This is a genomic window from Paenirhizobium naphthalenivorans (assembly GCF_007992095.1).
GTDB lineage: Bacteria > Pseudomonadota > Alphaproteobacteria > Rhizobiales > Rhizobiaceae > Allorhizobium > Allorhizobium naphthalenivorans.
The window spans coordinates 111,799-222,894 of the sequence record NZ_BJZP01000004.1 but is presented as its reverse complement, the minus strand read 5'-3'; the positions used below and the strand labels follow the sequence as shown (position 1 = coordinate 222,894).

The following is a 111,096-nucleotide window of genomic DNA, read 5'->3' as shown; positions in this document are numbered from 1 at the left end:
TCGTCGGCGTTCAGCGAATAACCGGCGATGCGGTATCCCAAGGCCTCGATCGTCGCCATCGACGAAGCCGTATAGAGGGCGGTCGCGCCGCGAAACCAGCGCGGCGGCGCAAGCCCCGCCCCGGTGATCCATTTGGCGCCCTCCTCCACCTCGCGCACCACCGCCTGCGTCGAGCCGGCGGTCTCGATGCCGTAGACGCTGCCCGGCCGGTCGATCGCCGGCACGTGGTTGAGGCCGTGATTCTCGATCTCGAACAGGTCCGGCCGGCCAGCCATCAGGGCCAGCGCCTCGGCATTCCGGCGGATCCAGCGGCCGGTGACGAAAATCGTCGCGGGGATTTCCTCTGCCATCAGCACGTCGAGAATGCGTCGGTCGGTCTGGCCGGAGCAGGCGTCGAGGGTCAGCGCCACTCTGGGAGCCGACTGCCCGCCCTTTTCGACATGGAGGCGCGGCTCCTTGAGCGAGCCGGGCTTGAACGGCGCAAGAGGCGGCGCGGTCGTGGCCGGGGGAACCGTTGCGGACGGTGCCGGCTGGCCGGACGCCCCGGTCGGACTGGTTGCGAACGCACGCGGGGCGGCAAGGCCGCACAGGAAACAGGCACAGAAGGCGCGACGGGACAGGCGCATGAAAAGGATACCGCAAAACAGGAAAAGACAGGCAATGGCCAGATCCAGAACTTAGCGTGCCAGGCGCCAAAATTATGGCGGCGCAGCAAAGTCGCGCAAGGAATCGTCGCCTTAGCGCTACGGCCGAGGCCTCCACTGTCGCCGCGCCGCATTCCCCGCCCCGATGGAACACTCGACCCGCTTCCGCGTTGTGCGGCAGGTGCATCGGGGAATATCGAAATGAACGAGAGGGCGAACGGATCGGGGATCAACCGCGAGGGGATGGAGCGTGCTCTGAAACAGAAGCAGCGGCGCTCGCCCTATCGGGTGCAGGTCCGCAAGACCGCACTTGATCTGGCGCTGATCTGGGCGGTGATCGGAATTTTCCTGATCCTGGCCGTCTCCGCGGTCTATTTCGCCGCGAGCATACTGATGCCGATCACGTTGGCGATCGTCGTCGGACTGATCCTCGGGGTCGCCGCCGACCGTCTCGGCGCGCTTGGCATTCCGCCCATGGCCACTGCGGTGATCCTGTCGTCGCTTTTCGCCCTTATGCTGTTTTTCATCGCCAATACGCTGGCAACACCGCTCGTTGACCTGGCGGGCGAGGCGCCGGCAATGGCGGAACACACCATAGAGCGGGTTCGTCCCTTTCTTGAGCGGTTCAGATGGCTGCACGTAACCGCCACGACCTTCCGCTCAGGCCCGGTCACGCCGGAGGCGCTGATCGAGCACACCGGCACGGTGCTTTCGACTCTTGCCACCCGCGTGACGCCGGCGCTTTTGCAGGGCCTGATCTTCTTCGGAGCGCTGGTCTTCTTCCTTGGCAGCCGGCTGGCGCTGCGCCGCGCGCTGATCGTCGCCTTCAACGATCGCGCCCGCCGCCTTGCCGCCATTCGCATCATCAACGCGATCGAGCAGGCGCTTGGCTTCTACTTCGCCACCGCGACCCTGCTCTATGCGATGGTCGGCGTGCTGATGACGGTGATCGCCTGGGGCGGCGGGCTGCAAATGCCGGGGCTTTGGGGCCTGTTCGCCTTCCTGTCGAGCTTTTTGCCCTATCTCGGAATCACTCTGATGACGCTGGCGCTGGCGATCGCCGGATTGTTGACCCATGACGGCCTGATGCAGGCGCTCGCGCCGGCGCTGGCTTTCTTTGTCGTGCATGCGGTCATGGAGAACCTGGTCACGCCGGCGGTGATGGGGCGACGGCTGGAGATCAACCCCTTCACGGTCTTCGTCGCCATTGTTTTCTGGACCTGGATGTGGGGGGCGATCGGGGCGGTGCTCGCCGTGCCGCTGTCACTGATCGCCATGACCATCGCCGGCGAGGTTATGCCGCGCGGGCCAGCCCAACCCAAGCTGCCGGGCTAATCTCCACCACACGACGAACCGTCCTATTCTCCGCAATCGAAAGGGCGTATAATATTTTTTGCATCGCTTGATAAAAATCAAATTACATCTACGAAGCTTCGTACATACTACATCTCATATATTTTGCAGCAAAATGGGAGGTTGCTTCATGGCGCATATCGTCATTCTCGGTGCCGGTCTCGGCGGCACGATCATGGCCTACGAGTTGAGAGACAATTTGTCGCCGAGCGACAAGGTCAGTATCATCAACAAGGGCTCGAAATATTCCTTCGTCCCGTCGAACCCTTGGGTCGCCGTCGGTTGGCGTGATCGCGAAAGCATCGAGGTCGATCTCGAACCGGCCTGCAAGAAGCGCGACATCGGGCTTTACCCGCAGGGCGCCAAGCGGCTGCACGCCTCGGACAATCGCATAGAGCTCACCGACGGGTCCTTCGTCGATTACGATTATCTCGTCATCGCCACCGGTCCGGAACTCGCCTTCGACGAGATCGAAGGCTTCGGACCTGAAGCCAATACCCATTCGGTCTGCCACATCGACCATGCGCTCTCGGCACAGGACGCGTTCAAGAAGCTCGTGGCCAATCCTGGACCGGTGGTGATCGGCGCGGTACAGGGTGCATCCTGCTACGGTCCGGCCTATGAATTCGCCTTCATCCTGGAAAAGGCGCTGCGCGATGCCAAGGTGCGCGACAAGGTGCCGATGACCTTCGTCACCTCCGAGCCCTATATCGGCCACCTCGGCCTCGACGGCGTCGGCGATACCAAGGGCCTGCTCGAGAGCGCCATGCGCTCCAAGCACATCAAATGGATCACCAATTCCAAGGTGCAGAAGTTCGAGGCCGACAAGGTGACGGTCGAGGAGGTCAACGAGGACGGCTCGACCAAGGCCATCCATGAGGTTCCCTCCAACTACACGATGATGCTGCCGGCTTTCCGCGGCGTCGAGGCGGTGCGCGATATCGAGGGTCTAACCAATCCGCGCGGCTTCATCCTGGTCGACAAGCACCAGCAGAACAGCAAATATCCGAATATCTTCGCCATCGGTGTCTGCATTGCCATTCCGCCGACCGGCAAGACGCCGGTGCCCGTGGGTGTGCCGAAGACCGGTTTCATGATCGAGAGCATGGCGACGGCGACGGCCCAGAATATCGCCCGCCTCGTCAAGGGCGAAAATCCCAACGCCCAGGGCACTTGGAACGCGGTTTGCCTCGCCGACTTCGGTGACGGGGGCATCGCCTTCGTGGCCCAGCCGCAGATCCCGCCGCGAAACGTCAACTGGGCGTCCGAGGGCAAGTGGGTTCACGCCGCCAAGATCGGTTTCGAGAAGTACTTCCTGCACAAGATCAAGAGCGGCAAGGCTGAGCCCTTCTACGAGAAGCTGGCGCTGCAGGTGCTCGGCATCGACAAGCTCAAGGCCGTCAAGTTCGACGACTGATCAATGGTCTTTCGCGCCTTCGGGCGCGACACAGGCTCCCCCCGCCTCCCCCGGAGACGAACCTATCTGGACGGATACCTCCGGGCAGATAGGTTCGTCCTTTGGGGGAGTTTTTCGTTGTAGACATGTCGGCCGCTCGCAGACCGTCGATCCGAAGTGAACGCACCCGTCGTCGGAGACGGTCCGTTTGATGGCAACGGCAGCCCCGTCGCCGCCGAGACGCGAGGAGCCGCCGGCCCAGCCGTTTCCACCCACCACCCCTTCCTTGCCGACCTCAAGGGGCGACGAACGACAGACGGCAACCGTCACACAACTGTCATGGGCCGCGCCTATGTCCGGCGCATCCCTTTCATGACATATCGAAAATGCCCGTAGAAAATTCCTTCCCCCTCCTCCGCTTCGGCCTGATCGCCGACCCGCAATATGCGCCGATCGAGCCCAATACACGGCTCAATCGGCACTACGGCCAAAGCCTCGGCAAGCTCGAAGCGGCGATCGATCATTTCAACGGCGAGACGCTCGACTTCGTCGTGACGCTCGGCGACGTCATCGACCGCGACTGGGACAATTTCGACCGGGTACTGCCGCTTTACGCAAAGCTGCGCCACGCGCATCACTTCCTGCCCGGCAATCACGACTTCGCCGTCGCGGCCGACCGGCTGACCGAGGTGCACGACAAGCTCGGCATGCCCGCGCCTTACCATGACTTCGCCTTGAACGGCGTGCGACTGATCCTGACCGACGGCAATGAGGTCTCGCTGTTTGCCCCGCCGCTCGACGATCCGCGTCGGGTGGAGGCGGCCGAGCGCCTGGCGGCGCTGACCGCGGCGGGCGCGGTCAATGCGCAGAGCTGGAATGCCGGCATGGGCGAGGCCCAGGTCGACTGGCTTGGCGAACGGCTCAAGGCGGCCGAACAGGCCGGCGAGCGGGCGATCGTCATGGGGCACTATCCGCTCTTTCCGCAAAGCGACCACAATCTCTGGGGCGCGGAAGAGGTCTCGGCGCTGATCGCCGGTTCGCCCGCCGCGATCGGCTATTTCTGCGGCCATAACCACGTCGGCAATTACGGCCTGCTTAGCGGCACCCATTTCGTCAACGTCAAGGGCATGGTCGATACGCCGGACGAGAACGCCTTTTCCATCGTCGCCGTCTATCCCGACCGCATCGAGCTCACCGGCTTCGGCCGTGAGCAAAGCCGTACCATGCCACTCTAGCCCGACGCGGCGGCGCAATTCGTCCAGCCAGCGGCCCAGAGCGCACGCAGGCGGCTGCCCGCGCGCAGCCCCTCCCCTTTGACAGGACGGGCCTGCGGTCGCTAAAGTGGCCCGACGAGAAAAATCCTGAAATTTATCAGACCATTGAGCAATGGAGCGCAATTCACCGGAATGTGACTTCATTCCTGCCATGCGATTCTGCAAACATCGTCTGGCGCATTTTTGCCCCTGAAGCCGCCGGCTCGGCCGGCTCGCGAAACTGGAGAGACCCGATGAAGTTGAAACTTGTCATGGCAGCCGCCATTGCCACCGGACTGGGCCTGAGCGCTGCTGTTGCCGCCGACGAGCCGCAGGTCGTGCGCCAGGAGATGATGAAGAAGGTCGGCGGCGCGATGGGCGCCATCGGCGCGATCGTCAAGGGAGAAAAGCCGTTTGACGCGGAGGTGGTCAAAGCCTCGCTCACCACCATGGTCGACGTCAGCAAGGCCTTCCCCGACCAGTTCCCGGCCGGTTCGGAACTCGGCATGGACACCGAGGCTTCGCTGAAGATCTGGGAGGACATGGACGGCTTCAAGGCCAAGGCGGCGGCACTGACCACGGCGGCCGAAGCACAGCTTGCCCAGTTGCCGACCGACCAGGCAAGCACTGCCGTCACGATGAAAGCCGTCGGCGAGACCTGCGGCGCCTGTCACAAGGCCTATCGCCTGAAGAAATAAGGCGAACACCATGCTTTGCCCGGTGCGGCGCCGACTTGCCTGACAGCAAGCGCGGCGCGCGCCGGTTTTCCGCGTCGGAGCAGGAAACAGGATCGGAGGCTGTTATGGCATCGAAATGGCTGAAGGGGCTTGGCGCCTTGGCCGTGCTCGGCATGGTCGGCGGCGCCGCTTTTCTCATCGTCACAGCGCCCGATCGCCAGGATCCATCCGTCTGGGCGAACCTTGGCGAGCCGGATCTCGAGAACGGCCGACGCATCTTCTTTGCCGGCGGCTGCAGCAGTTGTCACGCGGCAGCGAAATCGGAAGGCGAGGCTCGACTCGTCCTGTCCGGCGGGGCACCGCTTCAAAGCCCGTTCGGCACTTTCCACGCCCCGAATATCTCTTCCTCGCCGACCGCCGGGATCGGCGCGTGGACGCTTGGCGAATTCGGCGATGCGCTGACGCGCGGCGTCGGGCGCGACGGCGAGCATCTCTATCCGTCCTTTCCCTATAACTCCTACGGGCGCATGGCACCGAAGGACGTCAACGACCTCTTCGGTTTCCTCAAGACCCTGCCGGCGAGCGAAGCCGTGGCCCCCGCGCACGAACTGCCCTTCCCGTTCGACATCCGATTGCTGCTCGGCGGCTGGAAATTCCTCTACTTCAACGAACAGCCGCGCGTGACGATCGCCGCCGCCGCCGACACGGTGAAGCGCGGCCAATATCTGGTCGAAGGTCCCGGCCACTGCGGCGAATGCCACACGCCGCGCGATGCGCTGGGCGGCTTCCAGAGCGGCAAATGGCTCGCCGGCGGACCGAACCCGGAAGGCGAAGGGCAGATCCCCAACATCACGCCCGGATCGAAGAGCATCGGTTCGTGGTCGCAAGGCGACATCGTTTCCTACCTCGAAACCGGCTTTACGCCCGAGTTCGACAGCGTCGGCGGCTCTATGGTCGAGGTGCAGAAGAACATGGCCGAACTGCCGGCTGAGGACCGCGAGGCGATCGCCGCCTATCTGAAGGCGATCCCGGCGGTAAAGTGACGGGCGGACAGTCGCCGTCCGCATAAGGGTCCGCCGACGACAAGGCGGCGCAACGAGAGACTGTGCGCCAGTGCAACGAGCCAATCCTGGGGGGCTGCCCTTTTGCGCCCTCCAGCATCGCACAAGGCTTGGTCATCAAAGTGCGTTTGATCACAATGACCAGGGGCCGACGCATGAGCATCGAACGCCGTCGAATGGAAAGCGCCCTGCGTTCGCTCCTCGACAGCTATCCGGATCCGGCGCTGCATAGCTGGGTGAACGAAACCGTGCGGGCCTTCGACAAGCGGCTCTCCAATATCGTTGACCCCAGGGAACGCGACCATGCGCACCGGGCAGCACTCATGCTGATCAAGACGACACTGCAACAGTGGTCGCAGAACCCACCCGTTCGGCACTAAGACGTCTCAGCCCGGCTCTCCGCAATTCTTGCCGCGACCGCTCCCCTGCGATTGACATAATTGCCGACCGCCACGATAGTGGCCGGGATGGTTCCCCAGAAGCGGCGCTTCGGGGATTAATAGGGAACACGATAGGGACGACCCTGACGGGGCTCGATTCGTGGCTGCCCCCGCAACTGTGAGCGGCGAATATCTGGACGACAATGCCACTGGAGAGATCCGGGAAGGCTGTCCGGACGTCATGACCCGCAAGCCAGGAGACCTGCCATTAGCTGTCGTCGCCTGTCGGACGGGGTTGTCCGAAAGACGGGGAAATTGTGCGGTACGGAGCTTTTGATCCGCAGCCGTCCTCTTGCCCTTCGTTTTCCTCTCCTCCGGCCGTCGATATTCATCGTCATTGTTCGGAGGGAAACATGTCCGTCAACACCATCACCGCATCCACCTCGTCCGCTGCCGGACGCATCGCGCCGGCGCTTCTCAGCGTCTTTTTCGGCCTGTTCATCGTCGGCTTCGTTGGCTTCTCGCCGATGGACGTGGTGCATAACGCCGCCCACGACGCGCGTCACGCCAACGCCTTCCCTTGCCATTGAGGGGAGTACCGATGTCTCTCTTTCGTTCGCTCGTCTTCACTTCGGTGCTGGTCGGGCTGATCGTCGGTGCGGTGGTGACGCTCGCGCAATTCCTGGGGACCACGCCGCTGATCCTGGCGGCCGAGGTCTATGAAACCGGAGACGAGACCGAGAGCCACGACGCCGGCACGGTTGCAGACACGGCCCATGGTCATGATGCGGCTGCATCCACCGAAGCGCACGACCACCACAACGCAGACGCCTGGGCCCCGGCTGACGGCATCGAACGCACCGCTTATACGCTCGCCGCCAACATTCTGACGGCCATCGGCTTTGCGCTTGTGCTGAATGGGCTCATGCAGATCTCCGGTCGCCAAAGCGACTGGAGAAGCGGCCTGATCTGGGGACTGTGCGGCTTCGTCGTCGTGATGCTCGCACCGGGCTTCGGTCTGCATCCGGAACTTCCGGGCACGCCGGCCGCGCCGCTCTTCGAGCGTCAGGTCTGGTGGGTAGGCACCGCGCTATCAACGACTGCCGGACTGGCGCTGCTGTTCTTCCAGCGCAAACCCTGGGCTGCGGCAGCGGCGATCGTGCTGATCGCTCTTCCGCACGTCATCGGGGCACCACTCCCACCGGACGGCGAACAGGCCTTGGCACCGGAGACGATGTCGCATCGCTTCGTCGTCATCGCGACGCTGACCAGCCTGCTGTTCTGGGCCTTGCTCGGCAGCTTGAGCGGCCACCTGCGCCGCCGCCGCGAAGCCTGAGGCGACGTGGCAGGCAGCCCCTGCCCGAGTTCGACTGGCGCATCGATCTCGATGCGCTGGTCTTTACGCACCGGCCGTCCGGCAGCCGATGCTTCGTCCACAGGCTTGCCTTTCGCAGCCTGACGGAAAACCCAACCCCGAGCGCTGAAGACTGCCTCGCGTGGTTTTCCGCCCATCGCGCCGCCTTTGACGCGGCAGCCGCCGTCAAGGCCGACCGCGGTCCAGCCGCCGGTCAGGCCTTCAACCTCAACAGCCGCGACATCCGCCGGGCGCTAAAACCGTAAGGAGATCTCAGCGGTGCTCGCGGGCAAAAGCGCTGATCTGGGCCTCGGCCTGTGGAGCCCATAGCCCGAGGGCCTTGAGAATTTCCATGGTGAAGGTGACCGGCGAATTGCCGGGTGCGGTGACCACGCCGCCGTCGGAGACCGCCTGCGGCTGGTCGAGATAACGGCTCGCGCCGTGATAGCCCGGATAGTTGCTGTGCGACGCCAGCGAATTGCCGGTGTGGGCGACGTCATCGAGCAGACCGGTGGCGGCAAGCCCGCTTGCCGCAGCGCAGATGCCGGCGACAACCTTGCCCTGGGCGTGGAAGGCCGTGGCCAAGGTCGAGAAATCGTAGGCCTGACCCTTTTCCCAGGCGTAACCACCGGGGATCACCAGCGCGTCGAAACGGTCGGCATCGATGTCGGCAAAACTCAGGTCCGGGGTGACTTTGAGCCCACCCATCGACGTGACCGGGGCTCCATCCGGCGAGGCCGACAGGACCTCGCAACCAAGATAATAGCGGGCGGCGGCCATCAGGAGCGCGGGCTCCCAATCAGCGAAATCGGCCTGGAGTGCGACGGCAATGCGGGGCATGGCAAAAATTCTCCTTGGAAACGAAGTCTGGGCGTGGCCGCGCTTACGAAAGCGCCTGCATGTAGCGCATGCCGGTCACCGGGCGCGGCACGAAATCCATGTGCTCGTAGAAGCGATGGGCGGCGAAATTGCCGGTTGCTGCGCTGACCGAAAGGTAGTCGCAGCCGGACTGGCGGGCAAGCTCCCTTGCACGGGCGACGAGGTGCTGGCCGATGCCATTGCCGCGCTGGCCATCGCTGACATAGAGATGATGCAGATCCATACCACGCTTGCCTTCCTGCGCTCTGTAGAGCGGCACGAGAATGGCATAGCCGATCAGGCCCTCGCCGCCGTCGGCCACCAGCGCGGTGATCCACGGCATGGGGCCGAACAGGTCGCGCTCAAGCTTTTCCGGCGTCATCGCCGAGGCGTCGCCGTGGTGCATGGCAAGCGCCGCGATCATCGCGTTCAGCTGCGGCAGGTCATGGGGCTTTGCGGCGCGGATCACCACGACGGGCGGCCGCGGCAGGGTAATATCGGTATCTTCAGTCATTTTCGCTTCCCTTTTTCGTTTGCGCCGTCAGGGAGAGCTTTTGTCTTGAAAACAACAAGGCCGCCTGACGGCGGCCTGTTGACATGATGATCTGTCGAGCCGCCGGTTACCGGTAGGCCCAAAAATACGTGCAGGAGATGGGTGCGCGTGCGATGATCATGGCGGCTTCAATGCGCCGGTTTCAATCGATTGTCAATGGGCTCGATTGGGCGTTTTGGGCAGAATCGGCCTCCCAACACCGCCCCTTACCGCTCAAGCGGATTGCCCGCCCGGTCGGTCAGCCGCTTCTCGAAGCCCACCTTGGTCAAAACCGTCCCTCAATGCTCGCGGTCGCACAGCCCATGATCGGACAACGCGCGAATGACATAGCAGTCGCCGACGCTGTGGCCCTCACAATGGGTCACGATCCGGTCGAGCTCAAGCTCCAGCTTCCTCAGCCGGGCGATCTTCTCGCGCACGCCCTCAAGCTGCTCACGGGCGATGTGATCGGCGCGCTCGCAGGGCTGATCCGGATGACCGCTCAGCGCCAGAAGCTCACGGATCGCCTCGATGGGAAAGCCGAGGTCGCGGGCGTGGCGAATGAAGGTCAGCCGCTCGAGATCACCCTTCTCGTAGCGCCGCTGGTTGCCCTGCGACCTGTCAGGCGCTGCGATCAGGCCCGCCTGCTCGTAGTAGCGGATGGTCGGAACCTTGACACCAGTGCGTCGCGACAAATCGCCGATCGAGTACATTTCGCACAAAACCCCCTTGAACCTCTAGTCACTATAGACATTAGGTAGGGTCTCGGACCAGTTCAAGACCGAAAGGAATCAGCATGAGTGCCAGCCACGGCCATAGCCACGGCCCCTTCGACGGCATGTCAGACACCTACAAGCAGCGACTGTGGATGGTGATCTTCATCAACGCGGCGATGTTCGTCGTCGAGATGACGGCCGGCCAGTTCGCGCGCTCGCAGGCGCTCCAGGCCGACGCGCTGGATTTCTTCGCCGACGCCGTGACCTACGGCATTTCGCTGGCCGTGATCGGCGCGTCGCTGAAGGTCAGAAGCACGGCAGCGGCCGCAAAGGGAATCAGCCTTTTTCTCATGGGGCTGTGGGTGTTCGGCTCGACCCTCTGGCGGGTTTTCTACGATGGCATGCCGGAAGCGCCGGTGATGGGGGCCATTGGCCTCATGGCGCTCGCCGCCAATGTCGCGAGCGTGCTGCTGCTGATGAACTACAAGGACGGCGACGCCAATGTCCGCTCCGTCTGGCTCTGCTCACGCAATGACGCAATCGGCAATGTGATCGTCATGATCGCCGCGCTCGGCGTCTGGGGCACGGCGACCGCCTGGCCGGACCTTACCGTCGCCTTCATCATGGCCGGACTGTTCCTCAACTCCTCGACACAAATCCTCTGGCAATCCTACCAGGAATGGAAGCAGGGCGGCGCGGAGGCACTGGCTAAAAAGGCCGAGGAAGGCTGTGGTTGCGGCACGTCCTGCGCTATCGGCGCCGACCATGCGCATGGTCATGAGAGCCATCACGACCACGCGCATTGACGCCAAGGATGGGAAAGCCATTCACGACCATAAAACGACGAAGGGCGCCACCGGCGCCCTTTTCTCATTGCCCTTGAGCGGCCAGGTCAGACTCAGGCGTCGTCGCTCAGCTCATATTCGCGATAGAGCGCTTCGACCTTTTCTGTGATGGAGACGGCAGGCGCCTCATCGGCGGCGGCGGAGAGATCCGCGCGAGGGGCCGCGGCTGCCTTGCGGCCACCTTCGACGATCCACAGCGCCGTTGCCAGGTTGGATGACAGGAGTGTGCTGCTGAACGCGCTATTACCGGACGAGCGCGGCTTGGCGGTCGCTGTCGCATCCGCCGAAGTATCTTCGCTTTCGGTCGCGCTGGGCACGTACCGGCTCTGGTAGGAATAGCCGCTAAGGCCGCTATCGATCCGCATGGCAGACACTCACTTTCCAACAATTAATCATTTGTTAACCATTGAAGCTTGCGCGAGGCTTGCGTCACGCAGTGGCGAACCGTCGTTTACAGCCTCCAACTGCTTGACAATTTCTACCAGCCGTGAGGCTGCTTCGTGACACACGTCACATCGTCGATGGCCATGCCGACCCTGAGCAAGACCTCGGCAAGGCTTTGTCGGCGCGCGTCACGGCGTGGAGAGAGACGTCTCAACGACCAGGTCATGAGCAAGCGGGGATCGCCGGGAGGGCTTTCGCGCTCTGCGTGCGTTGTACCCCACAGGGGGCTCACCCCATGGATTGACGCAGATCTGACGAGAGCCGGACCGCCTCAAGCCGCCGCCGGTCGTCCTCGAAGGCGAGTGTCGCCAGCCCCCGCTTGCAGGCGGTCTCCGCCATGGCCAGCGCCGCGCCGGAAAGCGCCGGATCTGAGCTGGCGGCCAGGGCATCCAGCGCCGTCTGGACGGCCAGCACCACCTCGATCAGACCGGCACCGTCGCGCGAGATCGCCAGGAAGGCGACGTCCACAAAGGTGGCCGGATCAATCGTCCTGACGAAGACGCGCGGGTATTCCGGCTCCGCCACATCACCTTCCTTTTTTGACGCGGCATCGGCCGGCATCGCGGTCCGCGACAGGAGCCGCGTCACCTGCGTGACCACATCGATCGCTGTGCCGGGATCGTTGATGCCGGGAGACAACGCCCGCGAGGCCACTTCAGAAAGAACCGTCAGGCCGAGCAGCGGATCCTGATCATAGCTGCGGGAATCGCCGACGGTGAAGGCATTGCCCAGCGCCGCCCGGGTGGCCTCGGGATCGTCGCCGAAACCCGCCGCCGCTTCGACATAAAGCACCGGTCTAGCCAGCGAACAGAAATCGCCCGGCCTCTGCGTCACATGAAGCTTCGCCTCGAGCCCTTCCGCCAGCCGCTGCAACCGGCCCATGTCGAGGTGCCGGATATAGCCGACCTGATCATGATAAAGCGGCACGGCGTCTTGCGGAACACCGTCGAGAACGCGGCCGCCAAGTGCCGGTCGTTCGCTGTTCAACGCCATTCCATCGGCGGCCTTTTCCGCCGCCCGGCGGATCGTCTCGCCGACATTGCCAAGGCCTGCGAGATGGTCGATCCAGCGCAGCAGCATGGTGACGATCAGCAGGACCACCGCCAGCGTCGCCGCGAAGAGAACCAGACGGCCGCCGCCGCCATAGAGACCGGCATTGAGCGCGATCAGTCCGACAAGGGAAAACAGGAAGGCGCCGAGGAAGGTCGACAGCGCCGTCTGGGCGGTGCCGTCCTCCAGAATCAGACTGACGGCACGCGGGGTCCCGCTGCTGGCGGCCGCCGTGGTGGCGGAGACGAGCGTGGAAAGCGAAAACGTGGTGACCGCCAGCATGCTCGACGCGAGAATGGTCAGAATGGCGTCGACCGCCTTGGCGCCGATCAGATCGGACAGGCGATCGGGTATATAAGGGCCGACGGCAATGCCGACGACAGCGGTCACCACCGCCATAATGGCGAACAGCGTGGCGCGGAACCATAGCCGCTTGGTGATTTGCAGGGCCAGCCACCAGGTCCGGTTCATCGTGCCTCACTCAATACGCCATTCACTGAAGGCAATGTGGCGGAGCCGGATCAGAATGCAAGGGCCTAGCGTGTCCGCTTTGATACATGCCGTTATCGCGAAACCGCTGCGCAGTTTTGCGCGGGGTGTTCTGGCTCACAACGGCGTGACAATGGCGAGAGGCCAGGCACCCCATCTGGCGCCAAGGCAGCGAGATGGGTAAGCATTGGAAAACAGCGTATTCGGGAGAAACACCGTGCTAAAACTCTTTGTCGCCAAGGGCACATGCTCTTTTGCCTCTCATATCGCCCTTCAGGAGGCCGGCATCGCCTATGAGGCACAGCGGATCGACTTCACCAAGGGGGAGCAGATGGCAGCCGATTTTCTGGCGATCAATCCCAAGGGCCGCGTTCCAGCGCTGGTGACCGACCGGGGCGTGCTGACGGAAACGCCGGCGATTCTGGCCTATATCGCCCAAAGCGCGCCGGAGGCGAAACTGGCACCGGTCGATGACAGCTTTGCCTTCGGCCAGATACAGGCCTTCAACAGCTATCTGTGCTCCACCGTGCATGTCGCCCATGCCCATGGGCGCCGCGCCAGTCGTTGGGCCGATGATCAGACGGCGATTACAGCGATGCAGGCCAAGGTCGCCAAGAACATGGGCGATTGCTTTGCGCTGATCGAGAAGGACTTATTTCTCGGCCCCTGGGTGATGGGCCAAGCCTATTCGATCTGCGACCCCTATCTGTTTGCGATTGCCGGCTGGCTGGAAAGCGATGGCGTCGATCCGGCCGATTTCCCCGGAGTTCAAGACCACATGAAGCGGATGGAGGAGCGCCCCGCCGTCAAGGCGGTGCACGCCTGGTATGAGGAGTAAATGGAAGACCAACCGGCGCAATGTGCTCGATAGCACCGGTTTCCGTCCAATATGAAATCACGGAAGTCTTCCAGACGGTGCAAGGACTTCTGGATGAAGTGCGGATGTGGAGTGATGCGCGGCCTCCACCGTTGACTTCACCCGAAGAATAGCAGCGCCAGCACGCATGCCCCCAAGGGGCATGCCGGCCCCTCTCCTCACATCTTTCCCGCCACCTTTATGGCGAAAGCGTATTCAAAGGCCACCTCCTCCAGCCGCTGGAAGCGCCCGGATTTGCCGCCGTGGCCTGCGGCCATGTTGGTCTTCAGGAGATAGGGACCGGCGTCAGGCGCCTTTTCGCGCAGTTTGGCGATCCATTTCGTCGGCTCCCAATAGGTGACGCGCGGGTCGGTCAGGCCGGAGAGGGCCAGGATCGGCGGATAGGCCTTGGCCCCGACATTGTCGTAAGGCGAATAGGCGGCGATCCAATTGTATTCCTCGAGCGACTCGATCGGATTTCCCCATTCGCCCCATTCCGGCGGGGTGAGCGGCAGGGTGTCGTCAAGCATGGTGTTCAGTACGTCGACAAAGGGCACGGCGGCGATGATGCCGGCAAATTTCTCCGGCGCCATGTTGGCAATCGCCCCCATCAGCATGCCGCCGGCAGAGCCGCCTTCGGCGATGATCCGGTCGTAAGATGTGAAGCCCTCCTTCACCAGATGGTCGGCGGCGGCGATGAAATCCTTGAAGGTGTTTTCCTTCTTCTCCATCTTGCCGTCTTCGTACCATTGGAAGCCCTTGTCCTTGCCGCCGCGGATATGGGCGATGGCATAGACGAAGCCGCGGTCGACCAGAGACAGGCAACTGGTGTTGAAGCCGGCCGGAATCGAGATACCGTAGGCGCCGTAGCCGTAGAGCAGGCAGGGCGCGGAGCCGTCAAGCCTGGTGTCCTTGCGATAAAGCAGCGTCACCGGCACGTCGATGCCGTCATGCGACGGGGCAAAGACGCGACGGGTGACATAATCGTCCGGATTGTGGCCGGAGGGCACTTGCTGGGTCTTCAGCAGTCCGCGCTCGCGGGTCGCCATATTATAGTCAAACAGCTGGGTCGGCGTCGTCATCGACGAATAGGTGAAACGGATGACGTCGGTATCATATTCGGCCGCCCCCTGGAGGCCGAGCGAATAGGCCTCCTCGGCAAAGGCGATGGCGTGTTCCTCGCCGCTCTTCCGGTCGCGGATCATGATCTCCGGCAGGCCGTTGCGGCGTTGCAGCCAGACGAGGTGGCGGGCAAAGGCCATGTGGTTGAGGATCAGCAGGCCCGGCGTATGGGGAACGACTTCCTTCCAGTTCTCCTTGCCCGGCGCCGTGACCGGAGCCTCCATGATCTTGAAATCCTTGGCATCGCCATCGTTGGTCAGGATGTAGAAGACATCGCCGCCTTCGGTCAGAGAATATTCGATGCTTTCAATCCGCTCGGCGACCAGCATCGGCTCCGCGGTGAGATCCTTGGTGGAAAGGATACGGTATTCCGAGGTCTCATGGTCATGGATGTCGAGATAGATGAAGTCGTCGAGCAGCGAGCCGCCGACGCCCATGAAAAAGCCCGGATCCTTTTCCTCGTAGACCAGCCGGTCTTGCGATTGCGGTTCACCGACAATGTGATGGAAGACCTTGGAGGGGCGATGGTTCTCGTCTTGCAGGGTATAGAAGAAGCTCTTGCCGTCAGGCGCCCAGGCACCGCCGCCGCCGGTGTTCTCGATCACGTCGGCAAGATCCTCGCCGGTTTCGAGGTTGCGCACGCGAAGGGTGAAATATTCCGAACCCTTGTCATCATAGCCCCAGATGCCAAAGGCATGATCGGTCGAGTGATCGATCCCGGCGAGACGGAAATAATCCTTATTCGCCGCCTCCTTGTCACCGTCGAGCAGGAGGTGCCGCTGGCTCTCGTCCTTGTGGTCGGCGTCGCGCGGGATACGGAAATAGCGCGGCTGCTCGCCACCGGTAACGAAAGCGGTGCCATAGGCATAAGGACCGTCCTTCATCGGGATGGACGAATCATCCTCCTTGATACGCCCCTTCATCTCGGCAAACAGCGTCTTTTGCAGCGCCTTTGTGTCGGCCATGGCCGCTTCCATATAGGCGTTCTCGGCCTCGAGGTGCTTGCGCAACGCCGCATCGAGCAAGGTCGGATCCTTGAACATCGCCTGCCAGTTGTCGGCGCGCATCCAGGCGTAATCGTCGGTGCGGGTGATGCCGTGGCGGGTGTCGGAGACGGGCTTCTTGGCAGCGACGGGGGGCGTGGGCAGATGGGAAAAGACGGACAAGGGAAGGCCTTCCTTCTCGGAGGAAATCAGAAATGATCCTCCGAGAGATAGAGAGGCCGAGCCCGGGGATCAAGGCGCAATCGCGCCCGCCCCTCAGCGGTAGACGCGCAGATAGTGCTGTTCGAAATAACGTTTCAGCCAATGGAAGATCTTCATCTTCGGGCCGACGAAACTGCGCGTCTCGCTGCGATAGACGAGCATGGCGGTGTCCAGCATGTCGACGATGCAGATCAGCTCCGGCTTAAAATCGGCCGCAGGAGCCCTGCCCGAAAGCACCGCGGCGATGTTTTGCGCGGCGGCCTTGGCCTGAAGATCGGCCTGATGCGCCTGCTTCGGCAGCCAGTCGGGGCCGGGAAAGCTGCCGCTGTCGCCGACCACCCAGACGCCGTCTCGGTCCCTGACCCGGCATTTCTCGTCAGCGGCGATCATACCGCCCGGCGAAAGCGGGAGATCGGCATCGGCAAGCCATGCCGGGCCGGTAAGCCCCGGCATGAACAGGATCAGGTCGGCGGGAAACTCGCCACCCTCGGTCACCACCTTGTCAGCCTCAAGCCGGACCATCTTGTGACCGAGCCGGGTCTCGATGCCGCGCCGCGCCATTTCCTTCAGCAGGCCGTCGACCGCCTTGTCGCCAAGACGCTGACCGGGCCGCGTCGAGGGATTGAAGAAGACCAGCTTGAAGCGATCGCGCCTGCCCTGCCGGCGCAGCAGGCTATCGATGATGAAGAGGAATTCGAACATCGGCCCGCCGCGTACGGCGCCCTGTTCGTTGGGATTGGACGCGAAACCGATGGCAATCGTGCCGCCATCCATGGCCTCGAGGCGGCGGGCGATCTCCTCGCCGACGGCGATGCCTTCGCACGGCACCAGCGCATGCTCGATGCCGGGCAGCTTGCGGATGAAGCGTCCGCCGGTCGCCACCACCAGCTGGTCGGTGGCAAATTCACCGACATCCGTCAGCACCTTGCGGCCGCCCTCAGCGAGCCCGGTTACGGAGGCTTTCACATGGCGGACCTTGTGCTCGGCGAAGAAACCGGCAAGCGGGATCTTCAGCTCACCGCCCTTGCGCAGACCGGCCGGAAGCCAGATCGAACTTGGCAGATAGTGCAGCTCGTCGCGCGGCGAGATCACGGTGATCTCGCCGTCGACACCGTTGCGGCGCAGTTCGCGGATCGTGGTCAAGGCGCCGAAACCGGAGCCGAGAACGGTAATATTGGTCACGGCGTTCTCCCAGATTGAAACGTTCCTTCATATATACGAATATTTATCGAACTTGAAAAGCGGCGGTTCGCCGCAGGACGTTGCGGCCCCAGGAACGCGCGGGCCACTCGATAGTCTTAATCGGAGTGAATTTGATGCAATCAATCGCAGCGTGAAGTGTTGAAACTCGATTTCAACCATTGCTTAGCCATTTTAGGGTATACTAACACAAATTCGGGAACAGTGTGGCCATGTCCGAGATTCAGCATCCGAAACCCTACACCAATTCACTCAGACATCGGGTGAAAGCGCTGGAACTGGCAATGGAGAACCTGCCACTCGCCGTCGGCCTTCTTCAACTCGACGGGAGACCTCTCTATCTCAACCGTTGTTTCCGTGACTTCTATCACGTCGATGAGCGCTGGCATAAAGACATCACTTTCGCCGAGATGATCAGTTCGGGCGCCCTCTATGATTGGAAAAGCGACCCAAGGGTCTTTTTCGAACGGCTTGTCGCCACCCTGAAACGCGATGGGATATTCGAGGCACAGCACGAAGTCGGCGATCGCATCCTGGCGATCCACGACCGGCTGCTGGAGGGCGACCTCATCCTGTCCACCCAGCGCGACGTGACCGACCAAGTACGCGCCGAGCGGCGCGTCTCCTTCCTGGCAACCCATGACGTATTGACGGAACTCCCGAACCGCGCCGTCTTGACGGAGGCGCTCGACAGCCGGATCGAGGAGGCGCGCGTGACGCAGCGCAAGTTCAGCGTGCTTTCGGTCGACGTGGACCGGTTCAAGGACATCAACGACGTTTTCGGCCATGCGGCGGGGGATGCCGTGCTCTCCGCCTTGGGCAAGCGCTTCAAGGATTGCCTCGGCCCGACCGACGTTGTCGCACGTCTGGGTGGCGACGAATTCTGCTTTCTTTCAGGCGGCAAGAACCAGCCGGAGAGCGCAGGCGCGCTGGCACGGCGCCTGAGCGAGGCCGCCAAGCTCCCGATCCAGTTCAACGGTCATCCTCTCACGGTGGGACTTTCGATTGGTCTTGCCATCTATCCCGACGACGGAGAGGACCGCGCCAGCCTGCTCAGCAGCTCGGATGCCGCACTCTATCGCGCCAAGGCCGACGGGCGAGGCGCGATCCGTACATTCGAACCATCCATGGACAGGCGCATGCACGATCAGCGCGTTCTGCAACTCGACCTTCAGAACGCGACCCAAAACGGCGAACTCGAGCTGCTTTATCAGCCCCAGGCGAGTGTCGACCGCACTGTCTATGGTTTCGAGGCGCTGGTGCGCTGGCGCCACCCGACCAAGGGACTGCTGGGGCCGGACTTCTTCATTCCCATAGCGGAGGAAAGCGGGCAGATCATCGAAATCGGCGAATGGGTGCTTCGCACGGCCTGCAGAGAGGCCGCGACCTGGCCGGCCCACCTGCGCATCTCGGTCAACCTGTCACCCGTGCAGTTCCGCCATGGCGATCTGGTCCAGCTCGTCCAGTCGATCCTGCTCGAAACCGGCCTCGAACCCACTCGGCTGGAACTCGAGGTGACCGAAGGCGTGCTGGTGCACGACTTCTCGCGCGCCCTGCATATCTTGCGCGGTTTGAAGGCGCTCGGCGTGCAGATTGCCATGGACGATTTCGGCACCGGCTATTCGTCGCTCTCCTACCTGCAGGCTTTCCCTTTCGACACACTGAAGATCGACAAATCGTTCACAGCCAAGCTCTCCACCGACAACCACGCAAACGAAATCGTGCGTGCGGTCATCGGACTCGGCCGCGGGCTCAATATCCCGATCGTTGCCGAAGGTGTGGAGACGCCGGAGCAATTGGATTTCCTTACCCAGGAACGCTGCCAGAACATCCAGGGCTTTCTCATCGGCAAGGCCGAACCGATCGAAGCCTACGCCGAGATTACCGGGCGCGGAACGCCGACGAAAGGCGGGAACCCCGCCTGAAAGCGTCGGCGCCCCTCGAACTCAGCCGACCCGCGTGGTGCGCGCCCAGTCCATGTAAAGCTTGAGTGCCGTGCGAGTCATCGGGCCTTCCTGCAGCTCGCGATCGTCAAGGCGGGAAACAGGGGCGACCTTGGAATAATTGCCCGAGGTGAAGATCTCGTCGGCGCCGATGAAATCCTCAACCGTCAGCGTCTGTTCGCGCACCTCGTAGCCGGCCGCACGCAGCAGGCCGATGACGCGGGCACGGGTAATACCGGCGAGGAAGGTGCGGTTCGGCACGGGCGTAAAGACCACACCGTCCTTGACCATGAAGACATTCGAGGAGGCCGTCTCCACGACATTGCCGTTCATGTCGCGCACCAGCGCATTGTCGAAACCGCGCGAACGGGCCTCGATGATCATCCGGCCGGAGTTGGGGTAAAGACTGCCGGCCTTGGCGTCGGTCATGGCGCATTCCGGCGTCGGCCGGCGGAAGGGCGAAAGCGTCAGCTTGCTGGGCTGCGCGGCACCGAGCGGCGCTTCGAACAGGCAAAGCGCGAAGCGGGTCGATTCCGGATCGGCGGCGACGATCGAACCGGGTTGGCCATGCTCGGCCCAGTACATCGGCTTGATATAGATCGCGGTCTTGCCGTCGAACTTGGCAATGCCCTCCCAGGCGAGGCGCTCGATCTCCTCGGCCGCAACCACGGCCTTCATGCCCATCGAAACCGCCGAACGGTTGACGCGCTTGCAGTGTTCGTCGAGGTCAGGCGCGATTCCATCGAACCAGCGCGAACCGTCGAACACGGTCGAGGCGAGCCACATGGCATGCGAGGTCGGGCCGATCAGCGGCGGGTTGCCGGAGATCCACTCTCCTTCGACATAGGTCCAGGTGGTGCTACGGGGCGAGGTATCGACAGCCATTTCAGTCTCCAATCTTCAGATGGCGCCAGTCAACGGCAGGAGACGCGCGGCGGTCAAGGAGAAAGTCGCGACACCTGCGACTTGGCAAGAAACCGCTGAACACAATCCGGATCATGCAAGAAAAATGCGCGATTCCAGATGCTTGACGAATGGGTCGATCACCAGAATTGATCGAAAAGGGAGGGTTCGGACGGATCAGACGACGCCGCCTCTATCCATCGCCATCGGCAGCATCCCCCTCCCCCTGTCCCATTCCCCGCGGAAACGGGGAATGGGTGCCGACAAGCGCACGGTGGGATCAGAGATTGGCGGCACTCACGCCGTCTGCATCGCCCCCGGCCCCGGGATCGCGCCGGGAGGGCATTTGCCGAGGATGATCATGCCAAGCACCTCGTCCTTGGTGACGTCTTGCGTGCGTGCCTGACCGACCACCTTGCCGTTCTTCATGACGAACACCCGGTCAGCGAGATCGAAGACATCATGGATGTCGTGGCTGATGAGGAAAATGCCAATGCCCTCGCGCTTCAGCTGCTGGATCAGCTCGCCGACCTGGGCGGTCTCCTGCGGCCCGAGCGCCGCCGTCGGCTCGTCCATGATCAGGATGCGGGCGTCGAACAGGATGGCGCGGGCGATCGCCACCGACTGCCGCTGGCCGCCGGAGAGTGCCTTCACCGGTTCCTTGAAGCGACGGAAGTTGGGATTGAGGCGCCCCATGACCTCGCGTGCCTTGGCTTCCATCGCGGCGTCGTCGAGCGTACCCCAAGGGGTTCTGAGCTCGCGGCCGAGATAGAGGTTGGCGGCGGCGTCGACATTGTCGGCGACGGCGAGCGTCTGGTAGATCGTCTCGATGCCGTATTTCTTGGCGTCGCGCGGATTGGCGATGTCGGCCGGCTGGCCGTCGATCAGGATGTCGCCCGCGTCGCGGCGATAGGCGCCCGACAGGATCTTGATCAGCGTCGACTTGCCCGCGCCGTTGTGGCCGAGCAGCGCCACGACCTCGCCGGGGTAAAGATCGATCGAGGCGTTCTCGACCGCGTGGATGCCGCCGAACGAGATGGAAACATTGTTCATTTCCACGAGCGGAGTGCGTTTGTCAGTCATGGTGAAATCCTTTTATCTCGCCCGCGCGCGGTAGATCGTGTCGAGCCAGACGGCCACGACCAGCACGACGCCGACGACGATGCGCTGGAAGGGCGTATCGATGCCGACCAGAACCATGCCGGACTGCAAAGACTGCATGACGAGCGCACCGAGCATGGCACCGGCGACCGTGCCCATGCCGCCCGAGAGCGACGTGCCGCCGATGACGGCTGCGGCGATGGTGTAGAGTTCGTCGAGTTCCCCTTGCGCATTGGTGGCGGCATTGAGGCGGGCGGTCGAGATCGCGGCGGCGATGGCACAAAGCATGCCCATCAGCGCGAAGATCTTGACGGTGACCCATCGGGTCTTGATGCCGGCCAGTTCGGCGGCTTCCGGATTGCCGCCGATGGCGAAGACATAGCGGCCGAAGCGCAAGCGGGTCGAGATGAAGGTCATGACGATGCCGACACCGATGGCGATCAGCACCGGAATGGCGATGCCATGCGAGATGAACAGGCCCCCGTCCGGCCAGGCGATGCCATTGGCATCGGCGAACTTGCGGGCGATCGCCACCGGCCAAGGATAGTCGTTGAAGACGAAAACGGTCAAAAGCACCAGAAAGCAACTCACGCCGGCGAGGAAATACTCAGCCCAGACCGGGCGCAGCGGGAAACCGAAACGGCGGCGCTGCTTGCGTGAACTGACCAGGGTGGCGACGATGGCAAGGCAGGCGATGACGCCGACGATCCAGCTGGCGGTCGCGCCGATCGAGCCATTGGTGCCGCCGCCCATCAGTCGGAAGGTGGCGTCCATCGGGGCGACCGTGCGGCCGGAAGTGACGAACCATGTGGCGCCGCGCCAGACGAGCAGACCGCCGAGCGTGACGATGAAGGACGGCACGTTGAGAAAGGCGATGATGGCGCCGTGCAGCGCGCCGATCGCGCCACCGAGCAGGATGCCGGCCATAAGCGCGATGATCCAGGTGAGCGGGTGGTCGAAGCCGAGAATCTGCGGCAGCAATTCGGCCTGCAACACGCCCATGAACATGCCGACGAAACCGAGCACCGAACCAACCGAGAGGTCGATGTTGCGGGTGACGATAACGAGTACCATGCCGGTCGCCATGATAGCGACGGAGGCGGTCTGGACCGACAGGTTCCACAGGTTGCGCGGGGTCAGGAAGAGGCCGCCGGAAATGATGTTGAAGCCGATCCAGATGATCAGCATCGCGCCGATCATGCCGAGCAGGCGCGTATCGATCTCGGTGGCGCGGAAAAAGCGCTTCACCGGGTTCTCCGCCACGCCAGCCCGCGCGGCCTGCGTGCTATTTGTGATTTCGGCCATGCCGTGCCGTTCTCCCACGTTTTAAGTAATTCCTTGCAATGGCGCACCGGGCGCGAAAAAGCGCCGCATCGGCGGCCGAGCCTCTCCCGATTGGACGATACGTCGCGACCCTTTTCCAAGGTCGCGACGTTCGAAGGCTCAATCAGGCCGTCAGGTCAGCCCGCTGTCAATCGCAGGCCGCGACAGAGCCGGCGGCGACGCCCTGGCAGGCGGCGTCCTTGGAGATCCAGCCGGCGTCGATGACGACGTTCAGGTTGTCCTTGGTGATCGGCAGCGGGGCGAGGAAGACGGACTGCATCTCGACGCCCTTCGGACCACCGGCGAAGGTGGTCACACCCTCGATTTCGGTCATCTTCTTGCCGCCCGCCAGTTCGACGGCGATCTCGGCGGCGCGCTTGCCGAGTTCACGGCTGTCCTTCCACACCGACACGGTCTGGGTGCCGAGCGCCACACGGTTGAGCGCCGCGAAATCGGCATCCTGGCCGGAGACGGGAACGGAGCCGGCAAGCCCCTGGGCCGAAAGGGCCGCAACCACGCCGCCGGCGGTGCCGTCGTTGGAGGCGACGACCGCATCGACCTTGTTGTCGTTGGCGGTCAGGAACTGCTCCATGTTTTTCTGGGCATTTTCCGGCTTCCAGCCATCGGTATAGGCTTCGCCGACGTTCTTGATCTTTCCGGCATCGATTGCGTCTTTGAGCACTTCCATCTGGCCGGCAAACAGGAAGTCGGCGTTCGGATCCGAGGCCGAGCCCTTGATGAAGACATAGTTGCCTTCCGGCTTGACCTTGAACACTTCGCGGGCCTGCATGCGGCCGACTTCCTTGTTGTCAAAGGTGATGTAGAAGGCGGCCGGGTTTTCGATCAGGCGGTCATAGCCGACGACCGGAATGCCCTCGGCGGCGGCCTTCTCAATGGCCGGTCCGATCGCGTCGGAATCCTGGGCGAGAACGATGAGAGCATTGGCGCCCTGGGCGATCAGGCTCTCGACGTCGGTCAGCTGCTTGGCGGCGGACGACTGGGCATCAGCGGAAATATACTTGTCGCCGGAAGCCTCGAGCGCCTTCTTGATGGCGGCTTCGTCGGTCTTCCAGCGCTCTTCCTGGAAGTTCGACCAGGACACGCCGACCACGAGGTCCTTGGCGTTGGCAACGGTGTGCAGGCTGGTAATGACGGCGGCGCACGCCATCAGCTTCAATACGGATTTCATATTAGCCTCCCTTTGAAAGACGCGGCCGCCGGCGAACCTCCCGTTCGCCCCCTAGCAGCCCGTCCAAAAAACACTGTCCAGCCCCCGGCGATGCCGCTCACTGTTTTTCTCGACAGTCGAGAAAATAAATGTCAGAAGATTTCGAGCCTGTCAACATCACCCCGACAGGGCTTGCAAACAGGGCTTGCCGGTGGTTTTGGTGAAGGATATATCGCGAAAGGATGCCATGAACGGACGCCGACCATGCTGACGAAATCCAGCACCGAAATGGTGCGTCAGCAAAACAGCGCGCTGGTGCTTGCGGCACTGAGACGACATGGCTCCCTGGCCCACACCGATATTGCCGCCGCAACGGGCCTCGCCTCTGGCACCGTCTCCGCGATCACCGCCGATCTCGAACGGATCGGCGCGCTGGAGCGCCACGAACAGCCGGCAGCCGGCGGACGCGGCAGGCCGCGCGTTCTCTTCGCCCGCCGCCGCGACTTCGCCTATCTGGTCTCAGCCCGCATCGCCTCGGACAGCGTGCAGTATTCGCTGACCGATTATACCGGGACCCTGATCGACCGCTTCGAGGAGCCGCGCGACCATGCGGCCCCCTCGCCCAAGGCCTTCATCGCCGGGTTTCGTGATGCACTGTCGCGGCTTTCACAGCGCTCCAAGCTTGCGCCGGAACGGATCGCCGCCGTGTCGGTCAGTTCCAAGGGCATGGTCGATACGGGCGGCTCCCGGCTGCTCTGGTCGCCGGTGTTCGGCCACGAGGAGATCGATTTCTCCACAGCGCTCGACCTTGCTCCCCAAACCCGCATCCGCCTCAACAACGAAACGCTGCTGGTTGCCCATGCGCTGGGGCTGCGCGCGGACAAGGATACGGCACGGCCGTTCCATGCGCTGACCACCCTGTCGCTTGGCCATGCCATCGGGCTCGGCATCGCCCGACGGGGGCATTCCGGTGAACTCGACGTGAGCGCGCCGAACTTCGGCCATATGCTCAACGCCGCCGACGGCAAGCTCTGTCGCTGCGGTTCGTTCGGCTGTGTCGAGGCGTCGGCCGGCTTCTACGGCATCCTCAGGACCGCCTTTGAAGTGCCGCCCGACACGATCCCCGCCAAATTCGTGCCGCTCACCGAAATGGACAAGATCGCCAACCGCGCCCGACAGGGTCATCGAATGTCGGAATATGCCTTTCGCCAGGCCGGGCTGGCGCTTGGCCAGGGCCTGTCGCGGGTGCTGAGCCTCTATGAAAACATGCCGATCGTCATCACCGGCTACGGCACGCGCTATATGGACCTCTTGACCCGCGGCCTCGACGAGGGGCTTTCCCAGTCGTTGCATGTGCGCCTGCACGGCGCGCCGGAGATCACCATCGTGCCCGAGGAGGCGACACTGGTGTTCGAGGGACACCTCGACCGGGCGCTGACCGAGATCGACCACGAGGTGGCAGGTCTGAGAGCCGAAGAGGCGGTCGCGCGATAATCCGAACCGAATGGCGCCCTTGCCGAGGGGCCGCCCCCGTCCTATCACTTCACAATTCGATCGATGGAGGAATGATGTCCACGGCGGCCTTTGTTTTCGATGCCTATGGCACACTGTTCGACGTGCATGCGGCGGTGCGCCGCCATGCCGAGCGGGCTGGCCCCGAGCATCAGCGCTTTTCCGAGATGTGGCGGGCCAAGCAGCTCGAATATTCCTGGGTGCGCACGCTGATGGGCAGCTATCGCGACTTCTGGCAGTTGACCGAAGAGGCGCTCGATCACACGCTCGCCCAATTTCCCAGCGTCGAACGGAGCCTTCGAGCCGACCTCCTTTCGGCCTACTGGACGCTCGACTGTTATCCCGAGGTGCCGGCCGTGCTCAAGGATCTCAAGAGCCGTGGCGCCAAGCTTGCCATCCTCTCCAACGGCTCGCCGGACATGCTGGCCGCGGCGGTGAAGAACGCCGCCCTCGACGTCATCCTCGACGACGTGTTTTCCGTCGATGCGATCCGCGCCTACAAGACCGCACCGCAGGTCTATGACATGGTAACGACAGCGTACCGGCTCTATCCGCACGCCGTCTCCTTCCAGTCGTCCAACCGCTGGGACGTGGCTGGGGCGCAGAAATTCGGCTTCCGCACGGTGTGGATCAACCGCAGCGACCTGCCGGACGAATATACCGACCATCGACCGGACCTGATCCTGCCCAGTCTCACCAGCCTTTGAGGAGACCTGTTTCATGGCCTGGTCAGCGACCCAGTATCTCAAATTCGAGGAAGAACGCACCCGGCCGGCCCGCGATCTGCTGGCCCAGGTGCCGCTTGGCAAGGCAAGACGCGTCTACGACCTCGGCTGCGGACCGGGCAATTCCACCGAGCTGTTGATCGAACGCTTCGGGCAAGGGGCCGTCATCGGCCTCGACAGCGATGCCGACATGCTGGAGAAAGCGAAAAAGCGCCTGCCGGACACGCCGTTCACCCAGGCCGACCTTGCGAGCTGGCGGCCGGATGCGCCGGCCGACCTGCTCTATGCCAATGCCGTGCTGCAATGGCTGCCCGACCATTTGGCGCTGATGGAACGCTTGATCGACCACTTGGCGCCGGGCGGCGTGCTGGCCGTGCAGATGCCCGACAATCTCGACGAGCCGACCCACCTTCTGATGGAAGAGAGCGGGGCCGCCGGGCGCTGGGCGCCGAGTTTTGCCGACGGAAAGCTGCGACGCGCGCGCCTCCCCTCGCCGGCCACCTATCTCGAGCGGTTATCGCAGAAGGCCGCGCGCGTCGATGTCTGGCATACCGTCTACTACCATCCGATGGCCAATGCCGAGGCGATCGTCGAATGGGTGAAGGGCACCGGACTTCGCCCCTATCTCGACGCCGCCGGGCCAGAGGACCGCGACGCCTATCTGGCCGATTACACAGCGCGGATCGCACAGGCCTATCCGCCGATGGCCGACGGGCGGGTGCTGCTCCGATTTCCGCGTCTGTTTGTCGTGGCGGTGAAGGACGAACTTCGCTAGAAGGCCATCCCAACCCCATAACGGCACCCGCCGACGCCAACCGAACCTGAAAGCCCCAGTCGATGAGCACCCTTTGGACAAAGCCCGTCACCCTCGCGCTCGGCGAAGAGGGTGAGGACGTGACAATCGACAGCACGGAAGCCGCCTCCTGGGCGATGATCGAAGACTGGCCGACTGAGGACGGCCCGGCGCTCGACAAGGCCCTGCTCGTCTGCATGGATGTGGTCGCCGGCAAGAAGAAAGACGAGGACGCGCGCCGCGCCTTCATCGCGGCGGCGATCGAGGCGGGGATTGTGATCCGCGACTAAGGGGAAAACGCCCGACACTGCGAACCGGGACCAATTCGCCGGCGCTGACGCCTGTCAGTCGTCCGTCTTCCTCGCCCGCTCGACCCTTCACGCATCCGGCAGCCCGTCGTGGTCGCCGGTCTTGCGCTCCGGCCAGTCGTGCCACCAGTCCCGGCGCTTCGTCTTGAGGTCGAGGTTCTTCGGATAGTAGACCCGATTCTCCGCCTTGGCGGTCTCGCCGACCACCAGCAGCATGACCTCCTCACTGGAGTTATTGATGAAGCTGTGGCACTGGCCGGTGCCAGCCGGAAAGCCGACGGCGTCGCCGGGTCTCAGACGAAACAGTTCGCCGTCGAGCCAGACATCCGGCGTGCCGCTCAGAACATAGACGAACTCCTCCTCGGCGCTTTCGGCATGGGGATAGGAGGTGCGGCGGCCGGGCGGCAGGCGTTCATGATGGATACCGAGGCGGGTGAGACCAAAATGACGGGCCAGCGGCGCGCCGATCGACATCCGTTCGTCGTCGCCATCATAATGCGAATTGTCCGGGCCTTCGACATCACGCCAATGGGCAATGCAGGCTGGGCGTTCTTCCTTCGTCATCCATGCCTTCCATTCAGTGTTGGGCCTTCAGAGCTTGGGCCAGGTGTCGGACAAGCGATAACCGGCGGGCCAGGGATCGTCCGGATCAAGCATCAGTTGCTGGGTACCGGTGATCCAGGCGCGGCCGGAGATGGTCGGGACGATGGCTGCCTTGCCGCCGATCATGGTTTCCGCCTCGATCGCGCAGTGAAATTCGGAGCCCATGATCGAGCGGCCGATAAAGCGGTCGCCGACCTTCATCTGCCCGCGCGCATGCAGGACCGCCATGCGGGCCGAGCAGCCGGTGCCGGTCGGAGAGCGGTCGATCTTGCCGGGCTTGATGGCCACCGCGTTGGCACCCGTCGCCACCCCGTTCTCATAGGCGACCGGCGCAGTGATCTGGCAAAACGAGATATGACTCCAGTCGCGATCGGGATCAGGATGGCTGAAGCCAAGCTGCTCGTTGGCGGCGTCGGTGATCCTCATGCCCATGACAGCGATGTCGCGCGCCTCGTCGGGGGCGATCGAGAAGCCGAGCGCCCGGCCGTCGGCGATGACGAAGCTGTCGCCACCGAAGGCGGTATCGACGGTAAGCGTGCCCACCCCTTCCACCTCGATCACCGCGTCGAGTCGGTCGGCGAAGGACGGCAGGTTGCGCACGGTAATGCGCTCGGCCTTGCCGTTGCGGCAATGGGCCGTCACCTCCACCACGCCGCCCGGCGCCTCCAGCACCAGTTTCGTCACCGGCTCACTCATCGGCAGGATGCCACTGTCCAGCAGCACAGTGGCGACGCAGATGGAATTGGAGCCCGACATCGGCGGCGTGTCCTCCGGTTCCATGATGATCCAGCCCATCTGCGCGCGAGGATCCTTGGCCGGAACCAAGAGATTGACATGGCGGAAGACCCCGCCGCGCGGTTCGTTCAGCACGAAATTGCGCAAGGTCTGGTCGCTGGCGATGAAGCGCGACTGCTCCCACAGCGTCTCGCCCGGTGGGGGCGCGACACCGCCGACGATGACATCGCCCACCTCCCCTTCAGCGTGGCAATTGACGACATGGATAACTTTCGTGCTGCGCATGAGCCCCCTCATTTTTTCGGCACGCTAGCAGCGATGGCACAGGGCGGCAATCGTGATCGCGACGACAGAATGCCGCCTTGAAGCGGACGGCAAATGCGTCATGTTAGGGAAAGACCGGTCAAAGCGGCGGCCCGCCCTGTTCGCCACCGCCGCGCATAAAGGAGGATTCCCGATGAAGTTCGTCACCGCCGATGGAGCACATATCCCGGCGCTTGGTTTTGGCACGTTCCGCATGTCGGGCGCCGATGTCCTGAGGATCCTGCCGCTCGCGCTCAAGACCGGCTTTCGCCACGTCGACACCGCACAGATCTACGGCAATGAGGCGGAGGTCGGCGAGGCGATCGCCCGCTCGGGCATCGCGCGTGGCGACATTTTCCTCACCACCAAGGTGTGGGTCGACAAATTCGCCCGCCGCGACATGGGACCGTCGGTCGACGAGAGCCTGAAGAAACTGAAAACCGACCATGTCGATCTTTTGCTGCTGCACTGGCCGAAGAGCCCGGTGCCGCTGGAAGAGCAGATCGACGGCCTGAACGCTCTGGTCGATGCCGGCAAGGTGCGCCATATCGGCGTGTCGAACTACAATTGCGCGCTGATGGGCGAAGCGGTGCGGCTGTCGAAGGCACCGATCGTCACCAACCAGATCGAATACCATCCCTACCTCGACCAGACCGCGGTTCTCGAGGCCGCCCGCTCCTACGGCATGTCGGTCACGGCCTATTACGCCATGGCCGACGGCCGGGTGCCGAAGGAAGAGTTGTTGCAGGACATCGGTGTGCGCTACGGCAAGACGGCGGCGCAGGTGTGCCTGCGCTGGCTGATCCAGCAGCAGGACGTGGTGGCGCTGTCCAAGACCGCGACCGAGAGCCGGCTGGCGGAGAATTTCGCCGTCTTCGACTTCTCGCTCGACGGCGACGAGATGGACGCCATACACGCCCTCGCAAGGCCGGACGGGCGGATTGTCAATCCGGGGCATCTGGCGCCGGAATGGGACTGAGGGGGGGATCCGCCCCTTGATTACGGCAGGAAGGACCGCCATTCTCGACTTGGCATGCACTCTTCGCAATCCTGGAACCTGGGTTCGAAGACATGTCGCCAACGGTTGACGACGACGTCTTTGAACAATGTCCAAGAAAAGGCAGTCGTGGCCGTGGTGCCGTACTCCTGCTGTCAGCCACGCGCGCCGTAGTCACGCATGATCCAGAGAAAAGGCCGCCAGATCGCTCCGGCGGCTCTTGCCATTCCTGCTTCCTCGCCGGTGTGGTCGCGCTTAACGCAGACGAGATGGACGCGGTCTGTGCCCTCAGCCCTTTCCGCCCGGCGCCTCGACCAGGCGGTCGACGATCCAACGGACGATCGGCATGACCACCAGGGCGGAGGGGAAGGCCACCGCATAGGACATGGCCCAGGCCTTGAGGATGCTGGTCGCGAGATCCGGCGTCAGTCCGAGTGCGCGAATGGTGGCGATCGATGCGACCACACCCGACATCAGGAACGACAGGATCATCGGCAACACGACAAAACGGCTGTTTGCCGGAAGCTTGGCGAGTCTGAAAGGGCGAGCCTTGCGAACGCCAGGGACTGCGGGCGCGATGTTCATCATGCCAGCCACTCCTTTGAAACCGGCGCGGCGCTTTCAAAAAGGCCGAGGCCGAAGAAGGCGCGGGTATGGGGTTCCTCCATATGCAAGGTCAGAGCCGCCTCATCGGCGAAATCCTCGATCAGCACGAAGGCGCGTTCATCCGCCAGTGACTGAAAGAATTCGAACTCGGCGCAGCCCGGCTCCGGAAGGGTGGCCTTGCGCAATTCCAGGAGGGCGCTGCGCGCCTCCCCACCCCGGCCTTCGGCCATAGTCAGGCGAACGATACGGCGCAAGCGGCCGGCGGATGGAAGATCGGTCATTGCAGAACTCCTGTTTGTCTCGCTGTTGACAACGACGTCTTGCCTGACGGACCACATGCGCGCTATTCCCCAACAAGGCACATCAATTGCGCGGAAATGCACGATGCAGGATTGGGACGACTTGCGTTTTTTCGTGGCGCTTGCCGACGAGGGCTCGTTGTCGGCGGCGGCGCGGCGGCTCAAGGTCGACCATGCGACGGTCGCCCGGCGGATCGCCGCACTTGAGGCGCGGGTCAATGCGCGACTGGTCGATCGCCGGCCGCGCCGCTATCTGCTGACCGCCGAAGGCGCGCGCATTGCCGACCACGCCCGGCGCATGGAGGCAGAGGTGTTTGCGCTCGAACGCGGCGTGATGCCGGCCGATGCCGCTCAGACGGTCGAGATTTCCGTCAGCGCGCCGCCGGTGATCGCCTCAACGCTGGTGGCGCCGCGGCTGGCGACCTTGAAGACGCAAGAGCCGCATATTCGCTTGCGGCTGCTGGCCGAGACGCGAAACGCCTCATTGGCCCGGCGAGAGGCCGACGTGGCGCTCAGGCTAAGCCGCCCCGGCGATTCGACGCTGGTGATCCGTAAGGCCGGTACGATGCGCTATCGGCTCTATGCCACGCGGCCCTATCTCGAAAGCCACGCACCGGAAGCCTATGGCTTCATCGCCTTCGATGAGGCGCTGGGTGACACGCCGCAGCAGGTCTGGATGAAGGAGATCGCCGGAGCGCGGGAAACCGTGCTGCTGACCAACGATCTCGGTGTGCAATGCGCGGCAGCCGCGGCAGGACTGGGAATTGCCGTGCTGCCGGATTTCCTCGGTGATCTCCACGGTCTCTGCGTGGTCGGGGACGCGGCAGACCATATCGACCGCGACGCCTTCGTCACCTATCACGCCGACCTGCGCAACAACCGCGCAGCGACCACGGTTGCAGGCTTTCTAGCCACCTGCCTGCCCCGTCTGCGCTAGGTCTCGAAACACAAGGAGGGCTCCACAGGTCCGCCTTTGCATGAGGCCGGATGGACGCATCGTCAGTCCGGGGCCTCTGACGCCGGGGAACTGAACGCCTTTCCTCTCCAATCCTTGTCAACCCGCATGGAGAAAAGCCGGCAGCAGCGGGAACCTCGAGAGGCAAAAAAGGCCCCGCCGCTTGCAGACTACCTCTTCACAGGCACGAACTCGGTCTCAACCATCAGTTGCACATCCTCGCCGAGGGCGGGCACAGCAAAGTCGAGGCCCCAGTCGGTGCGGCGTACCGTCCCGGTGGCGGAGAAACCGAGGCGCGGCAGCTTGTCCATCGGGTGTTCCGCGAACGAATCGTTGAAACGCACGTCGAGGGTGACCGGATGGGTCTCCCCCCGAAAGGTGAGATCGCCCTTGATGGTGCCGGTGTTGTCGCCCGTCAGGGTGATGCCCTTCGCTTCGAAGGCGATCGGCTTTGCTGCCAGGAATTCCGGCGCGGTGCCGATTTTCTTGTCAAAGTCCTCGGCCTCCGCGAACGGGAAGTCGGTGCGCACCGAGGCCGGATCGATGGCCACCGACAGTCTCGATTTCGCCGGCTGCTCGGCATTCCAGTCCAAGCTGGCGCTGACAGCGGCAAAGCGTGCGGTGTAGTTGGAAAGACCGAAATGGCTGACCCGCCAGGTCAGGCTGGTGTGGGTCGGGTCTGTGACATAGGAGCCGCTGGGCGCCGGTTTCACGGACTGGGCGGCAACAGCCGGCGCCTGGATGACGAGCGGCAGAATCAGAGCAAACCTGTACATCGGGGTATCCTTCAAGATTGGTCGACACCGCGCTCAGGCGGCAAGCTTCAGTCGGGCGGCGAGATCGCTGAAGGCCTTTTCGGAAAGGCTCGGGCGAACCGCGAACTCGATAATGGCGTTGAACACTTCGGGCGGGGCGCCGGTACGAACACTACCGAGAACAGCTGCCCGCTCGACCGGGTTCATCGCCGGGATCATCAAGCGCATGAAAGCCATGTTCTTCTCCGGCGACATGGAGGCGACGATACGCATCTCGATCGCCAGCAGTTCCTCGTCTGTGAAGGTCTTCCACAGTTGGGCCGCTGTCTCTGTCTCTTCCTCGTGCATATGGGCAAGGTCTTCGGCGAGATAAGCGGCAAAGGCGAGGTAGAGTTTGCGCCCGGCGGCACGTCTGCCGATCGGCGATACAGTCTCGACAGAGCAAGCCAGCGCCTCGATCTGGTCGAAGGCTCTCCGGTGGTCGTCGTGCTGATGGTCGACGGTGTCCGTGGTGCCGCCACGCTGCTGCAGAACGCCGTGGATGTTGTCATCCTCATGCGCCACATGGGCCGCCGCCAGCATGAGGAAGGTGCGAAGCGCCGAAAGAGCGCTCGCGGCCTCCTCCGGGTTTTCGTAGTCGGTCGAGCCGAGACGGCAAAGCATGTCGCAACCGGCCTTGCGCAGGCCCTTGTGGACGCCGCCATAAAGGTCGAAGCGACCGTTGAGGTCGGCTATATCGGTCAGGGACAGGTGATGAGTCATCTAGATTTTCCTCTTTTCGTTTCGCCGGAGAATGCGTGTCCGGCTCAATGAGAGGCTGATAGAATGCTCGCCTGCGACGCGCTTCCTAAATGCTTCCTAAGGGGCTTCGCCGCGTTGCTAAAACTTTCCTATCTTCCTAAGATTACGGCTCACCAGAGGGGGCGGGATTGATCGAGGCGGGAGGTGCGAGTTTCATCGAGGGGCGCGTGATGATCCTGATCGCCACGCGCAACGACGCGCATCGCCCGATGATCGGGCGCTCGACCGGCGCACGCTTCGACGCCGAGAGCGGTCAGATCTCTCTTCTGGTGTCAGCCAGCCAGTGGCCCGACGCGGTGACGCATGCCCGACCCGGCACGCCAATCTCGGCAACCTTCGTCAAGCCCGACAACTACAAGGCTTACCAGATCAAGGGACCGATCACCGATGCGCGCGCCGCCGACGCGATCGAACAGGCGCGCGGCCGTCAGTATGTCGCCGACATGCTGTCCGAAATGGGGGCACTCGGCGTCAGTCGTTTGCAGTTGTCGAGCACGCTCAGCGACCGCGATCTGGTGCGCATCACCTTCATTCCGCGCGACCTTTTCATCCAGACCCCCGGACCCGAGGCCGGCCGACGGCTCGGCGAGGCGGAGGCAGACGCCCGATGATCCGGCTCAGCACCATCCGCGACGCCTTTGAGGGCGTGATCCCTTCGGTGATCGCCACGACCGACCAGGAGGGCATGCCCAACGTCTCCTACCTCTCTCATGTGTACTACATCGACGATGGGCACGTGGCGCTCTCCAACCAGTTCTTTTCCAAGACGGCCGCCAATGTGCAGGCGAACGGCCTGGCGACCGTCATGGTGGTCGATGGCCGCACCGGTCAGCAATATATCCTCGACCTCGCCTTCGAGTGCTCCGAGACGCAAGGCGAGATCTTCGAGCGGATCACAACCCATCTCGACCTCATGAGCGTCGAGCAGGGTATGGCCGGCATCATGAAGCTCAAGGCCGTCGATCTCTACCGCGTGGAAGACTGCAGGGCGGTGCCGGCCGCCAACCCGCTGGAATTGCCGCAACCCGAGGGACAGGATCTTCGCGACCATCTCGACCTGACACGCCAGCTTGCCGCCAAACTCGCGACCGCGACGAATGTCGAGCACCTGCTCGACCATGCGCTCGAGGGACTGGAGCGACTGTTCGGCTTCACCCATTCGATGGTGCTGGTGCCGGACGACGAGCGCATGCAACTGACGACGATCGCAAGTCGCGGCTATGACCGCTTCGGTTTCGGCTCGGAAGTGCCCGTCGGCGGCGGTGTGATCGGCATGGCGGCGGCGACGCGGCGGCCGGTGCGCATCAGCGACCTGCGCCGTAGCAGGCGTTATGTCCATGCGGTCGGCGCGGCCAGCGGCATCAGCGGCAGCGATCCGTTGCCGCTGCCGGCCCTTGCCGCGCCTCTCAGCCAGCTTGCCATACCGATGGTGGCCCAGGACCGGCTGGCAGGAGTGCTTTTCGTCGAATCTGAACAATCCTTCGCCTTTCGCCATCGTGACGAGGAGGCGCTGGCCATCCTGGCCGGGCATCTCGCGCTGGCTATCACCCTTGCCGGCCAGGAGCGCGACCGGCCGGACAGTGAGGTGGAGGACGAACCTTCGACCACGGAAACGATGACACCCCTGCCCGGCACCCTGCGCATCCGTTTCTATCCGCGCGACGGCTCGATCTTCGTCGATAATGACTATCTGATCCGGGGGGTTCCGGGGCGGCTGCTCAAACATTTCATTGAGGAACATGCGGCCAGCGGGCGGCAGGAGTTTCTCAATCGCGAGATCCGCCGTGACCGCAGCCTGCAACTGCCTGACGTCAAGGACAACCTCGAGACCCGGCTGATACTGTTGCGCCGCCGGCTCGAAGAAAAGGGCGGACCGATCCGTATTACCCGCGCCGACCGCGGACGCATCCGCCTCCACCTCCAAGGCACGCCCGAACTCACCATCGTCAGCGACTGAGGCCCCCGAAAGAGACCAGGGGTTGCGCCCGCGTGCCGTAAATCCCCCGTGCTTCCGGCGAAGGAGCCGCAGTCATCCCAGCCGCGGCTCGGCTTGCCCCAGACGGTCATGCGTCGATGGTCCGCCGCCGGGTTTGCAAATGGTGACAGTAAAGACGTTTTCGCCCGGTTCAAACAAAAGGGTTGATCTGGCCGCTATTCGCTGTGAATACCGCCATTGAAACCTCCCGCGAGCCGCCGCATTGGCTGGCTTTTCGATTTGTATGCCCCCTCTGGAGCCCCCATGACCATCACTCATCTTGTCACCCATTCTGGCGGCTTCCATGCGGACGAATTGCTGTCCTCTGTCGTGCTCACACGCCTCTTTCCCAAGGCCGAGCTGAAGCGCACCCGCGACCGGCAATGGCTAGTGCCTGCCGCTGACAGGATCATCTTCGATGTGGGAGGCGCTCACGAGCCGCAGGCCCAGATTTTCGACCATCATCAGCGGCCCAGTCCGCTGCGTGAGGACGGTCAACCGTTCAGTTCCTTTGGGTTGATCTGGTCCCATTATGGTCGAACATATCTGGCGGCGATGGGCGTGCCCGATCATGACATTGAGGCGATCCATACCGCGTTCGACACGAAGTTTGTCCTGCCGATCGATCTTCTGGACAACGGCGCCATGGAGCCGTCCGTGGCGGGGCCGCTGTCGATCTTGACTTTGCCCGCACTCCTGGGAAGCCTGAAACCTGTGTTCGACGACACCTCGCCGACGGCTGACGACGACGCCTTTTTCGCGGCCTTGCCCATTGCGCGCAGTTTTATCGAGGCCTTCATCCAGAACCTCGCGGCGAAGGCCCGCGCCCAGAGCATCGTGCTGGAGGCCATCGCCAGGGCAGGTTCATCGCCGATCCTCGAATTGCCCATGGGCATGCCCTACCGCTCCGCACTTGACAAGGCGGAGGCTGATCACATGCTGTTCGTGGTCAATCCGCGCGGCGGTGACTGGACACTGAATGGCATCAAGCTGTCGAACGACACCTTTGATCAACGTGCAGATCTGCCCGCCGCCTGGGCAGGACTGACGGATGCGGCACTGGAAGAGGCAAGCGGCGTCAAAGGCGCCAAATTCTGCCACAACGCCCGTTTCATCGCCGTTGCCAGCTCACGCGAAGCGATCCTGGAAATGGCCGACATCGCAGTGAAAGCCGTTGATAGGAGCGTCATAGTCAGATGATCAAAGAAGATGCCACTTACCAGCTGGCAGCCTTACGTGCCGGAACCATCAGTCCAAGAGAACTGATGGAAGAAACGCTTGACCGGATCGCAGACGTAAACCCCGGCATTAACGCGATTGTGGCCTTGCGGGAACGCGAAATCCTGCTCGAAGAGGCCGAGCGCGCGCGCCCAGGCCTGTTGCAAGGCCTGCCGATGGCGATCAAGGATCTGGCCGAGACGGCGGGGATCGTGACCAGCTATGGCTCGCCTGTCTTCAAAGATAACGTGCCAGCAAAAGACAGTCCGATGGTTGCCCGCCTGCGCAAAGCCGGCGCGGTCATCATCGGCAAGACCAATACGCCTGAATTCGGTCTCGGCTCGCATAGCTACAATCCGGTTTATGGCGTGACGCGCAACCCCTTTGACCAGACACGCTCCGCCGGCGGATCGAGTGGCGGCGCGGGCGCGGCACTGGCGAGCCGGATGGTGGCATTGGCGGACGGGTCCGACATGATGGGATCTTTGCGCAACCCTGCGGGGTGGAACAACGTCTTTGGCTTTCGCCCCAGCTATGGCCTCGTCGCAAGCGGTGGTCCGGGCGATATGTTCTTGTCGCAACTCTCCACGGACGGTCCCATGGCACGCTCCATGCGTGATCTGGAGCTGCTGCTTGGCATCCAGTCGGAGTATGATCCGAGCCATCCGCATTCCAGCGGGCCCTATCGGCCCGGCGCACCAACCGCGAAGCTGACGATCGGCTGGCTGGGCGATTGGGGCGGAGCCTACAGGATGGAACCCGGCGTTCTCGATCTATGCGAAAATGCGGTCCAGGTGCTCGAAGGGCTTGGCCATTCCGTCAAGGTCATGGCGCCGCCGTTCCCGGCCGAGGCGCTTTGGGAGGCATGGACCCTGCTGCGGAGCTGGTCCATAGCGGGCGATCTCGGATCACTGCTGCAACAGCCGCACGATCTGCTCAAGCCGGAGCTTCGCTGGGAGATTGAACGTGGCCTCGCCGCAACCGCCGAAGCGGTGCAAAAGGCGAGCGAGATCCGCTCGGATTGGTTCCGTTGCCGGGCGGAAATGGAGGTCGATATACTGGCCCTGCCATCGGCGCAGATGTTTCCGTTCGATGCGAGACTGTCTTGGCCGGATGCGATTGGCGGGACGACGATGGACACATATCACCGCTGGATGGAGGTTGTGGTGCCAGCCTCGCTTATCGGCCTGCCCGCGCTGTGCGTTCCGGCAGGCTTTGGCGACGCGGGCACACCGATGGGGTTGCAGCTGATCGGCCGTCGAGGACGGGATGCCGACGTTTTGGCCCTTGGGCGGGAATATGAATCCGCCACCAATTGGATCGCGCAAGAACCGGCGTTTGGATAAAATGCGGCATTGCGGCCTGTTGCGGAAAAGCTGACATCCGGAAAGGTCGTGAAAATCGGTGTGTTGCGATCCTGGCGGAAATTTTCCGCCCTTTCCAGGTGAGACGAGCCTCCATTTCAGGCCGAATTCGCCTCAATAAAAAAGCCGCCGGATCGCTCCGGCGGCCTGTTCAAATCAATGTGCCGATCAGATCAGACGAACTGCGACAGGCCCGGAACCGAGGCGACGACTTCGTCGACCACTTCGTCGCCGGCGTATTCGCGGGCGGCCGTCATGGTTTCCTTGGCGAGCTTGGAGATCTCGCCCATGCCGAGGCCCTGGGCCATCAGCTGCTGGCCGAGACCCATGATACCGCCGCCACCGATCGCGCTCATCAGGCCGCCGAGCAGGCCCTTGCCTTCGCCTTCACCATTGTACTTGGCGACGAGGTCGAGGGCGCCGGGGATGGATTCAATCATCTTGGCAATCGGGCCGTCGGCAGCTTCGCGTTGCAGGAAGCCAAGCATCATGCCGACCGTCTTTTCAGCCACGGCCGGTTCAATGCCAACCTTGTCGGCGATGCGGTTTACGAGTTCATTCATGGTGAGCCTCCTGGTTCAAAACTGACGTTAACGTCAACGTAATTCAAGTTTCCGGCGAACTCAAGCGGCTTACCCGCCCGCGACCGCATTTGTCCCCGGCCCCTGACGCACGGTCACGGGCCTTCGGCCTGTTGTCGATGTTTCACACTATCCTTATAACAGCAAGGTGACGATTCAGGGAATGACGGGACAGGCGCAAATTCGCCGATAAGCTCCATGTCGACCGAACAAGGGACGGGAAAGCGGCGCATGCTCGAAGATGGAAAGCTCTATATCGGCACCAGCCGAAATCCCGACGACAGCCTCAACAAGGGCGAATATCTCGAACTCAAATACGGCAACCGGCATGGCATCGTCACGGGCGCCACCGGCACCGGCAAGACGGTGACGTTGCAGGTTCTCGCCGAGAGCTTCTCCAATGCCGGCGTGCCGGTGTTCTGCGCCGACATCAAGGGCGACCTTTCCGGTATCGCCAAGATGGGCGAGCCGAAGGATTGGGTCGACCAGCGGGCCAAGCAGATCGGCTTTGACGATTTCGACTACCAGGAATTCCCGGTGATCTTCTGGGATCTTTACGGCGAACAGGGCCACCGGGTTCGCACCACCGTCGCCGAAATGGGGCCGCTTCTGCTCTCCCGGTTGATGGATGCCTCCGAAGCGCAGGAAGGCGTGTTGAACATCGCCTTCAAGATCGCCGACCAGGGCGGCCTGCCGCTGCTCGATCTCAAGGATCTCCAGGCGCTGCTCAACTATATGGGCGAGCATGCCAGCGAGCTTTCCAGCCAGTTCGGGCTGATCTCCAAATCCTCGGTCGGCTCGTTGCAGCGCGGCCTGCTGGTGCTGGAACAGCAGGGCGCCGAACACTTCTTCGGCGAGCCGGCGCTGGCGATCTCCGACATCATGCGCACCACCAATGACGGGCGCGGCGCGATTTCGGTGTTGGCCGCCGACAAGCTGATGATGAACCCAAGGCTCTACTCGACCTTCCTGCTGTGGCTGCTGTCCGAACTGTTCGAGGAACTGCCGGAAATCGGCGATCCCGACAAGCCGAGGCTGGTGTTCTTCTTCGATGAGGCGCATCTCTTGTTCAAGGACGCGCCGAAGGTGCTGATCGAGCGCATCGAGCAGGTGGTTCGGCTGATTCGCTCGAAGGGCGTCGGCGTCTATTTCGTCACGCAGAACCCGCTCGACGTGCCGGAAACCGTGCTGGCGCAGATGGGCAACCGCATCCAGCATGCGCTCCGCGCCTATACGCCGCGCGAGCAGAAGGCGGTGAAGACGGCGGCGACGACCTTCCGCCCCAACCCTGCCTTCGACTGCGAAACGGCGATCACCATGCTCGGCACCGGCGAGGCGCTGGTCTCGACACTGCAATCCAAGGGCATCCCCTCGATCGTCGAGCGCACATTGGTGCGCCCGCCATCGAGCCGCCCCGGCCCCATCAGCGACGCCGAGCGCCGCGCGGTGATCAATGTCAGCCCGGTCGCCGGGATCTATGACAAGGATGTCGACAGGGAATCGGCCTACGAGATCCTGCTGGCCCGTGGACAAAAGGCAGCGGACGCCGAAGCCGCCCGCAAGGCGGCCGAGGAGCGCACGACACGCGGCGCGGAAAAGGACAGCGCCGCCGGCCGCTGGACCCTGCCCGGCTTCGGCGACAAGGAAAAGGACGACGACAGCCGACCGACGAAAACCACGACACGCAAGACCTCAGGCTACCAGCGCGAGACGGTGATCGAAGCGGCGATGAAGAGCGCTGCCCGCTCGGTCGCCACCTCCGTCGGCCGGGCGATCGTGCGCGGCATCCTGGGAAGCCTGAGGCGGTAGAGCTGAACAAGAAAGAGCAGGCCCGGCGTGACAATGACACAACCGCGCCGGGGCGTTTGCTTGTGTAATTAAACAATTATAGGTAGCACCTAAAACATGCGTGAAACAAAAAGTTGACATGAGCAGGCCCGCCGTGTATTAAGGCTCATCGATACTTTGTTTGCCGATATTTGTTTATGGCGCCATGCGCCTCTGGACGAACTTCCCCCTCTCAAAAAGTCGAAAAACCGTCGTGCGCCGTACGGCGGCACTAAATGTTGCTAAGAAAGGGTTCGTCATGACCACCGGCACAGTAAAATGGTTCAATTCCACCAAGGGCTTCGGCTTCATTCAGCCTGACAACGGCGGTGCGGACGTATTCGTTCACATCTCGGCTGTAGAGCGCGCAGGCATGCGTGACCTCGTCGAAGGCCAGAAGATCAGCTTCGAGCTGGAACGCGACAACAAGTCGGGCAAGATGTCCGCCGGCCAGCTGCAGGCCGCCTAACGCTTCTGCCGAAGCCATGACCACGGATGTACTGGCATGGCGGGCGAAGATATTGGAGAGGGCCAGGCGTATGTCTGGCCTTTTTTGCATTTGCAAGATCGGCTGAATTTCCAGGTTGCAACACACTACGGCCAGCCAGGAAGGGTTGATCCGCTCATCGCGCGACGACCTCGCCGAGAGGGGCATCGAGCGATGCCCCCTTACCCAAACTGCCTGTCGATTACCAACGGATCGGACTTCATGAACGTCAATGTCGCCATCAAGGCCCCGGAAGCTCCGGCCGAGGAGAATGTCGGCGCCTGGCTGAAGCTGCTGGCCCGCTATCGCCAGCCGCGCCTTGGGCGCAGCGTCTTCGAGCTGGCCGTCACGCTCGTTCCGATCGTCGTATTCTGGGCCATCGCCTATATCTCGCTGATCAACGGCTTCTGGTTCGGCCTGATCGCCGTTGTTCCGGCCGGTATATTTCTGCTGCGCCTGTTTATGATCCAGCACGATTGCGGGCACGGCTCGTTCTTCGCCCGACGCCGGCTGGATGACTGGACCGGCCGACTGATCGGCGTACTGACACTCACCCCTTACGACTACTGGCGCCGGGCCCACGCCGCCCACCATGCCACCGCCGGCAACCTCGACGAACGCGGCGTGGGCGACATAACCACGTTGACGGTCGAGGAATATCGCGCTCTTTCACCGCGCGGGCGGCTAGCCTACCGGCTTTATCGCAATCCGGTGGTCATGTTCGGCATCGGCCCGACCTTTGTCTTCCTGCTCAAGCAGCGCCTGCCGTTCGGCATGATGAAAGACGGCGCGCGCCCGTGGATCTCAACCATGGGCACCAATCTCGGCATCATCGCGCTCTCGGCTCTGATGATCTGGGCCGTCGGTCTCGTGCCCTTCCTCGTCATTCACCTGCCGGCCGTGCTGATCGCCGGGGCAGCCGGCATCTGGCTGTTCTACGTGCAGCACCAGTTCGAAGAGACGCACTGGTCGAAGGGCGAGGACTGGAAGTTTCCGAAGGCCGCACTGCACGGCGCCTCGCATTACGACCTGCCGCTCGCGCTGCGCTGGCTGACCGGCAACATCGGCATCCACCACGTCCACCACCTGGCAAGCCGCATACCTTACTATCGGCTGCCCGAAGTTTTGCGCGACTATCCGGAGCTGGCCAGCATTGGCCGAATCACGATTCGCGACAGCCTCTCTTGCGTCAAACTCGCCTTGTGGGACGAAAGAGGCGGTAAACTCCTCTCCTTCCGCGAGGCCAACGCCCTTATGGCTGCCTGAAGGCGGCAGGCGACCGGGTCCAGGCCGGCCGCCATCCATCCCGAAAAACCGACTCAGTATTCAAGGACCAACCATGTTAGAACTCTCCCCCGTCCAAATCCGCGGACTGAAACTCGCCAAGGACGGCGACCTATTCCCCGCCGAGGGCAACAGCTGGACCCACCTCAACGCGCAGGTGACCTATGCGCGCACCGATCGTTTCAAGGAGCGGCCGCAGAAGATCAAGTCGATCAAGACCACGACGGTCAACGAACTGCGCGAGTACGGCCTTTTGCAGGTGCTGAATACGGATACCGCGGTCGAACAGTCCGCGCACGGCATCACCATGGCCGGCAAGATGTGGCTTTTGCAGAACAAGTGAGTTTCGCGGGCAAGTTCGTCCGACGCGCGCCCTGATTGCAAATCTGGAATTTTCTCATTCCTTCATTGCAATTTGGGCCGAAATGCCTATAATGCCGCTATCGAAGATTGCTAGTGACTTTGTCTACGCGCCACAGCGCACTGTCAGATTTCCTCTCAACGTCGATCCAGGCCGGGCGAATACCTCCCCGGTCAAGCCAACGATTGAAAGGATATCGTTATGAATACCGGCACCGTAAAGTGGTTCAACAGTACCAAGGGCTTCGGCTTTATCGAACCTGAGGATGGTTCCACGGACGTTTTCGTCCATATTTCCGCGGTCGAACGCTCTGGAATGCGCGAACTTGTCGAAGGTCAGAAGATCTCCTACGACATCGTGCGTGACAAGAAGTCGGGCAAGAACTCGGCGGATAACCTGCGGGCTGCGTAATTGTCATTCGCCGCAACTGACTACGGATATACCGGCAGTTGGGGCTTTGAGTGACAGGAAGAGGTCGGGGTAACGCCCGGCCTTTTTGATTTGACCCGCGTCAGCGTTTGTCGCTGACAGGTCGGGAAAGGAACCGAAATGCTCAAGTCCAGTCCCCGTGTGGGCGACCTGGTTATGCTTAGGGACGGCATTTCCGGCAACAGCCGGAACAGGAAGGCGTGCCGGATCGTTACGATTCTGCCCGCAGAGCATGGCGAGCCGGAATACCGCGTCCGTTTCGAGGCGGAGAATTTCGAACGCCGCGTCACCTTGTCCGATATCGATGGCGTCCAGACGTCGTCGGGAGCGGTGGAAAGGCAACACCAGGCGACGGCCCCGGCCGAGCCGTGGCTGAAGCTCTCCTTGATCCGCGTCGGACGCTAGTCTTAAACCCTCAAACACGAAACGGCGGCCTGGCCGCCGATGGAAAGGAAATACCTTGCAGGTTCTCGTTCGAGACAACAATGTCGACCAGGCACTCCGCGTGCTCAAGAAAAAGATGCAGCGCGAAGGTCTCTTTCGCGAAATGAAGGCCCGCAGCGCCTTTGAAAAGCCGTCGGAAAAGCGCGTGCGTGAAAAGGCCGAGGCCGTGCGCCGTCTGCGCAAGCTGGCCCGCAAGAAAATGCAGCGCGAAGGTCTCCTGCCGATGCCGAAGAAGGCTGCCGTCCGCACCCGCTAATGGCCTGACCCGCGGCCTGCGCCCACTCTTGGGCGCAAGCCGTCCTCCGTCTGCTATCGGAAGGCTGATCCATGACTGCAACCAAAGACACATTCTTCAAACCCGGCAAGGTCGAAGCGCATGACAAGGCGTCGACCACGGACCACACCGCTCGCGCCATTATCGCAGCGGAAGTGACTGCGCGCGACAAGAAGACCGAAATGCTGAAGGCCTTGCGCATGCAGCGTGAAGCCGAGGCCCCATCGGAAGCGGAAGCCAAACCCGCCAAGCGGACGACAAAGAAGGCGACGACCAAATCGGTCTGACAGAACGCCGACCGTTCCGCGACACTCCATCGCTCCCCCTTTATTCTCCGCGACAGATTTTCCCAACGTTTGCGAACCGACGTCGATGCGGAGCGCCGCGTGTCTTTTCGGACGCACGAGGGGGCCAACACTTTGAAAGTGCGCACAGTTCCGGACGAAAACGATTCCGTCTTCGTGGCCGTTGCGGTGGCGCGGATGCGCAGGCTATAAGCGCTTCAGGCACGCCCGCCCGGCCGGGAGGCCACGCCCTCGTCGCAATCTTATCGGGGTTTCACACCACCAATGATCTGGAAAAGAAGCAGCGGCTCGCTTTCCTTCTATGTCGGCGGCGCAGCACTGGCCGCGCTCCTGGCCGGGTTCGGAATGATCGCCGACGAGGTGAGCGAAGGCGAGACGATGGGGATCGATCAGGCCGTTCTGCTGGCGCTGCGCACGCCCGGCGACCCCACCGACCCGATCGGCCCGGCCTGGCTGGAGGAAGCCGCCCGCGACATCACGGCGCTCGGCAGTTTCTCCGTCCTGACCATCCTGATCACAGTCATCGTCATCCATCTCTTTCTCGTCAAGCGGGCACGGACGGGTTGGTTTCTCATTGTCTGCGTTCTCGGCGGCACGCTTATCAGCACCATCCTCAAATCCCTGTTCGACCGCCCTCGCCCCGACCTCACCGGGGTCGCTCGCGTATTCACCGCGAGTTTTCCAAGCGGCCACGCGACGATCTCGGCCGTCGTCTACCTGACACTCGGTGCGCTGCTTGCCGAAATGGCGGAAACGCGCGGGCAGAAGATCCTTTATCTCGGCGCCGCCGTGTTCCTGACGGTGATCGTCGGCCTGAGCCGAATCTACCTCGGCGTACACTATCCCACCGATGTCCTGGCCGGCTGGTCGATCGGCGCCGGATGGGCGCTGGGCTGCGCATTGGTCGCCCATCTCTACCGGCAGAAAACCTCTGCCAGAGCCCAGAGCACGAACGACAAGTGAGGCGCCGATCGCCCGCCGGATATCGAGACTAATCCAGTCCGCCAGCGATTCGGCGCGACCAGCGCGAAATAGGCGCCCTGCGGATCGGCGCACCGGACGACCCAGGCGGATCCGGGCACTTCCATCGTTTCTTCGGATGCCTGCGGTATAGAAACCGGCCGTGTCGGACGTCAGTCTTGTCGGACTCGTCTTTGCCGCGGAGCGTGTCGACCATTCGCCTCTGGACAAGGCCGAATGCCCCTCTCCAGGCACTCCCAGAACACACCGACGTCAAAAGGCCGGCACGAGGCCGGCCTTCAGGCGGTGGATCGGATGGAGGACGGGATACCTCGCGCGCTTTCCGTCAGGCCACGGAAATCGGAACCTCGGTCGAAGTGCGCATGGCGTGGCTATAGGGGCAAACGATGTGGGCGGCGGCGACCAGCTTTTCAGCCAATTCGCGCTCAATGCCCGGAATGTCAGCGGAGATCGCCACGTCGATGCCGAAGCCTTTGCCGTCATCGCGCGGGCCAATGCCGACCCGGGTGGTGATCTTCGTCTCCTCGGGGATCTTCACCTTTTCCTGGCCAGCGACGAATTTCAAGGCGCCGAGGAAGCAGGCCGAATAGCCGGCGGCGAACATCTGCTCGGGATTAGTACCGGTGGCGCCGTCGCCGCCAAGTTCCTTCGGCACGGTGAGCGTGACGTCGAGAACGCCATTGTCTGAGACGGCGCGACCAGCGCGACCGCCAGTGGCGGAGGCTTCGGCGGTATAGAGGATTGCCATGGGAATGCTCCTTGTCTTGCGTTGTTGTTGATTTTTATATAATGCACAATTCAATTGTGCGCAATCATATTTTTTCGCATTGCTCCCGCGACGAGAATTAGCGACACTTCGACCGGGGACATGGAAAGGGACTTTGACCGAAACAATGACTGATGCCGAGCTGGAAAAGGAACTGGTGCTCGACCGCCAGCTGTGCTTTGCCCTCTATGGGGCAGCGCATGCGTTTAACCGCGCCTACAAACCGCTTCTGGAGCCGCTGGGACTGACCTACCCGCAATATCTGGTGATGATGGCGCTGTGGGAAGAGGACGGCCAGCAGGTCAAGGCGATCGGCGAAAAGCTCGGACTCGATTCAGGCACGCTGTCACCGCTGCTCAAGCGGCTGGAACAGGCAGGCTATGTCGAACGTCGGCGCGATAGCGCCGACGAGCGGCAGGTCTTCATCACACTGACCGAACCGGGCCTGGCGATGAAGGCACATGCGGTAGAAGTCATGCGAGCAGTCGGCGCGCAGACCGGCTGCACGATGGCGGAAATCGCGACCCTGCGCGACAGCCTGAAGGAACTGAAGAAGAAACTGAGCACGGCTGCATGAGTCGATAGCCGCCCGGATTCCCCTCCCCTTGCGGGAGAGGATCGGAGATCGGCTTGCTGAGATTGTCGCTCAAACGCCCGCATCCGAGAGAGGGCGCACGCCTCTCTCCCGGTTTCCGCACCATCCGGAACTCCCTCACCTCACAGCGAGGGAATCGTTTGTCATTGCCAGACGAGAACCCGAGCCTTGTTTGGCACCCGCTGGTAAAGGTCGATAATGTCCTGATTGAGCAAGCGAACGCAGCCCGACGAGACCGCCTTGCCGATCGAGTTCCACTCGGGAGACCCGTGCAGGCGATAAAGCGTGTCTTGACCGTTCTGGAAGATGTAGAGCGCACGCGCGCCGAGCGGGTTGTCGAGACCCGGCGACATGCCGCCGTTGTCGGCCGAATATTTGGCCAGTTCCGGCTTGCGGCCGATCATCTCGTCCGGCGGCGTCCATTTCGGCCATTTCTGGCGCCACTGGATGACGCCGGTGCCCTGCCAGGCGAAACCTTCGCGGCCGATGCCGACACCGTAGCGCATGGCCGTGCCACCGGGTTCGACCAGATAAAGGAAACGCGACGGGGTATCGACAACGATGGTGCCCGGCGGCTGACCGGTCGGATCGACAACCCGCTGGCGATAATAGCGCGGATCGATGCGGGTGTAGGGCACCGCCGGAATAACATAACCGCCGTCGTAGATCTCGCCATACATGGCATCGAGTTCGGCGGAACCCCGCGTGAGCGGCCGATCGACCACGCGAGGATTGGCGACAGGGACCGCGCCTGGGCCGACGGGGCGTGAAGAGGCGCAGCCGGCAAGCAGGCTGGCGGCACCAAGACCGGACAGCGAGAGAAAGGCGCGGCGCGAGAGATGATTCGAAGAGGGCATGAACGAGGGGACTTCCTGTAAACGACAAGCCGAAGGGAACGCAGCTAAAGACCTCAGGCGCTAGATTTGTTCCCGATTTTTGCGCAATGCAACAGGAAAGCGCCCGACATGCAACCGCCAGACGGGGTCAACTCTTCGCGAGGAGGTCGTTTTGCCGTGCGCTGTGGCAGGCCGCCTACAATCCGTTCAGATAACCACGATCGGCGCCTTGGCGCCCACCCGGTCGTAAAGGTCGATGACGTCCTGATTGAACATCCGGACACAGCCCGAGGAGGTCGCCTTGCCGACCGACTGCCAGTCTGGCGTCCCGTGGACGCGGTAGAGCGTGTCCTTGCCATCCTGATAAATATAGAGGGCGCGCGCACCGAGCGGATTGTTGAGGCCCGCCTCAAGCCCGCCTTCGGCCGCCGAGACCGACCGCAGATCAGGCTGGCGCTCGACCATCTCGTTCGACGGCGTCCAGTGAGGCCATTTCCGCTTCATCTCGATGGTGCCGCGTCCGGACCAGGCAAAACCGTCGCGACCAAGACCGACACCGTAGCGGATCGCCTTGCCACCGGCCTGAACAAGATAGAGATGGCGCGCCTTGGTATCGACGACAATAGTGCCCGGGGCTTCCCTGGTCGCATAGTCGACCTCCTGTCGCAGGGTGGAGCGATCGACCCGGTCGAGCGGAATGGCCGGCAGGGTGTGACCGTCGTCACGCATCACGCCATACATGACCCGGTGCAGCGGATTGGTGACTGGCAGGCCGTAGGTCTGGTGAAACTGGGTGGTGTAGAGATCGCGCTTTTGCGGCACGGGCTGCCTATCGGCCGGCTGGACGCGGGCCGGATCGTAGTAGACCGGCGCCACCTCATCCTGGAAGACCTCGATATTCATGCGACTGGTATCGGTCACGAACAGGCAGCCGGACAGGACCGACAGAAGAGCCACGCCGCTGGCAAGGCCAAACGCGCGACGCGCATGCGCCGCTGCCGGAGGGAACCGCTTGGAAGATCGCTTGGACAACATCGTTCACCGCTTCATGCCGAGATATTGCCGGCAATCTGGCAAACGCGGCTGGCGCGAAGCTGTCCTTACGCCCGATCAGCCGGTATTGCCCTTGCCTGCAACGGGCAGGCGGACATTCTTCAGGGAAAGGGCGGCGACAAGACCGATAGCAACCATGCCGGCGGCGGCCAGGAAAAGAGGGGTGAAGGCGCTGGCATAGGCATCGGCCACCAAGACGCGGCTTGTTTCCGGCAGACCGGCCAGCACGCTTGGCGTCAGCGCCTTGAAATTGGCGACACCCGGGATCTGATTCGTCAGACCGGAGAGACCGGAGCCGAGGATCGCCCCGTAGATCGCGATGGCGAGCGCCGCGCCCGACATGCGGGCGAGCGTCACCGTCCCGGTAGCTGCCCCGACATCGTCACGCGAAGCCGCATTCTGGACGCCGAGCACCGGCACCTGCTGGCCCATGCCGATGCCTATCCCGTGAAACAGCATCAATGCGGCAATGAAAACGATCGGCGTGCCGGCATGCAACTGGCTGAAAATCGTCAGGCCAACGACACCCACCGCGGTCGAGGCGATTGAATACGGCTTGTAGTAGCCACTTTTGGCGATTCGCCGGCCGGCCCAGAGCGAACCCAAGGCAATGCCGCCTGTCATGGCGATGAACAGGAGACCGGCCATGGAGGGCGAAAGTCCGGTGGTCGTCTGCAGGAAGAGCGCCACATAGTTGACGGAGCCGATGCCGACCGCGCCGGAGGCCAGCGAGACGATGAGCATCAGATTGATCGTCCGGCTGGAAAACAGCGAGAGCGGCACGACCGGTTCGGCGACGCGGCGCTCCACGGCGATGAAGGCCAGCGCGCAGCCAAGACCGAAGGCGACCACGGCAAGGCTCTCGGGCGCGACGAGCGAACCGAAGATCTGCCCGCTGTCGGCCCACAGCACAATGCTCGCCACCGCGCCGGCGAGAAGGATCGCACCGGCATAGTCGATCTTCGGACGGCGGTGTGGCTTGCGATAGGGAAGGAGAATGGCGAGCCCGACCAAGGCCAGAATACCGATCGGCAGATTGACGAAGAAGATCGAGCGCCAGCCGAAGAGGTCGCTCAGCGTGCCGCCGAGCACCGGCCCGACAGCACCGGAAGCCATCAGCGCCAAGCTCGAATAGCTCTGGTAGCGGGCACGTTCGCGAGCCTCGAACAAGTCGGCATTGATCGAGAAGATCGAGACCATGATCCCGCCGCCGCCAAGTGCCTGCAGCACGCGGGCGGCGATCAGCGTATCCATCGACACGGCCAGCCCGCAGACCGCGGAGCCGACGGTGAAGATCGTCACCGCGGCCATGATGACATATTTGCGGCCAAACAGGTCGCCCAGTTTGCCGTAGAGCGGCATGACAGCACTCGAGGCCAGAAGGTAGGCCGAGCCGACCCAGCCGAAACGCTCCAGTTCACCGAATTCGCCAACGATGGTCGGCAGCGCGGTCGAGACAATCTGGTTGTCGAGCGTCGCCATGAACATCGCCATCAGAAGCAGAAGAAACACGACGACGCGGCGGCGCGGATCGGCAACCAGCGGCACGAATGGCGCCACAACCGCGATCGGCGTTGGGTCGGGTACTTGAGATTTCATGTCCATGACGGGATTCCGATTTGAATTTCGTCATTTTATGTGACTTTGACATTTATTTGTCAATCGCATATATATGTCGAAAGCATGAAACTTCTTTTTTCCCTCCACGACATCTGCTAACAGGAAGCCATGACCGACAAAATCGACACCCCGCCGTCCAACTCCGCCGTCTCCTCCGGCCTCAGCACGCGGCATACGCCCGAAATGATCGCCAGCATCGGCCGCTCGATGGCGCGCATGCGGCTGATGATCGGCCGACGCTTCATCGGTAATCTGGCGATCCGACGCATCGGCGCGGGAATGGAGCTTTCCCATCTCGATGTGGTGGGCTCTGTCCGTCGCCTGCAGGCGACTCAGGAGGCGACTGTCGGCGCCATTGCCGAGCAGATCAGGGTCGACCCCTCGCGATCGAGCCGGATCGTCGCCGATCTCGTGCGTCAGGGACTATTGAAACGGGAGGTCTCGCAGGAGGACGCGCGACGGAGTATCGTCGTGATCACCCCGGTCGGGTTGGAAATACTGGAGAAAGTCGACCAAGTAAAACGCGAGACGATCAGCGAGATCGTCGCCGACTGGCCCGCTGACGACGTCGCGCGCTTTGCCGAACTCTACGACCGTTTCCTGTCGGGCTTCGATCAGCGTTTGCAGCAATTTGAGATCGAAACCGCCGCCGAAACCAATGGCGACGACTAGCACGTCCACACCGCGCATGTAAGCGGGCCATTGTTCCTAAAACGCCGTTTCGACCGGCCTTTTCCCGTCAAGGACAAGGCCGGTCGAGCCGGGCGCGCATGCAGCCTGCGATCCGCCAGCGCCAGTCCGTCCCACAGGACGCCAGCAAGCGCAGCGCGCAATTAAACGGCAACTCAAGCGGTCGCCGATGGGGTTTTCATCGCGTTGTACATCTTACGGCCAAGCACGGCAGCGACCGGTATAGCGACCACACAACCCGCACCGAAGGCAGCGGCGATTTTCCAGCCTTCCATCATATTCATGGAAAGCAAAGCGATCACGGCAACACCACCCAGAACACTGGCGACAAGAATATAAAGCACTGCGGAAAGACGAAGCATCAAACCCTCCATCGATTTACTTTCTAGGAAAAATTTAGACCTTACCCAGTCGAAAGCATTGATCTAGCGCAAACGTTTTCCCCTCACGGAACGATGGATGATTTGTCGCAGGCATGCTTGCCGCGCCGGGAAGTTTCAGCCAAGGTTGGAGCAGCCATGAGCGAGAGACCGGCGTATGGCCGGATCGCGGACGGGGAGCGGAAGATGCTGAAAAGGCGTGTGTTTCTGGGGTCACTGGCAAGCCTGCCGGCGCTTTGCGCCAGCCGGGCCGATGCCCAGCCAGAGCCGCTTGCCGCCGAGTTGCGCGGGGCGTTCGACGCCAGGGAGGCCGGCATCGTGCCGGGGGCCGCCGACAACCAGAGCCGCAAGCTGCAAGCCCTGCTCGACGCCGCCGCCGCCAGCGGCCAGCCGGTGTTCCTGCCGGCCGGCGCCTACGAAGTCTCCAACCTCGAACTGCCGGACGGCACCAGGCTGTTCGGCGTGGCGGGCGCCACCCGCCTCACCTACACCGGCGACGGCCATCTGCTGACCGCACGCGACGCCCGTCACGTGACGCTATCCGGCATTACGCTCGACGGCGCCAACCGCTGGCTTGCCGACTATACCGACGCGCTTGTCGCCTTTCGCAGCGTGGACGAAGTCCTCGTCCGCGACTGCGCAATCATCGGCAGCCGCAAGCACGGCCTGCAACTGGAACGCTCGGGCGGCAGCGTCACGGACTGCCGCATCACCGGCGCCGCCGACGCCGGACTGATGGCGATCGAGACCAAGGCGCTGACGGTCAGGGACAACGCCGTCTCCGAGTGCGGCAACGGCGGCATCCTAGTGCATCGCTGGACCAAAGGCACGGATGGCGCCGTGGTCAGCGGCAACCGCATCTCCCGGATCGGCGCCCGCTCCGGCGGCACCGGACAGAACGGCAATGGCATCAACCTGTTCCGCGCCGACAATGTCATCGTCTCCGGCAACCACGTCTCCGATTGCGCCTTCTCGGCCATCCGCGCCAATTCAGCTTCCAATGTGACAATCAGCGGGAACCAGTGTTTTTCGTCCGGCGAGACCGCGATCTATGCGGAATTCTCCTTTGAGGGCGCGGTGATCGCCGATAATCTGATCGACGGTGCGGCCAACGGCATTCTCGTCGTCAACCTCGACCAGGGCGGCCGGCTCTCGACCGTCTCCGGCAATATCGTTCGCAATCTCAAGCTCGAGGGCCCCTATGTGCCAGACGGCGCCGGTTTCGGCCTTGGCATTGCCGTCGAGGCCGACACGGTCGTCACGGGCAATGTGATCGAGAACGCACCGAAATGGGGGTTGATACTCGGCTGGGGTCCCTTTCTGCGCAATGTCGTCGCCACCTCCAACCTCATCCGCCACGCCCCGGTCGGCATTGCCGTCACCGTCGTCGAAGGCGCCGGCGCGGCGATCATTTCCGGCAATCTGATCGCCGAGACGCCGGAAGGGGCAATCCTGGGCTATCGTTGGACCGAGAAGGCCACAAAGGAACTGATTGACGGCGCGGGCGACATGGCCCATCTTTCCATAGACGGTAACCGGCGCGGTTGAGCGCGATCCGAGTGCAGCAGGGCTGCAAGCGCACCCTTCCAGTGCCGAGCTATCCAGGCACCATCGCTATTTTAGCCTCTCCGTAAGGACTGCTTAAGCAGGACGTGTTTCTATGCCCCGTCCAACAACGCAATCGACGGCCATGCTGACCAAGCTGCAAAACACCATTCTCGAGAAGATCGCGACCGGAGCACCGCTCAGCGAAACCGTAGACCATTTGTGTCGCAGCGTGGAGACCATGAGCTCCGACATCGTGTGCTCGGTGTTGATCCTCGACCCCGACAATCGCCTTCGGCACCTGGCCGGACCGTCGCTTCCGACACACTATGCCGCCGCGATCGACGGTGCTCCAATCGGCCACGGCGTCGGGTCATGCGGCACGGCCGCCTTTACCGGCAAACCGGTGGTGGTGACCGATATCGCCACTCATCCCTACTGGACCGACTACAAGGCGCTGGCCCTTCCGATAGATCTCAAGGCCTGCTGGTCGTCGCCAATCATCGTCGCCGGCAAGGTACTTGGAACATTTGCCTTCTACTACCACACAACCCGCGGACCGACCAAGTTCGAGCAGAGCATCGTCGATGCCTGCGTCCATCTCTGCGGCATCGCCATCGAACGCGATCAGCGCATCGCCGAGAGCCGCAGGCTCGCAGAAACGGACGCGCTGACGCAATTGCCCAACCGCGCCCGCTTCAACAACGTGGCGGACGAGCACGGCAGATCCAGCCGGTCCTGGAGTATCCTTCTTGCCGACGTCGACAATCTGAAGCTGGTCAATGACAGTTTTGGTCACGAGGCTGGAGACACCCTGATCCGCACAGTGGCCGCACGAATCGCCTCCGTTTGCGAACAGGGAATGGGCTTCCGCATCGGCGGAGACGAATTCGCAATCATCGTCTGTTCGGAGCGAGAGCCGGACCTCGCCGCCCTTGCCGCCCGGTTGCTGGAGGCGATCAAGGCCCCTTGCCCCTGCGGTGACCATGTCTTCTACCCCTCCGTCACGCTGGGCGGGGCGGTGGCAAACCCCGACGAACCGGCCGAGCTGGTCCGCCAGAACGCTGACTACGCGCTCTATCACGCCAAGGAACGCGCCAGAGGCAATTACATCGAATACGTGCCTGGGCTCGGCACCTCGATCGTCAAGCGTTTCCGTGCGATCCAGGACGTGACGGAAGCGCTGCGCGAAGACCGGATCGAGGCTTTTTATCAACCCATCGTCGAAATCAAAAGCGGGCGTATCATCAGCCTCGAAGCGCTTTGCCGAATGCGCACGCGCGAAGGCGAGTTCATCGCCGCTGGCCATTTCCACGAGGCAACGAAGAATGCCAACGTCGCCTTCGAACTGACTGAGCGAATGCTGGCGATCGTCGCCGCCGATGCGCGGCGCTTCATTGATGCGGGCCTTACCTTCAAACGCATAGGCGTCAACCTTTCCGCCGCCGATTTCTATCGTGGCGGCCTTGCCGCGCGCATCGCATCGCGCTTCACCGACGTCGGCGTGCCGCTGGACAAGGTGATCGTCGAAGTGACCGAGAGCGTCTATCTCGACCAGCGCGACCAGATCGTCGGCGAGCAGATCCGCGATCTGCGCAAAGCCGGCATGTCGGTCGCCCTCGATGATTTCGGCACCGGCTTCGCCTCGCTCACCCATCTGCTGAGCGTGCCCGTCGACGTGATCAAGATCGACAAGTCCTTCATCGACCGAGTGGTAGTCGACCGGCCGGGCGCGGTCATCGTCAAGGGCCTGCTGGACATTGCCGAAGGGCTCGACATCCGGGTGGTCTGCGAAGGCATCGAGACGGAGGAACAGGCCCGCACGCTGGTCCAGCTCGGCTGCACCCTCGGCCAGGGCTTCCTGTTTTCCCGGGCACGGGACCGCGATACGATCGCGACCATGCTACGCGAGGACAGCCTGAAGACGACGCGCAAGCGAAAGCGGCTGGCGCACGCTTAACGCGGCGGGCCACTCCACAACCCATCCACTCGGAGCAGCGCCAGCGCATCCTCCGGCGGTCGCCGTTCGACACGACGATAGATGCGGCAATCAGGCGTGCGCGACAGAAGCCCCATATTGACCATTTCACGGCGGATCAGCACATGATCTCCGAAGGTATGGTGGGTTTTCAGCAGATCATTGACCTGCCCCTCGGCCATTTCCTCGCCGCAGGGAAAGAACGACCAGAGCTTCCACAGGCAAAGCTGCTGCACATTGGTCCTGCCCGGCCAGCGCCGGAGCACATTGGCCGCGTCGAAACAGCGGGCGGCGGCCTCGACGCGGCGAAAATCGACAATACCCTTCGGCTCAGGCACGGCCTCGAGGCGCGTCTCGGCGGCGCGCGACGCCTTGAAATGCTGGTAGTTGCGAAATCCCGCCGCACGCGACAGGATATTGAGGATCTCGACATGGCCGGGCTTTTCGCTGCGGGCATCGAGTTCTCGCTTGATGGTCTTGGCAAGCACCGACAGATCGGGCGCTTCATAGCTATGGATCGTTCGCGACATCGTCACTTCCTCGACATCGTGCCCTGGCAAAGCAGAAAGGCCGGTGGTCACCGTCTTCCGACCAGGCACGAAAAAAGTGGCTGTCGGTTCTCAGGGAAAGACAGGTTTAGCTCCCCTTCTCGGGGCGGTGACGCCTGGGTGAACTGCTGACCCGTTTCTCTGAACTAAGATTTTCGCACCGCGAAGTCAATGTTGCCTCTCGCCGCCGACATCATCGAAATTCCTGCGCGGATCAAGGAGGCGCGGCTTTTCATTGGCACATCCAACCGTTAGCCTCCGGGGCTCAATCGGAGGATCCCTTTCATGCTGAGAATCTACGGCGTCTACAAATCGCGCGCGACGCGCACCTTCTGGCTGGCCGGTGAGCTTGGCCTTGCCTTCGAGCACGTGCCGGTGATCCAGGCCTACAAGCTTGCCGACCCGATGGCGCCGGGCGCACGGATCAACACGCGTTCGCCGGAATACCTGGCGGTCAACCCGATGGGGGCTATACCGGCGATCGACGACGACGGGCTGAAGCTCCACGAGAGCATGGCGATCAATCTCTATCTTGCCCGGAAAGCCGGCGGTCCACTGGCACCGAAGGATCTCGCCGAGGATGCGCTGATGACGCAATGGTCATTCTTCGCGGTCGCCGAGATCGAGGCCAATGCGCTGAAAATCTCGATGTCGAACGCCCAGGGCCGGCTTTCGACCGAGGCGGGACAGGCCGAGGCGGAGGTGGCGGCCCGTCTGCTCAAGCGGCCGCTCGCCGTGCTGGAAAGCCATTTCGCCGACAATGACTATGCCGTCGGCGGACGCTTCACCGTCGCGGACATCAACCTTGCCGAAGTGGTCCGTTACGGCCAGCCCTATCAACCGCTGATGGACGCTCACCCGCATATCGCCGCCTGGCTGAAGCGCTGCCATGACCGCCCGGCCTTCAAGGCCATGTGGCAGACGCGTCTCGACGAGCAGGAATAAGGAAAACGACGCCACCGGGCCGCGCTGGCCCTCGTCGCCGGGTGCGATTGCCGGCTTGCTTGGCGCGACGATGCCGCTAGGCTGGCCGCACGACAATACGGAGGAAAACCATGCGCCCCTTTCACCTTGCCTTCCCGATCACCGACATCGAGGCGACCCGGCATTTCTACGGCACAGTGCTCGGCTGCCCGATCGGTCGCGAGAGCCCGGGCAAATGGATCGACTTCGACCTGTTCGGCCATCAGATGTCGGCGCACCTGCGGGCGGAAATGCCGAAGGACACGGCCAGCGGCTCGGTCGACGGCGACACCGTGCCGATCCCGCATTTCGGCGTGATCCTCGGCATGGACGATTTCATGGCGCTGGCGAACCGTCTGGAGGCCGATCCGGAGACGCGTTGGGGGCTGAAACCCAAGCTGCGTTTCGAGGGCCAGCCGGGCGAGCAGCGCACCATGTTCCTCTTCGACCCTTCCGGAAACGCGCTGGAATTCAAGGCCTTCAACGACGACGCGGCGATCTTCGCGGTCTGACATGGGCCACATGCCGGAGAAGACGGCGCTGCGGCGCCGTCCCGGTACGGCGAGGGTTCAGATCAGGAAAACAGCACGTCGGTGACCCGCACGTCGCCGACGTGCAGGCCGTTCCAGTTGCGCATGGAGTGGTTCGCCATGGCCATCAGCGCCGACCGCTCGGGGCTATCCTCTTCGAAGAAGCGGGCGAGAAGCGCCGCGATCATCGATTCGGCGGCGCGGCTCGCGCCGTCCTCGGCCTTGACGGCGAAGGAAAGACCCAGTTCCGGCAGCAGGGCGCAGAAGACGCCCTCGGCGCCGGTCTTGGCAAAGATCTTGCCGGGCGCCACCTGCATCAGCCGGGTGCAGAAACGCCTAGTGCCGGCGACATAGAAGGGCTCGGCCATGCAGGCCTCGATCAGGCGGCGGGCAGCGGCAGCGCGGACCGGTTCAAGCCCCTTGCCGGTCGCCATCTTGCCGAACCCGCGGGCGAGCGCAACGAGCGGCACGGCATAGGTCGGAATCGAACACCCATCGGTACCGCAATTGTCACGCGACAGCGGGGTGCCGGTGAGAACCTCCATGATTCCGCGGATTTCCGCCTGAAGCGGGTGGTCATAGCCGGCATAGCCGCGCGGGTCCTCGCCCGAATGACAGCAGGCGCAGACGAAACCGGCATGCTTGCCGGAGCAATTGTTATGCAGCGCCGTCGGCTTTTCCAGCGTGCGCGCCTGATGGATCAGCACCGGCTGCTCGAACGACCAGTGGGCGCCGCATTCGAGCACGCTCTCGTCGCGGCCGGCCCGCTTCAACATCGAGGCGGCGAGCGCCACATGTTCATCCTCGCCGGAATGCGACGAGCAGGCGAGCGCCAGCTCCTTTTGCCCGAAGCCATAGGCGTCGGCCGCGCCGCTCTCGACGAGCGGCAGCGCCTGCATCGCCTTGCAGGCGGAGCGCGGAAAGGTCGCGGCCTCGATGTTGCCGGCGGAGAAAACCACCTTGCCGTCGCCATCGACCACCACGGCAAGGCCCCGGTGGCGGCTCTCGACAAGTTTGCCGCGGGTGACTTCGACAGTGACGGGGTTCTGCATGGCGTGCCTTTCCGGATCCGATTCCTCGCATTCTTAGACCGAAGCGGGCTCGGATGCACGGGGGCCGACACAACAAAAAAGGGCCGCACGAGGCGACCCTTCCATGAGTCTGGTCCCATAACGGACCCGGATCACGCGGCGCGATCCGTAGCAAGGCGAGGTCAGGCCGAGGGCTGCCCCGTCGAGACCATCGTCTTCGCCAAGCCCGTCATGCAAACCGAAATCTCATTAGACATTCGATCACCTCCCTTTCGTTCGTTGACACTGAACAAGAGATGGGCGTCGACGGTGTGTGTTTCAAGGGGTCATCCCACAGGCGCGTCGCTGATGAAGGGGGCGGTCCGCGCCGGCAGCGCCTCGACGTCGATATGGTCTGGGGCAAGCCCTGCCCTCGCCCGGTCGGCCATCATCTCGAAAGCCCGTTCGAGATGATGGGCGAAACGCTCGTTGTCGAACAGCGGCGCACGAGCGCGGGCCTCATCGAGCCGCGCGCGCAGGGCCGTGAGCGCGTAGGGGTCGCGTGCCAGGCGGACCGCCTCTTCGACAAAGGCGGCATCGCTTTCGGTGATCAGTTCCGGCAGACCGAGCGCCGAAAGCAGGCTTGCGGAGACGCGGCCGGCAAAGGCCGTTCCCGGCGCGGTCAGCACCGGCAGCCCGGCCCACAGCATGTCGGAGGTCGTCGTGTGACCGTTGCAGGGAAACGTATCCAGCGCCAGATCGGCGAGCGGAATTCGACTCACATGCGCGGGATAGGGCACATTGTCGGCGAAGATCAGCCGCGAGGCCGCGACACCGTGCGCCATCATCGCCTCAGTCAGGTTCCTCCGGGCAAGTGCCGGGCGGCACAGGATCCAGAGGACCGAATCGGGTTCGGCGCGCAGCACCTCGGCCCAGAGCGCCAGCGTGCGGGGAGTGATCTTATAGGCGGCGTTGAACGAGGCGAAGACGAAGGCGTCCTCGGGCAAGCCCGCCGCCGCGCGCTCCATCGGCTGCGGTCGCGCACGCGTGCGGCAATTGTTCGGCTGGTAGGTCTCCGGCAGGCGGCACAGCTTTTCGGCGAAGAAGGGCTTGCTGGTATCCGGCGTGACGATCGGATCGGTGATCGCATAATCGAGGTCGATACCAGTGACCGAGCCCGGAAAGCCGAGAAACGTGGCCTTCACCGGTGCGTCGGAGAGATTGACGATGCCGAGACGGGCACCCATCGTATGGCCCTTGAGGTCGACCAGGATGTCGATCCTACGCTCCGAGATCAGCGCGGCCGCATCGGCATCGGAGAGATGGCCGACTGGCACGACGAGCTGGCGCAAATGCTCCGGCCAGGCCGCCTGCTGGGCCGCCGCGTGGCGCTCCGTATAGCAGAACAGCGTCACGTCGAAGCGTTCCAGATCATGGGTGGCCAGCGCCTCGAGAAACAGCGTCATCGTCGCATGACCATGAAAATCATTCGACAGATAACCGATACGGATCTTCTCGCCGGGCGCGGAGAAGGCCCGACGCGTGCGGCCGGTGGCGGACGGTAGCGTCGCGGCATAGCTCGGGGTTTCCTGGGTCGGCCGGGCGTTGAGCGCCTCATCGTCCGACCAGAGGATGCGGCCGAGCGCTGGCTCGCGGGCCAGCAGGCCCGCTGCGAACGGCGCATCGGGCGCGCGCATCAGCGCCGCGTGGCGCTCGATGGTGGGAAAGTCGAGCACCTCTCGGGCGACGGCGAACTTCGAGACATTCAGGAACCAGTCGTCAGGCTTGGAAGCCAGCCCCTTGTCAAGCTCTGCCCAGAGCGCCTCGAACTTTCCCAGCAGCCGGTGGTGATTGACGATCAGTGCCATGTGCCGATCATTGCGGCGATCGAGCCGATCAAGCATCGGCGTCATCTCGCCCCAATGGCCCCGACTGAAAAAGGCGCTGGCGACCGTGAAGGCCAACTCCGGATCGGCCGGGTTGAGTTTCACCGCGCGCGCACCAACCGACAGAATAAGGTCGGTCAGGCCGGCTGCCTGGGCAAGCGTCACGGCAAGCTTAAGATAGCCGGCGGCCGCCTTGTCGTCGGCCTTCTCCGCCGCGCGGGCAAAGGCCTCGGCGGCGGCCGCACGATCGCCAGACTTGAAGCGAATATTGCCGATCAGCGCCAGAAGGCCCGGATGGTTCGCCCCGCCCGCCTTGAGCGCCCTTTCGGCAAACTTCAGCGCCTCGGGCAGCCGCCCGGCCTGATATTCCTTAAGCGCCTGTTCAAAGCTCTTCTTCATGGCTTTCGCCTCCATCCGTCGCCGGCAGACTTAGGGAACCACGGTTGCACGAGGCTGGCGCTGGGGATGGGGTGGGCCATTGCGGTTGGAGCGCTTGCCCCGCATCCGCCTGCCGGCACCTCCGCCAGCCCTTCGCTTGAGTTCAAGGCGTTCGTCATTCGAAACGATCCCTGGATCGTTTCGCCGGCTTCGCCGATCACCCCTCACCCCCGTGAACGGGGAGAAGGGACGAGTGGCACCGCCGTGGCCGTCCCCTCTCCCCGCCCGCGGGCAGAGGGTCAGGGTAAGGGGCAGAAAAAGGGCGAAATTGGCAGCAAACACCACGAAGCGATACCGACGCAGCGTCGGCAGCTTAGCGCCAATTGCGGACTTTCGCTGCAGTGGCCGCCAAGGTCGGCGGTGCGGACAAAGTGTGAGTTCGCTGCAAGTACGCCAATGACCGCTTTCGCGAGGCGTTGGCTTACTGCGGATCAGCACATCTATTGTATTTAGTGCCGGTGTAGACGATGCTACGAACATGGCAACCGACCTCGAGTTCTCATTCCAATTGCTCACGCGGTCTGCTCAGCGGCACATTCGGGTATTTCAAGTACACCAGTTTCTGGATCGCTTCGCGATGGGTCTGACAGTGGCCGTTGTTGCATTGGCTCTGAACGACCGAGGCATGGACCTGTTCCAGATTTCGCTTCTTTTTGGCGTCTACTCGCTCACGACCATAGCTATGGAATTGCCATTTGGTGGGCTGGCGGACAACGTTGGACGCAAGCCCGTTTTCTTGTCTGCGGTCGTTGCAAGTCTGATCTCTCTGGCTCTCTTCGTGTCGTCATACGACTTCTATGTTCTGGCTCTATCGTTTGCCTTCATCGGCTTTGGACGTGCACTGCGCTCTGGCACTCTGGACGCGTGGTTTGTCGAGAATTTCAAAGCCATGGCTCCAAACGTTGATGTTCAACCTGCTCTTGCAAAAGCCCAGTTTGCTAATGCAATGGGATTGGCTTCCGGTGCCATTTTTGGAGGTCTGTTGCCCGATGCCTTCGGCTCAGTCGCAGTTCGACTAGGGTTCAGTATTTTCGACGTTTCTTACGTGGCAAGTTTTGTTTTGATGTTGGCTGTGTTCGCTTACACTGTGTTTGCCATTTCGGAAAAGCGGCGTTCGCTAAACCCCAAGGCACTCGTACAGGGGTTCGCAGACGTTCCACATTTGATCAAAGATGCGGGTCTGCTCGCCTTAAAACACCCCACACTCTCGATCCTTCTCATGGCGCTTGCCTTGTTCTTGATGGCTACAAACCCGGTCGAAGTGATCTGGCCAACCCACGCAAAACCCATGCTGGATGATGGCTACGCGAATTCTGTGGTTGGCGCACTGACGGCGACTTACTTCTTCTCAATTGCCTTTGGAGCGTCACTGTCTTCTCACATCAGTCGGATTTTCAGACGCCGTCACGCTATCACACTATCAGTGACTTTTGCCTGTCTTGCAGCCGTTCAAATCGCGTTGGCGTTACAAGAAAATATCATTGGCTTTGTTGCAATCTTCATCCTCTACTCGGTGATCTTGGGCGTGAGTGAAACGCCTGCCAGCAGCATTCTGCATTCCTGCGTTGAAGATCGACAGCGGTCTACAATGCTGTCACTGCGCTCACTCGTACAGCAATTGGGGGCTGCATTTGGCTTGGTCTTGGTTGGAGCTGTTGCCGAGGCTTACACAACACCCACCGCGTGGATGGTTGGGACAACCTTCCTTGTAATTGCGCTGCCCCTGATGGGTGTGTTGGCCAGAAGGCTACGGGCAGAAGAATGACATAGCCGACATTCGTTTGCTATGCAGCATCACGCAGAGTGGGCGCCCTGCTGCCTTTCGCTGCAGATGACACGATGGTCCGCTATGGGCCGATAGTGGTCGTGGATGGCATTTGCTGCATAGTTCCGAAAAGAAGGCTACGGACGGGGGCCATCGGGAAAACGCCCCCCTGCCCTCACCCCAGCTTGAGCACGATCTTGCCGATATGCTGCGAGCTTTCCATCAGCCGATGCGCCTCGACCACCTGATCGAAGGGCAACACGGTGTGAACGACGGGCGCGACCTTGCCGGCCTCGATCAACGGCCAGACCTCCGCGACGAGCTCGTCGCGGATGCCGCGCTTCTCGTCGCCCGTGCGCGGCCGCATGGTCGAGCCGGTGACGGTCAGGCGCTTGACCATGATCGGCGTCAGATCGACCTTGTCGGCCACCGCGCCGCCGAGGAAAGCGATGATCGACAGGCAACCGTCCTTGGCCAGGCACGCGAGGTTCTTCTGAAAATAGGCGGCGCCGATCATGTCGAGCACCGTGTCGACGCCGCGCTTTTTCGTCTCCGCCTTGATCACCTCGACGAAATCCTCGGTCTTGTAGTTGATGGCACGGCTGGCGCCGAGGTCGACGCAGGCCTGGCACTTTTCCGCCGAGCCGGCCGTGGCGAAGACCTCCGCTCCGAATGCCCTGGCGAGCTGGATCGCGGTGGTGCCGATGCCCGACGTGCCACCGTGGATCAGCACGGTTTCGCCTTCGGTCAGCCCTGCCATCTGGAAGAGATTTGCCCAGACGGTGAAGAAGGTCTCGGGAAGGGCTGCGGCCCTGACCGCGTCATAGCCCTTCGGCCACGGCAGGGCCTGGCCGGCCGGGACCGCGCAGTATTCGGCATAGCCGCCGCCATTGGCCAGCGCGCAGACCTTGTCGCCGAGCGCGAATTCCTCGACGCCCTCGCCGAGCGCCACGACTTCACCGGCCACTTCGAGGCCAAGCACGGGGCTCGCATCCTTCGGCGCCGGATAGGTGCCCTGACGCTGGGCGACGTCCGGGCGGTTGATGCCGGCCGCCTCGACGCGGACCAGGATTTCGCCCGACCTGACTGCCGGCAGCGGGCCGGTGGCAAGGGTCATCACGTCAGCCTCGCCGAAGAACGGCAGGTCGACATAACGCATGGATTCTGGAAGCGGCATGACGTGTTTCCTCTCACTCGGCGCGGATGTCTCGACATAAGGCATGGCGCGCGATCTGGAAAGGAGGCCCATTGACGCGGAAAGCGGAAGCACTCGTCTTTCGCGCCTCCTTGTGGCGCCGTCAGCGCCCGCTATAGACGTCGATCACCAGGCCACTGTCGCTGTCTTTCGCCTTCTTTTTCAATTCGGCGATCTCGGCGGAAACCCGGTTGACGTCATCGATCACCAGCCCTTGCGGCAGTTCGAGCACGCCGATGGAGCAACGCATCAGCGGGAAATCGCGCTCCCGCCCATGGCGATCCTGGCCGTGAATGCGGCCGGCATTGCGATCTTCCTCGGAGTAGAGTTCGACCACGTCATCGTGGAAATCGGACAGCAGGCGGTCGAGGATCTCGGTCAGTTCCTCGCGCGTCCAGTCGCGCAGGCCGATGAAGAAATCGTCGCCGCCGACATGGCCGAGGAAATCGCCCTCGGCGAAGAAATAACGACGCAGGAGCGCGGCAAACAGGCTGATCGCATGGTCGCCGCTCTGGAAACCGTAGTGGTCGTTGAACGGCTTGAAATGGTCGAAGTCGCAGTAGCAGAAGAAGCGGGTGTCGTCGCCGTCACGGGCGAAATCCTGCATCAGATCGCGGATGGCGCGATTGCCGGGAAGGCCGGTCAGCGGGTTCTGGTCCTGCGCGGTTTTCAGCTGTTTCTCGTTGATGATACGGATCAGCGAGGCGGCCGACACGACGCCGGCGTAGCGCATGTTCTCGGTGAGGATGACGCAGTCGGACCCATCCATATTGGCGAAGATCGACATCAGCCGCTCGGCGTCGGCATCGAGGCCGACGATCGGCGCGCGCTCGACGAAATGCGAGATCGACCGCTCGTAGACCTTGTTCTTCAGAAGGTCGCGGCCGAAGGGCTGATAGATGAATTCCTTGAGGTGAAACTCGTTGATGATGCCGCGCGGCTCGCCATTGGCGTTCAGCACAGGGAAGAAGGACTGGCGCGGATTGCGGCGGAAGAGATCGAAGACATTGTCGATGCCCTCGTGCTCGAACACGGTCGGCATGTGTTCGATCTGCCGGCGGATCAGAATTTCGTCGAGCGACTGGGCGCTGCGCCGCACCTTGCCGATCTCCTGCAGGTGGGGAAAGGACGGCTTCAGTTCGTTCATCAGGGTGGTCGGGCGGGCGATGAACCAGCCTTGCACCAGATCGACGCCGAATTCGCGGCAGGCGATGAATTCGGCCTCGGTCTCGATACCCTCGGCAATCACCCGCACGCCGAGCACGTGGCAGAAATTGACGATGTTCTTCACCAGGTGACGCTTGCGCGGATTGCCGTCGAGGCCGGCGATGAAATGGCGGTCGATCTTCACATAGTCGAGCGGGTAGTCGCACAGCAGCTTCATTTCGCCGTGGCCGACACCGAAATCGTCGATCGCCAGCTTGAAGCCGGATTTCCGCAGGCGTGCGACGAGGCCGGCGAACTCGGGAATGCTGGTATTGTCGAAGCGCTCGGACAACTCGAAGCAGACGGACGACGGCGGAATATTGGCCTGGCGCAGATGCTGCAGGACGCTGTCGATCAACTCGTTGCCGCGCGGGATCATACGGACGTCGAGATTGAGGAAAAGCGTGGTGTCGGAGAAATGCGGCAGGGTCGCGAATTTGGCGAGCGCACGGCTGGTCACCATCTGCTCGATCGCCACCAGATGTCCGACCTCGGCCGCCTGGTCGAGCAGATCAAGAGGACTGTCGAAACCGATCCGGTCGTGGCCGCGCATCAGGCTCTCGTAGCCGAAAACCGCGCCGGTGCCGACCTCGACTATCGGCTGGAGGGCGTTTTCAACGACAAGCTTGGCGAGGGTGAGCAATTGGTCATTGGCAAAGCGGCGTATAATACCCGTTTCCGCAGCGACGCCCGTAACCATGATTGTCTCCAAAAACCATTTGTTTTTATGCCGCAAGGTTGCCTTGCAAACCGTCAAGAAAACCTTTCCTCAATGTGAAGGTTTGATGACGATTGCGTTTTGGCGCGCCCAGTCGCGGATCGGCTGGCCCACGTCGGGATTTTTATTGATTGACTGATCAATCAACAATAAACTGCAATAATCAAAAAGGAGTTATGATGCCGAAAGTCGGAATGGAGCCGGTACGCCGCAAGGCGCTTGTCGATGCGGCGCTGCGCGCGATCGGTCATCACGGCTCGCTCGCCGTCACCATGTCGGAGATCGCCCGCGAGGCCGGCGTCTCGCCGGCGCTGGCGCATCATTATTTCGGCTCGAAGGAACAACTGCTGATCGAGACGATCCGTGCCCTGCTCAGGCAGTTGCGCCGCGATACGGTCCAGGCGTTGAAAGCCGCGAAAACGCCACGCGAGCGGATTGCCGCGGTGATCCGGGTGAGCTTTCAGGCGGACCAGTTCTCCCCCGAGACGATCGCCGCCTGGCTGGCCTTCTATTCGGAAGCGCAACGCTCGGAGGAGACGCGACGGCTGCTGGTGGTTTATGCGCGGCGGCTGCATTCCAACCTGATGTCGGGCCTGCGCCCGCTTTGCCCGGCCAACGACGCCGGCCGCATCGCCGACGGCGCGGCGGCGATGATCGACGGGCTCTACATCCGCCAATCGCTGAGGGCGGCGCCACTGTCGATCGAGGCCTCGGTGGCTCTGGTCGAGAATTACGTCAGCGGACAGCTGAACAACGGCTCTTGCGGCAATACGCCTTACAATGAACTCAACATTCTTCCGTCTGGAGACAGGACATGAAAGCCCAACCGAAAGCCTCGCACTTCATCGACGGAGAATATGTCGAGGATACCGACGGCACCGTCATCGAGAGCATCTATCCTGCGACCGGCGAGGTGATCGCCAAACTCCACGCGGCCACCCCGGCCATCGTCGAAAAGGCGATCGCCTCGGCCAAACGGGCGCAGAAGGAATGGGCGGCCTTGAGCCCGATGGCGCGCGGCCGGATCCTGAAACGCGCCGCCGAGATCATGCGGACACGCAACCGCGAGCTTTCCGAGCTGGAAACGCTCGACACCGGCAAGCCGATCCAGGAGACCATCGTCGCCGACCCGACCTCGGGCGCGGATGCCTTTGAATTCTTCGGCGGCATCGCGCCCGCCGCGCTCAACGGCAGCCACATTCCCCTGGGCGGAGACTGGGCCTATACCAAGCGCGTGCCGCTCGGCGTCGTGGTCGGCATCGGCGCGTGGAACTATCCGCAGCAGATCGCCTGCTGGAAGGGGGCGCCCGCGCTTGCCGCCGGCAATGCCATGGTGTTCAAGCCGTCGGAAGTGACCCCGCTCGGGGCCTTGAAGATAGCCGAGATCCTGATCGAGGCCGGCCTGCCGAAGGGTGTCTACAATGTCATCCAGGGAGACCGCGAGACCGGCCCCCTGCTCGTCAACCATCCCGACGTCGCCAAGGTCTCGCTGACCGGCTCGGTGCCGACCGGACGCAAGGTGGCGGGGGCCGCCGCCAGCCAGTTGAAGCATGTCACCATGGAACTCGGCGGCAAGTCACCGCTGATCGTCTTCGATGACGCCGATGTCGAAAGCGCGATTTCGGGCGCCATGCTCGCCAATTTCTATTCGACCGGCCAGGTCTGCTCGAATGGTACGCGCGTCTTCGTGCACAAGGGGATCAAGGACCAGTTCCTCGCCCGCCTCAAGGAACGCACCGAGGCGATCCTGATCGGCGACCCGCAGGACGAGGTGACCCAGATGGGTCCGCTCGTTTCCTGGGCGCAGCGCGAAAAGGTGCTCGGCTATATTGCCAAGGGCAAGGCGGAGGGCGCAACGCTCCTCACCGGCGGCGGCATTCCCAACAACGTCTCGGGCGAGGGTTACTTTGTCCAGCCGACCGTGTTTGCCGATGTGACCGACGGAATGACCATCGCCCGCGAAGAGATTTTCGGCCCGGTCATGTGCGTGCTCGACTTCACCGACGAGGCGGAAGTCGTCGAACGCGCCAATGCCACCGAATTCGGTCTCGCCGGCGGCGTGTTCACTGCCGACATAACCCGCGCCCACCGGGTCGTCGACCAGCTGGAAGCCGGTACGCTGTGGATCAACACCTACAATCTCTGCCCGGTCGAGATCCCCTTCGGCGGGTCCAAGCAGTCCGGCTTCGGACGGGAGAATTCGGCGGCGGCGCTTGAGCACTACAGTGAGTTGAAGACGGTCTATGTCGGCATGGGCAAGTGCGAGGCGCCGTATTGACCTCCTCTTCTCCCCATCGGGGAGAAGAGATGATCCGCACGCCTCTCACTCGATCAGCACCAACTGGGTTCCGGAGTTAAATATGCACCAGGCAGATTTCATCATCATCGGCTCCGGTTCGGCCGGCTCGGCCATGGCCTATCGCCTGTCGGAAGACGGCAAGCATACGGTGCTGGTGCTGGAATACGGCGGCTCCGATGTCGGGCCGTTCATCCAGATGCCGGCGGCGCTCGCCTGGCCGATGAGCATGAAACGCTACAACTGGGGTTACCTGTCCGAGCCCGAGCCCAACCTCAACAACCGGCGCATCACCGCGCCGCGCGGCAAGGTGATCGGCGGGTCATCGTCGATCAACGGCCTCGTTTATGTTCATGGACATTCCGAGGATTTTAATCGCTGGGAAGAACTGGGCGCGCGGGGCTGGGCCTATGCCGACGTGCTGCCCTATTTCAAGCGGATGGAAACCTCGCATGGCGGTGAGGCCGGATGGCGCGGTACGGACGGGCCGCTGCATGTCCAGCGCGGGCCGGTGAAAAACCCGCTGTTCCATGCCTTCGTCAAGGCAGGCGAGCAGGCCGGATTCGAGATGACCGAGGATTACAACGGCTCCAAGCAGGAAGGTTTTGGCCTGATGGAGCAGACAATCCACAAAGGTCAGCGCTGGTCGGCGGCGAATGCCTATCTGAAGCCGGCGCTGAAGCGCCCGAATGTTTCCCTGCTGCGCTGCTTCGCCCGGCGCGTGGTGATCGAAAACGGCAAGGCGGTCGGTGTCGAGATCGAGCGGGGCGGCAAGATCGAGGTTGTGAAGGCCAAACGCGAGGTGATCGTCTCGGCCTCGTCGTTCAATTCGCCGAAGCTTTTGATGCTGTCGGGCATCGGCCCGGCCGCGCATCTGAAAGAGATGGGCATCGACGTGGTGGCCGACCGTCCCGGCGTCGGCGCCAACCTGCAGGACCATATGGAATTCTACTTCCAGCAGGTGAGCACCAAGCCGGTCAGCCTCTACTCCTGGCTTCCGTGGTTCTGGCAGGGGGTGGCTGGCGCGCAGTGGCTGCTGTCCAAGGGAGGACTTGGCGCCTCCAACCAGTTCGAGGCCTGCGCCTTCCTGCGTTCGGCGCCGGGCGTGCGACAGCCTGACATCCAGTATCACTTCCTGCCGGTGGCGATCAGCTATGACGGCAAGGCGGCGGCCAAGAGCCACGGCTTCCAGGCCCATGTCGGCTACAATCTGTCGAAGTCGCGCGGCGCCGTCACCCTGCGCTCGGCAGAGCCGATGGCCGATCCGGTCATCCGCTTCAACTATATGAGCCATCCGGAGGACTGGGAGAAGTTCCGCCACTGCGTGCGGCTCACCCGCGAAATCTTCGGCCAGCAGGCTTTCGACGAATTCCGCGGTCCCGAGATTCAGCCTGGAGAAACCGTCGTGACCGACGCGCAGATCGACGCCTTCCTGCGCGAGCATCTGGAGAGCGCCTACCATCCCTGCGGCACCTGCAAGATGGGTCGGGCCGACGATCCGATGGCCGTGGTCGATCCGGATTGCCGGGTGATCGGCATCGAGGGCCTGCGCGTGGCGGATAGCTCGATCTTCCCGCATATCACCTATGGCAACCTCAACGGTCCCTCGATCATGACCGGCGAAAAGGCCGCCGACCATATCCTCGGCCGCGACCCGCTGCCACGCAGCAATCAGGAACCATGGATCAATCCGCGATGGGAGACGAGCGATCGGTGATGATGGCGGTTTAGGGCCTGGATCGGGGCATTATCTGCCGTTGCAGGGTTGCAATGTCGGACGGGGTGGCAAATAACGAACCCATCTTTTCCGCAGGCCGGATCGCCACGAAATGCCCATTTCCTATCGTAAATCGAAAATTCGCCGCCGCTCCAGGGTCATCGGATGGTCCTGGCGGCTGTGGAAGCCCCGGATCGTTTTCTGGCTGGGCGCGATCGCGATCGGGGTGGTGAGCGTCGGCTTCGCGGCCGCGGCGGACGAGGCGCAAAGGCTGTTCCGGTCGCTCACCCGGAGCGGCCACTACGGCTACCTCATCCCCCTCGCCCTGACACCGGCGGGCTTCCTGGTCAGTGCCATATTGAGCATGAGGCTCTTTCCCAACGCGCAAGGATCCGGCATTCCCCAGGCGATCGCCGCGCGCCACCTTGACCATACGGAGGCGCGCGCCGCCCTTCTGTCCCCGAGGCTTGTGGTGGGCAAGATCCTTCTGACGGTGGTCGGCTTGTTCAGCGGCGCTTCGATCGGGCGTGAGGGACCAACCGTTCAGGTCGGCGCCGCGATCATGCTGGCGAGCGGCCGCATCGGCGGCATGGCGCAAGCGCGCGGCCTGATCCTCGCCGGCTCGGCAGCCGGCATCGCCGCCGCCTTCAATACACCGCTCGCGGGGATTGTCTTTGCCATCGAGGAGATGAGCCGCACGTTTCAATCCAGGGCCAACGGGCTGGTTCTGACCGCCGTCATCCTGTCCGGTCTCGCCGCCATGGGCATGGTCGGTTCCTACACCTATTTCGGCGAGAGCATCGTCTCGGCCGCATCCCCGCTCGACTGGGTGGCGGTCGTGCTGTGCGGCATCGTCGGTGGCGCACTCGGCGCCGGCTTCAGCCGCATGGCTCTGGCCGCATCACGGCGTATCCGCGTGTGGGCCCATCCCGATCCCTTCCGGCGCATGCTGGCCGTGGCGGCGGTCTGCGGCTTTGCGGTTGCGGTGATCGGCGTGCTTGCCGGCGGCTCGACCTTCGGCACCGGCTATGAGGAATCCCAGTCCGTGCTGGTCGGCGAACCCTTGTCGCCGTTGTTCTTCATCGGCAAGCTCGGAGCGACATTCCTGTCGATGGTTTCCGGCATTCCGGGCGGTATTTTCGCGCCTTCGCTGTCAATCGGCGTCGGCCTCGGAGGTACGATCGGCTCGCTGATCGGCGCGAGCATAGCCTTGTCGGGCATCGTCGGGATGGCTGGCTATTTCGCCGGCGTGGTCCAGGCGCCGATGACGGCCTTTGTCATCATCATCGAGATGACCGGCAATCACGAGGCCGTTCTGCCGATCATGGCGGCGGCCATGCTCGGCTATATAACCTCGCGCCTCGTCTCTCCCGAACCGCTCTATCACGGGCTTTCTCGCGCCTTTATCGCCCAGGCGATCCGCCAGCGGCGCAATGTCGCCCGCGCCGGCGAACCCGTACCGGCAGCGCCATCGGCCCAGTAGAATTCGGCGGCCGCATCGTCCGGAAGCGGATCATCGGAATGGAGATGCGGAACGTGCGACCAGATGCGTTCGGCATGCAGCTTTTCGCCTAAGGCGGATCCCAACGCAGCGAGGCCGGCGCGCGATCCATCTCAGGCGGCACCATTGCCCTGGGCAAACAGCTTCCAGCGTGTCGGTCGAAAGCGCAGTTCGGCACCGACGGTCACCGGCGCGTCGAGCGGCACCTCGATCTCCAGATGATGCGGTTCGTGTCCGTCATTGGCGACGTCGATCTCGGCGATGCGCGTGCCAGCCAGACGGCGACAGGCCGTGACCTTGCCGTAAAGCGAATCCCGCTCGCTCGTCACCACCACATCCTGCGGACGGAAGAAAAGCTCGCCCGGCCCCGCGCCATTGTCCGAAAAACCGATCGGCTCACCGTGGAACAGAATGGTCTTGTCGCGCACCATCACGGGCACATGCGAGGACTCGCCGATGAAAGAGAAGACGAAGGGCGAATTCGGCGTGTCGTAGACATCATCGGCAGTGCCGACCTGTTCGACCCGGCCCTGGCTCATGACGACGACACGGTCGGCCAGTTCCAGCGCCTCCTCTTGGTCATGAGTGACGAAGAAGGTGGTATGGCCGGTGCGGTCGTGGAACTCCTTCAGCCAGCGGCGCAACTCCTTGCGCACCTTGGCGTCGAGTGCGCCGAAGGGCTCGTCGAGAAGCAGCACCGTCGGCTCGATCGCCATGGCGCGGGCCAGCGCCACGCGCTGGCGCTGGCCGCCGGACAACTGGCTCGGATAGCGGCGCTCAAGCCCGGTCAGCTGGACCATGTCGATCAGATCGGAGACGCGCTTCTTGATTTCATGGGCCGGCGGGCGGTTGGCCTTGGGACGTACCTTGAGGCCGAAGGCAATATTGTCGGCGACCGTCATGTGGCGAAACAGCGCGTAATGCTGGAAGACGAAGCCGATATGGCGCTCCTGCACACTCTTTTCCGAGGCGTCCTCCTCGCCGAAGAAGATCTTGCCCGAGGTCGGCTGTTCAAGGCCGGCAATCAGGCGCAGCAGCGTCGTCTTGCCGGAACCCGACGGGCCGAGCAGCGCGATCAGTTCGCCCGAACGGATCGACAGCGACAGGTCGTAGAGTGCCGGAAACTGACCGAATTCCTTGCGGATATTGGTAATCGTGACATCCATCGAAGGAAACCTTTCAGTGTTTGCGGCCTGCCGCGATCGCATGGCCGTAGCGAAGTTCCAGAATGGTCTTCAGCGCCAGCGTCACGAGGGCAAGCAGAGCAAGGAGTGTCGAGACGGCAAAGGCCGCGACGAAATTATATTCGTTGTAGAGGACCTCGACATGCAGTGGCATGGTCTCGGTCAGGCCGCGGACATGGCCGGACACCACGGAAACTGCGCCGAACTCGCCCATCGCACGGGCGTTGCACAGCAGAACGCCATAGAGCAGGCCCCATTTGATGTTGGGGAGCGTCACATACCAGAAGGTCTGCCAGCCACTTGCACCGAGCGAAAGAGCCGCCTCCTCGTCGCCCGTGCCCTGTTCCTGCATCAGCGGGATCAGTTCACGGGCGACAAAGGGAAAGGTGACGAAGACGGTGGCGAGCACGATGCCGGGCACGGCGAACAGGATCTCGATGCCGTAGCTCTTGAGGAAAGGGCCGAGCACGCTCTGCGAGCCGAACAGCAGAACATAGACCAGGCCGGAAATGACCGGCGAAATCGAGAATGGCAGGTCGATCAGGGTGATCAGGAAGGTCTTGCCCTTGAATTCGAACTTGGCGATCGCCCAGGCGGCGGCAACCCCGAAGACCAGGTTCAGCGGCACAGAGATCCCGGCGACCGTGAGCGTCAACCGGATTGCCGACATCGTATCAGGATCGCCCAGGGCCTCGAAGAAGGCGGGAACGCCCTGGCGGAAGGCCTCGATGAAGACGAGGAGAAGCGGCAGAAGCAGCACGAAAGCCATGAAGGCAAGGGCCAGCGCCATCAGAGAGAACCGGGCGAGCGGGCTCTCGGTCGAGGCGTCGCGGAAGCGGGGCTTGGCCATGGAGGCGCTCTCAGCGGACATTGGTGTATCTCCTCCGGCTCCACATCTGCAAAAGGTTGATGAAGAGCAGCATGGCGAACGAGATCGCCAGCATGATGCAGGCGATCGCGGTCGCGCCGGCATAGTTGAACTCCTCCAGTCGGATGACGATCAACAGCGGCGCGATCTCGGAGACGTAGGGGATGTTTCCGGCGATGAAGATGACCGAACCGTATTCGCCGACGCCGCGGGCGAACGCCAGCGCAAAACCGGTGAGGATCGCCGGTGTGAGGCCCGGAAGGACGACCATGCGCAGCGTCTGGAACCGGGTCGCGCCCAGCGTGGCGGAGGCTTCCTCGACCTCGCGATCAAGCTCCTCCATCACCGGCTGGACGGTGCGCACAACGAAGGGCAGTCCGACGAAGACGAGCGCGACGACGATGCCGAAGGGCGTGAAGGCGATCTTGATGCCGAGCGGCGCCAGCAGCGAGCCAACCCAGCCATTCGGGGCGTAGAGCGCGGCCAGCGAAATGCCGGCGACGGCGGTTGGAAGGGCAAACGGAAGGTCGACCACGGCATCGAGCAGGCGCCGGCCGGGGAAATTGTAGCGCACCAGAACCCAGGCGACGATGACGCCGAACACCGCGTTGATCGCGGCCGCCGCAAGCGCCGAACCGAAGCTGACCCTGAGGGCCAGGAGCGTGCGCTCATCGTCGGCAATCGCCAAGAATTCAGCCCAACCGAGAGAGGCAGAGTACCAGACCAGCCCGGCCAACGGGATCAGGATGATCGCAGTCAAATAGAAAATCGTATAACCGAGCGTCAGCCCGAAGCCCGGCAAGATGCTCGGCTGGCGCCAGTTTTTCATTATTTGTCCCGTCGTCATTCCCTAGCCCGAACCTCATAATGCCTTGAATACCGCTCGCGACAAGCCCCGGCCTCCCGAAGAGGTCGGGGCTCTTGTGTCGCAGGGAGAGCCTGTTACCGGGCCGGCTTGTAGATCTGGTCGAAGATGCCTCCATCGGCAAAGTGGGTCGGCTGCACCTTGGCCCATCCACCGAAGATCGGGTCGTCGATAGAAACAAGGTCGATCTTGGCGAATTTCGCCAGATCCTCGGCGGCCACCAGTTCGGGCTTGGCCGGGCGATAGAAGTGCTTGGCCACGATCCTCTGGCCTTCCGGCGAATAGAGGTATTGCAGATAGGCCTCGGCGACCTTGCGGGTGCCCTTGGCATCGACATTGCCGTCCACGACCGCGACCGGCGGCTCGGCGAGGATCGACTGCGGCGGCGCAACGATCTCGAAGGCATCGGCGCCGAACTGGACCCCGGCGAGAAAGGCTTCGTTTTCCCAGGCAAGCAGCACGTCGCCAATCTGGCGCTGGGCAAAGGTTGTCAGGGCACCACGAGCGCCGGTGTCGAGAACCGGCGCGCGCTTGAACAGTTCACCGATGTACCCGCGCACCTTGGCCTCATCGCCACCATACTGCTTGTAGGCCCAGGCCCAGGCGGCGAGATAATTCCAGCGGGCGCCGCCCGAGGTCTTCGGGTTCGGGGTGACGATCTCAATATCGCCCTTCACCAGGTCGCCCCAGTCATGGATCCCCTTGGGATTGCCCTTGCGCACCAGGAAGACGATGGTCGAGGTGTAGGGCGACGAGTTGTTCTCCAGCCGCCCGCGCCAGTTCTTGGCGATCTTTCCAGTCTTTTCCCCGATAGCGTCGATGTCACCTTCAAGCGCCAAGGTGACGACATCGGCGTCAAGGCCGTCGATCACCGAGCGCGCCTGCTTGCCGGATCCGCCGTGCGACTGGCGAATGGTGACGCTCTCGCCCGTCTCGGCTTGCCAATGCTTGGCAAAGGCGGCGTTGTATTCCTTGTAGAGCTCACGGGTCGGGTCATAAGACACGTTCAAGAGTTGCGTATCGGCATGGGCCGTCGCCAACACTCCGGCTGACAGGGACAGTCCCACCAGATAGATGCCAAGACGTCTTGCAAAGCTGTTCATCGCGTCCTCTCCTTATCCTCATCATTCCGGTTAAGACTACCGGACAGGTCGAGTTAGTCAACGCGGGCGGAAAAATAGCAAAACAGTACCCAAGGCGGCGGGGCAGAGAAAAACGCGCGACCATTCGTGACCGAAGATTGCGGGTAATTTCGTTCGCAAAACCGCCACGTCACAGAAAAGTCACGTTTGGGGAAACGGGCGACGATCGTGCCGGCGGGAAATATTCCAGGCCCGAGCGGGCAACGCTATACGGCGCCCTCGATGGCGATCATCGCCCGTGGACTGGTGAGCGCATCGGCGATCGTCGTCGAGAAAAGCACCGCCCGCGTCTCGTCGGCAACGCGAGCGAAGACATGACGGACCTCGCAGTCGCTTTCGCCGGCGCAGTCCTCGCAGCGACGATAGGCGGTGATCGACAGACAGGGTAGCGGCGCGATCGGTCCGTCGATCAGGCGGAGCACCTCGCCATAGGTGATGTCACCCGCCGGCCGTAGCAACAGGTAGCCGCCCTGCTTGCCGCGGCGGCTCGTCACCATGCCGTTGCGCTTCAGGTCCAGCAGGATCTGCTCAAGGAACTTCTTCGGTATCTTCTGGCGATCGGCGATGTCGGAAATCTGCAAGGGTTCGCCTGCCTCGGCGCGAGCCAGGACCGAGAGCGCCCGCAAAGCGTATTTGGCTTTCTGCGAAATCATCGATGAACCGAATGCTGGCGATCCGGGTCAGGACGTCACCTCACCCGTTCGTCGCGGTCTAGACCAATCCGGATGAAAAAACAAACAGCCCGCCCGCCGCTGAAAAACACCCCTCGCCACGGGCCGCAGCCGCTTTCTTCCGAATGCGCCGCTGAGAGAGATATTTGCTCGCGGGTCCAGTCGTTTCGAAACAGCTGTTTCTCGTGCGACTGGAAAATTGTTGCGATACTTTCGCCAAGCTCACTTAGCAGGATTTCGACATGACCCCTTCCGAACAGCAGACGCGTGCGGCACGGCTCGACGCCGACCTTGCCGCACTGGACCTTTCTGAGCGGCTGGCCCTTGTCGCCGACCTCGAAGGCCGCGCGGTGTTCACCACCAGCCTCGGCATCGAGGATCAGGTGATCACGGCGGCAATCGGCACAGACCGGCTGCCGATCGAGATCGCGACGCTCGAGACCGGCCGGCTGTTCCAGGAGACGGTCGATCTGATCGCCGAGACCGAGGAGCGCTTCGGCATCGCCATCAAGCGCTACCGCCCGCGGCAGGACGACATCGACGCCTTTGCGGCGAGATACGGACTGAACGGTTTCTACGAAAGCGTCGAAGCGCGACACGCCTGCTGTCATGTGCGCAAGCTCATCCCGCTGGCCAGCGCGCTTGACGGCGCGGCCATCTGGGTGACCGGCCTGCGCCGCGGGCAGTCCGGCAACCGCGCTGCGACACCCTTTGCCGAATATGACGCCGAACGCAACCTGATCAAGGTCAACCCGCTTGCCGACTGGTCGATCGAAGTGATCAATGCCTATGTCGCGGCCGAGGCGATACCGGTGAACCCGATGCATAAGCGTGGCTATCCGTCGATCGGCTGCGAACCGTGCACCCGGGCGATCAAGCCGGGCGAACCGGAGCGCGCCGGCCGCTGGTGGTGGGAAAACGACGAAAAGCGCGAATGCGGCCTGCATGTACCGGAAGCGGCAGCGACGCCGATGGAAACCACGGTGGAAGCCACAACGGCCTGAGATTTTAAGGACTTCGCCCCTCGCCCTGCCCCTCTCCCCGACCTGCGGTCGGAAGATGGCGGCGGCCGGATCAGGGGTGAAGGTGCAGGACAAATGCCCGGCGTCGCCGGCGCCAAGGACAAGAGACAATGCATCATTCGGAATTCGACCCCCATTCCAAGGATCAGCCGGCCAAGCCACCACTCGATCCGCATTTGAAGGCGCTGGAGAACGAGGCGATCCACATCTTCCGCGAAGTGGCCGCCGAGTTCGACAAGCCAGTCATGCTTTATTCGATCGGCAAGGATTCGTCGGTGCTGCTGCATCTGGCGCGCAAGGCCTTCTATCCCGGCCGTGTCCCCTTCCCGTTGCTGCATGTGAACACCGGCTGGAAGTTCGCCGAGATGATCGCCTTTCGCGACGAGATCGTCCAACGCTACGACCTCGACCTGATCGAGCACATCAATCCGCGCGGCGCGGCCGAAGGCGTAACACCCTTCAGCCACGGTTCTGCGCTCTATACCGACATCATGAAGACGGAAGGACTGCGCCAGGCGCTTGATGCCGGCCAGTTCGACGCCGCCTTCGGTGGCGCGCGCCGCGACGAGGAGGCGAGCCGCGCCAAGGAGCGCATCTACTCCTTCCGCACGCCTGATCATCGCTGGGACCCACGCAATCAGCGCCCGGAACTGTGGAACATCTACAACGGCCAGATCCGCAAGGGTGAGAGCGTGCGCGCCTTCCCACTGTCCAACTGGACCGAGGTCGACATCTGGCGCTACATCCAGGCGGAGGACATTCCACTGGTGCCGCTCTACTATGCAGCCAGGCGCCCCTTCGTCGAGCGCGACGGCATGATGATCCTCGCCGAGGATCCGCGCCTCGAACTGCTGCCCGGCGAAACCCGCCAGGAAGGCATGATCCGCTTCCGCACGCTGGGCTGCTTCCCACTGACCGGCGCCATCCCCTCGACCGCCACGACGCTGGACGAGGTGATCGCCGAGCTTGAAATCGCCACCGTGTCCGAGCGCCAGGGCCGGGCCATCGACCGCGACCAGTCGGGTTCGATGGAGAAGAAGAAACGCGAAGGATATTTCTGAGATGACCGCAGTCATTACCGCCCGCGCCGTCGAGCGTCCCGAGGTCCAGCCGGCTATCGTCGCACGGGATTCGCGCCCGCTGCGCCTCATCACCTGCGGCTCGGTCGATGACGGCAAGTCGACGCTGATCGGCCGCCTGCTGTGGGACACCAAGGCCGTCAAGGAAGACCAGGCAGCGACACTTCACCGCGACAGCGGCAAGCAGAACGATCTAGGCCTGCCCGACTTCGCGCTTCTGCTCGACGGCCTGCAGGCCGAACGCGAACAGGGCATCACCATCGATGTCGCCTATCGCTACTTCGCCTCGGACAAACGCTCCTTCATCGTCGCCGACACGCCCGGCCACGAGCAGTATACCCGCAACATGGCGACCGGCGCATCGACCGCAGATCTCGCCATCCTGCTGGTGGACGCGCGCGCCGGCCTGCTGGAGCAGACCCGTCGCCACGCCACCATCGCCTCGCTGATGGGCATCAAGCAATTCGTGCTGGCGGTCAACAAGATCGACCTGACCGACTACGACCGAGCCGGCTTCGAGGCGATCGCCCATGAGTTCCGCACGCTGGCGCTTTCGCTCGGCGTGCGCCAAGTGACCGCCATCCCGATGTCGGCGCTGAAGGGCGAGAACGTGGTCTATTCCGGCCAAGCCGTGATGCCATGGTATGACGGCCCGACGCTGGTCGAGGCGCTGGAACTCGCCACGCTGCGCTCGTCCCAGACCACGGGCTTTCGCCTGCCGGTGCAACGCGTCTGCCGCCCGGGTGAGAGCTTCCGCGGTTATCAGGGCACGGTTGCCGGCGGCGCGGTAAAGCCCGGCGACGGCGTCGCCGTCCTGCCGTCCGGGCAGATCGCCAACATCAAGCAGATCGTCACATTCGACCTGGTGCGCAATGCCGCGGTCGCCGGCGACGCGATCACGCTGGTGCTCGACCGGCAGGTCGACGTGTCGCGCGGCGACATGATCGTCTCGCTCGACAGCCAGCCGCAATCGGGTCTCTCCTTCGACGCGCAGATCGTCGCGCTCCAGCCGGACGGCATCCAGCCGAACAAGCGCTATTGGCTGAAGAGTGGCTCGCGCCGCCAGCGCGTGCAGGTCAAGCCGGTTTCCCAGCTCGATCTCAAGTCAGGCAAGTGGACCGCGACGGAAGCCTTTGCCATGAACGCCATCGGCAAGGTGCATCTCGCCTTTGACGAAACGGCGATCTTCGACCCCTATGAGCAGAACCGCTCGACCGGCGCCTTCATCCTGATCGACCCCGACACCAACAATACGGTGGCCGGCGGCATGATAACGGCCAGGCGCACCGATCTCGGCGGCCTCAACGCCAATGAAGGCAAGGTCATTCTCTCGCTGCCGGCGGACCTTGCCGAACAGATCATGGCGACCGAACTGCTTGCAGGCCGCCGCGACGAGGTGGAAACCCGTCGCCTCACCACCGCGGCCGCCCGCGACCTGTTCGACGGCATCGACGGCTGAGGCAACATTCTCCCAGGACGCACGGTGTCCCCATGCCCGCTCCCTCACCGGGGCGGGCTTTTTCGTTCGGAAAGGGGATCACGGCTTGTCGGCGTGGCGCACCGGGCCGCCGCGGGCGATGTTCAGTTCCTCGCGGACCACCCGGTCATCACCGTCGAGGATGGCGCGCCAGATGCGATTGCCGATGCGCAGGCTGAGCCGACTCGTCCCGGCATCCTCCCCCTCGCCCATTTCGACCGTGCTCATGACGAGACCCTGCTGCTGATGGCGGCGAAAATCCTTCTGCGCCAATCCGAAGCGTTGCGCGATCTCGACCGGGTCGAGAATGAAGTCGCCATTGGCGTCACGTTCGATCTGCATGAAAATCCCACTCCTCCCATCCCAGGCGGACGGTCTGGGTCTTTGCTCCACCACGCCATGGGCAGGGATTCGGGTCAAGCACCGGACAGGCAAGATTGCGGGAAATCGTGCGGGAGTGCCATCACGGTCGAGAAACGGCAAGGAGCAATATGCGCAAGCCAAAAACGAAAAAAGCCCGCAAAAGCGGGCTTTTCTAGCTGGTCGGAGTGGAGTGATTCGAACACTCGACCCCCACGTCCCGAACGTGGTGCGCTACCAGACTGCGCTACACTCCGTGCCAGCGGCGCCTCTATAGACCAGCGTTTTTTGTTGCACAAGCGGTCATTTGCAGATTTTCGTCGAAAGACGAAGATTTCGTGACAGGCAGGTTCTCACCGGAGACCACCGACAGACGGAAAAGCCCACAATCCCGGGCGAAACGTGGCCCCTTGGCATCAACGTCAAAAAAACAACAAAACAACCAAAGGAGGAGATTTCCAAGAGGTTCGTTTGACGCTAAGCCAAGAAAGCAAGACGGCGCCAGTGGGCGGGGAAACAGGGGTCTCCGGGCGAACGTTCTCGCTGCAAAAAGCTCAAGGGACAGAGAAATGAAATTCCGCGTGATCACCATGGCCGGCCTTACGCTGGCGCTTGCCGGATGCACCACAACAGGTATGGCCACGAACCCGATCGAGGCGCGCTGGAACGGCCAGAAGGCCGGCACCTTTTTCGCCAAGTTCGGACCGCCTACAACGGACACAGAGACAGGCGGCACCACGCTCTACACCTGGCGCGGCGGGTACAAGAACCGCGCCGTCCCGGCCGTCTACGAGGACCTCGGCAACGGCAAGAAGGGCAAACTTATCACGCCGGCGCGGAGCGAATATCTGCGTTGTGAAGTGCAACTGACGGTCTCGCCCGACTACGTGATCCGCGGAATCCGGCCCATCGTCGACAAGCGCACCGGCGGCAAGAGCTATTGCGAGGAATTCCTCGCTGGCGACTGATCGATAGCCACCTCTCCTGTACCGGAAAGGGAAAAGCGCCCCGGGAGGGAGACCCCAGGGGCGCTTTTTTTTGTAATCGACAGGATGTGAGGCGTCAGAGCAGTAAGTCGAGGAAGCGGTCGGTGCTGGAGTTGGCGATCTGCAACGCCTGCATGCCGAGCTGTTCCTGGGTCTGAAGGGCCTTGAGACGGCTTGTTTCGGCATTCAGGTCGGCATCGACCATCTTACCCACGCCGGTTTCGATCGCATCCTGCAAGTCCTTGGTGAATTCGCTCTGCATCTCGACCCGTGTACCGATCGCGCCCAACGTCGCGCCCACTTCAATCGTTCGCTCGGCCATGGCATCGACGACGCTGATCATCTCGTTGATCTCGGCATCCGTCGTCGTCTCGTCCAGCCTGATCTCATCATGGGCGCCGCCGTTCTCGCCATTGAACAGGACCCAGGCTTTTGAGGTGCCAAGTTCGGTGGAGAAGCCAGATCCGGTCAGGATCCCGCTGTCGCCGGACAGGTCGTCGATCAGAAAATTGACCTTTGAGGTACCGGCCGTTCCGGCAATCTCATAGGTGATGTCGGTCACTTTCACTCCGCCGTCGGCGTCGCGCCGGAAGGAGCCGACGAGTTGGCGGTCGATGTCGTCGGCGACGTCGGTGCGCTTCAGCCAGTTCTGTGCGGCGAAGCTCGACGAATCGGCAATGCTCTTCAGTTCGTCCTTCAACTGATCAAGGTCGACATTGATCTTGCCCTTGTCGACCCCCGCCTCGCGGGCCATGATCAATAGCTTCTTAAACTCCGCCAGCGTGTCCGTAGCGGCGGAAAAGCCGTTGGCGGCACTGTCGACGATCCCGCCCGCGAGACCGAGCGCGTCATCGACGGCGGAGAGCATCTTGTTGTCCGACCGCATGGTCGTGGCGATCGACCAGTAGGCGGCGTTATCGGCCGCGGTGGCGATGCGCTGACCGCTCGACACCCTGGCCATTGTGTCGTCTCGGCTCCCCAGCGTCGACCGCAGGACGTCCAGCGCGAGAATAGCGCCATTATTCGTGTTAAAACTCAGCATGAAACACCTACGCAATACTGTTCTTTCGCGGAGGGCGCCGTGGATGGCACCCTCCCGAGAGATACTCAGAACCAACAGACTTCACGAACACATTACCAACTGGAAGCAAGCCGGTTATACATGCATTAGGGTTAACACTTGCCTTATCGCAGCATGTTTTTATGGTTAAAATTCAGTATATTATAGGATATACTATTTACTGAAAATTATCCATACCGATCCGGCGGATACGGACCGCTCGCGGCGTCAAGGCGGAAGCGGAATGAAGCAAGCCCCCTGATCGCCTTGCGGTTCTGTTTCATTCCGTCGCCATGGCCGCGATCTGCGCGGCCTGCCCTTTCGCTGCAAGGACTGCGACACGCGTGACTGCCGGGTCACCGTGATGGAAGTGCCCTTCGACCGTACCCATGCGACGATTGTCTGGCCGCCGGTGAAGGTTTCGGGGCTGACCCCACGCCTATCAACAGGCGCGAAGCAAGACAAACGAAGTTTCGTGGTATGTTCATTTGGCATTCAGTTCTTACACTGCCATATGTGCGTCGCCCGATATTGGGTGTCAAAGGATCGTCTCAAATGCAAAAGCTTAAGCTTGCTCTGATTGTTTCCACGCTTGTTCTTTCCGCCGGCGCTTCGCAGGCGGAGGACCTGGTCTTCACCCTGAAGAACGGAACGAACTCCGTTCTCAATAACTTCCACGCCTCGCCGGTTGGCGTCGACAAGTGGGAGGACGATATTTTCGGCCAGCAGGTTCTCGAGCCAGGCGAAAGCATGGAGATCACCATCGCCGACGGCCGTGACGTTTGCGACTACGACATGCGCTTCGAATTCCAGGGCGACGATCTTGAGACCACCACCGACACTCAGAACCTGTGTGAACTCGGCGAATACACCATTCACGAATAAACGGGCGGCATAGATCCGTTTTTTTCGGCCCGCCGGGTAAAACCGGCGGGTTTATTTTTGCCGGCGGATGCCAGAGGCCTATAGGCTTCAGAAGAAGCATAGCAGGCACCGAGCGGGCGAACTGCCGAGCGATGCGCCTTGGCCTTCGTGCTGTCGGTCGCTTGGAATTCGGTTTCATCCACCGCGCTCAAGGCCGCCAGAATTCGGTGCCAGACAAGCCGGCCTGACCATCGGTGAAAGTGATTGCAGATCGTCGTTGGCGGCCCATAACGTGACGGACAATCCTGCCATCGGCAGCCTGACTGAAGTACATGGATGATGCCGCTGATGACACGAGGTGCACCAGCAGCGTTCTTTGGCAGCAAAGGTTCAATCACCGACCACTGCTCATCGCTCAACCAGAACCCGTTCTTCATCGTCAAAGCCTCAGTTCGAGACTTCGGATCAGAAATATCCAAATATATCAATATGCTGATTGGGTTTCGATCTTGGGGTCGCATATTCACGAAGCCACGCATACTGAAATCCGGATTTATAGTATAAGGTCAACCTGACCGGAACACGCGGCGCATGATGTCATCCACTTGATAGGATTGGCGACGACTGTGAGAGAGAGAACGGAGTTCGACGAAGGTTTCGACGCCCTGCGGGAATTGGCGTTTGACCTGCGGTGGTCGTGGAACCATTCGCAGGATGTGCTCTGGCGGCAACTCGACGCGGAGATGTGGGACCTGAATCGCAACCCCTGGGCGATACTCCGCACTGTGTCGCACGACCGGATACGCGAACTGCTCGCCGAGCAAGAATTCTCCAAAACCCTTTATGACATATTGGCTGAGCATCGCGAAACGAGGCTGTCACCGGCCTGGTTCCAGCGTGCCCATCCAACTGAACCGCTGCGTACGGTTGCCTATTTCAGTGCGGAATTCATGCTTGACGAGGCACTTCCGATCTATTCCGGGGGGCTCGGCAATGTGGCCGGGGACCAACTGAAGGCCGCAAGCGATCTCGGCGTTCCGGTTGTCGGGGTGGGGCTGCTGTATGCTCAAGGCTATTTTCGCCAGACAATCAGCCCCGATGGCTGGCAAGAGGCGCTATATCCAGTCAACGAGCCGGAACAACTGCCATTGAGGCCTTTGCGGGAACCCAGCGGAGAATGGCTGCGGCTCGAGATTGAATTCCCCGGCTGTACGCTTCTGGCCCGGACCTGGGAAGTACAGGTCGGACGAACGAAACTCTACCTTCTGGACATGAACGATCCGGCCAATTCGCCTGCTCACCGGTGCATCACCAGTGAGCTCTATGGCGGCGGACCGGAAACACGCCTCAAGCAGGAAATCGTTCTCGGTATTGGCGGCTGGCGGCTGCTGCGGGCCATAGGCCTTGATCCGCAGGTCTGCCATCTCAATGAGGGGCATGCCGCTTTCGCGGCACTTGAACGGGCGCGTTATTTCATGCAGGAAAACGGCGTGCCTTTTTCCGAGGCACTGATGGCAACGCGCGCCGGCAATCTTTTCACAACGCATACGGCAGTCACTGCGGGCTTCGACCGCTTCTCGCCGGAGCTAATGACGAAATTCTTCAAGTCCTATGCCGAGGATCATCTCGGCATTCCTGTGGATGGACTTCTGGCGCTTGGCAGACGGGATGCCAGCGATAAAGCGGAACCTTTCAATATGGCCTATCTCGCGGTCCGCGCGAGCGGAGCGGTCAATGCCGTCAGCGCGCTCCACGAACACGTCAGCAAGAAGATATTTCAGCCCTTGTTTCCAGACTGGCCCGCTGTCGAGGTTCCGGTCGGGCATGTGACCAACGGGGTGCATGTGCCGACCTGGGATTCTGCCGCTGCTGACGCGCTATGGACGGAAGCGACCGGCAAGGGGCGATGGTGTGGCGACCAGACGGGGCTCGCCACGGCGATTCGCGCGGTGAGTGCCGACAAACTGTGGGATCTGCGCACAGAATCGCGGAGGGACCTGATCGAGAAGGTGCGAGCCTGTCATGCGCGTCAGCTGGCCGAAGACGGCGCCTGCGAGAGCGACATCGAGGAAGCCCGGAGCATATTCGACGCCAGCATTCTCACTCTCGGGTTTGCTCGTCGATTTGCCACCTACAAGCGTCCGAATCTATTGCTGCATGATCCGGAACGGCTTGCGAGGATACTCACGAACGACAAAAGGCCGGTCCAGTTGATTCTGGCGGGCAAGGCGCATCCCCAGGACACTCAGGGGCAGGCCCTGATCAAGCTGTGGAGCGATTTCGCCAGGCGCGCCGACGTGAGATCCAGCGTGGTCTTTTTGCGGGATTACAACATGCTGCAGGCGCAATGGCTGATTCAGGGCGTTGATGTCTGGGTCAATACGCCGCTGCGGCCGTGGGAGGCCAGCGGAACGAGTGGCATGAAGGTCCTCGCGAACGGTGGGCTCAATCTATCGGAAATCGACGGCTGGTGGGCGGAGGCCTTTTCGCCCGACATCGGCTGGGCCATCGGGGACGGCGCTGAACACGGAAGCGATCCCAACCTCGACGAGAGGGAGGCCGACGAGCTTTATGAACACCTTGAAAAGGATATCGTTCCAGAATTCTACGAGCGAGATGAACAAGGGATGCCTGTGCGATGGATCGCGCGCATCCGTGAAAGCATGGCCAGGCTGACGCCACAATTCTCAGCAAACCGTGCAGTTCGAGACTATACCGAGATGTTCTATCTGCCCGCAGCGGAAAGCTACGCCGCCCGTAGCGCAAAAACAGCGGGTACGGCTACTGCACACACGCTTTGTCGCTGGAGAGCTGAATTGTCGAGAAAGTGGCCGCATGTCCATTTCGGAGATGTACGATCAATCTCTTCTGGCGACGAGCACCTCTTTTCAGTCGAGGTCTACCTTGGCGACCTCGCTCCAGACGCCGTCCATGTGGAACTCTATGCAGATGCAGTGGCCAGCGAACCCCCATTCAAAATGGTTATGGCAAGGCAGCAACCATTGTCTCAGTCCGGTGGAGTAAGCCTCTATCTCGCATCCGCGCCGGCAAGCAGGCCGGCTTCGGATTTCACCCCGCGTATCGTTCCCTTCCATAGCTTTGCCCGTATCCCCCTGGAAGCTGGCAATATTCTCTGGCAGCGCTGAGGCACGGGGATCGATCCGTGTCGGCCATTCGCTCTATGGTGGATTTTGCCGGATCGCTTTTACTTTGCAGCGAACGGATTTCGGGCGCCTATCTTCGGCTATTTGCCAAATTTCGATATACGACCTGAATTCGTCGAGATCAGACGAAACAGGCCAGTCTTGATCGGCAAAGATGAACGCACCACCAGTAGGCGGAACCGCATGTGACGATGCGCCGAATTTGCTGCCATGCTACTCCCATTAGGATGGCCGAGCGAGACGTGGCGTGCCCTTCCTTGCGAGACCCCATGTAAGACAGCCGCGTACGATAATTTTGTATGACAGTGCCTGAATCCGGCGTCCAGGCTAAGTGGAAACACCGGAAAACCTTGATTCTTGGCTTGAAACGAAGAACGTGGCTGGGGCGCCAGGATTCGAACCTGGGAATGCCGATACCAAAAACCGGTGCCTTACCGCTTGGCGACGCCCCACCATGCGCGGCGACGCATGGTCGCCGGCGGTTGGTGGCCTGATTAGCAAAGGACGGGCCGGGCGGCAATGACCCTTCGACGGATTTTTTGTGGGCTGGACATCCGCCTCTTCAACCGTTCGTACCGGTAGAAGCCACGCATGCCCTACCAATCGAAGCGAGCGGAGGGACGATCAGGGGATTTGCCCATTTCCCTTTGCATCCTCTGCCAATCAACCCGACATAGGAAAAGACACTCCATAGCCAGACACATACGCCCCTTTACGACGACCCTTTTGCGGTGCGATACCTGACGGCGAGTCTCGCGCTGCAAAAGGATCTGCCGCCATGCCCGGATATTCAGCCCGCCCGCCCGCCATTCCGACTGTGCTGATCGACGACCAGATGGTGCGCGTGACGCGCTGGGATTTCGAGCCCGGCGCGGCGACCGGCCATCATGTGCATGGTATGGGCTATGTCGTCGTGACGATGACGGAATGCGAGTTCCTCGTCGAAGACGCGACCGGCGAGCATCGGCTGAAGAGACCGGTCGGCGACGTCTATCGCCGCGACGCCGGCGTTGAGCACAATGTCATCAACGGCGGCAAGAAGCCGATGACCTTCATCGAGATCGAATATAAATGAGCGAGCCGCGCGAAACGCCGGAACCACCGGAATTCGATCTTTCGTTCCAGCCCGCCCATGGCGAGGCGGTGACGGTCGCCGAGCATGTCCAGCGCATCACGGTCAACAATCCCGGCCCCTTCACCTTTCACGGAACCAACAGCTATATCGTCGGCGACCGCTCCGTCTGCGTGATCGATCCGGGGCCTGAGGACGAGGCGCATTTCCAGGCGCTGATGGCGGCCCTTGCCGGACGCGAGGTCACGCATATCGCCGTCAGCCATACCCACAAGGACCATTCGCCGCTGGCCCGCCGGCTGAAGGCCGAAACGGGCGCGACGATCGTCGCCGAGGGCCCCTATCGCCCGACCCGGCCGTTGCACGAGGGCGAGGCCAATCCCTTCGCCGAAAGTTCCGATCTCGACTTCGTCCCCGACGTCGCACTGGCCGACGGCGACGTGATCGAAGGTGACGGCTGGCGGCTTACCACCATCCTGACGCCGGGACATACGGCGAACCACGCCGCTTTCGCGCTGGACGACCGCGGCGTCGTCTTTTCCGCCGACCATGTCATGGCCTGGGCGACCACGATCGTCGCGCCTCCGGACGGCGCCATGGGAGACTACATGGCCTCGCTGGAGCGACTGCTTCAGCGCGACGATCAGGTTTATTTTCCCGGCCATGGCGGACCGGTCAACGATCCGGCCGCCTTCCTGCGCGGACTGCGCACCCACCGACGGATGCGAGAGCGCGCCGTTCTGGAGCGTATCCGTGCCGGCGACCGACTGATCCCCGACATGGTCAGGGCCATCTATGCCAGCACCGATCCACGCCTGCATGGCGCGGCAGGTCTCTCCGTGCTCGCGCATCTGGAAGACCTGGTGGAAAAGGGTGAGGTGACGACCGACGGCCCGGCGCGGCTTTCCGGCGTCTACCGGATCGGCTAAAACTCAGACGAGCGAGGAGAAACGATCATGATGCGCCACACTGTCCGTCCCGCCCTCCTCCTGCTTGGTCTTCTGCTTCCCGCCCTCGCCCTCGCCGCCGACCGCCCGCAGGTCATAGCCTATGGCAATGACCACGCCCAACAGCTCGACTTCTATGCGGCAGAACCTGGCTCAGCACTGGCGCCGCTCGTCGTCTTCATCCACGGCGGCGCCTGGCAGGGCGGCGACAAGGCGACAGCAACGGGCGACAAGGCTGCTTATTTCCACGCGCTCGGCTATGCCTTCGCCGCCATAAATTATCGCCTCTTGCCGGAGGTCGGGGTGGAGCAAGAGGCAACCGACGTCGCGACGGCCTTGGCTTTCCTGCGGGCCAAGGCCCCTTCGCTTGGCGTTGACCCCGGGCGCATCGCCCTGGTCGGCCATTCCGCCGGCGCCCATCTGGCGGCGCTGGTGGCGACCGACCCGGTCTATCTGGGGACCGCCAACGTGCCACTCACCGCAATCCGAGCGGTTTCGCTGCTTGACGGTGCTGCCTACGATATTCCCCGACAGATCGACATGGCGGGAACGCTGATGAGGCGGCTCTACCGCAAGGCGTTCGGCGATGATCCGCAACGCCAGAACCGGCTCTCACCGACCGCCCATGCAGCCGCGCCCAACGCGAGGGCCTTCCTGCTGCATTGCGCCGTGCGCCGTGAGGATGCCTGCATCCAGGCGATGGGCCTTGCTCAGGCCCTCGTCGCCGCCGGCACGCCGGCGCACGTCATACCGGTCGAGGGCGCGAACCATCGCGATCTCAACCGCAAGATCGGAACGCCCGGCGACGCCCCCTCCGCCGACATTGCCGACTTCCTCGACGAGAATCTATGAACCCGCCGGTCAGTCGCCGGCAATGCCGAGAAGTTCGGCATCGAGCGTATGCATGAAGTGCTCGGCGATTTCGTCGCCGATGCCGAGATCATGCGGGCCGTAGCGGCTGGCCACGCGCACATCGACCAGCGTCGTCTCGGCCTCCTCGCGCAGACGGATGACAACATCGAAGGGCAGGCCCAGGGCGAAGGTGCGCGTCATCGCCTGCAGGCGCACCGTTCCAATCGGCTCTGGAGGCGCGGCTGGCCCGACAGGCTGCGGTTCGGGGCGCGGCTGCGGCACGGGCACACTCTCCGGCACGGCATTGGGATCGGTCCGCCCCCCTTCGGATCTTGCCGGCGTAAGCGGCTGAAATTCCGGCACGGCGAACTCCTGTCCGCGCTCGGCGACGACGGTCAGTCCGCTTTCATCAACCACCTTGCGCACCGCTTCATAGACACGGTCGAGTGCGCCTTCGTAGCGATGGCCCGTCAATCCCGGATAGGCGAGCATCTGCGCGTGGCGGCTCGCCGGGGAGATCTCCGGCCGCTCCATCCATTGCTGTCTGGCGGCCGGCGTCCGAAGCCACTGCGGCGGATCGACGAGGTCGCTCGAGACGTCATAGATCGGCGGCCGATCAAGATAGCGCCAGGTGGCCCAGCCGACGAGGCCAAGCGGCAGCGTCGCGTAGAACAGCGCCCAGGCGGCGGCCACCCCGCCAAGCGCGCCGATCTGCCACAGACGAGCCAAGCCGAGCAGCGCCAGCGGCAAGGCAAGCGCCGCAGGTACGGCGGATATAGCCACCAGCGCAACGAAATCCGGTGTGGTCAGTGGCCCGAAGCGATGGCCAAGCACAACCACCACCATCATTCCGGCGCCAAGGAGCCCGAGCCGCCGAGCCAGGAAGGCCGAGCGCGAAACGGGTCTGTCGTAGCGGATGGTCATCAGGGCGACACCGGATCTGGCGGGAGGGCGAGCGAAGCAGTCCCCACCTGTTTACCGTCTGGCCGCGAGAGCGACAAGCGGGACGAGAAGGCGGCGGTCGCCGTCGCCGGGCGGCAGCGATCAAGGCTTGTCCGGTATCACTGGCGCCTGCGGATCCTCAGGCGCCAGCTGTCCGGTGCCACCATCCAGATCCAGCGTTTCGCCATTCAGCATCGGCGCAGAGCCATCCTCGGGGATCTGCAACTCGATCGCGCCGCCGTCGGGCTGGGACGGATCGGGCAGCGTGGTGCCCTTGAGTGGCATGGGCACATAGAGCGAGGCCAGCACAATAATACCGATGACAATCAGCCAGCTGCCGACGATGCGCGACGGGATCGTCAGCCAGGGGCCGCAGAACTGGCGCAGCACGAGAGCGGGTGCGAGAATCAGCCAGAGCGCGCTCACGACCGTGCCGGCGGCGAAATCGAGCAGACCGACGCCGAGGTCATCGAGACCAACGAAGAGTGAGAAGGAAAAAGCGACAACCGCTGCGGCGAGCAGCACAGCCCATTGGCGAAACCGCCCGGAAAGCCAAAGCGAGGCCCCGGTCAGCATCACAGCCGCCGGCGCGATCAGGTAAAGCACCTCGCCGAGCGGCGAGGCAAGGATCACGCCGAAAATCGCATCGAAAAAGGTGAGCATGACGACCAGCACGCCGAAAAAGGTGCAGACGATGGCGACGAGATCGCGCCTCGTCTCAGCCACGGCCGCGCCGAGCGAGAGGCCCAGCATGGCAAGCACGAGATCATAGACCGAGAGCGTGAACAGGCCGCCGAGCTCAAGGAAACCGTATTCGTGCGGAATACCCTGCGACAAGAGAAGGGCGAACGCCCCGGCACCGAGCGGCCAGAGCGAGCGGCGGAACGAAGTCCCGGCCAAGATGGCGCGAAAATCCAGCCGGCTGCCGGCTGGAACCGGTGGCTGGCCAGTTCTGGCGGATGATACTGCCGCACTGACCCCGGCCTTGCCCGTCGCGTCAGCTTTCCCCTTGGTGTCCGGCGATGCGTCTCCAGGACGCGCGCGCGAGGCACTGGCAACGCTGCCATCGGCCCTCACTCTGGTGCGAGGACGGGTTCGGTGCGGCGGGCGGCGCTTGCTCATTGGCGGTCCGGTATTCCTGTTGTCTCGCTTGAAAGGCTGGAACCGGCTATTCCACAAACCGCTTGCTTTGTCATCAATACGCGCGACAATCCCGGCGAACCAATGACATAGGGCTGGCAAATGATGGTGCCGATCTTGATGCTTTCCGCCATCACGCGACGCGAACGCAGGGATGCGACGCGTTTCGTCTTCGACACCGTGAACACGCTCGGCGGATGGATCGACGACGTGCGGATGTATTCCAACATGATGAATACCATTCGCCTGACGCTTGCGGCCGGCGCCTGCCCTGCCCTCATCGCGGCGCTGCGCGATGGCGGCATTGTGGTCGACGAACCAGCAGCCGAACCGGCTCCCTCCGATCCGGCGGCCGAGCGCATGGCGACGTTACAGATCACCTTCATTCATGACGAGCCGGACCTGCGGCGCGAGGTGCCGGCGGTGCCGGGCTAACAAACCGCGTGTCAGGTCTCAGTGATCGACCTTGGCCGCACTGCCGATCGCCGCCTGCGCCGCCGACAGTCTCGCGATCGGCACGCGGAAGGGCGAGCAGGAGACATAGTCGAGGTTGGCGCTTTCACAGAAATGGATCGAGGCCGGATCGCCGCCGTGCTCGCCGCAGATGCCGAGCTTCATGTCGGGCCGGGTCTTGCGGCCGCGCTCGGCGGCGATGCGGATCAGTTCCCCGACACCGTCGAAATCGAGCGAGATGAAGGGGTCCTGTTCGATGATGCCCTTGCGCTGGTAAGTCGGAATGAAGGCCGAGGCGTCGTCGCGCGAAATGCCAAAGGTGGTCTGGGTCAAATCGTTGGTGCCGAAGGAGAAGAATTCGGCGGCCTCGGCGATGACATGGGCGCGAAGGGCGGCGCGCGGCAGCTCGATCATCGTGCCCACGAGATAGGAAATATCCAGTCCGGCCTCGGTCATGACCGCCTTGGCCACCTTGTCGATCAGCGCCTTGACGTAATCGAGCTCGGCTTTCAGGCCGACCAGCGGCACCATGATCTCGGGCACAACGGCGGCACCGGTCTCGCGGGCGGCGGCGACCGCAGCCTCGAAGATGGCGCGGGCCTGCATTTCGGCGATCTCCGGGTAGGAGATGGCAAGGCGGCAGCCGCGATGGCCGAGCATGGGATTGAACTCGTGCAGGGCATCCACCCGCTGGCTGAGAAGCTGCGCCTCCATACCCATGGCGCTCGCGACTTCGGCGATTTCTTCTTCCGTCTTCGGCAGGAATTCGTGCAGCGGCGGGTCGAGCAGGCGGATCGTCACCGGCAGACCATGCATGATGGCGAAGAGCTCGGTGAAGTCGGAACGCTGCATCGGCAATAGCTTGTCGAGAGCGACACGGCGTCCCGCTTCATCCTCGGCCAGGATCATCTCGCGCATCACCTGAATGCGGTCACCCTCGAAGAACATATGCTCGGTGCGGCAAAGACCGATACCCTCGGCGCCGAAAGAGCGCGCCGCGCGCGCATCGACCGGCGTATCGGCATTGGTGCGCACCGTCATGCGACGGGCCTTGTCGGCCCATTGCATCAACTGGGCGAAATCGCCGGAAAGCTCCGGCTGGAGCATGGGAACCTCGCCCTTCAGCACCTGGCCGGAGGAACCGTCGATGGTGATGACCGCACCCTTTCCCAGCGTGACGCCCATGCCGACCAGCAGTTCGTTCCTCAGATCGACGCGCATGGTGCCGGCACCGGCGACACAGGGGATGCCCATGCCGCGCGCGACCACTGCGGCGTGGCTGGTCATGCCGCCGCGGGTGGTCAGAATGCCCTCGGCGGCATGCATGCCGTGAATGTCCTCAGGACTCGTCTCGACGCGCACGAGAATGACCTTGCGGCCCTCCTCCGCAGCGATCACCGCTTCTTCGGCGGTGAAGACGATGGCGCCGGTCGCCGCCCCCGGCGAGGCCGGCAGGCCGGAACCGATGATATGGCGCTCGACCTTCGGGTCGATGGTCGGGTGCAGAAGCTGGTCGAGCGAGGACGGGTCGATGCGCAGCACCGCCTCCTCCTGCGTGATCACCCCTTCGGCGACCATGTCGACGGCGATCTTCATCGCCGCCTTGGTGGTGCGCTTGCCCGAGCGGGCCTGCAGCATCCACAGCTTGCCGCGCTCGATGGTGAATTCGAGATCCTGCATGTCACGATAGTGCGCTTCCAGCCGGTCGCAGATGCGGCCGAATTCGGCGAAGGCCTCAGGCATGACCTTTTCCAGCGACGGCTTGTCGGACCCGCTGTCGATGCGCGCGGCCTCGGTGATCGATTGGGGCGTGCGGATGCCGGCGACGACGTCCTCGCCTTGCGCATTGACCAGGAATTCGCCGTAGAGCGCCTTTTCCCCGGTCGAGGGGTTGCGGGTGAAGGCGACGCCGGTTGCCGAGGTCGAACCCAGATTCCCGAAGACCATGGCCTGCACGGTGACGGCAGTGCCCCATTCGGCGGGAATGGCGTGAAGATGGCGGTAAGTGACAGCGCGCGGATTCATCCAGCTGGCGAAAACTGCGCCGATCGCCCCCCAGAGCTGGACATGCGGGTCCTGCGGGAAGGGTTCGCCGAGCGATTCCTCGATCACCTCCTTGTAGAGGCCGGTCACATGCTGCCACTCGACCGCCGAAAGATCCGTATCGAGTTCGTGGCCGAACCGGGCCTTCTCGTCCTCGAGAATTTCCGCGAAGACCTCGTGGTCGATGCCCATGACGACATCGGCATACATCTGGATGAAGCGGCGATAGCTGTCCCAGGCGAAGCGCGCGTCGCCGGCATTATGACCGAGCGCCTCGACGGTCTGGTCGTTGAGGCCGAGATTGAGGACGGTATCCATCATGCCCGGCATCGAGGTACGGGCACCGGAGCGGACCGAGAGCAGAAGCGGCAAACTGGTGTCGCCAAAGCCACGACCGGTCACCGCCTCCATGGCCTTGATGCCGTCAAGCACCTGAGCCTTCAGGTCGTCCGGCAGGCTGCGGCCGTTCTGGTAATAGAAAGTGCAGGCATCGGTGACGATGGTCAGGCCGGGGGGCACCGGAAGACCGAGACTCGCCATCTCGGCGAGATTGGCGCCCTTGCCACCCAGAAAATTGCGGTCGGCCGCACTCCCCTCAGCAGCTCCGTCGCCGAAGGTGTAAACCCATTTCGTCATGCCTCATCTCCACCCGAACAGGCTATTTTTCGATGGTTTACAGCATATGTGACGGAATGAAAACGCCGCGTACACAGGATTATGTTGCATCGCATCATAATTGCGACGGAGAACGCATACCAAAAGGCTTGCTCAAAGCCCCGAAGCTCATTCAGCGGCCAGGACAGCCGCTTCGGCAGGGGTCGGCGATCCGAGCACGACCGTGCCGAGCTTCATGTCGGAGATCCGCATCACCGCCCGCTTGCCGTCCTTGGAATAGAGCAGGCGGACCGCGCTTGCCGGGCAATTGCCAGGCTGGCAGGCGGAAAAGAGCTGCATCGGCTTGTCCTCGACCTCCACCCGCTTCGAGGCAAGCGCCACATATCGGTCACGACTCACCATATTGCGCACCCAGGAGGGAAGGCCGCGCTTGCCGTGGATAAGACCGGTCAGCGCCTCCCGATGGGGCTTGGAGCCGGCAACGACGGCGGGGAGGAAATTGCCGGACAGGGAAAGCTCAGCGCCCGCCGCGATGGAAAAGGGGATGGCCGTCAGACAGAGGCAAAGCAGAAAGACCGACGCGGCGACCCTTCGCAGTTTCCCTTTGCTCATGGAATTTATTTCTCCCGCATCGATTCGGACATGACGAATTGCCCCATCCTTTCGCGAAGCCCGGCCATTGTGAAGACCGCAATCGGCAAAAGGCGCAATCTCACCAAGAGGAGAGCGGCAAGCCACGCCGCAGTCCTGCCGCCGTCAGAGGGGAGAGCTGTCGATGACGACCATCGAACAGATGAGCAAGCAGCACTCGACGCAAGCACATTTGCCTGACGGAAGATCTTGTCGTAACGTCGGCCACCTCCGGTCGGCAACGGCTCCGGTCACGCTCATCGCAGGAATTCATGCACTCAAATTCCGCAATTTATTCATATTTCATCGTTTCGGCGCATATTCACCACTTGAGCGAATGAGACGATAGGAATCGGCTGAAGGTGTTGACGGAGCAAGTTTCCCAAAAACTGGCTGAGTTGCACGAGCAATCAGCGGCCCTGGTTGCCGTCTATGATCCAGACGATCGGCTGCGCTATGCCAATGCCGCCTTTCGCGCCAGCTATTACGTGGAGCCGGACGAAACGCCCTTGTGGTCGGATTTAATGCGGCGTAACTGGCAATTGGGACGTGGCGCTATCATCACCCATCCCGATATAGATGCCTGGCTCGCTTCGGCCATTGCGCGACGCGGCAAGCTGCAGCGTCGGGCCTTCGAGGCCGATCTGATAGACGGCCGCTGGTTGTGGGTCGTCGAAACGATCCTGCCGGATGGCTGGATGCTCTATATCGCAACCGACATTACCGAGTTGAGGACGGAGGAGCGTGAACTGCGACAGTTGCGCGACTTCGCCACCCGTGCCTCCCAAACCGATGAGCTGACCGATATCTCCAACCGCCGCCACATGTGGTTCATGCTGGAGAACCTGCTGAACGGAGCCCATGTTTCGCAATCGCGCGGCGGCTGCCTCTGCCTCTTCGATCTCGATTTTTTCAAGCAGATCAACGATCGCTTTGGACATCAGGCCGGCGATCTGGTTCTCGTCGATTTCGCCCGCACGGTCCAGCAAACCATCCGGTTACGTGACGGTTTTGGCCGCATCGGCGGCGAGGAGTTCATGCTCATCATGCCGGATACTTCGATCATCCACGCCAAGACAATCATCGAGCGGGTATTCGCGGCTATCCATAAGCGTCGTCCGATTCCAGACGATCCGGAATTCACCTACACTTTTTCGGCCGGGCTCACCCAAATCAGAGCCGATGATACGCCACAGTCCGCCTATTCGCGCGCCGATCAGGCGCTCTATCAGGCCAAGAACGAAGGTCGCGACTGCCTGATACTGGCGGCTTGACGGCCAATCTCAACAGTCATGACCTGATTTGAAGCGCAGGTGTTTCCTGGTCAAATTGGAACATTCTAGACAGCGTCCCGTTCGCGCAACGCTTCCGCTGTCTGCAGGTCGACCGAAACGAGCTGGGATACGCCCTGCTCGGCCATGGTGACGCCGAACAGGCGGTTCATGCGGGCCATGGTGATGGGATTGTGGGTGATGACGACGAAGCGCGTCTCCGTCGAAGCCGCCATTTCGTCCATAAGATTGCAGTAGCGCTCGACATTGTGGTCGTCGAGCGGGGCGTCCACCTCGTCCAGAACGCAGATCGGCGCGGGGTTGGTGAGGAAGACCGCGAAGATCAACGCCATGGCGGTCAGCGCCTGCTCGCCGCCCGACAGCAGTGTCATGGTCTGCGGCTTCTTGCCCGGCGGGCGGGCCAGGATTTCGAGGCCGGCCTCCAGCGGATCATCGCTCTCGATCAGCTGCAACTCGGCGGTGCCGCCATTGAACAGGTGGGTGAAAAGCCGCTGGAACTGGGCGTTGACCACGTCGAAGGCGGCGATCAGGCGTTCGCGGCCCTCGCGGTTGAGGCTTTGGATCGCGCCGCGCAACTTCTTGATCGCGTCGATGATGTCGTCGCGCTCCTTGATCAGCGCGGCGAGCCGCTCCGACAGTTCCTTCTGCTCCTCGTCGGCGCGCAGGTTGACAGCGCCGAGGCGTTCGCGCTCGATGCGCAGACGGTCGAGGTCGCGCTCGACTTCGCGCAAATCCGGAATTTCCGACGGGTCCTTGAGGCCGGTCAGGCGGAAGGCCTCGTGCGGCGGCACAGCCAGCGCCTCGTGGATGCGGGTCTCGGCCTCTTTGCGCCAGTCGCGGGCGGAGACCAGTCTTTCCTCGGCGCGGCCGCGCTTTTCGCGGCTTTCGGCCAGTTCGGACAAGGCGGCGGCGGCCTTCTGGTCGACCTCGCGCTGGCGGCTTTCGGCCTCGACCAACCGATCGGCGGCGGCGCGCCGTGCGCTTTCCGCCTTCTCCAGCTCGTTCATCAAGGCGCGGCGTTTTTCCTCAACCTCGTCGGGCGCCATTTCCAGCCCGATCATTTCGTCCTCGGCCTCGGCCATGCGGTCGCGTAGCGTGGCGATATGCTCCTCGGCGCTTCGTGCCCGCGTCTGCCAGGTCGAACGCTCCTGACGGATCGCGAGAATGCGGCGGCGGCGACTTTCGTCCTCGCGGGCCAATCCCTCGAAACGGGCCCGGGCTTCGGCCACACGGCCGCGATCGGTCGCGACCTCCGCCTCGGCCTCGCGCAACTTGGCATCGAGCGCGGAAAGATCGGGCGTTTCCTCGATCTCGATGCGGGCGTTTTCCTCCTGTTCGAGCGCTTCCTCGATCTGGCCTTTCAGACCATTCACCGCCTCTTCGATGACGACACGGCGGCGGATCAGGTCGCCCGAGGCGCGCTCGGCCTGGGTCAGCGCCTCGCGCGATTCGGCAAGCTGGCGAACGCACAGACGCTGCCTGTCGCGCGCCTCGGCCAGCCGGGTCTCTTCGAGACGAATCGCATCGAGCGCTTCGGCCAGCCGCTCCTCGGCATCGGCAAGCGCGTATTGCGCCTCCTCGACTTCCGCTTCGATCTCCGACAGGCGGTTCTTCTGGGCAAGACGAAGAGCGGCCGCACTCGGCGCTTCCGAACCCCTGACATGGCCGTCCCAACGATAGACCGCGCCTTCGCGGGTGAGGAGGCGCTGGCCGGGCAGCAGCCGGGGCATCAGTGACAGCGCGGCCGCCGCATCGGCCACCACACCGATCTGGCGGAGCCGGCGGGTGAGAGCGGCAGGCGCCTCCACATGGGAGAGAAGGACGTCGACGCCAGCCGGCAGCGCCGGATCGCTCGATCCATCGCCGTTGAGCATCCAATGGGCGGGGGCCTCTGCGTCAAGCGGGCTATCGAGATCGTCGCCCAGTGCTGCGCCCACGGCGGTCTCAAAGCCGCGATCGACGGTGAGTTCCTCGGCGACCGGCGAGAAATCGCCAGATACGGCAGAGGCCAGCATGCGGGCGATGGTGCGCGCTTCGGTTTCGAGCGCATTGAGCTTCGAGCGGGCGGCATCGAGCGGCGCGCGCGTCAGGCCTTCGGCCCGGCGGGCCTCGGCGAGGCTGCCTTCGACTTCTGCGGTTATCGCCTCGGCATCGGCGAGCGCCTGTTCGGCGGCCTCGACCATCTCGCGTTTTTCTTCCGGATCGGGCAGTGCCGCGATCCGGGTGGAGATCTGCTCCAGCTCACCGTTCGCCTCCGCCACCTGGCGTTCGAGCCGCTGGCGGCGGTCGGCGAGATCACGAATCAGCCGTTCCAGCTGGTTACGGCCGGCTGCCGCTTCGGCGCGCTCCGACGTCAGCGCGGTGAAACGCTTCTCGCTGTCGGCAAGCGTCGCGGTGGCCGCCTCGAAGGTGACGCGCGCCTCTTCGCCATAACGGCCGGAATCGGCAAGGATGTCCTCGAGTTCGGCTTCCTCCGCCGTCAGCCGCTCCAGCACCTCGGCATTGTCGGCGACGAGACGCTCCTCACGGCGGATGTCCTCGCCAAGCTGGGCAAGGCGGCGGGTGAGTTCATCGCGGCGGCGCAAGAGCCGGCCAGCTTCCTCGTCAAGCTGGGTGCGGGCGATCTGCAGGCGTTGCAAGGCAGCCGCGCAACGCGCCTCCTCCTCGCGCAGTTCCGGCATCTTGAGGCTGGCGATGCCTTGCGCCTTCGCCGCCTCCATCTGGGCCTGCGCCTTCTCCGCGACAATCGAGGTCGCCTGGTTCAGTGCGCTCTCCGCCTCGCCTTCAGCCTGCTTGGCCTGGCTCCAGCGGATGTGCAACAGCATGGCCTCATGCGCCCGGATGTCGGCGGACAGCATCTTGAAGCGGTTGGCCTGGCGGGCCTGGCGCTTCAGGCTTTCGATCTGTGTTTCGAGCTGGGCGGTGATGTCCTCCAGCCGTTCGAGATTGGTTTCGGCGGCCCGCAGGCGAAGCTCGGCCTCGTGGCGACGAGAGTGCAGGCCGGAAATCCCGGCGGCCTCTTCGAGCAACTGGCGGCGCGCCTGGGGCTTGGCCTGGATCAGCTCGCCGATGCGGCCCTGGCCAACCATCGAGGGCGATCGGGCGCCGGTCGAGGCATCGGCGAACAGCAGCTGCACATCCTTGGCGCGGGCTTCCTTGCCGTTGATACGATAGACCGAGCCTTCGCCGCGCTCGATACGGCGCGTCACCTGAATTTCATCGGCATCGTTAAAGGCGGCGGGCGCGGTGCGATCTGAATTGTCGAGATAAAGACCGACCTCGGCCGTGTTGCGGGCGGGACGATTGCCGGAGCCGGAGAAGATCACGTCGTCCATGCCGGACGCGCGCATGTTCTTGTAGGAGTTTTCCCCCATCACCCAGCGCAACGCCTCGACAAGATTCGACTTGCCGCAGCCGTTCGGCCCGACGACGCCAGTCAGGCCACGTTCGATGATGAATTCGCTCGGTTCGACGAAGGACTTGAAGCCGAGCAGACGCAGACGGTTGAACTTCATGCCGCAAGCCCCCTCTTCTCCCCAGCGGGCAGAAGGTGGGCAGCTAGACCGCGTGAGGGCGAGCGTCGTACATTCCACCCCCTCATCGCCTCACTCCGTTCGGCACGTCCCCCCGCTGGCGAGAAGACAAAAACAACAAAGACGGGCGCACGGCTTTCGCCGTCGCCCGTCGAAAAGCCGGTGCGCCGATCAGAGCATGCTGTCGATAAGCGCCGACATGGTATCAACCGACATGTCTCCCGAATAGCTCTTGCCGTTGATCAGGAAGGTTGGCGTCGACTGAACGCCGAAATCCTTGGCCCCACGATCCCGGACCGAAGTTACATCACCGGCAAGTTTCTGGTTCGTCAAGCAGGCGTCGAAGCTCTCCTGTGTAAAACCACCCAGTTTCGACAATTGCAGCATGGCGCCGCGTACATCGTTGTCCGCCGGGGCCGCCCAGCTGCGCTGCTGCTTCATGAACATCGAGACGAATGGGAAGTAACGCTCTTCCGGGGTGCAGCGCGCCAGCATGAAGGCTGCGAGCGATGCGGTGTCTCCCGGGAAGGGGAATTCGCGAACGATGAAATAGGCCTTGCCACTGTCGACGTATTTTTCCTTGATCGCGTCGAAGGTGTGGGTGTGGAAGTTGGCGCAATGCGAGCAGGTCATCGACATGTATTCGATGATCTTGACCGGAGCGTTCGGATCGCCGAGCGCCATTTCCTTCATCGGGCCCGGCTTCAGGGCATCGGCCATGTCGACATCGTGATCCGAAGTCGGAATCTCGACCTTGGCCGCAGGCGCGGCTGCGACAGGAGCCGGGGCCGGGGCGGTCTCGGCGGCAGGAACCGCTGCGGTCGACGGCTCGGCCGGGGTAGCGGGCGCGGCGGGAGCAGCCGGGGTCGCCGGAGCGGCCGTGCTGGTCTCGGCGGGCTTGGCGGCGCCATCCGCCGCCGCCTTCTTGTCGGAATCGTCGCTGCAGGAAGCCAGCACCGCCGCCATGGCGACGACAGCAACACCACCCATCAGGCGGCTCTTGGTGAGGATCGTATCGAGTTTCGGCATCAATGCACCCTGATGACTGTTTTTGACATTGCCCAACCGTTATCGCGCCAACCGGTGTCAAACAAGGCGGCGGGGTACCCCTTTCATCAAAGAATCGTGACCTTGCGGGGGCTAACGCATTAAATATTCTTCATGTTCGCGGCCATCATCACTTGCGGCGTTGCGACATGACGCCGGTGCCGAGCCGCTCGATCGCCTGGCGAAGCTTTTCATCGGTGATACCCTCCATCATGCCGGCGAGCCTTTCGGCCTTCTCCCCGACCAATTTGCGCGGCAGCGCGCGCTTCAGCGTCGCGGTCGAGACCGGCTTCTGGACGATGCGAATCTGGCCGATCGCCGGATAGCCGAAAAACCCGTTGATACGGGCGATGAGTTCGCCCTGGGCATGCGACAGAAAGAGCGCACGCGCGCCTTCGCAGGCGATCGTCAGAACGCCCGGCCGATGACCGCCCGCATCGCCTGGATCACCACGACGCGGCCAGGCGATCTTTTCCGGGCGCGTGCAATCGGCGAAGTTCTCGCCGGCGATCTCGTCCCAGGACCCGAGCAGTGCGGTCGATATGCCGGCGCGGCGGGCGAGCACCGGATCGATGATGCCATTGGCCACTTCGGATATCTGGATCACGCCTTTTCGCGGAGCACGCATGGAATACCGTGGAGCCTTTCATCTCACCCCTTGAACGGCCGGGTGATTTGGCCAGATATAGGGCACTTCTCCCCTCACCGGCAAACGACGAGCGTGACAATCCAGAAGAAACCCGCCGCCGAGCCCCTGCTGGCCTGGTACGATCGCCACCACCGCGACCTGCCCTGGCGCATTTCGCCGGCCATGGCGAAGCGTGGCGTGAAACCCGACCCCTATCACATCTGGCTATCGGAGGTGATGCTGCAACAGACGACGGTTGCGGCGGTGAAGGCCTATTTCGCCAAGTTCGTCGGCCAATGGCCGACGGTTGCCGATCTCGCGGCCGCCCCCTCCGAGGACGTGATGGTCGCCTGGGCGGGGCTTGGCTATTATGCGCGAGCCCGCAATCTGAAGAAATGCGCAGAGGCCGTGGCTTTCGAGCATGGCGGCCGCTTTCCCGAAACAGAGGAAGGCCTCAAGAGCCTTCCTGGCATCGGCGACTATACCTCGGCTGCGGTCGCCGCGATCGCCTTCAACCGCAATGCGGCGGTGATGGACGGCAATGTGGAGCGGGTGATCTCGCGGCTCTACGCCATCGACGCGCCCCTGCCCGGCTCCAAGCCAGCGATGAAGGCGCGCGTGGCCGCCATGACGCCGGACGACCGGCCGGGCGATTTCGCCCAGGCGATGATGGATCTCGGCGCGACGATCTGCACGCCAAAGCGGCCGGCCTGCGCGCTCTGTCCGTTCAACGATGTGTGCATGGCCTTGGAGAGCGACGATCCGGAGCGCTTTCCCGTCAAGGCAGCGAAGAAGGAAAAGCCGGTGAGGCTGGGCGCGGCCTTCATCGCCGTCGATACGGACGGACATCTTCTGCTGCGGCGCCGGCCGGAGAGCGGGTTGCTGGGCGGCATGACCGAGGTACCGACAACCGCCTGGACGTCGCGGGTCGATGGCGAGACGGGCGTGGAGGCGGCACCCTTTGCCGCCGGCTGGCAGGCCTGCGGCACCGTCACCCATGTGTTCACCCATTTCGAGCTTCGGCTCGGCGTTTACCGCGCGCAGGTTTCCCGTGGGGATGTGGGTGCGGTTCACGGCTTCTGGGCGCCGGTCACAAATCTTGACGGCGAGGCGCTGCCGACTGCCATGAAAAAAGCGATTGCCGCCGCTATTCCGACCGCCTTTTCGACCCCAAAAGGATAATTCATGCCCGACCCCATTCGTCATATTGTCTTCGACATCGGCAAGGTGCTGATCCATTACGATCCGAACCTGCCCTATTCGCGCATCATTCCCGATGCGGCAGAACGGCACTGGTTCTTCGACAATGTCTGCACCCATGACTGGAACCTCGAGCAGGACCGTGGACGCAGTTGGTCCGAGGCCGAGGCGGAGGCCATCGCCCGCTTTCCCGAACGCGAGGAACAGATCCGCGCCTTCCGCCGCAACTGGCGCGAGATGGCGCCTTATGCCTATGAGGACAGCGTGGCGCTGATGACCGGGCTGATCGAAGCGGGACGCGACGTCACCATGCTGACGAATTTTGCCGCCGACACCTTCCGGGAAGCGCGCGCCATGTACCCCTTCCTCAACCTGCCGCGCGGCGTGACCGTTTCCGGTGAGGTCGGTCTGTTGAAGCCGGATGTGGCGATCTACCAGCGTCACGCTGCCGATTTCGACCTCGACCCGGCGGCTTGCGTGTTCATCGACGACGTCGCCGTCAATGTCGAAGGCGCCCGCGAAGCCGGCTGGCAAGCGGTGCAGTTCCTCGGCGCGGAAAAGCTGAGAGCGGATCTGCGGGACCTGGGCGTCGTGGTCTAGAAGATCACGCCGCTCACCCGCCGGCGATCTCGAGGAATTTCTCCTCAAGCCGACGGGTGAACAATTCCGTATCGAACAGAGGCGCGACATCGCGCGCTTCGATGAGATGCTTGCGCAGGCGGGAATGGCGGTCCCCATCCTGCGCCAGTTCGACCGCCAGGCGGACGAAGGCTGAAAGGTTTTCGGCGACGAGTTCCGGCAGGCCCACGGCGGAAAGCAGACTTTCCGACACGCGACCAGCAAAGCTCGTGCCTTTGAATGTCACCACCGGCACGGCGCACCACAGCGCATCCGAGGTGGTGGTGTGGCCATTATACGGTGCGGTGTCGAGCGCGATATCAGCCTCGACGAGCCGCCGCAGATGCTCGGTAATCGGCACCTTTGGCGCAAAGATCAGGCGGGCCGGGTCGATGCCCTGCACTTCGGCCGCCTTTTGCAGATTGCGCCTGGTGAGAGCGGACTGATCCATCAGCCACAGCACCGAACCGTCGACGGCGGCAAGCACCTGCATCCAGGCGGCAAAGACATTACCGCGGATCTTCTGCGACTGGTTGAACGAGCAGAAAACGGTGCCCGTTTCCGGCAGACCGAGCGCGCGGCGCGCACCAGCCTTGTCCGATGCCCGTTCCACCGCCTCGCGGCTGCGGTCATTGGCCTGATAGCTGCCCTCCAGGCGGAGCAGTTTTTCCTGATAGAAGGGGATCGAGCGATCTGGCGTGACGATCCGGTCGGTCATGGCATAGTCGATGCCGACGCCGGCGACGCAGCCGGGAAAGCCAAGATAGGTGACCTGAACCGGTGCCGGCCGCCGACAGAAGATGGCGAGCCGGTTGCCTTGGGTGAAGCCCTTGAGATCCACCAGAATATCGAGGTCGAGCGAGCGCACCAGATCGGCGGCGGCATCATCGTCGAGCGCCAGAATGTCGATGTAGAAATCAACCGCCTCGAGAAAGCGTTCGCGCACAGGTCCCTGCCGCAGGTTCTCGGGCGTGTGGCAGATGCCGTAGATGGAGAAACGCTCGCGGTCATGGGCTTCGAGCGCCCCGGCGAACAACGCCATGGTCGCATGATCGCAGAAATCGGACGAGAGATAGCCAACACGCACCGGCCCCGGCGCGCGCTCGGCGCGCGACCATTTGGGCGCGACCGGGGGAAAGACCGCCTCGGCCGTGCGGCGGGCGCAACGGACGTGGTATTCCTCATCGCCCGACCAGACCAGCGCACGGAAAGCATTTTCACGAATATCGGCGGTCACGCCCTCACGGGCATAGGCGGCTTCCAACTCGGCTTGGAGACGCTCGGCGAGCGGGAAGTCGCACAGGTTGGAGGCACACCAGAACAGTTCGGAAAGGCCCAGGCGCTCCTCGGGGTTTGCGACATAGCCCTGAAGCAGCGGCGGATAGGCCTCCTCGTAAAGCCCAAGGCCAGACAGGACGATACCGGCATTGACGAAGTTGCCGAAGTTCTGGGCCATGGTCGCCAGTGCGCGCGCATAGGGCAACGCATCGGCATAGCGCCCCGTTTCACGATAGAGGCTGCAAAGCGAATGGACGACATCAAGATCGTCCGGCAGATGTTTTTCCAACATCAGCATGGTGGAGAGCGCCGCATCGATGTCACCGACGGCGAGATAGTGCGAGGCGGCGCGGAAGGCGACCTCGCGCTTGAGGTTCGGTGTCAAATCGATGGCGCCGGCATAGAATGTCGCAGCCATGGCCCGGTCGCCCAGCCGCTCATGGATAGTCGCAGCCAAGATCATCGGCTGCGCGTCGGCGCGCTCCACTTCCAACAGCTTGTAAAGCGTCGCCAGAGACGATTGCAACTCGCCGGCGTTAAACTGCTGCTTGGCCTTGTCCAGCAATGCCGTCACGTCTCGCTCCCATGTTTCGCTAATATGATTAGGCATGCCGACTTGTCCGAAACTGTCGGTTGGACAAAGGTGCTTCATCGCAGCCGCGCGACTACTGCCGGCACATAGACATCCCCTGCCCCTGGAGCCCTTGCATGACCTTCGATCCCGTCGTCGCCGCCAAACGCTATCTCGACGCCGTGAACGGTCTCGACTTCGAGATGATCGAGGATTTCTACGCCGAGGATGCCGTCTATGGTTCGGTGAAGGTCGGAGGCCTTGAGGGTCGCAGCGCGATCATGGCGGCCTTCCGCCGCTATTTCGACACCTATCCCGACCAGCAGGCGGTCGACGAACTGATCGAGGCCGCCTCGCCGCTGGCCGCGCGCGCCGTATGGCGACTGAAGGCGACCCATGCAGAAACCGGCGAGCCACTGATCCGCTTTGGCGAGGAGACGATCACCTTCGATGCGCAGGGCAAGATCGTCTCGGTGGAGGTGACGGATTACAAGGTCTGAGGCCCCTTCGGAGAAATGACGCCCGGCGCTTTCGCACCGGGCGTCAAGGTTCTCCCGCCAGGACTAGAGGTACATGACCGGCCGGAGAATCCGGACTGGCAAAGCTGGGCGGATCGTTAGTCCAGCTTTGCCAGTCCTTTGCGGACGACGGAGCGAAGCTCGTCGATGGGGCGCAGGGAGTGCCCGTCATCGGTGTGCCAGAACGTCCATCCGTTGCATGCGTCAACGCCCTGCACCTTCGCGCCCAGACGATGAATGGAACCTGCCTCGCTGCCCGAGACGAGCGTGCCGTCGGCGCGCACCACCGCCGAATGGCGACGTTTGGCGCAGGTAAGAACCTGGCCCGGCTTGACCATGCCGCTCTCGACCAGCGTGTTGAAGGCAACGCGCGGTTCGGCCTTCTTGCCGGTCAGCACCGTGAGTTCGGTCTTGCCGAGCGGCGTGACCGAGGCGATGCGGGCAGAGGCAGCATCGATATAGTCCTGCTCGCGCTCGATGCCGACGAAATTGCGACCGAGACGCTTGGCGACCGCGCCGGTGGTGCCGGAGCCGAAGAAAGGATCAAGCACGATGTCGCCCGGCTTGGTGGAGGCCATGATGATGCGGGCCAGCAGCGCTTCCGGCTTCTGGGTCGGATGGACCTTCTTGCCATCGTCGCCCTTGAGGCGTTCACCACCGGAGCATATCGGGAAGAGCCAGTCCGAGCGCATTTGAACGTCGTCGTTCGAGGCCTTCAGCGCATCGTAGTTAAAGGTGTAACCCTTGGCCTTGGCGTCCGGGGAAGCCCAGATCATCGTCTCGTGGGCGTTCTGGAAACGACGCCCCTTGAAGTTCGGCATCGGGTTGGTCTTGCGCCAGACGATGTCGTTGAGGATCCAGAAGTTGAGATCCTGCAAGGTCGCACCGACGCGGAAGATGTTGTGGTAGGAACCGATCACCCAGATCGTTCCGGTGGGCTTCAGGACGCGGCGGCAAGCCAGCAGCCAGGCGCGGGTGAAGGCGTCATAAGCCTGGAAGGAGGCGAACTGATCCCACTCATCGTCGCAGGCGTCGACGAGAGACTGGTCCGGGCGATGCAGCGCGCCACCGAGCTGAAGATTGTACGGCGGATCGGCGAAAATCACATCGACCGACTTGTCGGGAAGCGCTTCGAGCGCTGCGACGCAGTCGCCCTTGATGATCGAGTTGACCCAGGAAAACGGATCGCTGGAACGGCGGAGATCGGCAAGCGGGAATACAGAAGCCATCGGTTACTCACTCTTACGCTGACGCAGCACGGGATAACGAGGCTTATGGTTACTGATCTTGGTTACCAAAGACTGAATGGAAATCGAAAAATTGCGGAGAGTCAGGCTGCTTCTCCGCGAAACGGAGCCGGATATGGTGAATCCGGAAGGCCATGATCGGCTTGCTGGCCTTGAGGGAAGACCCTCTCCACGCGGCGACAGCGCGGCGCCCGGCAAGACGGAAATAATGCTGGATAAAACTCAGCGCGCCCTTCTGCGGCCACTCTTCGCGGACACCTGCTGGAGGACGGATGCCGCGTCTGGCGCCGGCACGATCAGCCCGGCGACAATCGGGCAACAACGGCGCCGACATAGCCTGCGGCGGCCACTTCGTCGCAAAGGCTCGACCATTCGCAGCCGGAGCAGGCCGAGCGGATGCGGCCCGTCGCGAAACTGGCTCTCAACCGATCCAGCAGAGCCGAGCTCAGGACAATGCCAGAACCAGCGGAAAGCGTGACGGACAAAAGGCGCGAGACAGCGTTGCGGGCGTCATCGTCCCGCCGCAGAACGCTTTCGCCGAGGCAATGGGCGCCACCACCGCCAAGCAGCGGTCGACAGATGTCGTCCGGCCCCGCCACCAGTTCGATTTCCTCGCCGGCCGACAGAAGGGCGGCGATCGCCTCGTAGTTCTCGACGAAGGCGGGGGAATAGCCCTTGCCGATGTAGGTCAGCATGCAGAGCAAATGGTGGGCACGGAGCCGGACGGTCACGGTTACAGCTGTCCCGGCCTCAGAGGTCGAGTGACTTGTTCGCGCGACGGCCGACAGCCATCAGCACGGCCGCGGCGAGCGCGGACTTCAGCACGGCACCGAGAATGAACGGCACGACACCGAGGACGAGACCTTTCTCAGCGCCGATCAGGTAGGCGAGCCAAGCGCCGCCAATGGCCAGGCACAGCAAGTTGGCGAGGAGATGGGCAGAGAAGCTCAAGACCACCCGCTCCCCGGCCCAACCCTTTTCGGCAAGGAAACCGGCGAGTGCGGCCACGATCGGGAAGGCGGCAAGGTAGCCGGCCGTCGGACCGACGAAAGGCGCAAGACCGCCGGCGCCATTGGCAAGTACAGGCAGACCAATCATCGCCTCGCCGAGCCAGGCAAGAACGGTCAGCGCACCGAGGCGCCAGCCGTAGAGCACGCCGATCATGGTCAACGCGAAGGTCTGCAGGGTGATCGGCACCGGCACCATGGGCACACTTATCCGCGAGGCGAGCGCGAGCAAGGCCGTGCCAAAGACCAGCAGCACGGCCTGCGTGGCCAGCGAGCGGCGAGCGATACCAAGCGGATCGAAGCCGCGAACGGCGGTGGCAAGCATGGACGTCATGGCAATCTCCATTTTATAGATAATTTAATTCGCGAAGCATATTTTATCTATGATTTTCGGATTCGCCAAGATTAGAGCGTGAAATTGCAGGCGACACGTGGCGCGCCTTGCCAGCAAATCATGCAAACAGACGCAAAACCCCTCTTCCGCAAGGATTTTCCCATCGCGAGTTTTTATCTATAATTTTTGAAAATCAACCGACGATGGCGAAGCCTTCAGTCTCGGAACGGCCGGGGGCCGGCATGGAGGCGCGACCGATCCATTGCACATGCCGCTCCAGGATGCGGCAGGCCTCGCCGGCATCTCCCTGCCTCAGAGCATCGAGAATCGCACGGTGATCGTGATCCGTGCGGGCCTCCCAAGTGGCGCGCCAGGCGACAAAGAGAAAGCGGGCGCTGACGGCGTGCAGATCGTCAATGACGGAAAGCAGGCGCGGCATGTCACAGGTCGAGATGATCAGGCGATGAAAGCGGCGGTTGGCCTCCTCCCAGGTCCGGACATCACTTGCGTCGTCGGCATCCGTCGCAGCCTGCTCGGCCGCGTCGAGCAACGCACCGGTCAGATGCGGCGCGGCATGTCGCAGCGCCAGCACTTCGAGGGCGGCGCGCATTTCCGCGACCTCGCGCACTTGCTTCAGGTCGAAGGAAGCGACGCGCACGCCGCGGCGCGGAATGCTGACGACGAGGCCCTGTGCCTCCAGCCGGCGGAAGGCTTCCCGGACCGGCACGTGGCTGGCGCCGAATTCCTCGGCGATACGGTCCTGAGCGAGGCGCGAGCCAGGCACCAGTTCGCCATGGACGATGCGCTCGGCGAGGGCGCGGCTGATGCGGCTGGCGATGGTGTCGTCGCGTTCTTTTTCCATGGCTCCTGCATAGTCAGCAGCCACGAAAATGTCGAGACGAACAGCCATAGCCAGACGGAACGTGGCCTCAGCCGAGGATTGCGCGACTATCCTCCGGCGCCTCATCGCGGTCATGCAGGCCGTAGTCGCGCAACACATGGGCGACCCGCAGGCGGTAATTGGCAAAGACACCCTCCCGGCCCGCCCTTTGCGCGTGACGATGCTCCTCCGTTTCGCGCCAGCGACGCACTACATCCTCGTCGCGCCAGAAGGACAAGGACAGGAGCTTTCCACGCGTGGTCAGGCTTTCAAAACGTTCGACGGAGACAAAACCGTCGGTTGCTTCAAGCCGGGCGCGCAGCTCGCCCGCCAGATCGAGATAGCGGTGCCGTTCACCGGTATAGGGGACAACCTCGAAGATCACCGCGATCATGGCTGGACCATGAGCGCGGGGATTTCGGATACGCACTTCAGGAAGAGCCGGTCCTCCTTGAGGATGAAGCGGGCATTGCGGGCGAATTCGTAATTGGCTTTGCCGAGCGGATCGGCGGCGAGCCGGGTGCGATAGGCCTCGTAGGCCGCCAGATCCTTAACGTGATAGATGCCGTAAGCCGTGGTGGCCGACCCTTCATGCGGGGCGAAATAGCCGACCAGATCGGCGCCGCAGCGCGGAATCGCCTCGCCCCAGTTGCGGGCGTAGGTGGTGAAGGCGTCGCGGGCAAACGGATCGATCTCGTAACGGATGACGCAGGTGATCATGGCTGTTCCTTTCAGGCTGTGATGGTGTTGACGCCCCCTCGTCGCATATTGCCCAACAGCAATGCTTCGATTACGATCGAAGCATGAGTGAAGGACCGGACATCGCCCGTCTCGCCGCCCTGATCGGCGACCCCGCCCGCGCCAACATGCTGTTGGCGCTGATGGACGGCCGGGCGCTGACCGCCACCGAGCTTGCCGGAGCCGCCGGCATCGGCCTGCCGACGGCCAGCTCGCACCTTGCGAAACTTGACGAGGGCGGGCTGCTGACCCAGCGCAAGCAGGGCCGCCATCGCCATTTCACCCTTGCCGATCCATCGGTCGGACGGATGATCGAAAGCCTGATGGGCTTCGCCGCGAGCCGCGGCCATGTACGCCACAAGGCGGGACCGAAGGAGCCGGCGCTGCGCAAGGCGCGGGTCTGCTACGACCATCTGGCCGGCGACTATGGGGTGCGCATGCTCGACAGCTTGCGGGCCGCAGGAGCGATTGTCGGCGAAGAGGAACATCCGCAGCTGACATCTCTTGGCGAGGCACTGGTCTGCGACAACGGTATAGACCTCGCCGGACTGAAGGCGCAGCGCCGCCCGCTCTGCCGCGCCTGCCTCGACTGGAGCGAACGGCGCATCCATCTCTCTGGCTCACTCGGCAAGGCGCTGCTCACCCATTTTCTCGACCATGGCTACGCGCGGCGCGAGAGCGGTAGCCGGGCGATCGTTTTTTCGCCCGAGGGCGAGCGGCGTTTCGCTGCGATGTTTCCGCTGTCCAGTTAAATTCCAATCACATCAAAGGACATCGGTCGTGGTGCCAACAAGCCACACCCTCCAGGCCTTCAGCCGCCTTGCGAAGAAACCGTCCAGACGGTATGTTTAAATCTTGGCCGTGTCCGTGGAGAGCTTTTCGATGAACCCCTTGTTTCTTGCCTATAGCGCGCTGGGCGGCGCCATCGTCTGCGAAGTGATCGCCACCACCCTGTTGCAGAAGTCGGAGCAATTCTCCAGGCCGTTGCCGACCGGGGCCATGGTTCTTTTCTACATCGTCTCCTTCTATCTGCTCTCCCAGGCCCTGAAAGGCGTTCCGCTCGGCATCGCCTACGCCGTCTGGGGCGGGCTCGGAATCGTGCTGACCGCGACAATCTCGGTGGTGATCCTCAAGCAGTCGCTCGACCTGCCTGCCCTGGCCGGCATCGCCATGATCGTCACCGGCGTGATCGTCATGAATGTTTTCTCCAACTCGGTGACGCACGGCTGATGGCCAACGCCCATATGCGCAAGAAGGAGCCGGACAAGGTCCGCCGGTCGCTGCTCGACCGCACGGCGAAGCTCGCCGTCGACCAGGGGCCGGCGGCAATCACGATCCAGGCCGTCGCCACTGCGGCGGGCGTCACGAAGGGCGGACTGCTGCACCACTTTGCCAACAAACAGGCGCTGCTCGAAGCGGTGTTTGCCGATCTGCTGAAGCAGCTCACGGACGAGATCGACCGCTACATGGCCGAGGACCCGCAACCGTTCGGACGCTTCACTCGCGCCTATGTGCGGGCGGCCTTCGCCGACCACAAGCTCGGCGTGCGAAGCCCCTGGGCCGCCCTTTCGGTGACGATGGTCGCCGATCCCGGCATGCGCAGGCTCTGGTCGGACTGGCTCGACGGGCACCTTGCCGCCCATCGGGCGACGGACGACACGCCCCTCCTCGAGATCGTCCGACTGGCCGCCGACGGCGTGTGGATGGCCGACTTGATGGGGCAGGACCGCGCAGAGCCGCGCGACATGACAGGTCTGGAACCGCAACTGCTGGCCCTTGCCTCGCGACCACCCTCTGCCTGAGACCTTGCCGCATACATGGCGGATTGTTCTTTGGCATCGCTTCGTGTAGGGGAAGCGCCTCCCCCAAGGACGACAAGACGGAAATCCCCATGAGCGGCTTCGACCTTACCATCTTCGATTGCGACGGCGTGCTCGTCGATTCCGAAATCATCGCGGCACGGGTCGAATCCAAGCTGCTCAACGAAGCAGGCTATCCGATTTCGGTCGAGGAAATGGGCGAGCGTTTCGCCGGCATGACGTGGAAGAACATCCTGCTCACGGTCGAGCAGGAGATCGACATCCCGCTTTCGGCAAGCCTGCTCGACAAGTCGGAGAAGCTGCTCGACCAGCGCCTGGCCCGCGAGGTCAAGATCATCGAGGGTGTGCAGTTCGCGCTTGCCCGACTCAAGGGACCGCGCTGCATCTGCTCCAACTCGTCGCTCGCCCGGCTCGACATGATGCTCAGCAAGGTCGGACTGAAGGACTTCTTCGCGCCGCATATCTACTCGGCCAAGGACCTCGGCGCCGACCGGGTCAAGCCGAAGCCGGACATCTTCCTGCACGCTGCGGCCCAGTTCAACGTTTCTCCCGCCAAATGCGTCGTGATCGAGGATTCGGTGCATGGCGTGCACGCCGCGCGGGCCGCCGGAATGCGGGTGATCGGCTTCACCGGCGCCTCGCACACCTATCCGTCGCACGCCGACCGGCTGACCGATGCCGGCGCAGAGACAGTGATCTCCCGTATGGTTGATTTGCCGGCGGTGATCGCCGCCATGGAAGAATGGGCCGGCGCGTTCTGACCCAAGCGGGCGCTGTCGCCCGAACACCGATCAGGCGCGCTGCGGACCGACGGGACAGGCCGTTCAGATCTTCAGGCTGAGCGCGCCGGGCAGTACCTCGACATGCAAGCTGTCGAAGGGCAGCGTTTCGCCGTCCGCCTCGATCGATAGCCGCTGA

The 111,096-nt window shown here is 62.8% G+C and carries 110 protein-coding genes, 2 tRNA genes, 1 pseudogene and 1 riboswitch (2 of these 114 cut by a window edge); of the genes and pseudogenes, 59 read left to right on the top strand and 54 right to left on the bottom strand.

Annotated features, from left to right (window positions below; genetic code table 11):
• On the bottom strand, nt 1–626 hold the 5' portion of the coding sequence (locus tag RNA01_RS06165; protein WP_235916448.1) for a polysaccharide deacetylase family protein. It extends 211 nt beyond the left edge of the window; only the first 626 of its 837 coding nucleotides appear in the window; the start codon lies at nt 624–626; its stop codon lies beyond the left edge, outside the window.
• A 261-nt stretch (nt 627–887) separates the two neighbouring features.
• On the opposite strand from RNA01_RS06165, the gene RNA01_RS06160 reads away from it, so the two are divergent.
• From RNA01_RS06160 to RNA01_RS06125, 8 genes are all read left to right on the top strand, one after another.
• Nucleotides 888–1,979: an AI-2E family transporter gene (locus RNA01_RS06160; protein WP_371864050.1), complete on the top strand. Its 1,092-nt coding sequence runs from the start codon at nt 888–890 to the stop codon at nt 1,977–1,979.
• A 148-nt stretch (nt 1,980–2,127) separates the two neighbouring features.
• A complete protein-coding gene (locus RNA01_RS06155) occupies nt 2,128–3,414 on the top strand; it encodes an NAD(P)/FAD-dependent oxidoreductase (protein WP_147179076.1) in 1,287 nt (428 codons plus the stop codon).
• 365 nt (nt 3,415–3,779) lie between these two features.
• The gene (locus RNA01_RS06150) at nt 3,780–4,628 is read left to right on the top strand and encodes a metallophosphoesterase (RefSeq protein WP_147179075.1); all 849 of its coding nucleotides are present in this window, start codon (nt 3,780–3,782) and stop codon (nt 4,626–4,628) included.
• Nucleotides 4,629–4,900: 272 nt separating this feature from the next.
• The gene (locus RNA01_RS06145; RefSeq protein ID WP_147179074.1) at nt 4,901–5,344 is read left to right on the top strand and encodes a c-type cytochrome; all 444 of its coding nucleotides are present in this window, start codon (nt 4,901–4,903) and stop codon (nt 5,342–5,344) included.
• Nucleotides 5,345–5,448: 104 nt separating this feature from the next.
• Nucleotides 5,449–6,366 carry a c-type cytochrome gene (locus RNA01_RS06140; RefSeq protein WP_147179073.1) on the top strand — a complete coding sequence of 306 codons (918 nt, stop codon included), beginning with the start codon at nt 5,449–5,451 and terminating at the stop codon, nt 6,364–6,366.
• 173 nt (nt 6,367–6,539) lie between these two features.
• The gene (locus tag RNA01_RS06135) at nt 6,540–6,764 is read left to right on the top strand and encodes a hypothetical protein (RefSeq protein WP_147179072.1); all 225 of its coding nucleotides are present in this window, start codon (nt 6,540–6,542) and stop codon (nt 6,762–6,764) included.
• A 73-nt stretch (nt 6,765–6,837) separates the two neighbouring features.
• Nucleotides 6,838–7,048: riboswitch (cobalamin riboswitch) on the top strand.
• Nucleotides 7,049–7,177: 129 nt separating this feature from the next.
• Entirely contained in the window at nt 7,178–7,354 is a 177-nt protein-coding gene (locus RNA01_RS06130; RefSeq protein WP_147179071.1) for a CbtB domain-containing protein, read from the top strand.
• Nucleotides 7,355–7,365: 11 nt separating this feature from the next.
• The gene (locus RNA01_RS06125) at nt 7,366–8,100 is read left to right on the top strand and encodes a CbtA family protein (protein ID WP_147179070.1); all 735 of its coding nucleotides are present in this window, start codon (nt 7,366–7,368) and stop codon (nt 8,098–8,100) included.
• Between the two features lie 291 nt (nt 8,101–8,391).
• Here RNA01_RS06125 and RNA01_RS06115 read toward each other — a convergent pair whose 3' ends face one another.
• From RNA01_RS06115 to RNA01_RS06105, 3 genes are all read right to left on the bottom strand, one after another.
• Entirely contained in the window at nt 8,392–8,958 is a 567-nt protein-coding gene (locus RNA01_RS06115) for a type 1 glutamine amidotransferase family protein (RefSeq protein WP_147179069.1), read from the bottom strand.
• Nucleotides 8,959–9,001: 43 nt separating this feature from the next.
• Nucleotides 9,002–9,490, bottom strand: a complete 489-nt coding sequence (locus RNA01_RS06110) for a GNAT family N-acetyltransferase (RefSeq protein WP_147179068.1) — start codon at nt 9,488–9,490, stop codon at nt 9,002–9,004.
• A gap of 317 nt (nt 9,491–9,807) precedes the next feature.
• The gene (locus tag RNA01_RS06105) at nt 9,808–10,221 is read right to left on the bottom strand and encodes a MerR family transcriptional regulator (RefSeq protein ID WP_147179067.1); all 414 of its coding nucleotides are present in this window, start codon (nt 10,219–10,221) and stop codon (nt 9,808–9,810) included.
• Nucleotides 10,222–10,304: 83 nt separating this feature from the next.
• On the opposite strand from RNA01_RS06105, the gene RNA01_RS06100 reads away from it, so the two are divergent.
• On the top strand, nt 10,305–11,030 hold the full coding sequence (locus tag RNA01_RS06100) for a cation efflux transmembrane domain-containing protein (protein WP_147179066.1): 726 nt from the start codon (nt 10,305–10,307) through the stop codon (nt 11,028–11,030).
• Between the two features lie 92 nt (nt 11,031–11,122).
• Here the strand turns inward: RNA01_RS06100 and RNA01_RS06095 are convergent, their stop codons facing one another.
• Nucleotides 11,123–11,443 (bottom strand): hypothetical protein, encoded by a 321-nt coding sequence (locus tag RNA01_RS06095; RefSeq protein WP_147179065.1) that lies wholly within the window; start codon nt 11,441–11,443, stop codon nt 11,123–11,125.
• 298 nt (nt 11,444–11,741) lie between these two features.
• Entirely contained in the window at nt 11,742–13,034 is a 1,293-nt protein-coding gene (locus RNA01_RS06090) for a DUF2254 domain-containing protein (protein WP_147179064.1), read from the bottom strand.
• 235 nt (nt 13,035–13,269) lie between these two features.
• Here RNA01_RS06090 and RNA01_RS06085 point away from each other — a divergent pair, with 235 nt between their 5' ends.
• Nucleotides 13,270–13,890, top strand: coding sequence for a glutathione S-transferase family protein (locus RNA01_RS06085; RefSeq protein ID WP_147179063.1), 621 nt, complete (start codon nt 13,270–13,272; stop codon nt 13,888–13,890).
• A gap of 197 nt (nt 13,891–14,087) precedes the next feature.
• Here RNA01_RS06085 and RNA01_RS06080 read toward each other — a convergent pair whose 3' ends face one another.
• The gene (locus RNA01_RS06080) at nt 14,088–16,196 is read right to left on the bottom strand and encodes a S9 family peptidase (protein ID WP_147179062.1); all 2,109 of its coding nucleotides are present in this window, start codon (nt 16,194–16,196) and stop codon (nt 14,088–14,090) included.
• A gap of 93 nt (nt 16,197–16,289) precedes the next feature.
• Nucleotides 16,290–17,417, bottom strand: coding sequence for an NAD(P)/FAD-dependent oxidoreductase (locus tag RNA01_RS06075; protein WP_147179061.1), 1,128 nt, complete (start codon nt 17,415–17,417; stop codon nt 16,290–16,292).
• A gap of 230 nt (nt 17,418–17,647) precedes the next feature.
• On the opposite strand from RNA01_RS06075, the gene RNA01_RS06070 reads away from it, so the two are divergent.
• On the top strand, nt 17,648–19,360 hold the full coding sequence (locus RNA01_RS06070; RefSeq protein ID WP_147179060.1) for a putative bifunctional diguanylate cyclase/phosphodiesterase: 1,713 nt from the start codon (nt 17,648–17,650) through the stop codon (nt 19,358–19,360).
• A 21-nt stretch (nt 19,361–19,381) separates the two neighbouring features.
• Here RNA01_RS06070 and RNA01_RS06065 read toward each other — a convergent pair whose 3' ends face one another.
• From RNA01_RS06065 to xylF, 4 genes are all read right to left on the bottom strand, one after another.
• Nucleotides 19,382–20,263 carry a branched-chain amino acid aminotransferase gene (locus tag RNA01_RS06065; RefSeq protein ID WP_147179059.1) on the bottom strand — a complete coding sequence of 294 codons (882 nt, stop codon included), beginning with the start codon at nt 20,261–20,263 and terminating at the stop codon, nt 19,382–19,384.
• Between the two features lie 315 nt (nt 20,264–20,578).
• Nucleotides 20,579–21,364, bottom strand: coding sequence for an ATP-binding cassette domain-containing protein (locus RNA01_RS06060; protein WP_147179058.1), 786 nt, complete (start codon nt 21,362–21,364; stop codon nt 20,579–20,581).
• A gap of 12 nt (nt 21,365–21,376) precedes the next feature.
• Entirely contained in the window at nt 21,377–22,687 is a 1,311-nt protein-coding gene (locus RNA01_RS06055) for a sugar ABC transporter permease (protein ID WP_147179057.1), read from the bottom strand.
• Between the two features lie 166 nt (nt 22,688–22,853).
• Nucleotides 22,854–23,894, bottom strand: a complete 1,041-nt coding sequence (gene xylF, locus RNA01_RS06050; RefSeq protein WP_147179056.1) for a D-xylose ABC transporter substrate-binding protein — start codon at nt 23,892–23,894, stop codon at nt 22,854–22,856.
• A 243-nt stretch (nt 23,895–24,137) separates the two neighbouring features.
• Here xylF and RNA01_RS06045 point away from each other — a divergent pair, with 243 nt between their 5' ends.
• The 4 genes from RNA01_RS06045 to RNA01_RS06030 all read left to right on the top strand — a co-directional run bounded on the left by RNA01_RS06045 (nt 24,138) and on the right by RNA01_RS06030 (nt 27,193).
• Nucleotides 24,138–25,367, top strand: coding sequence for an ROK family transcriptional regulator (locus RNA01_RS06045; RefSeq protein ID WP_147179055.1), 1,230 nt, complete (start codon nt 24,138–24,140; stop codon nt 25,365–25,367).
• 74 nt (nt 25,368–25,441) lie between these two features.
• On the top strand, nt 25,442–26,092 hold the full coding sequence (locus tag RNA01_RS06040; RefSeq protein WP_147179054.1) for a haloacid dehalogenase type II: 651 nt from the start codon (nt 25,442–25,444) through the stop codon (nt 26,090–26,092).
• A 13-nt stretch (nt 26,093–26,105) separates the two neighbouring features.
• Nucleotides 26,106–26,885 carry a trans-aconitate 2-methyltransferase gene (tam, locus tag RNA01_RS06035; protein ID WP_147179053.1) on the top strand — a complete coding sequence of 260 codons (780 nt, stop codon included), beginning with the start codon at nt 26,106–26,108 and terminating at the stop codon, nt 26,883–26,885.
• 62 nt (nt 26,886–26,947) lie between these two features.
• Complete coding sequence (locus RNA01_RS06030) at nt 26,948–27,193, top strand: DUF982 domain-containing protein (protein WP_147179052.1); 246 nt, start codon at nt 26,948–26,950, stop codon at nt 27,191–27,193.
• 87 nt (nt 27,194–27,280) lie between these two features.
• Here RNA01_RS06030 and RNA01_RS06025 read toward each other — a convergent pair whose 3' ends face one another.
• Nucleotides 27,281–27,775 carry a cupin domain-containing protein gene (locus RNA01_RS06025; RefSeq protein ID WP_147179051.1) on the bottom strand — a complete coding sequence of 165 codons (495 nt, stop codon included), beginning with the start codon at nt 27,773–27,775 and terminating at the stop codon, nt 27,281–27,283.
• 27 nt (nt 27,776–27,802) lie between these two features.
• On the bottom strand, nt 27,803–28,834 hold the full coding sequence (locus tag RNA01_RS06020; RefSeq protein WP_147179050.1) for a trans-3-hydroxy-L-proline dehydratase: 1,032 nt from the start codon (nt 28,832–28,834) through the stop codon (nt 27,803–27,805).
• A gap of 172 nt (nt 28,835–29,006) precedes the next feature.
• On the opposite strand from RNA01_RS06020, the gene RNA01_RS06015 reads away from it, so the two are divergent.
• Nucleotides 29,007–29,831, top strand: a complete 825-nt coding sequence (locus RNA01_RS06015; RefSeq protein WP_147179049.1) for an aldo/keto reductase — start codon at nt 29,007–29,009, stop codon at nt 29,829–29,831.
• A gap of 306 nt (nt 29,832–30,137) precedes the next feature.
• Here the strand turns inward: RNA01_RS06015 and RNA01_RS06010 are convergent, their stop codons facing one another.
• A complete protein-coding gene (locus tag RNA01_RS06010) occupies nt 30,138–30,437 on the bottom strand; it encodes a DUF2798 domain-containing protein (RefSeq protein WP_235916446.1) in 300 nt (99 codons plus the stop codon).
• Nucleotides 30,434–30,736, bottom strand: coding sequence for a putative quinol monooxygenase (locus RNA01_RS06005; RefSeq protein ID WP_210245732.1), 303 nt, complete (start codon nt 30,734–30,736; stop codon nt 30,434–30,436). The genes RNA01_RS06010 and RNA01_RS06005 overlap by 4 nt, the downstream gene beginning before the upstream one ends.
• Before the next feature lie 103 nt (nt 30,737–30,839).
• Here RNA01_RS06005 and RNA01_RS06000 point away from each other — a divergent pair, with 103 nt between their 5' ends.
• Nucleotides 30,840–31,691 (top strand): LysR family transcriptional regulator, encoded by an 852-nt coding sequence (locus RNA01_RS06000; RefSeq protein WP_147179048.1) that lies wholly within the window; start codon nt 30,840–30,842, stop codon nt 31,689–31,691.
• A 188-nt stretch (nt 31,692–31,879) separates the two neighbouring features.
• Here RNA01_RS06000 and RNA01_RS05995 read toward each other — a convergent pair whose 3' ends face one another.
• Nucleotides 31,880–32,485, bottom strand: coding sequence for a YceI family protein (locus tag RNA01_RS05995; RefSeq protein WP_147179047.1), 606 nt, complete (start codon nt 32,483–32,485; stop codon nt 31,880–31,882).
• 33 nt (nt 32,486–32,518) lie between these two features.
• Nucleotides 32,519–33,226 (bottom strand): hemerythrin domain-containing protein, encoded by a 708-nt coding sequence (locus RNA01_RS05990; RefSeq protein ID WP_147179046.1) that lies wholly within the window; start codon nt 33,224–33,226, stop codon nt 32,519–32,521.
• Between the two features lie 167 nt (nt 33,227–33,393).
• Between RNA01_RS05990 and RNA01_RS05985 the strand changes: the two genes are divergently transcribed.
• From RNA01_RS05985 to RNA01_RS05970, 4 genes are all read left to right on the top strand, one after another.
• On the top strand, nt 33,394–33,876 hold the full coding sequence (locus tag RNA01_RS05985; RefSeq protein ID WP_235916444.1) for a hypothetical protein: 483 nt from the start codon (nt 33,394–33,396) through the stop codon (nt 33,874–33,876).
• A complete protein-coding gene (locus tag RNA01_RS05980; protein ID WP_147179045.1) occupies nt 33,873–35,222 on the top strand; it encodes a GAF domain-containing protein in 1,350 nt (449 codons plus the stop codon). The genes RNA01_RS05985 and RNA01_RS05980 overlap by 4 nt, the downstream gene beginning before the upstream one ends.
• A 282-nt stretch (nt 35,223–35,504) precedes the next feature.
• A complete protein-coding gene (locus RNA01_RS05975; RefSeq protein WP_147179044.1) occupies nt 35,505–36,440 on the top strand; it encodes an MYG1 family protein in 936 nt (311 codons plus the stop codon).
• The gene (locus tag RNA01_RS05970) at nt 36,437–37,804 is read left to right on the top strand and encodes an amidase (protein WP_147179043.1); all 1,368 of its coding nucleotides are present in this window, start codon (nt 36,437–36,439) and stop codon (nt 37,802–37,804) included. The genes RNA01_RS05975 and RNA01_RS05970 overlap by 4 nt, the downstream gene beginning before the upstream one ends.
• A gap of 191 nt (nt 37,805–37,995) precedes the next feature.
• Here RNA01_RS05970 and RNA01_RS05965 read toward each other — a convergent pair whose 3' ends face one another.
• Nucleotides 37,996–38,385, bottom strand: a complete 390-nt coding sequence (locus tag RNA01_RS05965) for a hypothetical protein (protein ID WP_147179042.1) — start codon at nt 38,383–38,385, stop codon at nt 37,996–37,998.
• 249 nt (nt 38,386–38,634) lie between these two features.
• Between RNA01_RS05965 and RNA01_RS05960 the strand changes: the two genes are divergently transcribed.
• The 9 genes from RNA01_RS05960 to RNA01_RS05920 all read left to right on the top strand — a co-directional run bounded on the left by RNA01_RS05960 (nt 38,635) and on the right by RNA01_RS05920 (nt 44,777).
• On the top strand, nt 38,635–40,212 hold the full coding sequence (locus tag RNA01_RS05960; RefSeq protein ID WP_147179041.1) for a helicase HerA-like C-terminal domain-containing protein: 1,578 nt from the start codon (nt 38,635–38,637) through the stop codon (nt 40,210–40,212).
• A 277-nt stretch (nt 40,213–40,489) separates the two neighbouring features.
• Nucleotides 40,490–40,699 (top strand): cold-shock protein, encoded by a 210-nt coding sequence (locus RNA01_RS05955; RefSeq protein ID WP_028737038.1) that lies wholly within the window; start codon nt 40,490–40,492, stop codon nt 40,697–40,699.
• 240 nt (nt 40,700–40,939) lie between these two features.
• Nucleotides 40,940–41,983: a fatty acid desaturase gene (locus RNA01_RS05950; protein ID WP_147179149.1), complete on the top strand. Its 1,044-nt coding sequence runs from the start codon at nt 40,940–40,942 to the stop codon at nt 41,981–41,983.
• A gap of 73 nt (nt 41,984–42,056) precedes the next feature.
• A complete protein-coding gene (locus RNA01_RS05945; RefSeq protein ID WP_147179040.1) occupies nt 42,057–42,344 on the top strand; it encodes a hypothetical protein in 288 nt (95 codons plus the stop codon).
• Nucleotides 42,345–42,563: 219 nt separating this feature from the next.
• Nucleotides 42,564–42,773, top strand: coding sequence for a cold-shock protein (locus tag RNA01_RS05940; protein WP_147179039.1), 210 nt, complete (start codon nt 42,564–42,566; stop codon nt 42,771–42,773).
• A gap of 138 nt (nt 42,774–42,911) precedes the next feature.
• Nucleotides 42,912–43,196: a cold-shock protein gene (locus RNA01_RS05935; protein ID WP_147179038.1), complete on the top strand. Its 285-nt coding sequence runs from the start codon at nt 42,912–42,914 to the stop codon at nt 43,194–43,196.
• A gap of 55 nt (nt 43,197–43,251) precedes the next feature.
• Complete coding sequence (gene rpsU, locus RNA01_RS05930; RefSeq protein ID WP_028737028.1) at nt 43,252–43,491, top strand: 30S ribosomal protein S21; 240 nt, start codon at nt 43,252–43,254, stop codon at nt 43,489–43,491.
• A 71-nt stretch (nt 43,492–43,562) separates the two neighbouring features.
• Nucleotides 43,563–43,796, top strand: a complete 234-nt coding sequence (locus tag RNA01_RS05925; protein WP_147179037.1) for a hypothetical protein — start codon at nt 43,563–43,565, stop codon at nt 43,794–43,796.
• 282 nt (nt 43,797–44,078) lie between these two features.
• Entirely contained in the window at nt 44,079–44,777 is a 699-nt protein-coding gene (locus tag RNA01_RS05920; protein WP_147179036.1) for a phosphatase PAP2 family protein, read from the top strand.
• A 343-nt stretch (nt 44,778–45,120) separates the two neighbouring features.
• Here the strand turns inward: RNA01_RS05920 and RNA01_RS05910 are convergent, their stop codons facing one another.
• Nucleotides 45,121–45,543 carry an organic hydroperoxide resistance protein gene (locus RNA01_RS05910; protein ID WP_147179035.1) on the bottom strand — a complete coding sequence of 141 codons (423 nt, stop codon included), beginning with the start codon at nt 45,541–45,543 and terminating at the stop codon, nt 45,121–45,123.
• A gap of 145 nt (nt 45,544–45,688) precedes the next feature.
• Between RNA01_RS05910 and RNA01_RS05905 the strand changes: the two genes are divergently transcribed.
• Entirely contained in the window at nt 45,689–46,138 is a 450-nt protein-coding gene (locus RNA01_RS05905) for a MarR family winged helix-turn-helix transcriptional regulator (RefSeq protein WP_147179148.1), read from the top strand.
• 161 nt (nt 46,139–46,299) lie between these two features.
• On the opposite strand, the gene RNA01_RS05900 is transcribed toward RNA01_RS05905, so the two are convergent.
• From RNA01_RS05900 to RNA01_RS05890, 3 genes are all read right to left on the bottom strand, one after another.
• Nucleotides 46,300–47,013 (bottom strand): L,D-transpeptidase, encoded by a 714-nt coding sequence (locus RNA01_RS05900; protein WP_147179034.1) that lies wholly within the window; start codon nt 47,011–47,013, stop codon nt 46,300–46,302.
• A 186-nt stretch (nt 47,014–47,199) separates the two neighbouring features.
• Nucleotides 47,200–48,027, bottom strand: coding sequence for a L,D-transpeptidase (locus RNA01_RS05895; RefSeq protein ID WP_147179033.1), 828 nt, complete (start codon nt 48,025–48,027; stop codon nt 47,200–47,202).
• 75 nt (nt 48,028–48,102) lie between these two features.
• Complete coding sequence (locus RNA01_RS05890; protein ID WP_284728032.1) at nt 48,103–49,650, bottom strand: MDR family MFS transporter; 1,548 nt, start codon at nt 49,648–49,650, stop codon at nt 48,103–48,105.
• Nucleotides 49,651–49,848: 198 nt separating this feature from the next.
• Here RNA01_RS05890 and RNA01_RS05885 point away from each other — a divergent pair, with 198 nt between their 5' ends.
• Complete coding sequence (locus RNA01_RS05885) at nt 49,849–50,337, top strand: MarR family winged helix-turn-helix transcriptional regulator (protein ID WP_371864049.1); 489 nt, start codon at nt 49,849–49,851, stop codon at nt 50,335–50,337.
• Between the two features lie 173 nt (nt 50,338–50,510).
• Here RNA01_RS05885 and RNA01_RS05880 read toward each other — a convergent pair whose 3' ends face one another.
• Complete coding sequence (locus RNA01_RS05880) at nt 50,511–50,717, bottom strand: hypothetical protein (RefSeq protein ID WP_147179031.1); 207 nt, start codon at nt 50,715–50,717, stop codon at nt 50,511–50,513.
• A gap of 204 nt (nt 50,718–50,921) precedes the next feature.
• Here RNA01_RS05880 and RNA01_RS05875 point away from each other — a divergent pair, with 204 nt between their 5' ends.
• Together RNA01_RS05875 and RNA01_RS05870 are read left to right on the top strand one after the other, a co-directional pair.
• Nucleotides 50,922–52,283, top strand: a complete 1,362-nt coding sequence (locus RNA01_RS05875; RefSeq protein ID WP_147179146.1) for a TIGR03808 family TAT-translocated repetitive protein — start codon at nt 50,922–50,924, stop codon at nt 52,281–52,283.
• A 142-nt stretch (nt 52,284–52,425) separates the two neighbouring features.
• Nucleotides 52,426–54,240, top strand: coding sequence for a bifunctional diguanylate cyclase/phosphodiesterase (locus tag RNA01_RS05870; RefSeq protein ID WP_147179145.1), 1,815 nt, complete (start codon nt 52,426–52,428; stop codon nt 54,238–54,240).
• On the opposite strand, the gene RNA01_RS05865 is transcribed toward RNA01_RS05870, so the two are convergent.
• Entirely contained in the window at nt 54,237–54,788 is a 552-nt protein-coding gene (locus RNA01_RS05865) for a DUF2087 domain-containing protein (RefSeq protein WP_147179030.1), read from the bottom strand. The two genes, RNA01_RS05870 and RNA01_RS05865, sit on opposite strands and share 4 nt — an antisense overlap.
• Nucleotides 54,789–55,091: 303 nt before the next feature.
• Between RNA01_RS05865 and RNA01_RS05860 the strand changes: the two genes are divergently transcribed.
• Both RNA01_RS05860 and RNA01_RS05855 read left to right on the top strand, forming a co-directional pair.
• On the top strand, nt 55,092–55,751 hold the full coding sequence (locus tag RNA01_RS05860) for a glutathione S-transferase family protein (RefSeq protein ID WP_147179029.1): 660 nt from the start codon (nt 55,092–55,094) through the stop codon (nt 55,749–55,751).
• Between the two features lie 110 nt (nt 55,752–55,861).
• On the top strand, nt 55,862–56,281 hold the full coding sequence (locus RNA01_RS05855; protein WP_147179028.1) for a VOC family protein: 420 nt from the start codon (nt 55,862–55,864) through the stop codon (nt 56,279–56,281).
• Nucleotides 56,282–56,343: 62 nt separating this feature from the next.
• Here RNA01_RS05855 and RNA01_RS05850 read toward each other — a convergent pair whose 3' ends face one another.
• Together RNA01_RS05850 and RNA01_RS05845 are read right to left on the bottom strand one after the other, a co-directional pair.
• Nucleotides 56,344–57,351, bottom strand: coding sequence for an asparaginase (locus RNA01_RS05850; RefSeq protein ID WP_147179027.1), 1,008 nt, complete (start codon nt 57,349–57,351; stop codon nt 56,344–56,346).
• A gap of 305 nt (nt 57,352–57,656) precedes the next feature.
• Nucleotides 57,657–59,594, bottom strand: a complete 1,938-nt coding sequence (locus RNA01_RS05845) for an O-linked N-acetylglucosamine transferase, SPINDLY family protein (protein ID WP_170253376.1) — start codon at nt 59,592–59,594, stop codon at nt 57,657–57,659.
• A gap of 517 nt (nt 59,595–60,111) precedes the next feature.
• Here RNA01_RS05845 and RNA01_RS05840 point away from each other — a divergent pair.
• Nucleotides 60,112–61,398 (top strand): MFS transporter, encoded by a 1,287-nt coding sequence (locus tag RNA01_RS05840; protein WP_147179025.1) that lies wholly within the window; start codon nt 60,112–60,114, stop codon nt 61,396–61,398.
• 175 nt (nt 61,399–61,573) lie between these two features.
• Here the strand turns inward: RNA01_RS05840 and RNA01_RS05835 are convergent, their stop codons facing one another.
• Both RNA01_RS05835 and RNA01_RS05830 read right to left on the bottom strand, forming a co-directional pair.
• Nucleotides 61,574–62,575: an NAD(P)H-quinone oxidoreductase gene (locus RNA01_RS05835; RefSeq protein WP_170253375.1), complete on the bottom strand. Its 1,002-nt coding sequence runs from the start codon at nt 62,573–62,575 to the stop codon at nt 61,574–61,576.
• A gap of 121 nt (nt 62,576–62,696) precedes the next feature.
• Nucleotides 62,697–64,499: a bifunctional diguanylate cyclase/phosphodiesterase gene (locus RNA01_RS05830; protein WP_147179024.1), complete on the bottom strand. Its 1,803-nt coding sequence runs from the start codon at nt 64,497–64,499 to the stop codon at nt 62,697–62,699.
• A gap of 197 nt (nt 64,500–64,696) precedes the next feature.
• Here RNA01_RS05830 and betI point away from each other — a divergent pair, with 197 nt between their 5' ends.
• The 4 genes from betI (at nt 64,697) to RNA01_RS05810 (ending at nt 70,013) form a co-directional block, all read left to right on the top strand.
• Entirely contained in the window at nt 64,697–65,335 is a 639-nt protein-coding gene (gene betI / locus RNA01_RS05825; RefSeq protein WP_147179023.1) for a transcriptional regulator BetI, read from the top strand.
• Entirely contained in the window at nt 65,332–66,795 is a 1,464-nt protein-coding gene (gene betB / locus RNA01_RS05820) for a betaine-aldehyde dehydrogenase (RefSeq protein ID WP_147179022.1), read from the top strand. Before betI ends, betB begins: the two co-directional genes overlap by 4 nt.
• A gap of 82 nt (nt 66,796–66,877) precedes the next feature.
• Nucleotides 66,878–68,530 carry a choline dehydrogenase gene (betA, locus tag RNA01_RS05815; RefSeq protein WP_147179021.1) on the top strand — a complete coding sequence of 551 codons (1,653 nt, stop codon included), beginning with the start codon at nt 66,878–66,880 and terminating at the stop codon, nt 68,528–68,530.
• Nucleotides 68,531–68,642: 112 nt separating this feature from the next.
• Nucleotides 68,643–70,013 (top strand): chloride channel protein, encoded by a 1,371-nt coding sequence (locus RNA01_RS05810; protein WP_147179020.1) that lies wholly within the window; start codon nt 68,643–68,645, stop codon nt 70,011–70,013.
• A gap of 131 nt (nt 70,014–70,144) precedes the next feature.
• Here the strand turns inward: RNA01_RS05810 and RNA01_RS05805 are convergent, their stop codons facing one another.
• The 5 genes from RNA01_RS05805 to RNA01_RS05785 all read right to left on the bottom strand — a co-directional run bounded on the left by RNA01_RS05805 (nt 70,145) and on the right by RNA01_RS05785 (nt 74,743).
• Nucleotides 70,145–71,197: a sulfate/molybdate ABC transporter ATP-binding protein gene (locus tag RNA01_RS05805; RefSeq protein ID WP_147179019.1), complete on the bottom strand. Its 1,053-nt coding sequence runs from the start codon at nt 71,195–71,197 to the stop codon at nt 70,145–70,147.
• A 13-nt stretch (nt 71,198–71,210) separates the two neighbouring features.
• Nucleotides 71,211–72,086: a sulfate ABC transporter permease subunit CysW gene (gene cysW, locus RNA01_RS05800; RefSeq protein WP_147179018.1), complete on the bottom strand. Its 876-nt coding sequence runs from the start codon at nt 72,084–72,086 to the stop codon at nt 71,211–71,213.
• Nucleotides 72,076–72,912 (bottom strand): sulfate ABC transporter permease subunit CysT, encoded by an 837-nt coding sequence (gene cysT, locus RNA01_RS05795; RefSeq protein WP_284728030.1) that lies wholly within the window; start codon nt 72,910–72,912, stop codon nt 72,076–72,078. The genes cysW and cysT overlap by 11 nt, the downstream gene beginning before the upstream one ends.
• Nucleotides 72,913–73,025: 113 nt before the next feature.
• Entirely contained in the window at nt 73,026–74,051 is a 1,026-nt protein-coding gene (locus tag RNA01_RS05790) for a sulfate ABC transporter substrate-binding protein (RefSeq protein ID WP_147179016.1), read from the bottom strand.
• Between the two features lie 245 nt (nt 74,052–74,296).
• A complete protein-coding gene (locus tag RNA01_RS05785; RefSeq protein ID WP_147179015.1) occupies nt 74,297–74,743 on the bottom strand; it encodes an RrF2 family transcriptional regulator in 447 nt (148 codons plus the stop codon).
• 260 nt (nt 74,744–75,003) lie between these two features.
• Here RNA01_RS05785 and RNA01_RS05780 point away from each other — a divergent pair, with 260 nt between their 5' ends.
• From RNA01_RS05780 to cysN, 3 genes are all read left to right on the top strand, one after another.
• Complete coding sequence (locus tag RNA01_RS05780; protein ID WP_147179014.1) at nt 75,004–75,765, top strand: phosphoadenylyl-sulfate reductase; 762 nt, start codon at nt 75,004–75,006, stop codon at nt 75,763–75,765.
• 128 nt (nt 75,766–75,893) lie between these two features.
• Nucleotides 75,894–76,844: a sulfate adenylyltransferase subunit CysD gene (gene cysD / locus RNA01_RS05775; RefSeq protein ID WP_147179013.1), complete on the top strand. Its 951-nt coding sequence runs from the start codon at nt 75,894–75,896 to the stop codon at nt 76,842–76,844.
• A 1-nt stretch (nt 76,845) separates the two neighbouring features.
• The gene (gene cysN, locus RNA01_RS05770) at nt 76,846–78,321 is read left to right on the top strand and encodes a sulfate adenylyltransferase subunit CysN (protein WP_147179012.1); all 1,476 of its coding nucleotides are present in this window, start codon (nt 76,846–76,848) and stop codon (nt 78,319–78,321) included.
• A gap of 78 nt (nt 78,322–78,399) precedes the next feature.
• On the opposite strand, the gene RNA01_RS05765 is transcribed toward cysN, so the two are convergent.
• Both RNA01_RS05765 and RNA01_RS05760 read right to left on the bottom strand, forming a co-directional pair.
• Nucleotides 78,400–78,681 (bottom strand): DUF6522 family protein, encoded by a 282-nt coding sequence (locus RNA01_RS05765; RefSeq protein WP_147179011.1) that lies wholly within the window; start codon nt 78,679–78,681, stop codon nt 78,400–78,402.
• 198 nt (nt 78,682–78,879) lie between these two features.
• A tRNA-Pro gene (locus tag RNA01_RS05760) sits at nt 78,880–78,956 on the bottom strand.
• Nucleotides 78,957–79,268: 312 nt separating this feature from the next.
• Here RNA01_RS05760 and RNA01_RS05755 point away from each other — a divergent pair.
• Nucleotides 79,269–79,667, top strand: coding sequence for a hypothetical protein (locus tag RNA01_RS05755; protein WP_147179010.1), 399 nt, complete (start codon nt 79,269–79,271; stop codon nt 79,665–79,667).
• A 94-nt stretch (nt 79,668–79,761) separates the two neighbouring features.
• Here the strand turns inward: RNA01_RS05755 and RNA01_RS05750 are convergent, their stop codons facing one another.
• Nucleotides 79,762–80,727 (bottom strand): flagellin N-terminal helical domain-containing protein, encoded by a 966-nt coding sequence (locus RNA01_RS05750; protein WP_147179009.1) that lies wholly within the window; start codon nt 80,725–80,727, stop codon nt 79,762–79,764.
• A gap of 573 nt (nt 80,728–81,300) precedes the next feature.
• Here RNA01_RS05750 and RNA01_RS05745 point away from each other — a divergent pair.
• Nucleotides 81,301–81,630: a hypothetical protein gene (locus tag RNA01_RS05745; protein ID WP_147179008.1), complete on the top strand. Its 330-nt coding sequence runs from the start codon at nt 81,301–81,303 to the stop codon at nt 81,628–81,630.
• Between the two features lie 122 nt (nt 81,631–81,752).
• Here RNA01_RS05745 and RNA01_RS24030 read toward each other — a convergent pair.
• Nucleotides 81,753–82,046, bottom strand: a pseudogene (locus tag RNA01_RS24030) (transposase); the annotation flags it as partial.
• Between the two features lie 189 nt (nt 82,047–82,235).
• On the opposite strand from RNA01_RS24030, the gene glgP reads away from it, so the two are divergent.
• Nucleotides 82,236–84,755: an alpha-glucan family phosphorylase gene (gene glgP, locus RNA01_RS05735; RefSeq protein ID WP_210245731.1), complete on the top strand. Its 2,520-nt coding sequence runs from the start codon at nt 82,236–82,238 to the stop codon at nt 84,753–84,755.
• Nucleotides 84,756–85,150: 395 nt separating this feature from the next.
• Here the strand turns inward: glgP and RNA01_RS05730 are convergent.
• A tRNA-Gln gene (locus RNA01_RS05730) sits at nt 85,151–85,225 on the bottom strand.
• Between the two features lie 326 nt (nt 85,226–85,551).
• On the opposite strand from RNA01_RS05730, the gene RNA01_RS05725 reads away from it, so the two are divergent.
• Genes RNA01_RS05725 through RNA01_RS05715 form a run of 3 tightly spaced genes read left to right on the top strand, consistent with a single transcriptional unit; the run spans nt 85,552 to nt 87,644 of the window.
• On the top strand, nt 85,552–85,848 hold the full coding sequence (locus RNA01_RS05725; RefSeq protein ID WP_147179005.1) for a cupin domain-containing protein: 297 nt from the start codon (nt 85,552–85,554) through the stop codon (nt 85,846–85,848).
• On the top strand, nt 85,845–86,774 hold the full coding sequence (locus RNA01_RS05720) for an MBL fold metallo-hydrolase (RefSeq protein WP_147179004.1): 930 nt from the start codon (nt 85,845–85,847) through the stop codon (nt 86,772–86,774). Before RNA01_RS05725 ends, RNA01_RS05720 begins: the two co-directional genes overlap by 4 nt.
• A 27-nt stretch (nt 86,775–86,801) precedes the next feature.
• Entirely contained in the window at nt 86,802–87,644 is an 843-nt protein-coding gene (locus RNA01_RS05715; protein ID WP_210245730.1) for an alpha/beta hydrolase, read from the top strand.
• A gap of 9 nt (nt 87,645–87,653) precedes the next feature.
• Here RNA01_RS05715 and RNA01_RS05710 read toward each other — a convergent pair whose 3' ends face one another.
• Both RNA01_RS05710 and RNA01_RS05705 read right to left on the bottom strand, forming a co-directional pair.
• Nucleotides 87,654–88,568, bottom strand: coding sequence for a DUF1499 domain-containing protein (locus RNA01_RS05710; RefSeq protein ID WP_147179003.1), 915 nt, complete (start codon nt 88,566–88,568; stop codon nt 87,654–87,656).
• A gap of 120 nt (nt 88,569–88,688) precedes the next feature.
• Nucleotides 88,689–89,708 (bottom strand): hypothetical protein, encoded by a 1,020-nt coding sequence (locus tag RNA01_RS05705; RefSeq protein WP_147179002.1) that lies wholly within the window; start codon nt 89,706–89,708, stop codon nt 88,689–88,691.
• A gap of 120 nt (nt 89,709–89,828) precedes the next feature.
• On the opposite strand from RNA01_RS05705, the gene RNA01_RS05700 reads away from it, so the two are divergent.
• Nucleotides 89,829–90,161 (top strand): hypothetical protein, encoded by a 333-nt coding sequence (locus RNA01_RS05700; protein WP_147179001.1) that lies wholly within the window; start codon nt 89,829–89,831, stop codon nt 90,159–90,161.
• Between the two features lie 18 nt (nt 90,162–90,179).
• Here RNA01_RS05700 and ppdK read toward each other — a convergent pair whose 3' ends face one another.
• A complete protein-coding gene (ppdK, locus tag RNA01_RS05695) occupies nt 90,180–92,858 on the bottom strand; it encodes a pyruvate, phosphate dikinase (RefSeq protein ID WP_147179000.1) in 2,679 nt (892 codons plus the stop codon).
• 147 nt (nt 92,859–93,005) lie between these two features.
• The gene (locus RNA01_RS05690; protein WP_147178999.1) at nt 93,006–93,449 is read right to left on the bottom strand and encodes an Ivy family c-type lysozyme inhibitor; all 444 of its coding nucleotides are present in this window, start codon (nt 93,447–93,449) and stop codon (nt 93,006–93,008) included.
• Between the two features lie 383 nt (nt 93,450–93,832).
• Here RNA01_RS05690 and RNA01_RS05685 point away from each other — a divergent pair, with 383 nt between their 5' ends.
• On the top strand, nt 93,833–94,741 hold the full coding sequence (locus RNA01_RS05685) for a GGDEF domain-containing protein (protein ID WP_210245734.1): 909 nt from the start codon (nt 93,833–93,835) through the stop codon (nt 94,739–94,741).
• Nucleotides 94,742–94,806: 65 nt separating this feature from the next.
• Here RNA01_RS05685 and smc read toward each other — a convergent pair whose 3' ends face one another.
• From smc to RNA01_RS05670, 3 genes are all read right to left on the bottom strand, one after another.
• Nucleotides 94,807–98,274: a chromosome segregation protein SMC gene (gene smc / locus RNA01_RS05680; RefSeq protein WP_147178997.1), complete on the bottom strand. Its 3,468-nt coding sequence runs from the start codon at nt 98,272–98,274 to the stop codon at nt 94,807–94,809.
• 189 nt (nt 98,275–98,463) lie between these two features.
• Nucleotides 98,464–99,321, bottom strand: a complete 858-nt coding sequence (locus RNA01_RS05675) for a DsbA family protein (protein ID WP_147178996.1) — start codon at nt 99,319–99,321, stop codon at nt 98,464–98,466.
• Between the two features lie 148 nt (nt 99,322–99,469).
• Nucleotides 99,470–99,967 carry a DUF721 domain-containing protein gene (locus RNA01_RS05670; protein ID WP_147178995.1) on the bottom strand — a complete coding sequence of 166 codons (498 nt, stop codon included), beginning with the start codon at nt 99,965–99,967 and terminating at the stop codon, nt 99,470–99,472.
• Nucleotides 99,968–100,060: 93 nt separating this feature from the next.
• On the opposite strand from RNA01_RS05670, the gene mutY reads away from it, so the two are divergent.
• On the top strand, nt 100,061–101,149 hold the full coding sequence (gene mutY, locus RNA01_RS05665) for an A/G-specific adenine glycosylase (protein ID WP_147178994.1): 1,089 nt from the start codon (nt 100,061–100,063) through the stop codon (nt 101,147–101,149).
• 3 nt (nt 101,150–101,152) lie between these two features.
• Nucleotides 101,153–101,767 (top strand): HAD family hydrolase, encoded by a 615-nt coding sequence (locus tag RNA01_RS05660; RefSeq protein WP_147178993.1) that lies wholly within the window; start codon nt 101,153–101,155, stop codon nt 101,765–101,767.
• A 13-nt stretch (nt 101,768–101,780) separates the two neighbouring features.
• Here the strand turns inward: RNA01_RS05660 and RNA01_RS05655 are convergent, their stop codons facing one another.
• Nucleotides 101,781–103,673, bottom strand: a complete 1,893-nt coding sequence (locus RNA01_RS05655; protein WP_170253373.1) for an O-linked N-acetylglucosamine transferase, SPINDLY family protein — start codon at nt 103,671–103,673, stop codon at nt 101,781–101,783.
• Between the two features lie 98 nt (nt 103,674–103,771).
• Between RNA01_RS05655 and RNA01_RS05650 the strand changes: the two genes are divergently transcribed.
• Nucleotides 103,772–104,134: a nuclear transport factor 2 family protein gene (locus RNA01_RS05650; RefSeq protein WP_147178991.1), complete on the top strand. Its 363-nt coding sequence runs from the start codon at nt 103,772–103,774 to the stop codon at nt 104,132–104,134.
• Between the two features lie 116 nt (nt 104,135–104,250).
• Here the strand turns inward: RNA01_RS05650 and RNA01_RS05645 are convergent, their stop codons facing one another.
• The 6 genes from RNA01_RS05645 to RNA01_RS05620 form a co-directional block, all read right to left on the bottom strand.
• Complete coding sequence (locus RNA01_RS05645; RefSeq protein ID WP_147178990.1) at nt 104,251–105,381, bottom strand: site-specific DNA-methyltransferase; 1,131 nt, start codon at nt 105,379–105,381, stop codon at nt 104,251–104,253.
• Between the two features lie 314 nt (nt 105,382–105,695).
• Nucleotides 105,696–106,130: a DUF1284 domain-containing protein gene (locus RNA01_RS05640; protein WP_147178989.1), complete on the bottom strand. Its 435-nt coding sequence runs from the start codon at nt 106,128–106,130 to the stop codon at nt 105,696–105,698.
• A gap of 19 nt (nt 106,131–106,149) precedes the next feature.
• Nucleotides 106,150–106,740, bottom strand: coding sequence for a biotin transporter BioY (locus RNA01_RS05635; RefSeq protein WP_147178988.1), 591 nt, complete (start codon nt 106,738–106,740; stop codon nt 106,150–106,152).
• 193 nt (nt 106,741–106,933) lie between these two features.
• Nucleotides 106,934–107,602 (bottom strand): GntR family transcriptional regulator, encoded by a 669-nt coding sequence (locus tag RNA01_RS05630; protein WP_147178987.1) that lies wholly within the window; start codon nt 107,600–107,602, stop codon nt 106,934–106,936.
• Nucleotides 107,603–107,669: 67 nt separating this feature from the next.
• The gene (locus RNA01_RS05625; RefSeq protein ID WP_147178986.1) at nt 107,670–108,014 is read right to left on the bottom strand and encodes an antibiotic biosynthesis monooxygenase family protein; all 345 of its coding nucleotides are present in this window, start codon (nt 108,012–108,014) and stop codon (nt 107,670–107,672) included.
• Nucleotides 108,011–108,340: an NIPSNAP family protein gene (locus tag RNA01_RS05620; protein ID WP_147178985.1), complete on the bottom strand. Its 330-nt coding sequence runs from the start codon at nt 108,338–108,340 to the stop codon at nt 108,011–108,013. Before RNA01_RS05620 ends, RNA01_RS05625 begins: the two co-directional genes overlap by 4 nt.
• Nucleotides 108,341–108,423: 83 nt before the next feature.
• Here RNA01_RS05620 and RNA01_RS05615 point away from each other — a divergent pair, with 83 nt between their 5' ends.
• From RNA01_RS05615 to RNA01_RS05600, 4 genes are all read left to right on the top strand, one after another.
• Complete coding sequence (locus tag RNA01_RS05615; protein ID WP_147178984.1) at nt 108,424–109,110, top strand: ArsR/SmtB family transcription factor; 687 nt, start codon at nt 108,424–108,426, stop codon at nt 109,108–109,110.
• A gap of 130 nt (nt 109,111–109,240) precedes the next feature.
• Nucleotides 109,241–109,588 carry a DMT family transporter gene (locus RNA01_RS05610; RefSeq protein WP_147178983.1) on the top strand — a complete coding sequence of 116 codons (348 nt, stop codon included), beginning with the start codon at nt 109,241–109,243 and terminating at the stop codon, nt 109,586–109,588.
• Nucleotides 109,588–110,160, top strand: a complete 573-nt coding sequence (locus RNA01_RS05605; RefSeq protein WP_147178982.1) for a TetR/AcrR family transcriptional regulator — start codon at nt 109,588–109,590, stop codon at nt 110,158–110,160. Before RNA01_RS05610 ends, RNA01_RS05605 begins: the two co-directional genes overlap by 1 nt.
• An 89-nt stretch (nt 110,161–110,249) precedes the next feature.
• Nucleotides 110,250–110,939, top strand: coding sequence for an HAD family hydrolase (locus RNA01_RS05600; RefSeq protein WP_147178981.1), 690 nt, complete (start codon nt 110,250–110,252; stop codon nt 110,937–110,939).
• A gap of 63 nt (nt 110,940–111,002) precedes the next feature.
• On the opposite strand, the gene RNA01_RS05595 is transcribed toward RNA01_RS05600, so the two are convergent.
• Nucleotides 111,003–111,096, bottom strand: the final stretch of a protein-coding gene (locus RNA01_RS05595; RefSeq protein WP_170253372.1) for a diacylglycerol/lipid kinase family protein. 824 nt of this gene lie beyond the right edge of the window; the window shows 94 of its 918 coding nt (coding positions 825–918); its start codon lies beyond the right edge, outside the window — the gene reads right to left on this strand; the stop codon is at nt 111,003–111,005.

Excerpts from the sequence above, each read along its gene's own strand:
- RNA01_RS05765 (WP_147179011.1), bottom strand. The coding sequence starts at position 78,681 with ATGCAGATCGAACGTGACGCCAATGGCGACTTCATTCTCGACCCGGTC.
- RNA01_RS05910 (WP_147179035.1), bottom strand. The coding sequence starts at position 45,543 with ATGGCAATCCTCTATACCGCCGAAGCCTCCGCCACTGGCGGTCGCGCT.
- RNA01_RS05900 (WP_147179034.1), bottom strand. The coding sequence starts at position 47,013 with ATGCCCTCTTCGAATCATCTCTCGCGCCGCGCCTTTCTCTCGCTGTCC.
- RNA01_RS06070 (WP_147179060.1), top strand. The coding sequence starts at position 17,648 with ATGTCCGAGATTCAGCATCCGAAACCCTACACCAATTCACTCAGACAT.
- RNA01_RS06005 (WP_210245732.1), bottom strand. The coding sequence starts at position 30,736 with ATGACCGATCTTCCATCCGCCGGCCGCTTGCGCCGTATCGTTCGCCTG.
- RNA01_RS06065 (WP_147179059.1), bottom strand. The coding sequence starts at position 20,263 with ATGGCTGTCGATACCTCGCCCCGTAGCACCACCTGGACCTATGTCGAA.
- RNA01_RS06140 (WP_147179073.1), top strand. The coding sequence starts at position 5,449 with ATGGCATCGAAATGGCTGAAGGGGCTTGGCGCCTTGGCCGTGCTCGGC.
- RNA01_RS06090 (WP_147179064.1), bottom strand. The coding sequence starts at position 13,034 with ATGAACCGGACCTGGTGGCTGGCCCTGCAAATCACCAAGCGGCTATGG.
- RNA01_RS05850 (WP_147179027.1), bottom strand. The coding sequence starts at position 57,351 with ATGCAGAACCCCGTCACTGTCGAAGTCACCCGCGGCAAACTTGTCGAG.
- smc (WP_147178997.1), bottom strand. The coding sequence starts at position 98,274 with ATGAAGTTCAACCGTCTGCGTCTGCTCGGCTTCAAGTCCTTCGTCGAA.
- ppdK (WP_147179000.1), bottom strand. The coding sequence starts at position 92,858 with ATGACGAAATGGGTTTACACCTTCGGCGACGGAGCTGCTGAGGGGAGT.
- RNA01_RS05880 (WP_147179031.1), bottom strand. The coding sequence starts at position 50,717 with ATGCTTCGTCTTTCCGCAGTGCTTTATATTCTTGTCGCCAGTGTTCTG.
- RNA01_RS05830 (WP_147179024.1), bottom strand. The coding sequence starts at position 64,499 with ATGGTTACGGGCGTCGCTGCGGAAACGGGTATTATACGCCGCTTTGCC.
- RNA01_RS05675 (WP_147178996.1), bottom strand. The coding sequence starts at position 99,321 with ATGCCGAAACTCGATACGATCCTCACCAAGAGCCGCCTGATGGGTGGT.
- RNA01_RS05885 (WP_371864049.1), top strand. The coding sequence starts at position 49,849 with ATGATCGCCAGCATCGGCCGCTCGATGGCGCGCATGCGGCTGATGATC.
- RNA01_RS05745 (WP_147179008.1), top strand. The coding sequence starts at position 81,301 with ATGCAAAAGCTTAAGCTTGCTCTGATTGTTTCCACGCTTGTTCTTTCC.
- RNA01_RS06055 (WP_147179057.1), bottom strand. The coding sequence starts at position 22,687 with ATGGCCGAAATCACAAATAGCACGCAGGCCGCGCGGGCTGGCGTGGCG.
- RNA01_RS05650 (WP_147178991.1), top strand. The coding sequence starts at position 103,772 with ATGACCTTCGATCCCGTCGTCGCCGCCAAACGCTATCTCGACGCCGTG.
- RNA01_RS05805 (WP_147179019.1), bottom strand. The coding sequence starts at position 71,197 with ATGGATGTCACGATTACCAATATCCGCAAGGAATTCGGTCAGTTTCCG.
- RNA01_RS05645 (WP_147178990.1), bottom strand. The coding sequence starts at position 105,381 with ATGGCTTCTGTATTCCCGCTTGCCGATCTCCGCCGTTCCAGCGATCCG.
- RNA01_RS05945 (WP_147179040.1), top strand. The coding sequence starts at position 42,057 with ATGTTAGAACTCTCCCCCGTCCAAATCCGCGGACTGAAACTCGCCAAG.
- RNA01_RS05790 (WP_147179016.1), bottom strand. The coding sequence starts at position 74,051 with ATGAACAGCTTTGCAAGACGTCTTGGCATCTATCTGGTGGGACTGTCC.
- RNA01_RS06015 (WP_147179049.1), top strand. The coding sequence starts at position 29,007 with ATGAAGTTCGTCACCGCCGATGGAGCACATATCCCGGCGCTTGGTTTT.
- RNA01_RS05635 (WP_147178988.1), bottom strand. The coding sequence starts at position 106,740 with ATGACGTCCATGCTTGCCACCGCCGTTCGCGGCTTCGATCCGCTTGGT.
- RNA01_RS05870 (WP_147179145.1), top strand. The coding sequence starts at position 52,426 with ATGCTGACCAAGCTGCAAAACACCATTCTCGAGAAGATCGCGACCGGA.
- RNA01_RS06025 (WP_147179051.1), bottom strand. The coding sequence starts at position 27,775 with ATGACGAAGGAAGAACGCCCAGCCTGCATTGCCCATTGGCGTGATGTC.
- RNA01_RS05895 (WP_147179033.1), bottom strand. The coding sequence starts at position 48,027 with ATGTTGTCCAAGCGATCTTCCAAGCGGTTCCCTCCGGCAGCGGCGCAT.
- RNA01_RS06155 (WP_147179076.1), top strand. The coding sequence starts at position 2,128 with ATGGCGCATATCGTCATTCTCGGTGCCGGTCTCGGCGGCACGATCATG.
- RNA01_RS05780 (WP_147179014.1), top strand. The coding sequence starts at position 75,004 with ATGACCCCTTCCGAACAGCAGACGCGTGCGGCACGGCTCGACGCCGAC.
- RNA01_RS05855 (WP_147179028.1), top strand. The coding sequence starts at position 55,862 with ATGCGCCCCTTTCACCTTGCCTTCCCGATCACCGACATCGAGGCGACC.
- RNA01_RS05630 (WP_147178987.1), bottom strand. The coding sequence starts at position 107,602 with ATGGAAAAAGAACGCGACGACACCATCGCCAGCCGCATCAGCCGCGCC.
- RNA01_RS06150 (WP_147179075.1), top strand. The coding sequence starts at position 3,780 with ATGCCCGTAGAAAATTCCTTCCCCCTCCTCCGCTTCGGCCTGATCGCC.
- tam (WP_147179053.1), top strand. The coding sequence starts at position 26,106 with ATGGCCTGGTCAGCGACCCAGTATCTCAAATTCGAGGAAGAACGCACC.
- RNA01_RS06100 (WP_147179066.1), top strand. The coding sequence starts at position 10,305 with ATGAGTGCCAGCCACGGCCATAGCCACGGCCCCTTCGACGGCATGTCA.
- RNA01_RS05600 (WP_147178981.1), top strand. The coding sequence starts at position 110,250 with ATGAGCGGCTTCGACCTTACCATCTTCGATTGCGACGGCGTGCTCGTC.
- RNA01_RS05660 (WP_147178993.1), top strand. The coding sequence starts at position 101,153 with ATGCCCGACCCCATTCGTCATATTGTCTTCGACATCGGCAAGGTGCTG.
- RNA01_RS05995 (WP_147179047.1), bottom strand. The coding sequence starts at position 32,485 with ATGTACAGGTTTGCTCTGATTCTGCCGCTCGTCATCCAGGCGCCGGCT.
- RNA01_RS06115 (WP_147179069.1), bottom strand. The coding sequence starts at position 8,958 with ATGCCCCGCATTGCCGTCGCACTCCAGGCCGATTTCGCTGATTGGGAG.
- cysW (WP_147179018.1), bottom strand. The coding sequence starts at position 72,086 with ATGTCCGCTGAGAGCGCCTCCATGGCCAAGCCCCGCTTCCGCGACGCC.
- RNA01_RS05920 (WP_147179036.1), top strand. The coding sequence starts at position 44,079 with ATGATCTGGAAAAGAAGCAGCGGCTCGCTTTCCTTCTATGTCGGCGGC.
- RNA01_RS05980 (WP_147179045.1), top strand. The coding sequence starts at position 33,873 with ATGATCCGGCTCAGCACCATCCGCGACGCCTTTGAGGGCGTGATCCCT.
- RNA01_RS06020 (WP_147179050.1), bottom strand. The coding sequence starts at position 28,834 with ATGCGCAGCACGAAAGTTATCCATGTCGTCAATTGCCACGCTGAAGGG.
- RNA01_RS06125 (WP_147179070.1), top strand. The coding sequence starts at position 7,366 with ATGTCTCTCTTTCGTTCGCTCGTCTTCACTTCGGTGCTGGTCGGGCTG.
- betA (WP_147179021.1), top strand. The coding sequence starts at position 66,878 with ATGCACCAGGCAGATTTCATCATCATCGGCTCCGGTTCGGCCGGCTCG.
- RNA01_RS06000 (WP_147179048.1), top strand. The coding sequence starts at position 30,840 with ATGCAGGATTGGGACGACTTGCGTTTTTTCGTGGCGCTTGCCGACGAG.
- RNA01_RS06030 (WP_147179052.1), top strand. The coding sequence starts at position 26,948 with ATGAGCACCCTTTGGACAAAGCCCGTCACCCTCGCGCTCGGCGAAGAG.
- RNA01_RS05835 (WP_170253375.1), bottom strand. The coding sequence starts at position 62,575 with ATGCCGCTTCCAGAATCCATGCGTTATGTCGACCTGCCGTTCTTCGGC.
- RNA01_RS05955 (WP_028737038.1), top strand. The coding sequence starts at position 40,490 with ATGACCACCGGCACAGTAAAATGGTTCAATTCCACCAAGGGCTTCGGC.
- RNA01_RS06040 (WP_147179054.1), top strand. The coding sequence starts at position 25,442 with ATGTCCACGGCGGCCTTTGTTTTCGATGCCTATGGCACACTGTTCGAC.
- RNA01_RS05925 (WP_147179037.1), top strand. The coding sequence starts at position 43,563 with ATGACTGCAACCAAAGACACATTCTTCAAACCCGGCAAGGTCGAAGCG.
- RNA01_RS05785 (WP_147179015.1), bottom strand. The coding sequence starts at position 74,743 with ATGATTTCGCAGAAAGCCAAATACGCTTTGCGGGCGCTCTCGGTCCTG.
- RNA01_RS05755 (WP_147179010.1), top strand. The coding sequence starts at position 79,269 with ATGAAATTCCGCGTGATCACCATGGCCGGCCTTACGCTGGCGCTTGCC.
- RNA01_RS05670 (WP_147178995.1), bottom strand. The coding sequence starts at position 99,967 with ATGCGTGCTCCGCGAAAAGGCGTGATCCAGATATCCGAAGTGGCCAAT.
- RNA01_RS05605 (WP_147178982.1), top strand. The coding sequence starts at position 109,588 with ATGGCCAACGCCCATATGCGCAAGAAGGAGCCGGACAAGGTCCGCCGG.
- RNA01_RS05865 (WP_147179030.1), bottom strand. The coding sequence starts at position 54,788 with ATGTCGCGAACGATCCATAGCTATGAAGCGCCCGATCTGTCGGTGCTT.
- RNA01_RS05950 (WP_147179149.1), top strand. The coding sequence starts at position 40,940 with ATGAACGTCAATGTCGCCATCAAGGCCCCGGAAGCTCCGGCCGAGGAG.
- RNA01_RS05750 (WP_147179009.1), bottom strand. The coding sequence starts at position 80,727 with ATGCTGAGTTTTAACACGAATAATGGCGCTATTCTCGCGCTGGACGTC.
- cysN (WP_147179012.1), top strand. The coding sequence starts at position 76,846 with ATGACCGCAGTCATTACCGCCCGCGCCGTCGAGCGTCCCGAGGTCCAG.
- RNA01_RS05810 (WP_147179020.1), top strand. The coding sequence starts at position 68,643 with ATGCCCATTTCCTATCGTAAATCGAAAATTCGCCGCCGCTCCAGGGTC.
- cysT (WP_284728030.1), bottom strand. The coding sequence starts at position 72,912 with ATGAAAAACTGGCGCCAGCCGAGCATCTTGCCGGGCTTCGGGCTGACG.
- RNA01_RS05840 (WP_147179025.1), top strand. The coding sequence starts at position 60,112 with ATGGCAACCGACCTCGAGTTCTCATTCCAATTGCTCACGCGGTCTGCT.
- RNA01_RS06130 (WP_147179071.1), top strand. The coding sequence starts at position 7,178 with ATGTCCGTCAACACCATCACCGCATCCACCTCGTCCGCTGCCGGACGC.
- RNA01_RS05975 (WP_147179044.1), top strand. The coding sequence starts at position 35,505 with ATGACCATCACTCATCTTGTCACCCATTCTGGCGGCTTCCATGCGGAC.
- RNA01_RS05935 (WP_147179038.1), top strand. The coding sequence starts at position 42,912 with ATGCTCAAGTCCAGTCCCCGTGTGGGCGACCTGGTTATGCTTAGGGAC.
- RNA01_RS05620 (WP_147178985.1), bottom strand. The coding sequence starts at position 108,340 with ATGATCACCTGCGTCATCCGTTACGAGATCGATCCGTTTGCCCGCGAC.
- RNA01_RS05940 (WP_147179039.1), top strand. The coding sequence starts at position 42,564 with ATGAATACCGGCACCGTAAAGTGGTTCAACAGTACCAAGGGCTTCGGC.
- cysD (WP_147179013.1), top strand. The coding sequence starts at position 75,894 with ATGCATCATTCGGAATTCGACCCCCATTCCAAGGATCAGCCGGCCAAG.
- RNA01_RS05720 (WP_147179004.1), top strand. The coding sequence starts at position 85,845 with ATGAGCGAGCCGCGCGAAACGCCGGAACCACCGGAATTCGATCTTTCG.
- RNA01_RS05905 (WP_147179148.1), top strand. The coding sequence starts at position 45,689 with ATGACTGATGCCGAGCTGGAAAAGGAACTGGTGCTCGACCGCCAGCTG.
- RNA01_RS05655 (WP_170253373.1), bottom strand. The coding sequence starts at position 103,673 with ATGCCTAATCATATTAGCGAAACATGGGAGCGAGACGTGACGGCATTG.
- RNA01_RS06145 (WP_147179074.1), top strand. The coding sequence starts at position 4,901 with ATGAAGTTGAAACTTGTCATGGCAGCCGCCATTGCCACCGGACTGGGC.
- RNA01_RS06060 (WP_147179058.1), bottom strand. The coding sequence starts at position 21,364 with ATGACTGACAAACGCACTCCGCTCGTGGAAATGAACAATGTTTCCATC.
- RNA01_RS05690 (WP_147178999.1), bottom strand. The coding sequence starts at position 93,449 with ATGAGCAAAGGGAAACTGCGAAGGGTCGCCGCGTCGGTCTTTCTGCTT.
- RNA01_RS05875 (WP_147179146.1), top strand. The coding sequence starts at position 50,922 with ATGCTGAAAAGGCGTGTGTTTCTGGGGTCACTGGCAAGCCTGCCGGCG.
- RNA01_RS06160 (WP_371864050.1), top strand. The coding sequence starts at position 888 with ATGGAGCGTGCTCTGAAACAGAAGCAGCGGCGCTCGCCCTATCGGGTG.
- RNA01_RS05610 (WP_147178983.1), top strand. The coding sequence starts at position 109,241 with ATGAACCCCTTGTTTCTTGCCTATAGCGCGCTGGGCGGCGCCATCGTC.
- RNA01_RS05615 (WP_147178984.1), top strand. The coding sequence starts at position 108,424 with ATGAGTGAAGGACCGGACATCGCCCGTCTCGCCGCCCTGATCGGCGAC.
- RNA01_RS06105 (WP_147179067.1), bottom strand. The coding sequence starts at position 10,221 with ATGTACTCGATCGGCGATTTGTCGCGACGCACTGGTGTCAAGGTTCCG.
- RNA01_RS05990 (WP_147179046.1), bottom strand. The coding sequence starts at position 33,226 with ATGACTCATCACCTGTCCCTGACCGATATAGCCGACCTCAACGGTCGC.
- RNA01_RS05715 (WP_210245730.1), top strand. The coding sequence starts at position 86,802 with ATGATGCGCCACACTGTCCGTCCCGCCCTCCTCCTGCTTGGTCTTCTG.
- RNA01_RS05965 (WP_147179042.1), bottom strand. The coding sequence starts at position 38,385 with ATGAATGAACTCGTAAACCGCATCGCCGACAAGGTTGGCATTGAACCG.
- RNA01_RS06010 (WP_235916446.1), bottom strand. The coding sequence starts at position 30,437 with ATGATGAACATCGCGCCCGCAGTCCCTGGCGTTCGCAAGGCTCGCCCT.
- xylF (WP_147179056.1), bottom strand. The coding sequence starts at position 23,894 with ATGAAATCCGTATTGAAGCTGATGGCGTGCGCCGCCGTCATTACCAGC.
- RNA01_RS05710 (WP_147179003.1), bottom strand. The coding sequence starts at position 88,568 with ATGACCATCCGCTACGACAGACCCGTTTCGCGCTCGGCCTTCCTGGCT.
- RNA01_RS06045 (WP_147179055.1), top strand. The coding sequence starts at position 24,138 with ATGCTGACGAAATCCAGCACCGAAATGGTGCGTCAGCAAAACAGCGCG.
- RNA01_RS05890 (WP_284728032.1), bottom strand. The coding sequence starts at position 49,650 with ATGGACATGAAATCTCAAGTACCCGACCCAACGCCGATCGCGGTTGTG.
- RNA01_RS05625 (WP_147178986.1), bottom strand. The coding sequence starts at position 108,014 with ATGATCGCGGTGATCTTCGAGGTTGTCCCCTATACCGGTGAACGGCAC.
- betB (WP_147179022.1), top strand. The coding sequence starts at position 65,332 with ATGAAAGCCCAACCGAAAGCCTCGCACTTCATCGACGGAGAATATGTC.
- RNA01_RS05700 (WP_147179001.1), top strand. The coding sequence starts at position 89,829 with ATGATGGTGCCGATCTTGATGCTTTCCGCCATCACGCGACGCGAACGC.
- RNA01_RS06135 (WP_147179072.1), top strand. The coding sequence starts at position 6,540 with ATGAGCATCGAACGCCGTCGAATGGAAAGCGCCCTGCGTTCGCTCCTC.
- betI (WP_147179023.1), top strand. The coding sequence starts at position 64,697 with ATGCCGAAAGTCGGAATGGAGCCGGTACGCCGCAAGGCGCTTGTCGAT.
- RNA01_RS05970 (WP_147179043.1), top strand. The coding sequence starts at position 36,437 with ATGATCAAAGAAGATGCCACTTACCAGCTGGCAGCCTTACGTGCCGGA.
- RNA01_RS05860 (WP_147179029.1), top strand. The coding sequence starts at position 55,092 with ATGCTGAGAATCTACGGCGTCTACAAATCGCGCGCGACGCGCACCTTC.
- RNA01_RS06110 (WP_147179068.1), bottom strand. The coding sequence starts at position 9,490 with ATGACTGAAGATACCGATATTACCCTGCCGCGGCCGCCCGTCGTGGTG.
- RNA01_RS05845 (WP_170253376.1), bottom strand. The coding sequence starts at position 59,594 with ATGAAGAAGAGCTTTGAACAGGCGCTTAAGGAATATCAGGCCGGGCGG.
- RNA01_RS05705 (WP_147179002.1), bottom strand. The coding sequence starts at position 89,708 with ATGAGCAAGCGCCGCCCGCCGCACCGAACCCGTCCTCGCACCAGAGTG.
- RNA01_RS05960 (WP_147179041.1), top strand. The coding sequence starts at position 38,635 with ATGCTCGAAGATGGAAAGCTCTATATCGGCACCAGCCGAAATCCCGAC.
- RNA01_RS05725 (WP_147179005.1), top strand. The coding sequence starts at position 85,552 with ATGCCCGGATATTCAGCCCGCCCGCCCGCCATTCCGACTGTGCTGATC.